We start from the raw sequence: 108,171 nt of genomic DNA on the forward strand, positions 1-108,171 counted from the left end.
ACCTGTATGCTGCTGTGCGGTTCTTTCTGCGCGTGCTTTTCGCGCAGCGGACCGCGGGTGCGAGCCAGCACCCGGCCTTCCCTGCGCCCTCTTGGCTTTATGAGGGTGGAGCGACCAAGCAAAGCTCGGGCGAATGCGCCGCGAGGCCGCAAAGCTGCGTGTGCGATTGAGCTGCGTGCCACAGACCAGATCTCGTAGGGTGGGCAAAGCGCAGCGTGCCCACGCCTTGTTGCTCATGGAGGGAGATCGTGGGCACGGCGCTACGCGCCTTTGCCCGCCCTACGGCACTGCTGCGTGTGCGATGGAGCTGCATGCCACAAACCAGATCTCGTAGGGTGGGCAAAGCGCAGCGTGCCCACGCCCTGTTGTTGATGGAGAGAGATCGTGGGCACGGCGCTACGCGCCTTTGCCCGCCCTACGGCACTGCAGCTGGGATGTGCATTGGAGCATCGCGATGCCGCCCCTTGCTCCGTCATTGCGAGGAGCTCTTGCGACGAAGCAATCCAGAGCCTTTCGGAGGAATGATTCTGGATTGCTTCCGCCTTCGCCAAGGCTTCGGCGGACAAGTCGCTGCGCTCGCAATGACGGGCCGCGCGAAGAAAGCGCTCCAAAACAAAAAGCTGCAGCTTCGGCCCTGATTCGATCGGAACCGAAGCTGCAGCGAATGCCTTGTGCAGGCTTACTGCTTGATCTTCCCGTCCTTGTCGAACTGAGAGACATAGGCCCAGAGATTGTTGATCTCGGTCTCGTTCTTGATGCCGGCGAACGCCATCTTGGTGCCCGGGATCTTGGCCTTGGGGTCCTTGATGTATTCCTTGAACACGGCCTCGTCCCAGGTGATGCCGGAATTCTTGTTCGCGTCCGAGTAGCTGTAGCCCTCAGCCGTGCCCGACTTGCGGCCGTTGAGACCGTTGAGCTCGGGGCCGACCTTGTTCTTGGCGCCTTCGCCGATCGCGTGGCAGGCCAGGCATTTGTTGAACGATGTCTTGCCGGCCGCGACATCCTGCGCCATCGCGGCGGGTGCGGTGGCAATGACGGTGAGGATCGTCAGCGCGCCGAAAGTCAGTTTTGTCATAAGTGTGCTCTTCGTCTCTTCCCGGGTCAGATGGAGGGTCGTGGTTTTGGCAGGTTCGATGCAAGTGGACAAGCCGCGAAACTTTGACAGGTTTCCTGATAGCAGACTTGCCCCAGAGAGAACTTGCGCTGCAACAAAGCAATGAGACCTTCGGAGGACCTACCCAAAGACGGCAAGACATGATTGATTTGCCGAAACAATTCCATCCGTCGGACGAAGGCTCCATAAAATGGCCATCATGATGCCCGCAAGCGACCAGGCCGTGCTCGCGCGGCGTGCCGAGATCGTTGCTGCATTGCGCGCGATCGTGCCCGGCGAGGGCGTGATCGATACGCCTGCGGAGATGCGGGCCTATGAATCCGACGGGCTGACGGCCTATCGGCAGCCGCCGATGGTCGTGGTGCTGCCCGATACGACCGAGCAGGTCTCCCTCATCCTGAAATATTGTGCAGGGCAAGGTATCAAGGTGGTGCCGCGCGGCTCCGGCACATCGCTCTCAGGCGGGGCGCTGCCGCTCGAAGACGGCGTGCTGCTGGGGCTCGGCAAGTTCAAGCGCATCCGCGAGATCGATTTCGACAATCGCGTCGTCGTCACCGAGCCCGGCGTCACCAACCTCGCCATCAGCCAGGCGGTCGCTCATGCCGGCTTCTATTACGCGCCCGACCCGTCCTCGCAGATCGCCTGCTCGATCGGCGGCAATGTCGCGGAGAATTCGGGCGGCGTGCACTGCCTCAAATACGGCATGACCACCAACAACGTGCTCGGTTGCGAGATCGTGCTGATGAGCGGCGAGATCCTGCGCATCGGCGGCAAGGGGTGCGAGAACCCGGGCTACGATTTGATGGGCGTCATCACCGGCTCGGAAGGGCTGCTCGGCGTCATCACCGAGATCACGGTGCGCATCCTGCAGAAGCCGGAGACGGCGCGCGCGTTGATGGTCGGCTTCGCCGAGGTCGAGGCCGCCGGCGAATGCGTGGCGCGGATCATCGGCGCCGGCATCATTCCTGGCGGCATGGAGATGATGGACAAGCCCGCGATCCACGCCGCCGAGGCCTTCGTCCATGCCGGCTATCCGCTCGATGTCGAAGCGCTGCTCATCATCGAGCTCGACGGGCCCAAGATCGAGGTCGACGAGCTGATCACGCGCGTCGAGACCATTGCACGCGGCTGCGGCTCGGTAACGCTGCAGATCTCCAATTCGGAAGCCGAGCGCAATCTGTTCTGGGCCGGCCGCAAGGCTGCGTTCCCCGCCGTCGGCCGGATCTCGCCGGACTATCTCTGCATGGACGGCACCATTCCCCGCGGCGCGCTGCCGAAGGCGCTGGCGCGCATCCGCGAGCTCGGCGAAAAATACCAGCTCGGCTGCGCCAACGTGTTCCACGCCGGTGACGGCAATCTGCACCCGCTGATCCTGTACGATGCCAACAAGCCCGGCGAGATCGAGCGCGCCGAGGCCTTCGGCGCCGACATCCTGCGCGCCTGCGTCGAGTTCGGCGGCGTGCTTACCGGCGAGCACGGCGTCGGCATCGAGAAGCGCGACCTGATGCCCGACATGTTCAGCGAGATCGACCTCAACCAGCAGCAGCGGCTGAAATGCGCCTTCGATTCGCAGGGGCTGCTCAATCCCGGAAAAGTGTTTCCGACCCTGCACCGCTGCGCCGAGCTCGGCCGCATGCATGTGCATGCCGGCAAGCTGGCGTTTCCGGATCTCCCGCGGTTCTAGCGTCGGTCGCTGCGCCTTCGCTGCAACCGCCAAATTTGCTTTCCGTTCTAAACTTGGATACCGGCTCAGTCGTGGATACGCTTAAGGTCAGAGACGCCAAAGACGTCGAAGAGGTGGTGCGCGCGGCGATTGCCAATGAGCAGCCGCTCGAGATCATCGGTCACGGCTCCAAGCGCGGCATCGGCCATGCCATGGCGACCAACGCCGTGCTCGACCTCTCCGCGCTGAACGCCGTCACCTCCTACGAGCCGAACGAGCTGATCATCACGCTCCAGGCCGGCGCGCCGCTGGCCGATGTGCTTGCGCTGATCGATACCAAGAACCAGCAATTCGCGTTCGAGCCTGTCAACACCGCGCCGCTGCTCGGCACGTCCGCGCTCGGGACCATCGGCGGCATGATCGCGGCCGGGCTGGCCGGGCCGCGGCGGATCAGGGCGGGCGGGGCGCGCGACCATTTGCTCGGGGCGCACGCCGTCTCGGGCTTCGGCGACTGCTTCAAGACCGGCGGCAAGGTGGTGAAGAACGTCACCGGCTACGACCTCTGCAAGCTGCTCGCGGGGTCCTGGGGCACGCTGTCCGTCATGACCGAGGTCACGCTGAAGGTGATGCCCAAGCCCGAGGCCGAGCGGACGCTGCTGCTGCGCGGGTTAGATGATGCCGCCGCCAACAAGGCGATGACCGCGGCGCTCGGCTCGCCCTTCGACGTTTCCGGTGCCGCGCATCTGCCGAAATCGGCGTTCCGGGCCAAGACCGACGGGCTTGGTGATCTCGCAGGCCAGGACGAGGCGCTGACAGTGCTGCGGCTCGAGGGCATCACGGCCTCGGCCGCCCACCGCGCCAACTCGCTGCGGGAATTGCTGACGCCGTTCGGAACCGCGACGCTGATCGAGGACGCGGCGTCTGCCGCGCTGTGGGCCACGATCCGCGACGTGCTGCCGTTCGCGGCCAGCGGCGCGCTCGGCGCCTGGCCGGTCTGGCGGATCGTCTGCCCGCCGGCCTCAGGCGCTGCGCTCGGCTCGCAATTGGCGCGCGAGACCGGCGGCGACGTGATCTATGATTGGGGCGGCGGTCTGATCTGGGCGGCATTGCCGCCAAAGGGCGACGCGCATGCTCCGGCTGTTCGGATGCGTGCCAACGCCGTCGGCGGTCACGCCACGCTGATCCGGGCGGCCGAGGACGTCAGGCGCGAGGTCGACGTCTTTCATCCGCAGGCGCCGGGCATTGCCGCCCTGAGCGAGCGGGTGCGCGCCAGTTTCGATCCAAAGGCCGTTCTCAACCGGGGCCGCTTGAGCCGAGGCGCTGTGGCATGAAGACCGAATTCTCACTCGCCCAGCTTGCCGATCCCGACATTGCGGAAGCCGACAAGATCCTGCGCGCCTGCGTCCATTGCGGCTTCTGCACCGCAACCTGTCCGACCTATGTGCTGCTCGGCGACGAGCTCGATAGCCCGCGCGGCCGCATCTACCTGATCAAGGAGATGCTGGAGAAGGACCAGGCGCCGACGGCGGAGGTGGTCAAGCACGTCGACCGCTGCCTGTCGTGCCTGGCCTGCATGACGACCTGCCCCTCAGGGGTGAACTACATGCATCTCGTCGACCAGGCCCGGGTCAGGATCGAGCAGCGCTATCAGCGGCCCCTGGCCGAGCGGCTGCTGCGCCAGGTGCTGGCCTTCGTCCTGCCGGATCCGCAGCGTTTCCGCATCAGCATGGTGCTGGCGCGGCTGGCCCGTCCGCTTGCCGTTTTCCTGCCGACGCCGCGGCCCTCGGCGACGCCCGGCCTGATCCAGCGCATCAAGGCGATGCTGGCGCTGGCCCCGCACCGGCTGCCGCCGCCGGGGCCCGCCGCCGGCAGCGTGTTCGCGGCGCTCGGCAAGAAGCGCGGCCGGGTCGCGCTGCTCCAGGGCTGCGCCCAGCAGGTCCTGGCGCCGCGCATCAACCAGGCGGCAATCAGTCTTCTCACCCGCCACGGCGTTGAGGTTGTCCTGGTCCGGGACGAGCAGTGCTGCGGCGCGCTGACCCATCACCTCGGCAACGATCAGGATGCATTGGCGCGGGCGCGAGCCAACGTTGCGGCTTGGCGGAAGGAAGCGGGCGGCGAGGGGCTCGACGCCATCCTGGTGACGGCGTCCGGCTGCGGCACAGTGATCAAGGACTACGGCTATCTGCTGCGCGAGGATGCTGCGTTCGCCGCCGATGCGGCGAGGGTGTCCGCGCTCGCCAAGGACATCACCGAATACATCGCCGGCCTCGCACTCGAGCCGACTGCGCGACATGACAACATCGTCGTCGCCTATCACTCGGCGTGTTCGTTGCAACATGGGCAGAAAATCACGGGCCTTCCGAAAGAATTGCTTTCCAAGAATGGATTCGTGGTGAAAGATGTACCCGAGAGCCATTTGTGTTGCGGCTCGGCGGGGACCTACAACATTCTCCAGCCCGAGCTTGCGGGCCGGTTGCGCGATCGCAAGGTCGCCAACATCGCAAGCGTCAAGCCGGACATGATTGCCGCGGGCAATATCGGCTGCATGGTGCAGATTGCCAGTGGCACGTCAGTTCCGGTCGTACACACGATTGAGCTTCTCGATTGGGCTACGGGCGGGTCGCGGCCGGCATTGAACGCGCAAGTTTGAGCTTTCAAGCCTGAGCTTTCCTCCGGAGGCGACGGTAGAACGACGCCCGATCGACCATTGTTCGTCGGCAACAGGAGGACCACGATGGCGAAAGCGAAGAAGAAAAAAAGCAAGAAGGCCAAAAAGGCGAAGAAGGCTGTAGCGGCGAAGAAGTCCGCGAAGAAGTCTGCCAAGAAATCCACGAAGAAAGCTGCCAGGAAAACTGCCAAGAAAACTGGCAAGAAAGCTTCGAAGAAGGCCGCCCCAAAGAAGGCCGCCAAGAAGGCTGTGAAGAAGGCAGCCAAGAAAGCAGCCAAGCCGGCTGCACCGAAGAAGGCCGCGAAGAAAGCGGCACCGAAGAAGGCGAAGGCAGCTCCCGCGCCGAAGCCGTCAGCGCCGGCGCCAGCTCCGGCTCCCGAGCCGGCCGCCGAGACGAGCTGGGCGATGCCTTCGTCTTCTGCGGAAGCGGCACCGGCCGAGGGGCAAAGCTAGCTCCCGTCCTGCGACCGCGATCGCCAACAGGGAAGGCCGCTGCGGTGACGCTGCGGCCTTTTTGCATCGCCGCAAGTACCTCCCGAAGCCGTCTCTTCCCCCCGCCAGCCTGATTCGTAGCCCGGTTGCCACGCTAGCTGCCTTCCCCGTACTTGCACGGTCCCTTCGTGCACTTTGGAATGCAAATAATGTGATCGAGAAGACACACAGGGCGATAACCTTTCGTGGAATCGTCAAAACGCCCAAAAAGTCGGCAGATGCCCGTGATTTTTGCTTCACGGTCCCCATCCCTCAATCCAGATTGTCGCAGTAACGCAATTTTGCAGACAAGTCGTTTGCCCCGGGGGGCTTCCGGGATCCGACTGGGTAAGAACTGACGATGGGGATCGAAATGAAAAAAGTGGCTTTGTTGGCAACGGCGCTGGCAATGGTGACGACGGGCTCGGCTTTCGCGGCAGACTTGCGCGTGAAGGCATTGAAGGCCCCGCCGCCGCCCGCCTTCGACCCCTGGGATATCGCCTTCGGCGGCGCGATCATGAGCAACTACGTCTTCCGCGGTATCACCCAGTCGAACAACAAGCCGTCGGTCGCGGCTTATTTCGAGCCGCGCTACAACGTCACCAAGGACCTCCAGCTCTATGTCGGCGTCGCCGGTGAGAGCATTTCCTTCCCGAACCGCGCCGCGGCCGAGATCGACATCTACGGCGGTATCCGCCCGACCTTCGGTGCCTTCGCCTTCGACATCGGCGTCTGGGGTTACCTGTATCCGGGTGGGACCTGCTACTACGGCGCCGGCTTCGACACCGCCGGCAATCCGCTCAGCGCAGAATGCGCCGCCAACGCGTTGGCAAACGGAAACGTCATGAAGAAGGACGTCAGCTTCTTCGAAGTCTACGGCAAGATGACCTACACGGTGAACGACAACTGGGCGTTCGGCATCAACGAGTTCTATTCGCCGAACTTCCTCAACACCGGCGCCTGGGGCAACTACACCTCGGTCACGGCCAAGTGGACGGCGCCGAGCACGACGTTCGGTTCGAGCGGCGTCGGCATGTATGTGTCGGGCGAATTCGGCCGTCAGTGGTTCGGCACCTCCGACTCGTTCTACGGCACCGGCATCGCCAGCCCGCTCGGCGGCGGCCCGTTCCCGAACGGCATCAAATACGCTGACTACAACACCTGGAACGTCGGCGTCGGCTTCACCTACAAGGTGATGACCCTGGATCTCCGTTACTCCGACACCGACCTCTCGAAGGCTAACTGCAACGCCTTCACCAGCGACAACACCGCCACCTTCAGCAGCAGCTACAGCAGCATCAATCCGTCGGGCGTCGGCTCCAAGTGGTGCGGCGCGACCGGCATCGCCAAGCTCTCGTTCGACCTGACGGCGATGACCAACCTGAAGTAAGTTTGTTCCGAGACCATCTACGAGGGCGGCAGAGCAATCTGCCGCCCTTTTGCTTTGGGGCCGCGGGCCCGCCCTGGTAGTTCGAGATGCCGGCCGGCCCCTCAGCGCGCTGCGGTCGGCTCCGCCCGGGCCGGCTCGCCGGCTTTACCGAGGACGTGGATCTCGCCGTCCTCCACCAACGCCACCTTCCGGGTGTGGAAGGCGTCGAGCGTCGAGCGGTGACCGATCGAGACGATGGTGGCCTGCGGCAGCTTCTCCGTCAGCAGCCGATAGAGCCGGTCCTCGGACGGCTCGTCCAGCGAGGCGGTCGCCTCGTCGAGGAAGAGATAGTCCGGCATGTGCAGCAGCGCACGAGCAAGCCCAAGGCGTTGCTGTTCGCCGAGCGACAATGTCCGGTTCCAGTGGCCGTGCTCGTCGAGCCGGTCCGCCAGCCGCGGCAGGCCGACGGCAATCAAGGCGTCGCGGATCTTCTCGGGCGGGACCGAGCCGTGCTCGGTCGGGTAGATGACGGCGTCGCCAAGCGCGCCGATCGGGAAATACGGCCGCTGCGGCAGCATCATCAGCTTCGACGTCTCGGGAATGGCGATCGTGCCGGTGCCGAAGGGCCAGACGCCGGCGATGGCCCGGAACAGTGTCGACTTGCCGGAGCCCGACGGGCCGGTCACCAGCACCCGCTCCGACGGCTGGATCGTGAAGGCATCGGCTGCGATCAGAGGCGCGCCGTTCGGCAGTTTGACGAGCAATTGCTCGAGCGCGATGGCCTTGCCGTTCGCTGGTGCGATGTCGATGGTCGGTTCGAGCGCTGCGCCGTAGGCGGCGGAGCTGACCGACATCTCGAAGCCATCGAGGCGGGCGATCACCGCGCGCCACTCTGCGAGCGAGCGATAGGCGGTGACGAAGAAGGACAGCGCATCCTGCACGCTGCCGAACGCCGAGCCGGTCTGCATCATGTCGCCGAGCTGGATGCGCTTGGCGAAGTAGGCAGGCGCCACCACCACATAGGGAAAGAGCGTCGCGGCCTGACCGTAGCTTGCCGTGAAGGCGGTCAGGCGCTTGGTCCGGCCCATGATCTCGTACCAGTTGCCGATGACGAAGCCGAAGCGCCGCAGCAGATGCCCTCGCTCCGCGTTCTCGCCTTTCAAAAGGGCGATCTGCTCGGAATTTTCGCGCACGCGGATCAGGTTGAAGCGGAAGTCGGCCTCAAAGCGCTGCTGCTCGAAATTGAGATTGATGAGCGGGGCGCCGATCCAGTGGGTCAGCGCGGTACCCAGAATAGCGTAGGCCAGGGCGCACCAGACCAGAAAACCGGGCACGAGGATATCGGTGCCGTAAATGTACAAGGGGGCCTTGTAGGACAGGCCCCAGAGGATGACCACGAACGAGGCCAGCGTCACGATCGACGACAACAGGCCAAGGCCGATGGTCAGCGTTTGCTCGACGAAATTCTTGACGTCCTCGGTGATGCGCTGGTCCGGATTGTCGGCGGCATCGCCCTTGAGCTGCATGCGGTAATGCGTGGCGCCCTCGAGCCATTCGCCGAGATAGTGCTGCGTCAGCCATTGCCGCCAGCGGATCTGGAGCCACTGGTTCAGGTAGAGCTTGTAGACGGCCAGCGCGACGAAGGTGAAGGCAAGCCCAAGGAAGATCCAGACCTCCTTGACGAATTCGGGCAGATCGTAGGCCTGCAATGCGCTGTAGAACCGGTTCTGCCATTGATTGAGCAGCACATTGATCGCGACCAGCACCAGCTCCATCGCTACGACGACGGCGAGCAGGCCGCGGCCGGCCCATTTGTCTTCCGACCGGAAATAGGGGACGGCGATTCGCCAGACGATCGCGAGCGTGGCGCTGATGTTCTTCACAGAGCGGGGTCTCCTGGGGGGATGTGCACAAATGCCCTGAGCCAACCACTTGAGGCAATGGCGAAAAGCGGCGCGCTTAGACTAAAGTCGCAAGGTCTGCAATTTGCGTTGTCTTGTCGCACCCCGCAACCCTAGCATGGGGTTCGACGGCGCGGGGTAGGGGTGCTCGGGGATTTCGCGAGCTTGTGAGCGGGACGGGAACCGCCGCATTCGCGAGGAATTCGCGTCCAGCTCGGGGGTTATCGCTTCCAGCGTCAAGCAGGATCGGCTCTCCACGCGGGCCGTCTGCCGCAAACATGCGTGGGGAGGAAGACCATGTGGAATCAAGTCTATGATCCGCTGAACAGCCCGGTGCTGTCGACGATTGCGGCGGCGGTGCCCGTCGTCACGCTGCTGGTTCTGATCGCGAGCGGCCGCGTCCAGGCGCATATCGCGGCGGTCATCGCCGTGATCGTGGCCAATCTGATCACGATCTTCGTCTTCACCATGCCGGCGAACATGTCGATCCGCGCCTCGGTGCTGGGCATCGTCACCGGCTTTTTCCCGATCGGCTGGATCGTCCTCAACGTCATCTTCCTCTACCAGGTGACGGTGAGCACGGGACGCTTCGAATTGCTCAAGCGCGCCATCGGCGGCGTCACCGAGGACCGGCGGCTGCAATTGCTGCTGATCGCGTTCTCCTTCGGCGCGTTCTTCGAGGGCGCCTCGGGCTTCGGCACGCCGGTCGCCATCACCGGTGCCGTGCTGATCGGCCTCGGCTTCTCGCCGCTCGCGGCGTCCGGCCTGTCGCTGATCGCCAACACCGCGCCGGTCGCCTATGGCGCGCTGGGCACGCCGATCCAGGGCCTTGCCTCGGTCACCGGGCTCGATCCCTACATCCTCGGCGCGATGGTCGGCCGGCAATTGCCGGTCTTCTCGCTGATCGTGCCGTTCTGGGTGGTGTGGGCGTTCGCGGGCTGGAGGGGCATGAAGGATGTCTGGCCGGCGATCCTGGTCACCGGCGTGTCGTTCGCGATTCCGCAATTCGTGATCTCGAACTTCATCAACCCCTGGATCGTCGACATCGGTGCGTCGCTGATCTCGATGGGCGCGCTGATTCTGTTCCTCAAGGTCTGGCAGCCCAGGCAGCTCTGGCTGTCGCCGGCGCTGCGCGGCAGCGATGAATCGGCAGCCACCATGGCGGCGGCCAAACCGCTCGACAAGACGCCGCTGACGCAGAGCGAACTGTTCGGCGCGCTGCTGCCGTGGATCATCGTCTGCATCGTGATGCTGATCTGGGGCAACGGGGCGTTCAAGGCCTGGGCGAATTCGATCTTCGTCTGGAACTATCCCGTGCCCGAGCTGCACCAGATGATCAACAAGATGCCGCCTGTCGCGCCAGCGCCGACGAAAGAGAGCGCGGTGTTCGGCTTCACCTACCTGTCCTTCACCGGCACCGGCATGCTGATCGCGGCGATCATCTCCGGTGTCCTGATGGGCGTCGGTCCCGGCAAGCTCGTGACCGAGTACGGCCGCACCATCCGGCTCTGCGCGATCTCGCTGATCACGATCTCGGCGATGCTGGCGATCGGCACCTTGACGCGGCTCTCCGGCGTCGACGCGACGCTCGGCCTCGCCTTCGCCGCAACCGGCGTGCTCTATCCCTTCTTCGGCACGCTGCTCGGCTGGCTGGGCGTGGCGCTGACGGGGTCGGACACCGCCTCCAACGTGCTGTTCGGAAACCTGCAGAAGATCACCTCCGAGCAGCTCGGCCTGTCGCCGGTCCTGATGGCCGCGGCGAACTCGTCCGGCGGCGTGATGGGCAAGATGATCGACGCGCAGTCGATCGTGGTCGCCTCCACTGCCACCAACTGGTACGGCCACGAGGGCACGATCCTGCGCTTCGTGTTCTGGCACTCGATCGTGCTGGCCTGTCTCGTCGGCGTGCTCGTGACGTTGCAGGCCTATGTCTGGCCGTTCACGGCAATGGTCCTGAAGTAGCAGGCCAACTCCGGCTCGAACGCAAATCCCCGCGAGGTTCCGCCCCGCGGGGATTTTTGCGTCCAAGCAAATCTCATCGCGCTCCAGGTGGCGCGAACCTTCTCAATGGCGCCACCGTCTTATAGAAGGTGCGGCAAATCAGGTCGGACGAGAGGTCTCATGGTTTCGCTCAAGCGATTGGTGTGTGCTTCGGTTGCAATGCTCGCGACGTCCATTGTCGCGCGTGCCGAGGACGGCTTCCCGTTCGGCACCGAGATGACGCTGGAAGCGCTGCCGCAAGCAGGCTCGAAGCGAATTCCGAACATCGAGATCGGCGACCATGGCGAGGTCGTGCTCGAGCTCTGGTGCAAGGGCGGCAAGGGCCAGTTCTCGGTCGCCGGCAACACCGTGATCTTCGTCCCCGGCCAGATCCAGGATCGCTCCTGCCCGGCGGCAAGGGCGCAGGCCGACGACGATCTGGTCGCGGCACTCAGCAGCGTCGAGACCTGGAAGCGTCAGGGCGACGTGCTGACGTTGATCGGCCCCAAGCCGCTGCGTTTTCGCACGACGGGGAATTAGCTCCGCTCTCGTGTCCCGGACGCGCTGCAGCGTGCAACGCTGCTGCGCAGAGCCGGGACCCAGACTCGATCGGCGACTGCGCGGGCCTCTGGGCCTCGGCTCTGCAGCGCATCACTGACGTGCTGCGCAGCGTCCGGGGCACGAAAACCTACTTCCACACCGATTTGTCGGCATCCCAGCGCTGGCCCCTAAGCTCCTTGGCGAGCGCCTCGACCGAACCGTTGTCGTCGGGCTGCTCGCCTTCCTCGTCGACCGAGGTGTCGTCGGAGAGATTGAGCTTGGCGCCGCTGCTCTCGTCGGCGGTCGTCGTCGCGGGACTGCCGATCCAGAGCATGAGCTTGTCGGTCGTGCCCGGCTTGTCGGGCGAGACGAGTCCTGCGACCTCGATCGTGTCGGTGAGATCGAGCGCGGGGAAATCCGGGTTCGGCCGCTTGAAGACCAGCTTCAGCTTGCCCGTGGCGGGGTTGAAGCTCTGCGAGACCGGCTTTGCCGCGAGCGTCCGGCTCAAAACGTTCGAGACGGCGGCCGCGAGTTTGTCCTTGCTGATCTTGTCGCCGTCGCGCCAGTCGGCGGCGGCGAAGCGGATGGTGCGGTCCATCTCGGTCATGCCCGCGGTCCAGCCCGCGGCGGTGACGCCCGGCGTCGCCTTGAATTTCGCCAGCAGCGCGCCGGCGCGCTCGGGATCGACCGACATGTTGATGGTCTGCTCGCCTGCGCGCAGGGCATCGCAGCCTACCGTGAGGCTCGCCAGGGTCACCTCGACCGCCTGGCCCTTCAGGCTCCTCAGGAAGTCGGTTGCATTATCGAGCTTGACCTTGACCGCGATCGCCTCCGGCGAGACGTCGGTGAAATCCTTCGGCTGCGGCGTGATGCCGTCGTCGGAGGTCTGGTTGTCCTGAAATTCCTTCTCGCTGAGATCGGAATTGTCGGGCGAGGTCACCTCGGTCACCACCTGGCCGATGCTGATCTGGCCGCGGAATTCGAAGGTGTCCCCGGCTTGCTTGCGCAGCAGCTTGACGCTGACGGGCGACTTCTCGCTGATGCTCTGCGTGGTGCCGGTCAGGGTCTGGCCCGCGACCTGCAGATTGACGACGAAGCGGTCCTTGCGGTCGGAATTCTTTGCGACGGGATAGCAGACGTCGAGCACGGCCGCCGTCACCGTCTTGCCCTGGCGCGTCTCCTTCAGGATCACGTCCGCATTGCCGTCCATCAGCCCGTCGATCGAGGTGAAATAGCGCGTCTCCGGACCGCCGGGCATCGTGGCCTTCGGCGACAGCTTCATCTGGGCGGAGGCGGGATGCGGAGAAGCTGCAAGCAGAGCCGCCAAAACGGCTGTCGAACAAACCAGAAGCGCACGCATCGATGAAATCCTCGCGCAACGGGCATGATCCGGAAAGGTGTGAAGCGGTTTTCCGAGAGGATCATGCCAAACAATTCGAATCGGCGCGTCACCGTAGTGGGTTTTGGCCGACGGTTGAATCGGAAAGCGGAGGGGCAGGGTCGGCAAAAAAGAAGGCCGCCCGGAGGCGGCCTTCGCAACACTGTGACGGAACGGAGGCTTAGAAGCCGCCCATGCCGCCGCCGGCGGGCATCGCGGGCGGGGCTTCCTTCTTCGGCGTTTCGGCGACCATGGCCTCGGTGGTGACCAGCAGGCCGGCCACGGAGGAGGCGTCCTGGAGCGCGGTGCGCACCACCTTGGCGGGATCGATGATGCCCTTCTCGACCATGTCGACATAGTCCTCGTTCTGGGCGTCGAAGCCGAAGGTCTCGGACTTGTTCTCCAGGATCTTGCCGACGACGATCGAGCCTTCCACGCCCGCGTTCTCGGAGATCTGGCGGATCGGTGCTTCCAGCGCCTTCAGCACGATGTTGATGCCGGCCTGGACGTCGGCATTGGCGTTGGTGAGACGGCCCACCGCCTTCTTGGCGCGGAGCAGCGCGACGCCGCCGCCGGGGACGATGCCTTCCTGCACCGCGGCGCGGGTGGCGTTGAGGGCGTCCTCGACGCGGTCCTTCTTCTCCTTGACCTCGATCTCGGTGGCGCCGCCGACGCGGATCACCGCGACGCCGCCGGCCAGCTTGGCGAGGCGCTCCTGGAGCTTCTCACGGTCGTAGTCCGAGGTGGTCTCCTCGATCTGCGCCTTGATCTGGCCGACACGGGCTTCGATATCCGGCTTCTTGCCGGCGCCTTTGACGATCGTGGTGTTCTCCTTGTCGATCACGACCTTGCCGGCGCGGCCCAGCATCTTCACCGTGACGTTCTCGAGCTTCATGCCGAGGTCCTCGGAAATGAGCTGGCCGCCGGTGAGGATGGCGAGGTCCTCGAGCATGGCCTTGCGGCGATCGCCGAAGCCCGGCGCCTTGACGGCGGCGACCTTGAGGCCGCCGCGGAGGCGGTTGACGACCAGGGTGGCCAGCGCCTCGCCCTCGACGTCCTCGGCGATGATGACGAGCGGCTTGCCCGACTGCACCACGGCTTCCAGCACCGGAAGCATGGCCTGCAGGCCCGAGAGCTTCTTCTCGTGCAGGAGGATGTAGGCATCCTCGAGCTCGGCGGTCATCTTCTCGGGGTTGGTGACGAAGTAGGGGCTGAGATAGCCGCGGTCGAACTTCATGCCCTCGACGATGTCGACTTCGGTGTCGAGCGACTTGTTCTCTTCGACGGTGATGACGCCTTCGTTGCCGACCTTCTGCATCGCCTGGGCGATCATCTTGCCGATGGCGGCATCGCCGTTGGCGGAGATGGTGCCGACCTGGGCGACCTCGGAGGAGGCGGCGACCGGCTTGGCGCGCTTCTCGATGTCCTTGATGACCGCAGCAACCGCGCTGTCGATGCCGCGCTTGAGGTCCATCGGGTTCATGCCGGCGGCAACGGCCTTGGCGCCTTCGCGCACGATGGCCTGGGCCAGCACGGTCGCAGTGGTGGTGCCGTCACCGGCGAGGTCGTTGGTCTTGGAGGCGACCTCACGCACCATCTGGGCGCCCATGTTCTCGAACTTGTCCTCGAGCTCGATCTCCTTGGCGACGGTGACGCCGTCCTTGGTGATGCGGGGTGCGCCGAAGCTCTTCTCGATGACGACGTTGCGGCCCTTCGGGCCGAGCGTCACCTTGACGGCGTTGGCAAGAACGTCGACGCCGCGCAGCATGCGATCGCGCGCGTCTCCGGAAAACTTGACGTCTTTGGCAGCCATTTTAGCAATCCCTCGTGTGTGGTGATGTGTCTGCCGCTCGCCCGTCGCATCAATTCCGGGATTCGTGGACCGAACCCGGCGGAATGATGGATGCCCGGATCGCCTGGATCCGGGCATGACATTCAGCGGCTGTTCAGGCGGATGGCCTTAGGCCAGTACGCCCATGATGTCCGACTCCTTCATGATCAGGAGCTCTTCGTTGTCGATCTTGACCTCGGTGCCCGACCATTTGCCGAACAGCACGCGGTCGCCGACCTTGAGGTCGATCGGGGTCAGCTTGCCGGTCTCGTCACGGCCGCCGGGGCCGACGGCGACGACCTCGCCCTGGGACGGCTTTTCCTTGGCGCTGTCCGGAATGATGATGCCGCCCTTGGTCTTTTCCTCGGCGTCGATACGTTTGACCACGACACGGTCATGCAGCGGACGAAATTTGGATTTAGCCATGACGTTTCCCTTTGGAGGCTCGCTTCGGAAGTAGTGAAGTGGGTGGGGCGGCGCTTCCGTCCGCCCCCTATCCCGAGGATCGAACGGCGTGCTTAGCAATCGGGCTTTCCGAGTGCTAATAGTGGGCCCGGAAATATGGCTTGGCCGCGATCCTGTCAAGCAAAGGTGGTTAAGCGATTGGTGAGGCGGATATAGGATGGTGGCACTGGAAACTTGTTCGGGGCGCCGACGTATTAAAGGACGTCATTGCTCCGGCAGCGGTTTTGCGCTTGGCTGCAGGAGGGGTGCGGCCATGGTCTTGTTCGGGGGAATGCCATGATCAGTTCAGCTCACGCGCGCACGGTTGCCAATCTGGCCGCCGCCTCTTGTCTGGCGCTGCTGCTGGGCGCCTGCGGCGGCGGCATGAGCCTGCCGTCCTTCTCGTCGTCCTCGCCGCCGCCCGAAGCCGAGCCGGGCGTCGCGCCCGAAATGCCTGCGACCATTCGCGCCGACGAGATCGTCGGACGCTGGGGCCTCGCCTCGTTCCAGAACCCGGCCGACCGTGCCCGCACCGAGGCTGCCGCCCGGGCCCAGTGCAAAAATCCCTACGTGATCACCGCCGGCTCCTCCGGCGGCGTGATCATGCATCTGGCCGACCAGGCGACGCCGCAGGAGCTGCGGCTGAAGGGCTCGCCGAGCGGCAAGAACTACATCGGACCGGCGGGTCCGACCCCCGGCGAGCAGGACCGCGAAATCATCTCCTTCGACGGCCGCGTCCTGATCACCCGCTTCATCGACAAGGACGCCGCCACCCGCTACGGCAACATGGTCTACGTCCGCTGCGCGCCGCGGGCGTAGCTTCTCGCCTACGTCATGCTCCGCGACAGCGGGGCATCCAGTACGCCGCGGCTTCTCGGTTCAATCACTGCTGCCTCTGGAATGCTGGATCGTCCGGTCAAGCCGGACGATGACAGCGGAGAGGATGGTCCCAAAAAGCAAAAACGCCGGCCAAAGGCCGGCGTTTTGTTTTTCTCTATCTGGCGTCCGCTCAGTCGAAGAGCGCGTCGATGTCGTCCTGCGAGGCGTGGCCGACGTCGCCGGCGAGCTTGGGGCCGTTGAGAAGCTTGTCGTCCTCGCTGCGATTGTCGACCGGCGGCACGACGTGGGACTTGATGGCGTCGACGCCGCCCCAGATCTCCATCATCGCATTGATGTGCTGCTCGATGAACTTCATCGTGGTCATGACCTTGCTGATGCGCTGGCCGGTCAGGTCCTGGAAGTTGCAGGCCTCGAAGATCGAGATGACGCGTTCCTGGATGTCGTCGGCGAGCCGCTTCTGCTGGTCGATCGAGTCCACCTTGGACATTGCGCTGGCGGCCTGGTCGATCGATTCCGCGGCTTCGAGGATCTGCTGGGTCGCCTGCTCAGTGCCGCCGACCACCGCGCCGAGCTCGCCATTGACCTTGGCCATTTCGCCGCCGTCAAAGCTCTTGCCGTGCAGCGTTGCGATTTCGCGCTTGGTGCGGTCGATGGCGTCATGGATGAGGTCGAGCTCGACCTTCAGCTTTTCGCACTGCTCGATCTGGGCCCGATAGGTTTCGAGCATGGTACGAGCCTCGGAGAGCTCGTGGGCGGTGGAGGCGTCGATCGCCGCCATGGCTGCGCTGCCGGACAAGGGCAAGGGCGCAGCGCCTTTCGCCATCTGTGCACGGATCGCACGTAGCTCGGCCATGATCTCGCTATGCATCGGGATTGCCTCTTCGGTTACGTCCAAAATCGGCATCTCGCCACCAGCGATATCCTCGACGCGAAAACGTTTGCGGTGAACAGCCATCAGGATACTCCCCCCACCTCACTCACGCGTCTTTGTAGGCAGAAGCGATTTAACACGAAGTTCACGGCAGGAACTGTTGTGCGGCTGCGCGCGACGGCGCGCAAAGAAGCGATTAACCATGCGCGCGCGGCGTTCATCGAAAATAAACGCTGATCGCCAAATTGCCCCGCTGCTGACGACGTGGTGAATCCAAACGCCGTTTCTGTTTACCAAACAAAACGGCTTTTGCCTTTTATTGACCACGTCGAGGGGCGCCGGACAGCCATCAGCTCCCACGGCGCATGTGATCGAGACGAAACAGTACAGAGTACGTCGATGTTCAAGAAAATGTCTGTCGCGCTGCTCGGCAGCGCTTGCACCTTCATTGCCGGCGCAAACAGCGCCAGCGCCTTCGACAATTCGGTGCCGAACGATCCGCCCGCGGTGCTCTACCAGCCGCAGGTGCCGCCGGCGCCGGTGCGCGTCGCCTCCAATGCGAACATGGGCGGCGGCTTCATCGAGTTCCTGTTCGGCGACGGTCCCGGCCGCGGTCCGGCCTACGCGCCCGAGCGGCCGGTCTATCAACAGCAGCCCGGCTATTACGACCAGCGCCGCCTGCCGCCGATGGGCGAGCCGCAGCAGGGTGGATATCAGCAAGGCGCGGTTCAGCAGGAGACGGCCGACCCGCGGCAGCGTCCGTTCGATCCGAGGTTCGAGAAGCAATCTGTTGACTATAGCGGCAAGGAAAGTCCCGGCACCATCGTGGTCGATACCCCGAACAAGTTCCTCTATCTCGTCGAGGGCAACGGCAGGGCGATGCGCTACGGCATTGGCGTCGGGCGTCCCGGCTTCACCTGGTCCGGCGTGAAGGCGATCACGGCCAAGCGCGAATGGCCGGACTGGACGCCGCCGGCCGAAATGCTCGCCCGCCGCCCCGATCTGCCCCGGCACATGGAAGGTGGTCCGGAGAACCCGCTCGGCGCCCGTGCGATGTATCTGGGATCGACGCTGTATCGCATCCACGGCTCCAACGAGCCCTGGACCATCGGCACCAACGTCTCCTCCGGCTGCATCCGCATGCGCAACGAAGACGTCATCGACCTCTACGGCCGCGTCAATGTCGGCACCAAGGTCGTCGTGATGTAGCCCGGCGCTCGCTGCGAGCCGTCAACTCCGCGTGTCGCGCCGGCTCGCGACGCGCGGCATCGAAGGTGTTGCGTGCCGCCGGCGTACGTCCTCCGGCTAAGGTCTAGGCTGGCCGACGATGCCCCGTCGAAGCCAGACGAGGGGCAACAGAGCAGCGACGACGCGTTGACGAATGGGAAAGCGATGCGCGAGCGGAGCGCTTCAATCGCCGCGCCGACAGCTCGGCCTTCTTGACGAGCTCGTGCAGTCCCTCCAACTCCGACAACTCGGTGATGAGATGAGTTGTCACGTTGGTCAGGGTGGCGATGCGCTGCTGAAGTGGACTCATTTTTAAAACCCCGACTATAACCAAGAGAGGCAACCACATCGGTGTGTGGCATGAGCAACGTGTTCTTCCAGTTGAACACCCATGTCCGCATTTGGAAATCCGGGAGTCTACGGCTGCGCGTGTCAGATGCCGATTTGATTTGTCATGGTGAATTCAGGCACGTCGGGTAACGTTCAGCCAGTCCAATGACGCTGCACATTAGTCATACTATATCGAACGTCCCAGCTGCTTGCCGTCGCACAAAAGGCGCTCGGGGCACGCTCTAAAGAAAACGGCCGCCGAGAGGCGGCCGTCCGCATCTTTCGGGCGAATTGCTCACGCGTAATCGCTGCCGCCATCGTCGTCGCCGCCGAAATCGCTGTCGTCGGCCACGTCCATATTGCCGTCGTCGTTGTTGTCGCCGTAGTTCTGGTCGTTGTCGTTACGATCGTTGTTCGCCTGGTCGGAGAAGCTCTGGCGAGACTCGCGGTTCGAGCCGATGTCGTTGAGGCCGGCATCGCGCGCGAGCGAGCCGCCGGACTGATCGCTGCCGCCCCAAGGACTTCCACCAGCGCCGCGGTCGCCGAGGGCATTGGTGTCGCCAAAGGCCTGCTGATGCGATCCGCCCATCATGCCGCGGATGCTCGAGAGCAGCAGCGAGCCACCGACGACGCCGGCGGCAGCTGCCGCCGCGGTGCCGAGGAACGAGCCGCCGCCACCGCCCATCGGCGGTGCGCCATAACCCTGGCCCGGGCCCTGACCTGGAGCTTGGCCTGGACCTTGGCCGTAAGGCGGCTGACCGTAGCCCGGTTGCGTCTGCTGCATCGCTCCGCCGCTGTTCCAGACCGGCCGCGCGTCACGCGGCGGCACGTTCGGAACCGAGCCGCGCGAGGGGCCTCCGCCGAACAAGGTGTCGCGCATGGTGTCGAGGAAGCCGCCGGACTGTGCCTGCTCGGGCCCATGGGCCGCTTCCAGCTCCTGGATGCGGTTATGGGCGCGCTTTAGCGCTTCATCCTGCAGCAGCGTGGTCTGCACCAGCGCATAGATCGCGCCGGGTGCCTTGCGCAGCCCGTCCGAGATCGCGGCGATCGCGTCGGGATCGCGCGGTGCGTTTTCCAGTTTCGAAAGCCGGTCGAAAAGGTCGTCGACGAGCTGGCGTTCCTGCGGCGTCATGATCAGTCTCCCTCGCGCAAAACAAGCGCGAAGCAGATGTAGGGTTCCATTGTGGCCCCAACAGTGCCGGCCGGATTAAATTTCGGTATGCGACAAGCTGCCCCGCGGCTTGCTGTCATCCCAGCGTGGCGCGGCTGTCCGCCAGCAGACGCGCGAAGGCGTCGCCGGCCAGATAGGCGTGCTCGCGTTCGCGGACATCGGTCATCGGATCGAGGCCGGCGAGGACATCGTCGACGAAGCCGGGATGGCACATCACGAGGCCGCCATCCGGCAAGCCTTCCAGGAATTGCCGCATCAGCTCGCCAAAATCGGCCGCCCGCGTGAAGTCATAGGCGCCGGCAAAGCCCGGGTTGAAGCTGAGGCCGGCGCTGCCGGCACGGCGGCGGAATTGGGCGCTGAGGATGTCGAGCACGATGGCCTTGGGTGAGGCCAGCCGCTGCCTGAGCGGCAGGTCGCGGCCGCCCTGGCGCACCCAGGCGTTCGGCGCGCCTTCGCTGACCGCATCGACGAAGCCGTCGCGCACCTGCGGATAGAGCTGCACATGCTGATGGCCGTCGACGAAGTCAGGCGCGCACCCGAACGCTTCGGCAAAGGCGGCGAGCTGCGCCTTCACCTCGTTGCGGACGAATTCGCGGTCGAGCCGCCGCAAAATGCCCGCGCGCAGCAGCTTCGGAAACGGCATGAACATGTCGCCGTCGAGCGGACGAAAATGCATGGTGAGGGGGCGGAACGGCGCCGACAGCGTCACGTGCAATCCGATCGCGCAGCGCGGGCTCGTCTTCGCCGAGGCCTGGAGCGCCTCGACCTCGCTGCGCGCGATCGCAGGCCCCACCATCATCACCGAGGTGGCGTTGAGACGGCCGCGTTCGATCAGGTCGCGGATGGCGCGGTTGACGCCCGGGCTGATGCCGTAATCGTCGGCACAGAGCCAGATCCGCCGCAGGCCCGCGGCCGCGCTCATTCGGCGGCCGTCCTCTTCGCGGCATCGTCGGCTTCGAAGTGCTTTTCACTATGCTCGGCGACGAAGTAGATCGGGCGCGCCTTCAGCTCGGACAGGATCTTGCCGATATATTCGCCGACGATGCCGATCATGATGAGCTGCACGCCGCCGATCGTCATCAGGCCGATCACGAGCGAGGGATAGCCGGGCACCTGCTTGCCGGTCGTGAACACCTCCCAGAGGATCGAAAGGCCGAACAGGAAGGCGCCACCGGCGAGAATGACGCCGAGCAGGCTGGCAAAGCGCAGGGGGGCGACCGAAAACGAGGTCAGGCCCTCGATCGACAGGCCGAGCAGGCTTGCGGCGTTGAAGGTGGTGACGCCGTGGGCGCGTGCGGCAGGCTCGTAGTCGACGCGGATCTGGCGGAAGCCGATCCAGCTGGCGAGGCCCTTGAAGAACCGGTTGCGCTCGGGCAGCTGCCTGAGCGCTGTGACCGCGCGCGGTGACAGCAGGCGGAAGTCGCCGGCGTCCTCGGGAATCTTCTGCCGGGCCCCCCAATTGATCAGCGCGTAGAAGCCGTGCACGGCGACCCGGCGCAGGAAGGTCTCGTTGTCGCGATGCGCCTTGGCGGTGTAGACGACGTCATAGCCGTCATCGATCCAGTGCCGCACCAGCTGTTCGATCAGCGCCGGCGGATGCTGGCCGTCGCCGTCCATGAACATGACGGCGCCGAGCCGGGCATGGTCGAGGCCGGCCATCAGCGCCGCCTCCTTGCCGAAATTGCGCGACAGCGACACCACCTGGACGTCGATCGCGTCGGCCGGCAGCGAGCGGGCGATCGCCAGCGTCGCATCCTTGCTGCCGTCGTCGACATAGACGACCTCGCAAGCCAGCCGATAGCGCTCCCGCAAGGTCTTTGCGAGATCGCAGATGCGCTGGTGCAGGGCGGCAAGGCCCGCCGCCTCGTTGTAAACGGGGACGACGATCGACAGTCCCTTCGCGGCTGCGGTGCCTGCGGTCGTCGTCATGCCGGAAACGTCAGAGCCCAGCGTCATCGATCAAGGTTCCAGAGGCGTTCAAAGTCATCTCAACAGCATATGGTAGCCGCCATTTGCTGTCGCAAAGCTGAACGAAAAGCCGAACGTCCCAGGGCTCACCGCCGCAGGAACGCCTCGAGCTTGGCGAACAGCGGGTTCTCCCGGTCGAACACGTAGTCGAGCGAAACCACCGAGACGGTTTCGGCGCCATGCTCGCGCAGGAAGCTTGCCAGCGCATAGAGCTGCCCCGGTGGGCAGTGCAGCGTCAGCATGCCTGACGAGGTCGGCCCGCCGAACGGAGCCTCGACGCCATACCGGCTGTGGGCTTCGCCGAGCAGGGCGGCGTCGCATTGCCGGAAGCGGGTGCGGACCTCGCGATATTTGTTGGCCCGCGCCCTTGCTGCGATGTGATCGAGGATGACGCGCGCGGTCTCCCGCGCCTGCGGCGTCCAGTCGGCCTCTTTCGAGGCGACCAGATTGGCCTGGCTGCGCAGGATCACGCCGTCGTCGAGCACCCGCAAGCCGTTGGCGGCAAGCGTCGCGCCCGTGGTGGTGATGTCGACGATCAGCTCGGCGCTGCCGGCCGCCGGCGCGCCTTCGGTCGCGCCGCTACTCTCGACGATGCGGTAATCGGTGATGCCGTGGCTCTGGAAGAAGGTGCGGGTGAGGTTGATGAACTTGGTCGCGACCCGCATCCGCATGTGATGCTGCTCGCGGAAGCCGGTGGTGACGTCGTCGAGGTCGGCCATGGTGCGAACGTCGATCCAGGCCTGCGGCACCGCGACGACGACGTCGGCATAGCCGAAGCCGAGCCCATCGATCAGCGACACGCGCTTGTCGGCGTCCGCGATGTTCTCGCGCACCAGGTCTTCGCCGGTGACGCCGAGATGCGCAAGACCGCGCGACAGTTGCGAGGCGATCTCGCTCGCCGAGAGATAGGCGACCTCGACATGGTCGAGGCCTGCAAGCGTGCCGCGATAGTCGCGGGCGCCGCCGGCCTTCGACAGCTTGAGGCCGGCACGGGCGAAGAAGGCTTCGGTGTTTTCCTGAAGGCGACCCTTGGAGGGAACGGCCAGAACGAATGGCGCGCTCATGACTTAAGCTCCCACCTTGCGGCCGATCTTCGTCAGCGCGTCCACCCAGACCGAGAAGCCGACCGCAGGGATCGGTTCAGGCGATCCCAGCTGGGTCATCAGCCCGTCATAGCGGCCGCCGGCAACCAGCGGCTCGGCGCCGTTGCCCCGGTGGTGCAGCTCGAATTCGAAGCCGGTGTAATAGTCGAGCCCGCGCCCGAACGCGGTCGAGAAGCGCGTCTGCTTCACGTCGATGCCGCGCGCCGCCATGAAGCCGACCCGGCTCTCGAACTGGTCGATCGCAGCCGTGAGGTCGAGCTTGGCGTCGGCAGTGAGCGCGCGCAGCTCGGCGATGGCATCGTCGGGATTGCCTGCGATCGTCAGGAAGCGCTTGAGCACGGTGATCGCCTCGCGCGGCAGCGCGCCGCCCTTCAGCGTCGATTGCTCGAGGAAGCGATCGGCGATCTCGGCCGTGGTGCGTCCCCCGACATTGGTGGTGCCGGCGATCGACATCAGATCGGTGACGAAGGCGAGCGCTGCCTTGCGGTCGGAGCCGGCGAGGGCGGCGAGCACGCCCTCATATTCGCTGCGGGTCGCCGTGGTCGCGGCCGCCAGCCGTTCCAGATCCTCTTCGAGGCTGATCTTGCGGTTGAAGTCCTTGACCAGGCGGCGCCGCCAGACCGGATAGAGGTCGAGCGCATCGAGCAGCGCATTGAACAGCGCCACGTCGCCGGTGCGGATCTCGACGTCGCGGACACCGAAGGCCGCGGTTGCTTCGAGCCCGAGCGCCAACGTCTCGGCGTCGGCGGCGGCGCGGTCCTGGCGGCCGAATGATTCGATGCCGGCCTGCAGGAATTCGCTGGCCTGGCCGCTGCGGTAGCGGAACACCGGGCCGAGATAGCTGAACCCGGCCGGCTGGCCGGCACGACCGGAGCTCAGGTAGTCGCGCGCCACCGGAATGGTCAGGTCCGGGCGCAGGCACAGCTCCTCGCCCGTGAGGTCCGTGGTCAGGTATAGGCTCTTGCGGATATCCTCGCCGGAGAGGTCCAGGAACGGCTCGGCCGGTTGCAGGATGGCGGGCTCGGCCCTGACGTAACCGGCCTGCGCGAACGACAACAGCAGCGTATCCGCCCAGGCGGCGGAGCCGGCAGCATTTGAGGTGGCAGTCGCGGTCATAATTGGGGTCCATCGTCCCGGTGGAACCGGGCAGGCAAGGGGAGGCAAGCGAATTGCGCAGCCCTTAGCATGGTCGATGCGCGGTTTCGACCTCCAAAGGATCAATCGCTTAATGGACGGGCAATGGACGTTCTCGACGCGCGAGGGGAGCCACCTGGGCCGCCGCGGGCTCGCTCAACCTCTCCCGCTTGCGGGGGAGGTCGGCGCGAAGCGCCGGGTGGGGGCTCTTTCCGCTAGGGGAATTTCTCCCTAAGCCTCAGACAATCCCGACGCGGAGGCACCCCCACCCCAACCCTCCCCCGCAAGCGGGAGAGGGGGCGCGTCTCCCCTGCGGCTGCCAATCGAGCCTTGTCAGATGCCGGTCTTGCCACCCCAATCACCCAGCACCGCCTGCACCAGCGCCAGCGCGGCCACGGCGGCGGTATCGGCCCGCATGATCCGCGGGCCGAGCGCCAGCCGGAGGATCTTGGGCTGCCGCAGCAGCAGGGCGCGCTCCTCTTCGGCAAAGCCGCCTTCGGGGCCGATCAGCACGTCGATCCCCTGTCCGGCCTCGCGGGCGTTTTGCAGGCTTTGAACCGGGTTTTGCAGCTCCGCCGCCTCGTCGCAGAAGATCAGCAGGCGGCCCGCGGGGCGCTGACTGAGATACCGCTCCAGCGGCACCGGCTCGGCGACCGTGGCGATGCTCAGGATGCCGCATTGCTCGGCCGCCTCGACGACATTGGCGCGCATCCGCTCGGTGTTGACCCGGGAGGCCTGGGTGAACCGGGTCAGGACCGGCTGCAGGCCGGCGGCGCCCATCTCGATGGCCTTCTGGACCATGTAATCCAGCCGGGCATGCTTGAGCGGGGCGAAAACGTAGGCGACGTCAGGCAGCCCGTCCTGGGGCCGGGTCTGCTGCAGGATCACGAGGCCGTCCGGACGCTTGCGACCTTCGATGGCGGCCTGCCACTCCCCGTCGCGGCCGTTGAAGGCCAAAACCTCGGCCCCGGCGGCAAGCCGCAGCACATTGCCGAGATAATTGCTCTGGTCGCGGTCGAGCGGGATCCTGGCGTCCTGGGCAAGGGGAGCGTCGACGAACAGGCGGGGAGCGCGAAAATCGTGGGAGGGCATCGTTCAGGAGTCCGATTTGGGGCCGTTCTTAACCGAAAGCAGCCTTTCCGGGGGTAAATATTGCCGAAATGGTGCGTCCCCGCGCCGCGCTATTGCCCTATTCAACGGGTTGTTAAGCGCCGGCGGGAATCGTAAAAACGCGAACACGCTGGTTGCGCTTCAATTGGGAAGACGCTGAACCCCGTAGCTCCTGCCGGAGAGACTATCCTGATGATCCGTCATTTGATGGTTCCGATCACTGCCGCCATGGTCACCCTGAGCACCGCGGGCGCCTATGCGCAAAGCGCCTTCCCGGCGCCGCTGCCGAACCAGGCCGCCACCAGTTCCGCGTTTCCCCCGGTGAACGGCTCGGCGCCGACCGCTTCGGTCGGCACGGCACCGCAATCGTCCTTTCCCGTGAACGGCGCCGCGCCCGTCGGCGGCGCTGGCGCATTCAGCGCGGCCCCGCCGACCCAGGGCGGCCCCGGCGAGGACTGCATGAAGGCTTTCATTCCTCTGCGCGAGGAAGCCGAGAAGCGCGGCAAGCTGATCAAGGCCGCGAGCGACCGTCATGCGCCGCCGGACGAAGCCTGCAAGCTGATCCGCAATTTCAGCCAGGCTGAGACCAAGATGATCAAGTACATCGAGTCCCACGCCGCCAAATGCGGAATCCCGCCGCAGATCGGCGCGCAGATGAAGGACGGTCACAAGAATACCGAGGCCATGGCGACGAAGGTCTGCAACGTCGCGCAGCAGATGCAGAACCAGCCGCGCGGTCCGGCCGGCCCGTCGTTGAGCGAGGTGCTAGGTTCAGGCTCGGCGCCTGAGGCCAATGCCGGCAAGAAGGGCGGCAGCACCTTCGACACGCTCAACGGCAACGTCCTGACCCGATGATACACGTGCCGCCGATTTGAAGTTCCTACGGTGTTTGCCGCGAGATCCTCATGAGAACTTCAATTCGATAAGCGGCACGTGAATTATAGTTTCTTGCTAGTGCCCTTGTAGTTTTCGAAGTTCGTACCGGGATACGCCGCGATGGAATACGAACTTCGAAAACTGGACACTAGCACATCCGCCCGCGTTGCCGATTCCACCGGCAACTGGGTTGATACGCTGGCGCCGCCATGGGCGCGGCCCTATTTGCGATTGTCCCGCTTCGATCGTCCGATCGGCTCCTGGCTGCTGTTGATGCCGTGCTGGTGGTCGGCGGCGCTCGCGAGCGGCATGGCGCATGACGTCCGCGGACTGCCGCTCACCATCGTGCTGTTCTTCATCGGCGCCTTCGTGATGCGCGGAGCGGGCTGCACCTGGAATGACATCACCGACCGCGACCTCGACGACAAGGTCGAGCGCACCCGCTCGCGGCCGCTGCCGTCGGGGCAGGTGAGCACGAAGCAGGCGCTGGCTTGGATGGTCGTGCAGGCGCTGATCGGCCTTATCGTGCTGCTGCAGTTCAACCGCTTCGCGATTGCGACCGGCATCGCCTCGCTCCTGATCGTCGCGATCTACCCCTTCATGAAGCGCATCACCTGGTGGCCGCAGATCGTGCTCGGGCTTGCCTTCTCCTGGGGCGCCCTGATGGGATTTGCCGTCACCTTCGGCCGCATCGACGTCACCGCGATGGTGCTCTATGCCGGCGCGATTTCATGGGTGATTGGCTATGACACGATCTACGCGCATCAGGACGCCGACGACGACGCGCTGATCGGCATCAAGTCCACCGCGCGCCTGTTCGGCGCGCATACGCACCAGGCGCTGATCCTGTTCTACGGGCTCGCTGTGATGCTGATCGGTGTCGCGCTGGCCTCAGGCGATGCGCGCTGGCCGGCCTGGCTCGGGCTTGCCGCCTTCGCCGCGCACCTGGCCTCGCAGATCGTGCGCTTGCGGATCGATGATCCCGAGCTGTGTTTGCGCTTGTTCAAGTCGAACAGGGATGCGGGTCTGTTGCTGTTTGCAGGATTGCTCGCCGACGCGGTGATGCGGGCGTAGCTCCCGTAGGGTGGGCAAAGGCGCACTTGCGCCGTGCCCACGAGCTCTCAATGATTGACAAAAAGGTGGGCACGCTTCGCTTTGCCCACCCTACGGCACCTGTGAATGCCGTTTAATTCCTCGCGATGATCTCGCGTTCTTCGCGATGAACCGACAGCTCCCGCGCCATCGCAACACGGCGGCGCATCAGGAATTTCGGACGGCGGGCGCGGATCGCATTGGCGCGGCGGCGGCGGGCCGCGGGCTTGCGCGCGCCTTCGTCGAGCTGCGGAAGCGCGAACAGCTCGCTCCAGATCGCCAAGGCCTCGACGAGCTCCTCGCCGTCGGCGCCGACGAGCAGCGGAACGGAGAGCGAGGGATCGCGATGCACCAGGACGATGGCCTGCGCTTCGTCATTGCCGCGCAGTGCGACGCCTGTGAAGTCGCTGACGCGGACGTTGATCGCCATCTGCATGCCGCGAACGGCACGGCGAAGCACGACGCGTTCGCGATGAAGCTCGATCTGCCTGACATGTCCGTCGGCGCGCGGATCGTGCGCATCGAAGCGGACCGGAAGGGAAAGGGGGTCGAGCCGCAGAGAGCGGCTCGACCCGGCGGGAGCGACCCCGCATGTTGCTGTTTGACGCCTCACGGCTTTAGTTCTCCCCGCCGGGATTATGTTCCCGGTCGATGCGAGGACCTTAGCGCGCCGCTTTCCGAAACCGCTTAAAAAGGCTGGTTAACCCACCGTCACTGCTGCTCATGATTGACAAGACCTTGGCGCGCATGATTGACGAGACGTTGCGCCAAAGGTGCGAATCTGAGCTTTTGGCGGGCTGAAAATGCTTGAAGTCCGCGCGATCAGGGCACATCTGTGGGTTCCGGTCCCGAACCCCCGCCCCAACAGGATTTCGTTCGTGAACTCTTCACCATCCGCAAGCTCGACGCTTTCGTCCAAGGATTCCTCCAAGAGGTCAAAGGCCAGCCGCGACCTGTTCGACCAGTCCGCTTTGTCGGATCTGGCGCAGCGGCTGGTGGAGGCGGCCAAGCGCGCCGGCGCGGATGCGGCCGACGCGGTCGCGGTGCGCGGCGTCTCGCAAGGCGTCGAGGTGCGCGACGGACGCGTCGAGGAATCCGAGCGCTCCGAGGGCGACGACGTCGGCCTGCGGGTACTGGTCGGCCAGCGCCAGGCGGTGGTCTCGACCAACGACGTCAGCGGCGATGCCGTGACCAAGCTCGCCGAACGCGCGGTCGCTATGGCGCGCGTCGCGCCCGACGACAAATATGTCGGGCTCGCCGATCCCGCGCTGCTCGCACGCGACTTCCCCGATCTCGATCTGCTCGATCCCGATGTGCCTGCCACCAGCGAGCTCGAGCGCCGCGCACTCGCGGCCGAAGCTGCCGCGCTCGCCGTGAAGGGCGTCACCAAATCCGGCGGCGCCTCGGCCTCCGCGGGCATGGGCGGCATGGTGCTGGTCACCTCGACCGGCTTCCACGGCTCCTATTTGCGCTCCAGCCAGGGCATCTCGGCCACCGCCATCTCGGGCGAAGGCACCGGCATGGAGCGCGATTACGACTTCACCTCGGCGCCGCATGGCGCGGACCTGTTGTCGCCGGAGATCGTCGGCCGTTCCGCCGGCGAGCGCACCGTGGCGCGCTCCAATCCGCGCAAGGTCGAGACCTGCAAGGTGCCCGTCGTGTTCGATCCCCGCGTCGCCGGCTCCCTGGTCGGCCATGTCGTCGGCGCCATCAACGGCGCCTCGATTGCGCGCAAGACCAGTTTCCTCAAGGACAAGCTCGGCCAGCAGCTGTTTGCGAAGAACATCCGCATCATCGACGATCCCCTGCGCAAGCGCGGCCTGCGCTCGCAGACGTTCGACGCCGAAGGCGTTGCCGTGAAGAAGATCGCGCTGATCGACGAGGGCGTGCTGACGACCTGGCTGCTCGACTGCGCCACTGCGCGCGAGCTCGGCCTTGCCACCACCGGCCACGCCCATCGCGGCGTCTCCTCCTCGCCTTCGCCCGGGCCGTACAATTTGCATCTCGAGCCTGGCACACCGAGCCCGGCCGAGCTGATCGCCGACATCAAGCAGGGCTTCTACGTCACCGATCTGATCGGCTCCGGCGTGAACGGCGTCACCGGCGATTACAGCCGCGGCGCCTCCGGCTTCTGGATCGAGAACGGCGAGATCACCTATCCCGTCAGCGAGGTGACGATCGCCGGCCATCTGTTCGAGATCTTCAAGTCGATGCAGCCCGCGAACAATCTCGAGTTCCGCTACGGCATCAATGCGCCGACGGTGCGCATCGAGGGATTGACGCTTGGCGGACGTTGAGGCGAACGCCCCGGGCGAGACCATCCTGACGCGCGACGCGGCCCTGCTGCAGGATACGGTGCGCGAGGCGGGTGCGCTGGCGCAGTCGATGTTTCGTACAGAACTGAAGAAGTGGACCAAGGGCGCATCCTCGCCGGTCTCCGAAGCCGACATTGCCGTCAACGACCTGCTCGAAGCGCGCCTGCGCATCGCGACGCCGGATTACGGCTGGCTCTCGGAGGAGAGCGCCGACGACGCTGCCCGGCTGTCGCGGCGGCTGACCTGGATCGTCGATCCCATCGACGGCACGCGCAACTATCTCAACGGCCACGACGATTGGTGCGTCAGCGTCGCGCTGGTCGAGGATGCCGCGCCGGTGCTGGCCGCGGTGTTCGCGCCGACGAGCGGCGAGTTCTTCTTCGCCGCACGCGGCCAGGGCACCACGCTCAACGGCGCAGCCGTGCAGGCTTCGCCCGGATCCGCGCTCGACTTCTCCCGCATCGCAGGCCCGAAACCGATGGTCGAGCGGCTCAACAGATCAGGCGGCGAGATCAAGCTGCATCCGCGAATCGGCTCGCTCGCGCTGCGCCTGTGCCGGGTCGCCCATGGCGCGCTGGATGCGGCTTTTGCGGGGGGCAACAGCCATGATTGGGACCTTGCGGCGGCCGATTTGATCGTGCAGGAAGCCGATGGTAGGATGAGCGACCTCTCCGGAGAACCCATCCTCTATAACCGCCGGGAAGTGGCGCACGGGGTGCTGGTGGCAGCGGGACGCGATCGTCATGCGGGCATTGTCGCGCATTTTCGAAACCGCCCCTTGGCCTAAAGCGCTTTTCGTCGTGCTCGTCGAACACTGCTTTTGCCGGGCAGCCCGTTAGGAACAGAACTCATGCCAGATAGTGCCCCGCAACAACTGCTTCACCTCGTCATCGGCGGTGAGCTCGTCGATCTCGAGCACAACACCTTCAAGAATCTCGACGACGTCGAGATCGTCGGCCTCTATCCGAATTATGCGACCGCCCATGCCGCCTGGCGGGCCAAGGCGCAGAGCACGGTCGACAACGCGCAGATGCGCTATTTCATCGTCCACCTCCACCGGTTGCTCGACCCGAATCAAGAACCGGCGCGTTGAAAAAACTGCTTCGCAATACGCTGCGAAGCAGCTTCGTTCAGCGTGCCGTCGGGGTCCTGGCGGCCGAATATCTGCGTCTGGTCTGGCGGACCAACAAATTCACGTTGGATCCGCCCGACGTCTATGCGCAGGTTGAGCCGCAGCTCCCTGCGATCTTCGCGTTCTGGCACGGCCAGCATTTCCTCACGCCCTTCATCAAGAACCAGAACAAGGCTTCCTATCGCGCCAAGGTCCTGATCTCCCGCCACCGCGACGGCGAGTTCAATGCGATCGCCGCCGAGCGGCTCGGCATCGGCACCATCCGCGGTTCCGGCGATCATGGCGGCGCCTTCCACCGCAAGGGCGGGGTCGGCGCCTTCAAGGAAATGGTGCGCACGCTCCAGACCGGTTGTAATGTCGCGCTGACCGCCGATGTCCCCAAGCGCTCGCGCGTGGCCGGGCTAGGCATTATCATGCTGGCACGGGAATCGGGGCGGCCGATCATGCCTTTCGCGATGGCGACCAGCCGCTTCGTCCGGCTCAAGAACTGGGACCGCACCACCATCAATTTGCCATTCGGGCGGGGCGCATTGGTCGGCATCAAGGAAATCCACGTTCCCGCAGATGCCGACGCCGCCATGATGGAAGCGTTGCGGCAGGAGCTGGAAGACACGTTGAACGAGGCGACCCGCCGCGCCTATGCGCAACTCGGCCGCCCGGGACCGGAAGATGCCTAATTCGTTGCCGATGACGCTGCGGATGTATCAGCGGCTGGCCTCCGGCCTGGTGCCGCTTGCGCCGGCGCTGATCAAGCGGCGGCTGAAGCAGGGCAAGGAGGATCCCGCGCGCGTCGGCGAGCGGCGCGGCCTGTCCCGGGACGTGCGGCCGCATGGTCCGCTGGTCTGGATCCACGGCGCCAGTGTCGGCGAGGTGCTGGCCGCTGCGGCGCTGGTCGAGCGGTTGCGCGATCTCAATCTGCGCATCCTGCTCACCTCGGGCACCGTCACCTCGGCCGCCGTGGTCGCAAAGCGGTTTCCGCCCGACGTCATCCATCAATACGTGCCGTATGATTCCCCGCGCTATGTCGCGCGCTTCCTCGATCATTGGAAGCCGTCGCTGGCGCTGTTCATCGAATCCGATCTGTGGCCGAACCTGATCCTGGCGGGCGCTAGCCGCCGGGTGCCGATGGTGCTGATCAACGGGCGGATGTCGCCGCGCTCCTTCCCGCGCTGGCGCCGCATGCACGGCACCATCTCGGCGCTGCTGTCGCGGTTCGACATTTGCCTGGCGCAGTCGAAGACCGATGCCGAGCGTTTCTCCGCGCTCGGCGGCCGCGACGTCGTCACCACGGGCAATCTCAAGCTCGACGTGCCGGCGCCGCCGGCCGATCCCGCCAAGCTCGAACGGCTGATGGCGATGACGCGCGGGCGCCCCATCATCGTCGCGGCCTCGACCCACCCGGGCGAGGACGAGATGCTGGTCGCGGCGCATCGCAGCCTCGCCGGCTTCTTCCCGCAGCTCCTCACCGTGATCGTGCCGCGCCATCCCGATCGCGGCTCCTCGATTGCTGGCTTGATCACCGCCTCGGGCCTGAAGCCGGCATTGCGCTCACGCGAGGAGCTGCCGACCGCGACCACCGACATCTATGTCGCCGACACCATGGGCGAGCTCGGCCTGTTCTACCGGCTGTCGCCGATCGTGTTCATGGGCGGATCGCTGATCCGCCATGGCGGCCAGAACCCGATCGAGGCGATCAAGCTCGGTGCCGCGATCGTCCATGGCCCGCACGTCTTCAACTTCGCCGATGTCTATGAGGCGCTCGACGGCAGCGGCGGTGCGCGCCAGGCCGACACGCAGGAGGCGCTGGTCAAGCAGCTCGGCCAGCTGCTGGCCGATCCCGCCTTGCGCGACAAGATGCAGCGCGCGGGCAGCGGCGTGGTCGAGGATCTCGGCGGCGCACTCGATCGCACCATGATCGCGCTCGAGCCGTATCTGCTGCAGCTGCGGATCGAGATGGGAGCCGCCAATGCGTGAGCCGGCCTTCTGGTACCGGCCACGTTCCCTCCAGTCGTACGTGTTATGGCCGCTCGGAGCGCTCTATGGCGCAATCACCGAACGGCGCATGCTGCGCAAGGGCGTGGATGCCGGCATCCCCGTGATCTGCGTCGGCAATTATCATGTCGGCGGCGCCGGCAAGACACCGACCGTGTTGGCGCTGACGAAGCTTTTGCGCGAGCTCGGCGAGACCCCGGTGGTGCTCAGTCGCGGCTATGGCGGACGCCTGCAGGGCCCGGTCATGGTCGACCCCGCGCGCCACACCGCGTCCGACATCGGCGATGAGCCCTTGATGATGGCGCGCGACGTCCCGGTCGCGGTCGCGCGGGATCGCCTCGAGGGTGTCGCGCTGGCGAAGTCGCAAGGCGCCACCGTCATCCTGATGGACGACGGTTTCCAGAACCCGCGCCTGGTCAAGGACACTTCGCTGATCGTGATCGATAGCGAACGTGGCCTCGGCAATGGCAAGGTGTTTCCGGCCGGCCCGCTGCGCGCGCCGCTGAAGACGCAGCTCGCGCGCACCGATGCGCTGGTGCTGATCGGCGACGGCCGTGCCGCCAACGATGTCGCGGCCGAGCTTGCCAAGCGCGACAAGCCGGAGCTGCGCGCGCGTCTGAGGCCGGACGCCGGGTCGGTCGCAAGACTGTTGGGCAAGCCGGTGTTCGCATTCGCGGGCATTGGCGATCCCGAACGATTCTTCCGCAGCTTGCGCGCCTGTGGCATCGAGGTCGCGCGCACGCGCGCCTTCGCCGATCATCACATGTTTTCAAACGACGAGATCGCAGCGCTCGCAGCGGAGGCGCAGCGCGAGCAGCACACGCTGGTGACGACGGAAAAGGATCTCGCGCGCCTCCGCGGCCGCGAGGGACTGCCTGCTAGCATCGTGCCGTTCGCTGTGCAGCTCGAATTCGATGATCCGACAGCGCTCCGGCAATTGATCAGCGATCATCTCTACAAGGCGCGCGAGCGGCGGTTCAGCAGGCGATGATCTCGTTTGGTGGGTAAGCTAGTCCGCCGTAGCCAAAGAGCGGAGGATGGAAAAACAATTCATCCATCGCCATGCGGTATTCGACAACTGATCGGGCGACATGTCGCGGCTGATGAATTCTCTTCCGCACGTTCGGGAGTTGATGTAGCCTTTGATGAGAGCCGTCACCGGGACGTGCCGACCTCCCGGAAATCATCGACGGCGTTTATGCCCACGGCGGGCAGTACCTTCATCACTCAGATGCAGCGGCCGTAACGATCAGTTCGGAACGGCAGGGAAAATCATTGCCAAAAACCAGAGGAGAACATGCCATGCATTTTTGCCTCACCGGACAATACACCCCACGCGCTCTCAATGCCATTTTGGAGAATCCCACCACCGATCGCCAGGAGGCGGCACGAAAGCTCATCGAAGCGGCCGGCGGAAAGCTGCTTTCGATGTACAGCGTTGCGGCCGACGGTCCAGGCGTTTTGGTAATTTTCGATGTGCCTGATCCGGGTGCGGCGCCGGCCATTTCCGGCCTGACCGTCACCGCAGGCACCCTGCAGAATGTGAAACTGACCAGGTTGTTCACGCAGGACGAGATCAAGCAGGTCCGCCAGAACGCGGCGAAGCTGCGTTCTTCGTATACCCCGCCCGGAAGCTGACATCAGGATCTGAAGCGCGATGCGATGAGGATGAATCGTCATCGCGCTTTAGGTTGTTGTTTAAGCATGATCTTTTCGGAAAACCGCTGCGCACTTTTCCGGATCATGCTTTAGAGCTTCGGTTCTAATTGAATCAGAACCGAAGCTCTGGATTCCCGTTCTTGGCGCGTCGTCTTCACGCGTACCGGTATCGCAATTCAGCAATCAGTCGTGCTCACCACGCCCCGACGGCCATTAATCCAATAATGGTCAGGCACGAGACGCAGGCTACCGCGACGGTATAGCATTCGGGTGTATTCATTGCTCACTCCCAAACTGTTGCCAATTGCTTGGTCACTGCTACGCGGGAGAGATCGCCGGTCGCGGGCCACTTCAATGCGGCAGGCCGTGAACGGTCTTGCGATGTGCGTCCGTCCTCTCATCGTCAACCTGATCCGCAGGATGACGAAGCGCTTCGAGAGCTTCGGAGCGTTCAGCTGCGATCAGAAGCTGTTTGCGCATTTCAGCGAGACGGGCGCGACAATATTCACGATAGAGCAAGTCCAATATGGTGGGCATGATCACCCCCATCGTTTGACTCTCGATTTACAGATATTCCACCGCAAATTTTCGAGGTGATCGTAGCCCGTCGGATGGCTCTTTCGATATGAGCCCGTTCACAGACTGCGCCAATTCCAAAGCTCGATGGCTGTTTGGTTGACTTGATTGTCTGTGCGATAAAAGGAACAGGGCCAATCACCTAACGAACACTGTAGCAGCTCTCTGTTTCAACAAGACTTCGTCAAACAACTTAAGGGCGCCGGATTGCAACAAAGAATCCAACCACAACGCGAAATGACTAACTACGGAGTGCAAGTATTCTTCGATGCAACGCGGATCGGCACCACGGAGATCTTTTCCTCGGTGAGACTCGCGGTTCAGGTGCACGCGAACATCGTCTCCATCCCATGACGCGAAAAAAAGCTGCACCGCTCGCGCCACGCCGCACTGCTACGCTTTGCCTGCCCTGCAGCAGCCTGCCATTCAGGCGACATTCATCGCAAAACGCCTATCGGTTCCCGACGATCAGGAGAATTCGATGAAACTGCCGTCTGCGACCGTTGCCGCCAGCCTTGTGTGTCTGATCGTTGCGCCCGTCTTCGCGCAAACTCCCGCGCCGACAGCAAGCCCGACCGTCACCGTGCCGGTTCCTGCGACCAAGCGCGTGACGTGCCTTGCGACGACCGCGAGCCTGAAAGGGCAGGACAAGCGCGACCAGCTGCAGCTCTGCATGGCGCAGGCGCGGCTCGATTGCCTGAAGCAGGCGATCGATCAGAAGGTCGTCGGCGAAGCCAGGAAGAGCGCGATCAAGACTTGTGTGGGTGCGGATGGTCCCGAGCAGCAATAGCAGAACGACGCCAAGCGTTCGGTCTCGTAGGGTGGGCAAAGGCGCAAAGCGCCGTGCCCACGGTCTCGTCGCAATCAAGACGAACAACGTGGGCACGCTTCGCTTTGCCCACCCTACGAGAGTTACGAGAGCGGAAAGCTCATTGCTGCGGTTTCGGCGCGCCGGGGAAATGCCGCTGCAGCACGGCGGCGGGTGTGGCGTAGGCCTCTTGCAAATCCACGCTCCAGTACTTCAGCTCGTCGAGCGGAATCCGCGTGTCGGTGATGGCACAGCGCACGAAGGTCCCCGGCGAGATCACGCGGAAGTCGCCGTCGAGATATTGCACTTGCGCTTCGCCATGGCCCGAGGGGCCGAACTTGTTCAGCACGGTCGAAAGTCTCCGTGGAAGGCCGCTCCGTGGAAACCCTGGAGGGCGATGTGTTGGACGGGATGTAGCATAGATAGGGCGGCTTGTCCGCCCGGTAAACCCACCGGTTTGTGATGTTTTGCCGCCGTTTCCGCGTGATAGTGCTTGGGCGAAGGATCGCTGGTTCCGGCATCTCCTGTGGCAGAGTCCGATGCGCCTTCGACTGACCGCCCTGTTTCTGACGCTGCTGATGTCCGCCGCGCATGCCGCGCCGGCGCCGCAGCCGGTCGACATTCCGCTGGCGTCCGGCGTGCTGCACGCGCAGCTCTACAAGCCTGAAGGTCCGGGGCCGTTTCCGGCCGTGGTCGCGCTGCACGGCTGCGACGGCCTCAGCAGTCATTCCGATCCCGTGCTGCCGCGCTATCGCGATTGGGCCGAGCGCCTGCTCAGGGCGGGCAATGCCGTGCTATTGCCCGACAGCTACGGCTCGCGCGAGCTCGGGCCGCAATGCCGCGTCAAGGAGATGCACGTCAAGGCGCGGCGTGAGCGCGTCACCGACGTCGCAGCATCGCGCGCCTGGCTGATGAAGCAGTCCTGGGTGGCGCGCGATCGCGTCAGCCTGATGGGCTGGGCCAACGGCGCGAGCGCGCTGCTGTGGGCCGTGCGGCCGCAGAGCGCGGCGCGCGACCTGGCGCCCGATTTCCGCGCCGCGATCGCGTTCTATCCGGACTGCCGGATCTCCGCCGGTCTCGGCTGGAGCACGCGGGTGCCGACCCTGGTGCTGATCGGCGCCAATGACGACGTCTCCTCGCCGCCGGCCTGCCGCCAGATGGTCGAGGGCGCGCATGGCCGCAGCGCGCTTGCACGCATCGTGGTCTATCCCGACGCCTATCACGATTTCGACCGCGCCAACACGCCGCTGCACGCCGCTGGCGGCAGCAACGATGCCGCCGTGCCCGAGCGCGGCCATCTCGGCACGGATGCCGAGGCGCGCGCGGAGTCGCAAAAGGACGTCGCGCAGTGGCTGGCGCGGTAAAGGAAGTCCCGTAGCCCGGATGGAGCGCAGCGCAATCCGGGACAGCGCAGCGCGTGGCACGAACCCGGATTACGCTTTCGCTCCATCCGGGCTACGGGTCTTCCAAAGCGGGGCCGTCCGAGGAACAAATTCAGGCGGACAGCCCCGCATCGACCACCGCCCTGCACGGACTGTGATGGCCGATCGGGAATCTACGGATCGCGCGCGGCGCCGGTTTCAGCAGGTGAGGGCGCCTTAGTTCGACCACGATGTCGATTAAACGCAGTCCTCATGCGCATCGTCCTCTTCGCCTCCGCACTGGTCGTCTTCACCGTCGCGATCTTCCTGTACGAGGCCCAAGCCGGCGCCCCACATCGCGCGCCGGAGCATTGCGGCTTCTGGACCACGATCGACGCGGGATTGTCGTGCCGGTGAAGTACATCGGTCCAACACCGTCACCCTGAGGCGGCCGCTTCTTCAGCGGCCCTCGAAGGGCGACGGCCCGGCTGCATCGCGGCCGTACATCCTTCGAGGCTCACCTTGCGATGCGTCCGCATCGCAAGCCTCGCACCTCAGGATGACGGGTCGGCTTGGGAGTGCTGCGATCGCAGAGGCGCCTCACACCTCAAAACAAGCTGCCCTGATCCACCGGCTTGGCCACACGCTTCGGCGCGGGCTTTGTGTCCGCCGCAGCCGACTTTGGCTGCGCGGGCGTGCGCTTGGCCGTTGGCGCCGGGCGATCCGCATCCGCGGTCGCGCCCACGCGTCCATCGGCAAACTCGATCTCGAGCCGCGCATTCGGCCCGATGCTGTCGGCCGCATGCACGGGATGCCCCGCCTCGTCCCGCACCAGCGCGAAGCCGCGCGCGAGCACGCTGCGGTAGGACAGTGCGGACAGCAGCTTGCCGCTGTTCTCGACGCGGGCCTCCAGCCGCTGCAGCAACGTGACGAGCGCGCGGCCGGCGCGCTCGCTGAGGCGATGCGTGCGCTCGCGCTGGCGGAGAATCGCGTTGCGCTGCGCCTGCGCATTGGAGAGTTTTGAGGCGCGCAAGCGAACCTCGAGCCCGGCAAAGCGGTCGCGCCGACGCCGCAGCAGCGAGCGCGCGGACAGGCCAAGCCGTTCGCCGCACACGGTGAGGCGGTGGTCGGCCTGAGAGATCTGGCCGTGCAGCACCCGCAGCGTCAGCTTTGAGCTTGCGGCGGTAAACCTGCGGAAATGCGCGTGCGTGTTGGCCTTGAGGCAGCGGGGCAGGGATGCGCCCGCCGAATCCAGCCGCTGCCGCGGGATCGCCAGCAGATCGCCGGCCGCGGGCAGCGCGCGTGCGGCGGCGCGCAGCTCGCTGCGACGGCTTTCCTGGGCGCGCTGCCAATAGGCGCGGGTGCGGCGTCCGAGGTCGGCGACCTCGACGAACAATTCGCTGCGCACAGGCACGGCCATCTCGGCCGCCGCCGTCGGCGTCGGCGCGCGCTTGTCGGCGACGAAGTCGATCAGCGTGATGTCGGTCTCGTGCCCCACCGCCGAGATCAGCGGGATCATGCTCTCGGCTGCCGCCCGCACCACGATCTCCTCGTTGAACGACCAGAGGTCTTCCAGCGAGCCGCCGCCGCGCGCGACGATCAGCACATCGGGGCGCGGAATCTTGCCGCCCGGGGCAATCGCGTTGAAGCCGCGGATGGCGGCCGCGACCTGCTCGGCCGAGCCGTCGCCCTGAACTTTCACCGGCCACACCAGCACGCGGCGGGGGAAGCGGTCCTCCAGCCGGTGCAGGATGTCGCGGATCACCGCGCCGGTCGGTGATGTCACGACGCCGATCACCTCCGGCAGCCACGGCAGCAGCTGCTTGCGCGCTTCGTCGAACAACCCTTCCGCGGCGAGCTTCTTCTTGCGCTCCTCCATCAGCGCCATCAGCGCGCCGATGCCGGCCGGCTCCAGCGCCTCGATCACGATCTGGTATTTCGAGGAGCCCGGATAGGTCGTGAGCTTGCCGGTGGCGATGACCTCGAGCCCTTCCTGGGGCTTGAAGCGCATCCGGCCGTGCACGCCCTTCCAGATCACCGCCTCGATCTTGGCGCTCTCGTCCTTGAGCGCGAAATAGCAATGGCCGGAGGAGTGGGCGCCGCGGAACCCCGAGATCTCACCGCGGACCCGGACATGGCCATAGGTGTCCTCCACCGTCCGCTTCAGGGATTGGGAGAGCTCGGAGACGGTGAATTCAAACGCGTTGTTCAGTTGTTCCGCAGGCGGCATCGGCAAACGATTCGGCATTTTGGGGTCAGACCTGACGTTAAGGATTTTCGCCGCGCGGCGCCAATCGAGGGATTGATTGGGAGAGTACTCTGTATTATAGAGTTCTCTATTGATTGATGAGTCTGAGGGAGGTAAGCCATGGCGGTCCGGTTGCTGCGCGGCGTCTTGAGCGGTCTGAAATGGGTCCTGTGTGCGGTCGGCGGCGTGGCGCTGATCCTGACTGCGATGATCGCAACGCCGCTGGAGCGGCCGCCCGAGATGCGGTCGGTCTCCGACTCCGCCAAGGGGATCGACTGGTCCACCCTGCCGCCGCTGGAGCGCTTCCAGGCCCGCGACGGCACCTGGATCGGCTATCGCCATTACGCGGCCAAAGCGCTTTCAAGCGAAGTGGAAGCCGGTTCGCGTGAAGAAAACGCGTCAAAACAAGAATCCGGAGCCCGATCCCATCGGAACGGAAATGGCTCCGGGGGCCCGGCGGCAAGCCGCGGCGCGATCTTCATCCATGGCTCCTCCGGCTCCAGCGGCACCGTCAACCACGCGCTGACCCACGCGATCGCCGCGCGCGGGGTGGAGACCTGGGCGCTCGACATCCGCGGCCATGGCGGCTCCGGCACCCGCGGCGATATCGGCTATGTCGGCCAGCTCGAGGACGATCTCGTCGATTTCGTTGCCGAAGTTCGCAAGACCGCGCCGGATCTGCCGCTCACTCTGATCGGCCATTCGGCCGGCGCCGGCTTCTCGCTGCGCATCGCCGCGACGCCGATCATGCAGGACATGTTCGTGCGCACCGTGCTGCTCGCGCCCTATCTCGGCTATGACGCACCGACCAACAGGCCGAACGCAGGCGGCTGGGCCAGTTTCAATGTCCCGCGCTTCTTCGGTCTGACGGCGCTGCGCAAGCTCGGCATCGACTGCTGCTCGCAGCTTCCGGTGCTGGCCCTGGCGGTACCGCCGAGCTCGGCGAAGTACCTCGTCTCCACCTATTCCGATCGCCTGACGCGCAATTTCGCGACGCGCGGCTATCGCGTCGATCTGCCGGCAACCACGCGTCCGATCACCATCTTCGGCGGCACTGATGACGAGATGATGATCTCGGACAAATATGCGCAGACCGTGCAGGCGGTGAAGCCGTCGGTCGACGTCAAGGTCATTGACGGCATCAATCATATGGGCATCGTCACCCATCCGAAGGCGATCTCGGTGATCGCCGAGGACGTGGCAACGCGCGGGGCAGGGCAGTCATGATCGACAGCAGGGAGGCGTCCGCAGCGCTGGCCGATATCGACGATATCGTCCAGCGCGTGAAGCAATCGCAGCTCTATGAGCTGGCGAGCCTCGCCGCGGTCTGGTGGGGCGTCTTGGTGTTCGCAGCCAATCTCGTGACCTGGCTTTGGCCGATCTACGCGGCCTACGCCTGGGTTGCCGCGGATGTTTTCGGCGTCGGTGGCCTGATTGCACTTCGCGTGCTCGATCCGAAAAGCCACCCCTTTGGCGCCGGCGTTGGCATCAGGCTGTTCCTGGTATTCGCGCTGTTCTTCGCCTTCGGTTATTTCGTCACCAACGTCGTCGGTCATTTTGGTCCGCGCCAGCTGGGAACGTTCTGGCCGATCTATTTCATGCTGTTCTACACACTCGCCGGGCTGTGGTTCGGCTACGCCTTCGTTGCGATCGGCCTCGGCATCACGGCGCTGACGCTGTTCGGCTTCTTCTATATCGGCGAGGCGTTCCCGCTCTGGATGGCCTTCGTCAATGGCGGTGGCCTGATCCTCGGCGGCCTCTGGATGCGGCGGATCTAGCGCATGCCCGGGCTCGACGACATCATCCACCAGCCTGCAGCCAATACCCAGGAAGGAGCGCGCCCGTGATCGACAGCCATCAGGCTCCTGAAGCACTGAACGCCAATGAGCATGCCGTTCGTCGTGGGCAGCGGTCACAGGTCTACCTGGTCGCGGGTCTCGTCCTGCTGATATGGGCCGTGATGCCGTTTGCCGACGATGTCCTGATGTGGTTCTGGCCGCGCTATGGGGCCTATTATTGGAACAGCTGGTTCGTGGTGAATGACGGGCTGTATTTCTGGTTTGCACTCTACGTCGTCTCGGCTCTCGGCCTCGTTGTTCTCGGCGCCTATCATCTTTCGAGAAACGGCATCCGCCTGTTCGACAGGCGCACTCTGCTGGCGCTCCTGCTGATCGCCGCCTTCGGCCTCGTCTGCTGCTATTTCGGCAGGTTCTCGCCGCGCCAGCAAACGGTGTTTTGGCAGGTCTACATCACACTGGTCTACCTGACGGCGGGCCTTCGGTTCGGCTACGCCTTTGCGCCGCTCGGCGCGACCATCATCGCGCTGACGCTGATCGGATACTTTTATATCCCGGGTGTGCCGCTGCTGCCGTGGATGGCGGCCGTCAATGGCGGCGCTCTGATCGCAGGTACCCTCTGGATGCGGCGGGGCTAGGCGTGGCGGAGCTCGACGACATCATCCACCAGCCACTGCGGCTGAAGATCATGGCGGCGCTGAACGCGCTGCCTGCGACCGCGGGACTGGAGTTCTCGCGGCTGAAGAAGCTGACCGGCGCCACCGACGGCAATCTCGGGGCGCATATCGAGACGCTCGCTAAGGCCGGCTACGTCTCCGTGGAGAAGGCCTTCGTGGGGAAGAAGCCGCAGACCACGGTGACTGCCACCGCCACCGGCCGCGGCGCCTTCGCGCGGCATGTGGCGACGCTGCAGGAGATTATTGCGGGGAAGCAGGTGTAGCCTCCGCCGTCATTCCGGGGCGCGCCCTCTTGGGCGCGAACCCCGGATCTATCCCGCCGCCGAAGCTGCGGCCCAATGGATTCCGGTTGGCGCTGAGCATTACGGTGACAGTGCTGTGACCGTAATTCTCGTAATTCGGTGGTTACGCTGTAATCAGGGGGGCCGAACCGACCTGCAATAGAAAGGACGGCCCGACGCCGAAAAGGAAACGGCGCGACGAGATTCCGCGCACAAGTCGAATCATCCGTCAATCGCCTTGCCGCTTCCTTCGCCTCTCGATTCCTTGGCCTGCGAAGAGGGCGCCAATTCCTGTGACGCAGGAAAGCATGATCGCCGAGAATGTCTTAATGAGGTCGCTTGCGAGCGGGATGTGCGACCAAGCGTCGATAGCCAAAACCACGACTGCCAAAACGGCGCAGAGGGCAAACATTCCGGCAAAAATTCTGAGGGCTAACTGGAAATCACTCACTGTACGCTCCCGTCATAGGAGACACAGTAAGCGGGTAAAGTAAAAACCGACTTAACCGCGCGTTAACCATAATCTTGGCCATGGCGTGCCCCTTTCAGGGCCGACGAATGACCTTAATGCGGAGCGTCATTAAGGCGACTTTTAGTTAAATACGGATTAAGTTCGAGCGGATGTTGGGCAACACGTTAATCCTGTGCCATTTCTGGAAAAAGCCGAATGAAACCGCCGACTTATGGAGGGTTATTAGCCTATATCCTTGGCCGAACTGGCGGGAGTTTTCGCTAAATAAGTCGCGCATGGCCGGACGCCTTGTGGCGAACAGCGGGACTGTCATGTCAAGGGAGGCTCCGAACCAGGTAGTCCATGTAGGATGCGTTTGGATGCCCTTGAGATGACGGGGGCAGAGTCCCAGTGTCAGTGCTCGGACTAAGTGGGCCAAGCCACGCACGGGCTACCCAGCTCCAAGTCTTTGCTTGTTCTCGGAGGGCGGTCATGTCGGATTCGCTGGAAGCTTACACGATAGCACGTGATGAAATCTGGGATAAGGACCCTCACTACAAAGCACTCTATTCTGTTCTAGAGCAATTGAAGTCAGAAACTGATCGGGGGGTCGCCCTAATCGTAACGTCATTGATCGACAAGTTGCTGCGCGATGTGCTTGCAGCCTTCCTCATTGAAAACGAAAGCGCTCGAGCTTTGCTTGTTGGCTTCAACGCTCCTCTCGGAACGCTAAGCACAAAGATTGCAGCCTGTCATGCATTTGGATTGATCGCGGACGATGAAATGCGTGAATGTCATCTTCTGCGACGTGTGAGGAACGCATTCGCTCACGAGATAGAGGTGACCTTCGAAAAAGGTAGCGTGAAAGATCTTTGCAAAAATCTAAATCTCCCTCCGGCCGACAAGGACGGCGCGACAAAGTGGAGATTCATCAAGGCTGCCTTATTGGTTTTGATGCATCTCGTGACTAGACCGAAGGAGGTGGCTGAAAAGCGGATAACGTTTACAGAGTGGAGAACCCGAAAAGAGAAGGGTGTTTAGGAATTACGGTGACAGAATTGGACTGCACCCCTTAAGCGAGAAACGCAAATTGCGGCGACACGGCGAATTACGGTGACAGTGCACAAAATTAGAAGCTGATGTTCTGGAAATTGCTGCACCGTCACCGTAATCCTTGTTAGAATGGGACATTGTCGTCTGGAATATGATCTGGAAGATCGTCGGGCATCTCGTAGTTATCTTCTGGCTCCGGCTCGTAATCGGGCTCAACGAATCCGAATCCGATGGAGCTGGGGCCGCTGACGAGTTCAACCCGAGACAGTTGGAACGGCGCCTTATCCTCATCCCTCTCGAAAGTGAGCAGGGCTTTGAAATCAAGTTCTGCCTCGGTAGCAGCGGCGGTTGAACCAGCTGGGGTATAGTCCTTATCGATGGAGTCATAGATGGACATGTAAAAAGTTGTTTCAGCCTTCACCGAGACTTCCAGCTCAACTTCAGCTGCAAGGATGTGCGGTCCGCTTTGAACAACGGAAAATGAATAGCTCTCTTCATCTCCACCAAATCTGAACTCTACTAACTCTAATTCGACATGATCGGGCTCAACGGAATAGAAACTTTCGGCTTCGCCATCCACATCGTAGCTGGAAAGCCCGTCCTGCAGCAGGGTTTCAAAGCGGCCTCCAAGCTCAGGCGCGCTTTCATTCTCGATAGCCTTGAGCAGCCCCTGAATGACGGCCCCCGCCTCCTGTGCGTGTCTTTGCAACAGGGACAAGGCGTCGGCCAGCTCTTGGCGCAGGTCAATCCACGCCTCCGGCAGGCAATAGGCTTGCCATCCTCTGTCGTTGCTGACGCCTAAGACCTTTAGGTTTGAGGCGTTCGCCCATCGTTTGAGGCTAAATAGGGCGATTGCGTCTGGGAATTCAGCTTTGTTCTTGCCTGCCGCTGAGAATGGCGGCGTTGGCTGGAAGTATGCCTCGACCAATTCTGACATCGGAAGATCAGCTGACCTGATGATTTCCGCGCCGATGTCTCGGAGAAAGTTGTTCAGCCGAGCACGAGCGACCGCACGAATGTCAACGGTCTCGAGAACGAATGGAGCTTCCACTGCGGCAAGCCCGCAGTCTACCGCCTTTTTATGGGAAGCCATCGCTGCGTCTTTTGCTGCTCTGGTCTTATCCACCAGGTGCTTGTAAATCTCACGCACTACGATTTCAGAGACAACGACCCGTACAGGTCCGTTTTTGAATTGCTTGAGTTGCGACAGCAGACCACCATCGAAGTGGAACGAGTTCGTTTCCACTGTTTGGGTATCGAACGTGACAGCATCGTAGTGCATGAGATGGGTGCGTCCTAATCGCACTAAGCGGTATCAACTGGTGCGCCGCTTTTATTCCCTGTCCTTGGTTCCGAGAACGATAGCCGATCGAGCCATCCGACTCCGTTGGCACAAAGCAATTGGGACCGGAATCATCGCTTTAGACCGCTTTGGTACAAGAGCTCCTGAACCACGCTTCGAATGTCACCGATCAATGGTTGAATGTCGCCTCTCTTCGCGACGAAAAAGCGATTGTGTGATGACTTGTCGCCCACTTCTTTTAACTTTGGAAGCGCCGCTTTCAGATTTCGGCTGGGATTCCAGGCGGTTTCTTGTAATGTTGCAGCTATTAGGTCCCTAAGGAAAAGGTAGTCACCGCTCGGACCTTTGATTTTGTGGGCAACACCATGCTTTTCGAAAGTCTCGATGATGAGTGTCTCGATCAAGCGACGGATCATCACAGCGCAAGCATCGTACCAGCCCTTCTCGTAAGCGCCGTTGATCTGTTGCGCGATTGCTAAGATATAGCTCCGGGTGTTGCTGGTCAGCGACTTCATGATGACCTGATGGGAATTGGGAGCCAGACCTTCCTCAGGTGGCCCCAATTCTCGCTCTACGTCGGCGTTGATTGCTTGCGCCGCCGCGAACACATTTCTCGCTGAGGTCATGATTGCTCAGACTTAGAACCGTACAGGTGTTTCGCCATACTCTCGAAAATCTTGTCGATTTGCTCCGCAGAAGATTCCGGGGAAATGTGGATTTGGATATCGATGTGTACCGCCGGGTGCGGAGGAGACCCGCCGTTAGCGGATGGAGAAACGGGCGCCATCGACGGCGCGGCTGGCGTATGTAATGGACCGGTCAATAGGACGTTCAGATCGTTTGCGTCGGCCGGTAAAAAATCGGCCTCTTCGACAAGGCTCTTGAAGGTCTGCACGGTCTGCCTGATGACTTGTTCTCCTCCCGTGGAACTGGTGCTGAAGACATGAGTCAAGACTGCCGCGGATTGGGCGTTTGCATCAGGATAGAGTGCGAATAAGTCAGAGTAACCCTGCTTTATCGCCTTCCCCAGAACTGCTCGATGATTCTGGCCCCGATATTCGCTCCACAGTGACGTCGGAATAGTCGAGCTATCGACCAAGCCAATAAACTTCAAGACGTTGATCATGCTGGGATCGTTGCTCGAGGTAAATCCGAGCGTCTTAAGGTGAGCTGTAGTTAGCTTCGGTGGAATGCCGGTTGTGCGAACTTTCTGAAGCAAACCCTTCAATTTGCCCGTGACGGGCGTGTACGGATATGTAGGCAAAAGACTTTCCTCCTCGATAATGCTTGAGGAGGCTGCAACTAATACGTGAGTCGCAAGCGGAAACGCGAGTTATTCTCCCTATTCACATAGTTTGGCGCTCAACTCGGGATTATGCGGCTTCGCTATTTTTCAAGCCGCCCTTCCGCGGGTCAGGCACGCGCCACGTAGATCAAGCGCAAACCCCCAACGGTTTGTTTGGTCGGACTGGTCCGGCGAGCGCAGCCGCATCACCGCTTACTGCCCAAAGACCCGCGGAGCGGCGCCGCGCCTTGGAATGACAGCGAGTTCGGGCCCAGCCCCCTTGAGCCCCACCCCGATTCGTGCGACCTCCGCCCTCCAGCAAAACCCCTCATCCTGAGCCTTCGATGCACATTCTCCTGCTCGGTTCCGGCGGCCGCGAACATGCCCTGGCGTGGAAGATCGCGGCCTCCCCCCTGGTGACCAAATTCTGGTGCGCGCCCGGCAATGCCGGCATCGCGCGGGAGGCGGAATGCGTGGCGCTCGATGTGGCCGACCATGCGGCCGTGATCGACTTCTGTAAGACGAATGCGGTCGAACTCGTGGTGGTCGGCCCGGAGACGCCGCTGGCGGCCGGCATCGTCGACGACCTCACCGCCGCCGGCATCAAGGCGTTCGGCCCGAGCAAGATCCCGGCCCAGCTCGAAAGCTCCAAGGGTTTTACCAAGGCGCTGTGCACCGAATTCGGCATTCCGACCGGCGCCTACAAGCGCTTCACCAACGCCAAGGACGCGCGCGACTACGTCCAGAGCCAGGGCGCGCCGATCGTCGTGAAGGCCGACGGGCTCGCCGCCGGCAAGGGCGTCGTCGTCGCCAAGACCGTGCGGGAGGCCGAAGACGCCATCGCCATGATGTTCGAGGGCGCGTTCGACGACGCTGAGGTCGTGATCGAGGAGTTCTTGCCGGGCCGCGAGATCAGCTTCTTTGCGCTGTGCGACGGCGAGACCGCCATTCCGCTGGCCTCCGCGCAGGACCACAAGCGCGTGTTCGACCACGACGTCGGACCGAACACCGGCGGCATGGGCGCCTATTCGCCGACGCCTTTGGTGACGCCTGCCATCCACGACGCGATCATGGCGAAGATCATTTTGCCGACGGTATCAGGCATGAAGCAGCGCGGCACGCCGTTCCGCGGCATCCTCTACGCCGGCATCATGCTGACGACGCAGGGCCCAAAACTGTTCGAGTTCAACGTCCGCTTCGGCGATCCCGAGTGCCAGGTGCTGATGCTGCGCATGATGTCGGACATCGTGCCGGCCTTCCTCGCCGCCTGCGACGGCCAGCTGAAGAATTTCGATCTGCGCTGGCATCCGGACTCCGCGCTCACCGTGGTGATGGCGGCGAAGGGTTATCCCGGCGACTACCAGAAGGGCACGCGGATCGACGGGCTCGATGACGCGGCGAAGGTGGACACCGTCGAGATCTTCCACGCCGGCACGGTCGAGCAGGACGGCGCGATCCTCGCCAATGGCGGCCGTGTGCTCAATGTCTGCGCGCTCGGCAAGACGGTGACGGAGGCCCAGATGCGCGCCTATCAGGCCGTCGACCGCATCAACTGGCCCGAGGGCTTCTGCCGCCGCGACATCGGCTGGCAGGCGGTGGAGGCGGAGAAGGCCAAGGGCTAACAAGCAGCTGACAAGAACCGGCTCACGATCCCGGACGGCGCTCAAAGCGCGCCAATCCGAGAATCTCGAGGGCTTGTGTCACCGCGCCGCCATATCGACATTCCAGAATGTGCAATCAGCTGTTGGGATTAGTAGCCCCGCCGATGATACCGCTACTGTGCATGGGGTTGTTTTCGCAATTTTAGGTGTCGGGGCGGCCTCACGATTGACCCTTTAAAGGATGCAGAAAGATGTCCGATCTCGCCGACCTCTATCCGGGTTTTGCTGCCGAATGGATCAATACCTCCTTCGGCCGCATCTTCGCCCGCGTCGGCGGCAGCGGGCCGCCGCTGCTGCTCCTGCACGGCTTCTCCGAGACCCATGTGATGTGGCACCAGGTCGCGCCCGAGCTGGCCAGGCACTTCACGCTGATCATCGCCGATTTGCCGGGCTATGGCTGGTCCGACATGCCCGAGAGCGATGCGCTGCACATCCCCTACAGCAAGCGCGCGATGGCCAAGGCGATGGTGGAAGTGATGGAGCGGCTCGGTCACGTGCACTTCGCGCTCGCCGGCCACGACCGCGGCGGCCGCGTCTCCTACCGCCTCGCGCTCGACCATCCCGGCCGGCTGTCGAAGCTCGCGGTGCTCGATATCCTGCCGACCTATAATTACTGGGAGCGGATGAATCGCGCCTACGCGCTGAAGATCTATCACTGGACCTTCCTGGCGCAGCCCTATCCGCTGCCGGAGACGCTGATCTCTGGCAATGGCGAGTTCTTCCTGCGCTTCAAGATGGCGAGCCAGACCAAGTCGAGGACGTTGGACGCCATCGACCCGCGCGCGCTCGAACATTACCTCGCCCCGTTCCGCGATCCCGCCCGCGTGCATGCGATGTGCGAGGACTATCGCGCCGGTGCCTATTTCGACTACGACCTCGACAAGGCCGATTTCGAAGCCGGCAAGAAGATCACCATTCCCATGCTGGCGCTGTGGGGCAATGCCGGTGTGGCACAAGCCGCAGCCACGCCGCTCGACACCTGGCAGCAATGGGCGACGAACGTCGTGGGCATGCCGGTGGATTCCGGGCACTTCCTGACCGAGGAGAATCCCGACGTGACGGCAGAGGCGCTGCGGGAGTTCTTTTCGGGCTGACGATCTTGTAGACCGGATGGAGCGAAGCGAAATCCGGGTCTGTCAACGCCGCGACACTGCCCCGGATTGCGCTTCGCTCCATCCGGGCTACGACGGCCCTACCTTCGCTCCCGAAAGAACTCCTTGAGCAGCCGCGCCGCCTCGCTCTCGCCGACCCCGGAATAGACGTCCGGGGCGTGATGACAGGTTGGCGAGGCGAAGAACCGCACGCCGGATTCCACCGCGCCGCCCTTGGGATCGGCGGCGCCGTAATAGAGGCGCCTCACCCTTGCAAACGAGATCGCGCCCGCACACATGGTGCAGGGCTCCAGCGTCACGTAGAGGTCGCAGTCGACCAGGCGCTCGCTGCCGGTCTTCCTGGCTGCCTCGCGCAGCGCAACGATTTCGGCATGGCCGGTGGGGTCGCGGTCGGTCAGCGTCCGATTGGCGGCGGTGGCAATGACCTCGTCATTGCGGACCACCACGCAGCCGATCGGAACTTCGCCCGCTTTTCCGGCATTTTCGGCCGCCAGAAGCGCCAAATCCATGAAGGAGGGGGCTTTCAAGCCTCGTATCATCCGAAGAAACCTGCTAGTAGCTGCGCCTTCAGCAGAAGTGCTTACCGGTTTTGCCTGGGCATGCGGCTCGGAACGAGCGCGCACAATGCCTAATGGCCACCCCCTTGAGTGAGATCATTCATGCCTCGCGACAGCGACAAAGACAACGATTCCCGCGGCCGGCGAGGCCCGGCCAAAGGCGGCCGTTCCGGCAAGGCACGCGGCCCCGAGAAGAAGTTCGCCAAGCGCGGTTTTGAGGGCAAGAGCGAGGGCAGGGGCGATCGCGACAGCCGCCCGCCCCGTGGCGACCGCGACAGCCGCCCGCCCCGCGAGGGCAAACCGTTCCGCCGCCGCGAGGAGGGCGATGCCCCGCGCCGCGATTTTTCCGACCGTCCGCGCTTCAAGCGCGATGACCGCGGCAGCGAGGGTCGTGGCAGCGAGGGTCGTGGCGAGCGCAGCTTCAAGCCGCGCGGCGACCGGCCGTTTTCCGATCGCTCCTCGCGCGATGGCGAGAAGCGGCCGTCTAGGCCGCGTGGTGATCGCCCGTCCTATGGCCGTGATGACCGTCCGCCGCGCAGCCGGGATCGTGACGATTCCCGTCCCGCCGGCCGGTTCGGCGACAAGAAATTCGGTGACAAGCGGCCCTACGCGCCGCGTGGCGATCGTCCGGAACGCAAGTTCGACGGCGAGCGGAAGTTTTCGCGGGGCGGTCCGGATCGCGACCGCGGCGAGCGCGGTGATTCCAAGCCGTGGCAGAAGCGCGACGACCGTCCGCGTGGCGATCGTCCGCCGCGCAAGGATTTTGGCAAAGGCCCGCGCAAGGATTTCGGTGGCCGTGATCGCGGCGAGGACAAGCCCTGGCAAAAGCGCGAAGGCGGCGAGGACCGTCCGCGCTTCTCGCGCTCCCGCGACGATCGCGCGTCGGGCGACCGTCCGTTCCGCGAGCGGCCCAAATTCGATCGCCCGCGCGAGGATCGTCCGAAGTTCGGTCGGCCCCGTCGCGACGGCGATGGCGACCGCGGCGGGCGTGGCGGCGACCGGCCGAAATTCAACCGTCCGCGCGAGCGCTCGGAAGGCCGTTCCGATTGGCACGAGCATCCGCGCAGCGAAGGTCGTTTCGGCGATCGCCCGCGCCGTGACAACGAGGATGACAGCAGGATTTTCGAGAAGCGTCCCGCTTTCGGCGGCCGCGGCGCCTATCGCGAGCGGGACCGCGATTTCGACCGCCGTCCGCGCCGCGAAGAAGCGCCGAAGCCGAAGAAGGCCGGCGAGCGCATCGCCAAGGCGCTGGCCCGCGCGGGGCTTGCCTCGCGCCGCGATGCCGAGGAAATGGTCACGCAGGGCCGCGTCACCGTCAACGGCCGCGTCATCAACTCGCCGGCGCTCGACATTACGAAGAACGACGTCGTCCTGGTCGACGGCAAGCCGTTGCCGGAGCGCGAGCGCACGCGGCTGTTCCTCTATCACAAGCCGCGCGGGCTGATGACCACGCATGACGATCCCGAGGGTCGTCCGACCGTGTTCGACAACCTGCCCGAAGGCCTGCCGCGCCTGATCTCGATCGGCCGGCTCGACTTCAACACCGAAGGCCTGCTGCTGCTGACCAACGACGGCGGGCTCGCGCGCACGCTCGAGCTGCCCGACACCGGCTGGCTGCGCCGCTATCGCGTTCGCGCCCATGGCGACGTCACCCAGGCGCAGCTCGACGAGCTCAAGAACGGCATCGAGGTCGAGGGCGTCAAATACGGTCCGATCGAAGCGACGCTGGAGCGCGATCAGGGCGCCAATGTCTGGCTGGTGTTCGCGATCCGCGAAGGCAAGAACCGCGAGGTGCGCAATGTCTGCGCCCATCTCGGGCTCGAGGTGAATCGCCTGATCCGGGTTTCCTACGGTCCGTTCCAGCTCGGCGAGGTGCCCGAAGGTCAGGTCGAGGAGATCCGCTCGCGCGTGCTGCGCGACCAGCTCGGCGACAAGGTGATCGAGAAGTCGGGTGCGCAGTTCGATGTGCCGCAGAAATCTTCTGCGGGTGATGACGAGAAGAAGCCCACCAGCAAGCGTGCCGTGATCAACGACCGCAAGGGCCGCCGCGTGCTGGTGCAGCGCACCGGCAGCGAGGAGGCGCGCGAGCGCAACGAGGAAGAGGCCAACGGCTACGGCCCGCCGCGCCGTCCCAAGCGCGGCTATCACGGCAAGCGCGACCTGACGCCGCGGGAGGATTGAGAGTGAGGAGCTCTTCGTCGCTCGGCACTCTCTCGTTCCCTCCCCCCTTGTGGGGGAGGGTTAGGGAGGGGGGTACCCCACGAGAGGTCGCTGCTTGTGGCACCCCCTTCCCCAACCCTTCCCCACAAGGGGGAAGGGAGCTCACCTTCCGTTCCTCTACTATTCGAGTCTCATAATGCGTGTCGTCGGCGGTCGTTTGAAGGGGCGCAATCTCGCCTCACCGTCCTCGCGCGACATCCGCCCGACGGCGGACCGCCTGCGCGAGTCCGTCTTCAACATCCTCGTGCACGCCTATGATGATCCCATTGCGGACGCGCGCGTGCTCGATCTCTTCGCCGGTACCGGTGCGCTCGGCATCGAGGCGTCGTCACGCGGGGCGAAGTTCACGTTGTTCGTCGACAACGGCGCGGAGGCGCGGGCGCTGCTGCGCAACAATGTGGAATCGCTCGGTCTTGGCGGCGTGACCAAAGTGTATCGCCGCGATGCGACCGATCTCGGGCCCGCGCATCCCGTCGAGCCGTTCTCGCTGGTGTTCCTCGATCCACCCTATGGCAAGGGTTTTGCGGAGAAGGCGCTGGCGAGCTTGCGCGACGGAGGCTGGCTCACGCCCGGCGCGCTGCTGGTGGTGGAAGAGGCGAAGGCCGCGCAGTTCGCGACGCCGGAAGGATACGAGGAATTGGAGCGGCGGGCGTATGACGACACGGAGTTCGTGTTTTTGCGTAGGGCGGATTAGCGAAGCGTAATCCGCCGTCGGCTCGTTCCGCGGGGGTAAAGGCGGCGGGTTACGCTACGCTAACCCGCCCTACGAAGCTCATCGCGCCGAACAGCCTTACTGCCGTAGGGTGGGCAAAGCGGAGCGTGCCCACCACCTGTCTCGATCATGCGCAGATCGTGGGCACGGCGCTTTGCGCCTTTGCCCACCCTACGGCACCTTCACCACGGCACCGTCACCTTCGCCCGAACAGCTTCTCCACATCGCTGAGCTTCAGCTCGACATAGGTCGGCCGGCCGTGATTGCACTGGCCGGAGTTCGGGGTGTCCTCCATCTCGCGGAGCAGGGCGTTCATCTCTTCCGGCCGCAGCCTTCGGCCGGCGCGCACCGAGCCGTGGCAGGCCATGGTCGCCGCGACATGCATCAAGCGGCGCTCGAGCGGCAGCGCCTCGTCCCACTCGGCCATGTGCTCCGAGAGATCGCGCAAGAGGCCGCCCGCATTGGTCTTGCCGAGCAGCGAGGGCGTCTCGCGCACCGCGACCGCGCCGGGGCCGAAGGATTCAATGGCGAGGCCGAACGATGCGAGCTCCTCGCTGCGCTCCAGGAGGCGCTCCACCGTCGCCTCGTCCATCTCGACGATCTCGGGAATGAGGAGGATCTGCCGCTGCACGCCGTTCGCCGCCAGCGAGGCCTTCAGCCGCTCATAGACAATGCGCTCATGCGCGGCGTGCTGGTCGACGATGATCAATCCGTCGCGGGTCTGCGAGACGATATAGGTCTCGTGGATCTGCGTGCGCGCGGCGCCAAGCGGACGATCGATGAGGTCAGCGACCGGTTGCGTCTCGAACCGCACGTCCGCGCTGGGCGCACCGACGTCGAAGGCGGCCTGCGCGCGCTCGGCGAAAGCGGGTGCGGCCGATCCTTCGAAGGACGGCATCGGCGCGACTGGGGCGGACGGCGAAGCCCGCCAGTCCCAGCTTGCGGGACGCGGCGGCGTGAAGGCCGGCCGGAACGAAGACAACGCGCTCTCGCCGCTGTTGGCGGCGGTGCGACGCCCCTCACGCGCGAGACCTTCCTTCAATCCGTGCACGATCAGCGCGCGGACGAGGCCGGCGTTGCGGAAGCGCACTTCGGTCTTGGCCGGATGGACGTTGGCATCGACCTCGCGTGGGTCGAGCGTAACGAAAAGCGCCAGCACGGGATGCCGGTCGCGTGGCAAATAGTCGGCATAGGCTCCGCGCACCGCGCCGAGGATCAGCTTGTCGCGGACCGGGCGGCCGTTGACGAAGAGATACTGCCCGAGCGCGTTGGCCTTGGTCAGCGCAGGTGCAGCGGCATAGCCGGCGACGACGACGCCCTCGCGCTCGGCATGGACCTCGAAGGCATGGCTGCGAAACTCAGCGCCCAGGATGTCGCCGAGCCGCGTCAGGCGGCCGGCGGCGCCGGGCAGCGCGGCAGCCCAGGTCACTGGTGCGCGCTCCTCGCCCGCCAGCGTGAAGGCGATATCGGGCCGCGCCATCGCGAGGCGCCGCACCACCTCGCGGATCGCTTCCGCCTCGGTGCGGTCGGTCTTCAGGAATTTGAGCCGGGCCGGCGTCGCATAGAAGAGGTCGCCAACCTCGACGCGGGTGCCATGTGCCAGCGCTGCCGGCATGATCTCGGACTTCTCGCCGCCCTCGACCGTGAGTGCCCAGGCGTGCGGCTCGCTGGCGTGGCGTGTGGTGATCGACAGACGCGCCACTGAGCCGATCGAGGGCAGCGCCTCACCGCGGAACCCGAGCGTACGAATCTGGAGCAAATCCTCGTCGTCGAGCTTGGAGGTGGCGTGGCGCTCGACCGCGAGCGCGAGGTCTTTCGCGGTCATGCCGCCGCCATCGTCGGTGATGCCGATCCGGCGCCGCCCGCCGCCATCGGTGAAGACGTCGATCCGGCTCGCGCCGGCATCGATGGCGTTTTCGACCAGCTCCTTGACCACGCTCGCCGGACGCTCGACCACCTCGCCGGCGGCGATGCGGTTGACGACCTGTTCTGGAAGCTGGCGGACGAGCATGAGATTCTGATCTGGATTCGCGGACAGCGCTATTCTAGGCCGTGTTGCGTCAAAAGCATGTGTTGGGCAACAGCCGTGTGGCCGCCTGGGGAAGAGGGCTACCTATCGCATTGAAGACATTGAGCGTTCGAGAAAATTGCGCAGGCCGGCACCTGCCGACATCCGACGACGGTCCGGATTGTGAGGCGTCGGGCAGCGGTGTAGCATCGTGAAAAAATGGCAACAGGACGGGAGGACGCCATGTGCCATCTCTTCGCGCATCAGCCCCAACGCGATTACGAATCCCAGACCCGTTCTTTAAGGATCGATGGCCATTGCACCTCGATCCGGCTGGAAATGGCGTTCTGGGACACGCTGGAGGAGATCGCGGCCAGGGAGGCCATGAGCCTCGGCAAGTTCCTGACGACGCTCTACAACGAGGTGCTCGACCATCATGGCGAGGTCAACAATTTCGCCTCGCTGCTGCGGTGTTCGTGTTTGATCTATCGCTCGAAGAGCATGGCGACGGTGCCGGAGTTTAAGGCGACGGTGGCGCCGATTCTCGATGCGGCGGAATAGTCGCCCCACTCTCGGCGTCGTCCCGGCGAAAGCCGGGACCCATACCGCGTGATCTATCGATTGCGGAAGGTCGGAGTACCGAACTGCCAATTTCCGCCAAACTGCTCCCTGTGGTTATGGGTCCCGGCGTTCGCCGGGACGACACCTGAGTGTGGATACGCAATCCCTCCTCAACGTCGTCCTGGCGAGCGACGCCAACGTACGATCAAATCTCCTTCTTCTGCATCGCGCCCGCGATGTAGTCCGCCTGCCGGATCGCCAGCGCGACGATGGTCAGCGTCGGGTTGCACGCCGCGCCGCTGGTGAACTGGCTGCCGTCCGAGACGAACAGGTTCTTGACGTCGTGGCTCTGTCCGAACTTGTTGACCACGCCGTCGCGCGGCTTCTCGCTCATCCGGTTGGTGCCGAGATTGTGGGTGCTCGGATAGGGCGGCGTCGGATAGGTCACGGTGGCGCCGACGGCGTCGTAGACCGCAGCGCCCTGTTTGTAGGCGTGCGCGCGCATCGCGAGATCGTTGGGATGATCGTCGAAATGCACACTTGCGACCGGCTGCCCGAACTTGTCCTTCACGCGAGGGTCGAGCGTGATGCGGTTGGTCTCCTGCGGCATGTCCTCGCCGACCAGCCACATGCCGGCCATCCTGGGATAACCGTCGAGCGCCGCGGTGAATGAACGGCCCCAGGCGCCGGGATTGAGGAACGCCGCCATGAACGGCAGCCCGATCGATAGCGTCTCCATCTCGTAGCCGCCGACGAAGCCGCGCTTCGGGTTGTTGGCGGCTTCATCGCGGATGATGCCGGCCATGGTCGTGCCGCGATACATGTGCACCGACTTCTCGAACATGGCATAGACGCTGCCGGTCATGTGCCGCATGTAGTTGCGGCCGACCTGGCCCGATGAATTGCCAAGGCCGTCGGGGAACATGGTCGAGGCGCTGTTGAGCAGCAGCCGCGGGCTCTCGATCGAGTTGCCGGCGACCGCGACGATGCGCGCCTTCTGGCGCTGCATCGCGCCGCTCTCGTCGGCGTAGACCACGCCGGTCACCTTGCCGCCGGCATCATGCTCGATCTTGATCGCCATGCTGCTCGGTCGCACTTCGAGATTGCCGGTCGCCTCGCCCTTCGGGATCTCGGTGTAGAGTGTCGACCATTTCGCGCCGGATTTGCAGCCCTGGAAGCAGAAGCCGATCTGCTGGCAGGCGCCGCGGCCGTCGCGCGGCTGGCTGTTGATCGCCATATTGCCGGTGTGCACCGTCTTGTAACCGAGCTTCTTGGCGCCGGCTTCCAGCACCTTGAAATTATTGTTGCCGGGAAGGCCGGGAATGCCGTTGGTGCGGGTCACGCCCATCTTGTTCTCGGCCTTGGCGTACCACGGCTCCATCTCGGCGAGCGTGACCGGCCAGTCCAGGAGATTGGCGCCGGGAAGGTTGCCGTAGGTGCTCTTCACCCTGAACTCGTGCTCATCGAAGCGCAGCGAGGCGCCGGCCCAATGGGTCGTCGAGCCGCCGACCGCCTTGACGATCCAGGCGGGAAGGCCGGAAAAATCCTTGGCGACGCGCCACGTCCCCGAGGTGGTGCGCGCATCGGTCCAGGCAAGCTGGGAAAAACTCTCCCACTCGTCGTTGACGAAGTCGTGGTTCTCGATGCGGGGACCCGCTTCGAGAATGACCACCTTGACGCCCTTCTGCGCGAGCTCGTTGCCCAGCGTGCCGCCGCCGGCACCGGAGCCGACGATCACCACAACGCTGGAGTCGTTCAGATCGAATTTTGCCATATGCGTTCTCCTGAACCGTTGGGGTGGGTCTCAAGCCTTCGGCAGCCAGTCGATGTCGGCGAAGCCACGGTTGATGTAGCCGCCGTGCTCGGCGGAGGAGCCCTCGTAGCCGAACCGCGGCCAGACCTCTTTCTGGTTGTAGAGCGAGACGATGAGGTCGCCGCGCACCTTCTGGAAGAAGTCGCTTCCCTCGATCTCCTTCAAGAGCACCACACGGTCGGCTTCCCATGGCACTTCGACATAGGGCACCTTGTGGCGATCCCGCGCATTCTGATCGAGCCGCGTGATGCCGTCGCTGATCAGCGACTTGACGGCGGGATCCTTCGCCGCCTTGCCGTCCCACGGCTTGACCGCGGTGATGTAATAGCTGTCGCCGAGCACGTCGTGCGGATAGATGTCGCGCGCGACTTTCAGCAGTGTCTTCATCGTCGCGGGCGAGAGTGCGCTGGCATCATCGGCCCACGCATCTTCGATGCTCACGGTGACGCTGGTCGCGACGGCTACGACCGGCACGGCGGTCGCCGCACCCTTGAGAAAGACGCGACGGCTGTGCTTGCTTCGACGATCGACTTCTCTCATGGCATTCCTCCGTGGATTTTTATGATTTGGACCTTTGTGTCAGCCGAACCGTCCGCCCCGCTGGATCACCTCGATCTTGTAGCCATCGGGATCGCTGACGAAGAAGAAGCGCGCCAGCGTCCTGCCGTCGTGCTTGAAATCGCGTAAGGGCCCCGGCGCGAGCTTCTCGCGCTCGAAGCGGGCATGCTCGGCCTCGAGATCCTCGACCACGACGGCGAGATGGCCGTAGCCGTCGCCGAGTTGGTACGGCGTCTTGCGATCGAAATTCACCGTCAGTTCGACCTCGAAAGGTGAGGAGGGGTGACGCAGATAGATCAGGGCAAAGTCCGCGAATTTCAGATGGTCTGCGACTTCGAGGCCGAAGGCACGCCGGTAGAAGTCGAGCGAGCGCGCCTCGTCGAGCACGCGGATCATGGAATGGACCGGCTTTGCCATTCAGTTCTGCCCCTTCAGGTAAGCGATGATGGCGGCGCGCGTCTCCGGCTTACCTTGCCGATAGGCCATGACGACACCGGGAATGACGGCTTGCGGATTGGTCAGCCAGGCGTCGAGCCGGGCTTCGTCCCAGGTGAAATCTGCGTTGGCGAGGCCTTGCGAATACCGAAAGCCTTCGACCTTGCCGGCGAGACGGCCCACGACCTTGAGCAGCGGCGGTCCCTGGCGCACCGGCTCCGACAGGTTCGTGGTGTGGCACGCCGCGCATTGTTGCTTGAAGAGTGTCGCACCGTCCGGCGGCTTTGCGGCCGGCAAAGGCATCTGTGCGTCGGCAACCCGCACCACCAGCACCATCGCGGTGCACAATCCCAGCACGAACGCGCGCATCGTCTAGAGCCGCCCATCGACATCAACCTGCGCAAACTCTAGGCGGCGTCAGATGGGCGGTGGTAGTAGCGGGCTGTTTCGCTGCGTGCGGAGATGCTCGTGATGCGCGGTGTTCCGCGCTGCCTTATATGCGGAGCACAATTCCGCGAAACCGCCGTCAAATCCCTAAACGATCACCACACCATGCGCATTGCATGACGATTGCGCCGCTTGAACTCTCGACGCGATGCAATGGCCCGGTGCAGATCAGCGGCGTGTGCGCCGCCGAGCCATTCGTCGCGAAAAAATCCAGGAGAAATGGATGAAGTTGGTGAAGACCTCGATGATCGCATGCGCTCTGTCGGCTCTCATTGCGACGCCCGTTCTCGCGCAAAGCGCGCCCCCCACCGCCAAACCGGGCGGCACCGTGCAGAGCAAACCCATGCAAGGCAGCACGATGGGCAGCGGCGACGAGGAGATGAATGCTCAGCCGGGCGCGGCGGGCGAGAAGACCGGCATGAAATCGACCAAAGGCACCAGGGGCACGGTCGGCACCACGGGTAGCGCTGCGCACAAGGGAACGGCCGACGATGCCACGACGGGCGGCGCAGCCCCTTCCAAGCGTTACTAGTCTCGCCGGTGAAACGGCAAAACTCCGGTCGCCCTGCGGCCGGAGTTTTTTGCCGCGCTAATTAGTCGTCGAAGCGCCCGCCGCGTCCGGCCTTGACGTCGCTGCGGCGCTTCTTGCCCTCGAGCCGGCGTTGCTTTGAGCCAAAAGTCGGCTTTGTCGCCCGCCGCGGCTTTGGCCGCACCATGGCTTCGCGCAGCATCTCCGTGAGGCGATCAATGGCATCCTGGCGGTTGCGCTCCTGGGTGCGGAAGCGCTGCGCCTGGATCACGATCACGCCGTCCTTGGTCATGCGCTGACCGGCGAGGCGGGCGAGCCGAATCGCTGCATCCTCCGGCAGGGTCAGCTTGCGCGCGTCAAAGCGCAACTGCGCCGAGGTCGCGACCTTGTTGACGTTCTGCCCGCCCGGGCCGGAGGCGCGGACAAAGCCGATCTCGATGTCGTCCTCGTCGATGACGAGATCGCGGGATATCCGCAGCATGATGGCACCATTCGTGATGTCCGGACATATCGCGGACGTCTGCGTTGGGCAATGGTGCTTGGTGGAAACGCAAATGGCCGGGCGAGCCCGGCCATTTCAGGACATCTGAGAGGGACGTCAGTTCGACTTCGTCGCCGGAGCCGCGGAGGGCTGCGCCGCGGCCTGCGGGGCGCGGCCGACGACGACGGTCAGGAGGCCCTGGCCCCAGAGGCGCTTGGCGGCGGCTTTGGCGTCGTCCAGCGTCACGGCGTCGACGATGGCGTTGCGCTTCTCGATATAGTCGATCGGCAGCTTGTCCTGCTGGTATTGCAGCAGCGCCTGGGCCAGCTTGGACGAGGTATCGAGCGCCAGCATCTGCGAGCCCTTGAGGTAGGACTTGGCCTCGTCGAGCTCCTTCTGCGTCGGGCCTTCCTCGGCGATCCGGCGCACTTCCTTTTCAATGGCATCGATGGTGTCGCCGGCGCGGTCGGCGCGCGTGCCGGTATTGCCGATGAACACCGCCGAATGCTCCATCCAGAGCAGCGCTTCATAGACCGAATAGGCCAGGCCGCGCTTCTCGCGCACCTCGCGATAGAGCCTGGAAGACAATCCGCCGCCGCCGAGGATGTGGTTGACGACATAGGCCGCCATGAAGTTGGGATCGCTACGCTTCACGCCCGGGCCGCCGAAGGTGATCACGGTCTGCGGCACGTCGAGCGTCACGAAGGCGCGCTGCGGCGGTTTTGCGGCCTCGACGTCGGGGACCGGCGTGAGGTTGGCCTTGGCGGGCAGGCTGCCGAAGGTGTGATCGAGCAGCTTGCCGAGGGTCGCCGGATCGACGTCGCCGACGACAGCGACCTTCAGCCCATCCTTGGCGAGGACCCGTCCGACATAGTCCTTCATGTCGGCGATCGTGATGGTCGGCACGCTGTCGAGGTTGCCGTTGCTCTGCCGGCTGTAGGGATGATCGCCGAAGGCGACCTCCAGGAACTTGCGGCTCGCCAGCGAGGTCGGATTGGTGGTCTCGCGGCGCAGGCCCGAGACGACCTGCGAGCGGATGCGCTCGACATCGGCGGGGTCGAAATGCGGCGAGGTCAGCGCGCTCCGCAAGAGGTCGAAGGCCTCGTCCTTGTTGTCGCGCAGCATGCGCAGGCTGCCGCGGAAAGTGTCGCGGGTGGCGCTGAAGGAGAGCTCGATGGCGCGGCGGTCGAGCCGCTCGTGGAAGGTCTTGGAGTCGAGATCGCCGGAGCCTTCGTCGAGGAGATCGCCGACCAGATTGGCGACGCCCGGCTTGTCCTTGGGATCCTGCGCCGAGCCGCCGGCAAAGGAATATTCCATGGCGATCAGCGGCACGGTTGCGTCCTGCACGAACCAGGCCTCGATACCACCCGGCGAGACCAGGTGCTGGATCTTTGCGGCCGCCTGCGACGGCGAGATGGCGGCGAGGGAAAGCGCAGCGCCCGTGACAAACGAGAAGGCAACGCGTCTAAGGAAAGGATAGGTCACGAACGCTTCTCCTCGCGCTTGGTGGCGGCAGTGTCCTTGATCAGATAGCCCGTCACCGAGCGCTTCTTCTCGAGCCATTTCTGCGCGACCGCACGGACCTGCTCGGCGGTGACCGCGCGGATGCGATCGGGCCAGCTCCTGATGTCCTCGATCGACAGGCCGGTGGTCAGCGCGCCGCCATACCAGCGTGCCAGCACCGCCTGGTTGTCCTGGGCGTAGATCGCTTCCGCGATGAGCTGGGTCTTGACCCGCTCCAGATCCTCGGCGCGGATCGGGTTCTGCGCGACATTGGCGATGACGCCGTCGACGGCCTGCTCGACCTCTGCGAAGCTGACGCCGGGTTTCGGTGAGGCAGAGATCGCGAACTGGGTCGGGTCGAGCGAGATGCTCGAATAGCTGGCATTGGCGGAGACTGCGAGCGGCTTGTCGACGACGAGGGCGCGGTAGAGATAGGAATTGCTGCCGCTGCCCATCAGCTGCGCCAGCACGTCGAGGGCCGCGCTCTCGCCGGCCGCGGCCGTGGTTGCCGAGGGCACCAGATAATAACGCCGCATGCTCGGCTGCTCGACGCGCGGGTCGGCCAGCGTGACGGTGCGCGGGGCGGCGGGCTCCGGCTCCTGCGGACGGACGCGCCGCGCCGGGATGGCTGATTGGGCCGGGATGGAGCCGAAATTGCGCTCGACCAACGGGCGGATGTCGGCGGCCTCGACGTCGCCGGCGATCACCAGGATCGCGTTGTTCGGCGCATAGAAGCGGCGGTAGAAGGCGAGCGCGTCCTCGCGGTCGAGCTTCTCGATCTCCTGGTGCCAGCCGATCACCGGACGGCCGTAGGGATGATTGAGATAGAGCGCGGCCATGATCTGCTCGTTCAGCCGCGCGTCCGGATTGTTGGCGACGCGCATATTGTATTCTTCGAGCACGACGTCACGCTCGGGCAGCACGTTCTCGTCCTTGAGGATGAGGCCGGTCATGCGGTCGGCCTCGAACTCCATCATGGTCGGCAGCTGCTCTTTCGGCACGCGCTGGTAATAGTTGGTGTAGTCGACCGAGGTCGAGGCGTTCTCGTTGCCGCCGACGCGAAGCACGGTCTGGGAGAATTCGCCGACGGGGTGCTTCGAGGTGCCCTTGAACATCAGGTGCTCGAGGAAGTGGGCGAGGCCGGACTTGCCCGGCGTCTCGTCGGCCGAGCCGACCTTGTACCAGATCATCTCGGTGACGACGGGCGTGCGGTGATCGGGGATCACCACGACCTGCATGCCGTTGCTGAGCGTGAAGCTGGCGGGCGGGGCCGATGTGACCGTGGTCTGGGCAAGGGCCGCGCCTGATGTCAGGACACTGGTCGAAAGCAGCGCGGCAAGGAGGCAGGCAGCCGATCGGTTTGCGGACATCATGATCCCTAGTGAAAGGCCGAGGTCCGGATGTCCGGCTCGGACGGCACGGCATGCTACACCGTGCGGCTGAGGCTTCGCGTCACGAAGCAGAGAACTCAACGCGATGGCAAGTTACTGATCAGCAATTTATGCGCCTCGGCCGGCGTACATGAATCGCCGGCGCGGGGTTTCGGGTCTGTGGAACAGGAACGCTATTGTTCCTTGTCCTTGCCGGACATGATGTCGAAATAGGTCCGTCGCGACTTGTCCGGCCCGGCGCCATAGGCGTAGTTCGGAGACGGCGTCTGATAGCCCGGCGGCGGCTCGACCAGCGACTGGCGCGGCGGCTCCTCGGTGAATTTCTTTTCTTCGGTGGCGTTGCCGCCCTTCATCATATTCCACAGGCCGCCGGAGAAGCCGAGTTCGGCGGGGCTGAGTGACGGATTGCCGTTGGTGCCCGGCTGGATCGGGTCATTGCTTGTCCGGGGGGCTGCGGCGACTTGGCCGGCCTTCATCTCGGCGGGCGTCAGCTGTCGGGCGGCCTGCCAGTTTTCCGTTTCCTTGGTTGCCTTCTTGCGCGCGGCGATGGCTTCCTTGCGGCGCTTCTCCTCGGGGTCCTTGGGCCAGTTCGGCGCAGCCTTGGCCTGGGTCGCGGGAGGCGGCAGGTCGAGCTTGGGCGGCACCACCAGCGGCGAGCGCTCGCGGTATTCGATGCCGGGCTTTTCCATGCTCTTGGCGCCGATGCCGGACATCAGATTGTCGATGATCTTCTCTTCGAAGGTCATCCCGTCATCTTCATCGTCGTCGTCACCGGCGCGCGCTGCGCCAGCCGACATGACGAGGCCGATGCCGAGCGCGACAGCGGACAATTTCAACGCCCGCCAAAGCCCCAATCGGGGGTCTCGAACCATCGAAATGCTGGTCTTCGAGCTGCGCATTACTGTACCTGTTCCATATTGTGTCAGATCGCCGCTCGCACGCGGCAAACCCTCGCAAAGGCCGGGTTCCACCTGCCGGTCCGTATCGGCCGGGATCAGGGCGCTTTTGCGGCGGGTACCCCCAGGAAGGAATCATACAATAGCCCCGCCACCCCAGCAACGATGGCCACGTCGGCGAGGTTAAACACATACCAATTATAGGTATTTCCGCCGATCTCGATGTGGAGCAGGGCGAAATCGACCACCGCGCCATAGGCGAGGCGGTCGATGCCGTTGCCGATGGCGCCGCCGATGATCAGGCCCAACGCGATCGTGGCCAGCCGGGTGTGCGAGCGGGCCATCCAGATCGCCAGCGCGACCACGGCGATGGCCTTGACGGCCATCAGCGCGAGCTGCGCCGCCTGGCCGTCGTTCTGCAGCCAGCCGAAGCTGATGCCGATGTTCCAGGCCAGCACCAGGTCGAAGAACGGCGTCACCTTGACCACGCCGCGACGGGCGAGGTCGAACCCGTTCAGCAGCCAGAGCTTTGAGGCCTGGTCGGCCACGAGGGTGACCAGGGCTGCGAGGATGCCGGCGCGGAGCGGGGTCATGGCCGCGGGATCAGACGCTCACGCCCAACGCCTTCCACTCGCGAAGCGCCTGTGCATCGCGCGGGGTGACGTCGGGATATTCAGCGTCTTCGCCGACCATTGGGGAGATCTTCCAGGAGCGGGCACATTTGGTGCCGACCGCCTTCTCCACCACGACCGCGACACCGGGGACGGCATCGAGCCGGAACGCATCGGCGGGCGCCTCGCCTTCGCGCACCTCGTAATTCGAGGTGATGCAGATTTCGGCGAGGTCGACGTCGAACAGCGTCATCAGCATGTCCCGGTCGGCGACGTAGATCACCGGCGAAGCCTCCAGCGAGGAGCCGATGTTCTTGGCGGCGCGTTCGAGCTCGAGCGCGCCGGTGACGACACGGCGGACGTTGCGGATCGCTTCCCATTTCGCGGCGAGCTTGTCGTCGCGCAAGCCTTCGAGATCGGTCGGGAACTGGGTCAGATGCACCGATGGCTCGGCATCGGGCCGGTACATGCGCCAGCCTTCCTCCGCGGTGAAGCTGAGGATCGGCGCCAGCCATTTCAGGACCGAGGCGCACAACAGGTCGATCGTCGTCAGCGCCGCCTTGCGCGTCGGCGACGACGGCGGATCGCAATACAGCGTGTCCTTGCGGATGTCGAAATAGAACGCCGAGAGCTCGCTGTTCAGGAAAGCGGACAGGATCGCGACCACGGTCTTGAAGTCGAACTCCTGATAGGCCTTGCTGATGGCGGCGGCGCGGATCGCGAGCTCGTGCAGCATCAGCCGCTCGAGCTCGGGCATCTCCGCAGGCGCCACTGCGTCGGCCGGCTTGTAATGATGCAGCGTGCCGAGCATCCAGCGCACGGTGTTGCGCAGCTTGCGGTAGGTCTCGACGGTGTTCTTCAGGATCTCGGGGCCGATGCGCTGGTCGTCGGTGTAGTCGCAGGACGCCACCCAGAGCCTCAAGATGTCGGCGCCGGATTCCTTGATGACGGCCTGCGGCTCGATGGTGTTGCCGAGCGACTTCGACATCTTGCGGCCGTCCTCGGCCTGGGTGAAGCCGTGGGTCAGCACGACGTCGTAGGGCGCGCGGCCGCGGGTGCCGCAGCTCTCCAGCAGCGAGGAGTGGAACCAGCCGCGATGCTGGTCCGAGCCTTCCAGATACATCACCGTGTCGGTGCCGCCGTCGACCTTGCGCTTGATGCCAGCGAGCCCGGGGAACTGCACGGGGTCTTCGAGCACGAAGGTGTGGGTCGAGCCGGAATCGAACCAGACGTCGAGAATATCGTCGACCTTTTGCCAGTCTTCATTGGCCCGTGCGCCCAGGAAGCGCTCGCGCGCGCCCTTCGCGTACCAGGCGTCCGCGCCTTCCTGCTCGAAGGCCTCGCCGATACGGTTGTTGACGGCCTCGTCCTGGAGGATCTCGGCGGAGCCGTCGCCCTTCTCGCGCACGAACACTGCGATCGGCACGCCCCAGGCGCGCTGGCGCGAGATCACCCAGTCGGGCCGCGCCTCGATCATGCCGTTGATGCGGTTCTCGCCTGACGGCGGCACCCATTGCGTCACCGAGATCGCGTGCAGCGCGCGGGCGCGCAGCGTGTCGCCGCTCTTGGTCTTGCCGCCCTGCGCCACGTCCTTGTCCATCGCGATGAACCATTGCGGCGTATTGCGGAAGATCACCGGCTTCTTGGAGCGCCAGGAGTGCGGATATTGGTGCTTGAGCCGGCCGCGCGCGAGCAGCATGCCCTTTTCGACGAGCGCCTTGATCACGGCCTCGTTGGCGTCGCCCTTCTCGCCCTTGTCGTTGATGACGCGCTTGCCGGCAAAGCCCGGCGCATGATCGGTGTAGGCGCCGTTCTCGTCGACGGTGTAGGGGATTGCCGTGGTGATGCCGCGCGCATCGAGCTCGCGCGCCTGCGCCATCCAGGCATCGAAGTCCTCGCGGCCATGGCCGGGCGCGGTGTGCACGAAGCCGGTGCCGGTGTCGTCGGTGACGTGGTCGCCGGGCAATAGCGGCACGATGAAGTCGTAGCCGCCGGCAAGACCCTTCAGCGGATGGGCGCATTCGATCGCGTCCATGGTGTCGCCGGGCACGTCGCGCACCTTCTCGAAGGCCGTCACGCGCGCCTGCTTGAAGACCTCTTCAGCGAGCGCGTCGGCGAGGATCAGGAGATCTCCGGTCCTGGCCCAATTGTCGGCGGGCGCGTCCGTCACCTTGTACAGGCCGTAGGCGATCTTCGGTGAGAACGAGATGGCGCGGTTGCCCGGCAACGTCCACGGCGTGGTGGTCCAGATCACGACGCTTGCGGTAGCGAGCGCACCGTGCGCGGGCGAGGTGACCGGGAATTTCACCCACACCGTATCGGAGGTGTAGTCCTCGTACTCGACCTCGGCTTCAGCGAGCGCGGTCTTCTCGACCACGCTCCACATCACCGGCTTGGAGCCGCGATAGAGCGTGCCGTTGGCCGCGAACTTCATCAGCTCGCGCGCGATCTGGGCTTCGGCCGGGAAGCTCATGGTGGCGTAGGGATGATCCCAATCGCCGATGACGCCGAGGCGCTTGAACTCCTCGCGTTGCACGCCGAGCCAATGCGTGGCGTAGGCACGGCACTCCCGGCGGAAATCGATCATCGCGGTGGAGTCGCGGAAGTCGGGCTTCTGCTTGCCCTTCTTGCGATAGTGCTCTTCCTCGACTTTCCATTCGATCGGCAGGCCGTGGCAGTCCCAGCCCGGCACGTAGTTGGAATCGAAGCCGAGCATCTGCTGGCTCTTGGTGACGAGATCCTTGAGGATCTTGTTCAGCGCGGTGCCGATATGGATGTTGCCGTTGGCATAGGGCGGGCCGTCATGCAGCACGAACTTGGCGCGACCTTGGGCAGCCTCGCGCAGTCTCTCGTAGAGGCCGATCTCGTACCAGCGCTTGAGGATCTCCGGCTCGCGCTGCGGCAGGCCGGCGCGCATCGGGAATTCGGTCTGCGGCAGGAACAGGGTCTTCGAATAGTCTTTGGCTTCAGACTTTGGGGATTTTTGCGGCTTTTCGGACATGAGGCTGACTGGCTCGGAAGGGCGCGGGAACGGATGGCGATGCGGAATCGCGGGGTGAAACGACAAAATCCCGGTCTTGCGCCGAGCCGAAGGCTCAGGCGGAAGCCGGGCCGCTAATCCCTATGATGCGCCGCGCAAACATGGGCCCTCCATAGCAGGGGGCCAAGGGAAGCGCAAAGGTTCGGGGAAGCCGGGTTCGGGCTCAATCGATGGTGCCGAGCCGCGGAAATGCGTCCGGGGCGGCGACCAGGATGGCGCGGGCACGGGCGGAATCGTCGTCCATCTGGCGGATCAGGGCCTGCAGACTGTCAAATTTCAGCTCCTCGCGGATGAAGCCGACGAAGGCGCAGTCCAGAGCCTGCCCGTAGAGGTCGCCCTTGAAGTCGAACAGGAAGATCTCGAGCAGCGGGGCACCGTTATCAAAGGTCGGGCGGCGGCCGAAGCTTGCCACCCCGTCCAGCCGCTCAGGCCCGCGGCCGACGCGCACCGCATAGATGCCGTGCTTCAGTCCGCAATTGGCGTCCAGGCGGATGTTGGCGGTGGGATAGCCGAGATCGCGGCCGCGCTTCTCGCCGTGGATGACCTCGCCGGTGACGAACCAGGGCGCGCCCAGCATGGTAGTGGCATCGCCGAGGAGGCCTTCGGCGAGCGCGATCCGGATGGCGCTGGAGGACACCGGCCGCTCGTCGATATCGACATGGGGCTGCACATCGACCTCGATGCCGAGGCGGGGCGCTTCGTTGACCAGAAGGCTCGGCGAGCCGACGCGTCCTTTGCCGAAATGGAAGTCATAGCCGACCGCGATCCCGCTGACGCCGAGCCGCCCGATCAGGTCATGGTGAATGAAGTCTTGCGCGCTGGTTCCGGCACGGGCTTTGTCGAAGGTCATGACCACGGCGCCGGCTAGCCCGGTGCCGGCCAGGAGCCGCAGCTTGGCCCGCTCGTCCGTCAGGCGGAATTGGGGGGTGTTGGGGCTGAAAAACCGCCGCGGATGCGGCTCGAAGGTCAATGCCAGCGCGGGGCGGCCCTGCGCCCGGCCCATTTCCAGGGCTGCGGCGATCACGGCGCGGTGGCCGAGATGAACCCCGTCGAAATTGCCCATGGCGACCACGGCACCCCTTGGAATCGCGGAGACCGGCGTGGTGTCGCGGATAATGGTAAAATGCGGAGCCATCAGGGGAATTCTCAAACCGGCAGGACCGGGCGGGACCGTGGCGCGACCGGCCGGATGAAGTCAAGCGGGAGGGAGGCGGCCGGATCGAACGCGATTTCAGTTCTTGGCGGGCGTCCCCAATTAACGCGCTGTTTAACGCCTTGGTGCTAGTCCTTGAGCGTGGAACTGCCGGGCTCCGGCTTGGGCAGGTCCGATCGTAATATTCCTTGGGTTTGCGTTGGGGGAGTCGAGATGGCGGTTGATTTGTCGATGCCGGTTCTGGTGGTGGACGACTACAGCACCATGATCCGTATCATCAGGAATCTGCTGAAGCAGCTTGGCTTCGAGAACATCGATGATGCCAGCGACGGTTCGGCAGCACTGAACAAGATGCGCGGCAAGAAGTACGGGCTCGTGATCTCCGACTGGAACATGGAGCCGATGACGGGTTACGACCTGCTGCGCGAAGTGCGCGCGGATCCGAACCTCGCCACCACGCCCTTCATCATGATCACCGCGGAATCCAAGACCGAGAACGTGATCGCGGCCAAGAAGGCCGGTGTGAACAACTACATCGTCAAGCCGTTCAACGCGGCGACGCTGAAGACCAAGATCGAGGCGGTCTTCCCGGACATGGCGAGCGCGTAAAGCGCCGCCTGATCCAAACACAGCTTTCTATGGAGATCGTCATGCCCGGGCTTGTCCCGGGCATCCACGTTCTTGGGCGTTGGAAGCAAGTCGTGGATGGCCGGGTCATAGGCGAGCGGAAGCGACGCCGTCCTTCGGACGGCTGTGCCCGGCCATGACGGTGTTGAGAGCTAAGCAATTGGTCTAAGCCGGCGTCAGTTCACGCCCAGTCACCACTTCAATTCGCGCATCAGCGCCTTCGGCGGGTGGCCGAACAATTCCATCACCGATGCCGGGTCGAGCTGGTCGAGGCCCTCGAACTCCTCGGCATGGATGCCGCGGGTGACGAACAGGCAGTCGATGCCGAATTCGCGCGCGCCGGTTAAGTCGGTGCGGACGGAATCGCCGATCGCCAGCACTTTTTTCCGGTCGATCGGATGGCCCTGGCGTTCGCCGGCGAGTGCCATGGCGCGCTCGTAGATCGGCCGGTGCGGCTTGCCGTAGAAGATCACTTCGCCGCCGAGCTCGCGATAGAGCTCCGCGATGGCGCCGGCGCAATAGATCAGCCGGTCGCCGCGCTCGACCACGATGTCGGGATTGGCGCAGACCAGCGTCAGCTTGCGCTCGCGCGCCTTCAGCATCATGCCGCGATAGTCTTCCGCCGTTTCGGTCTCGTCGTCATAGAGGCCGGTGCAGACGATGTAGTCGGCTTCCTCCAGCGGCGCGGTCTTCGCGTCGAGCCCGCGATAGATCGAGTTGTCGCGCTCGGGGCCGAGCCAGAACATCTTGCGGCCGGGATGCTCGGCGACATAGAGCCGGGTCAGGTCGCCGGACGACACGATCGCGTCATAGGTCTCGTCGGCGACGCCGAGCTTGCGCAACTGCCGCTGCACGCTATCGGCCGGGCGCGGTGCGTTGGTGATCAGGATCACCGTACCGCCGCGGCTGCGATAAGTGTGCAACGCCTCGCAGGCTTCCGGGAAGGATTCGAGGCCGTTATGGACCACGCCCCAGATGTCGCTGAGTACGACATCGACACCGCCCACGAGCTCGCGCAGGCTTTCGGCGAAATGCAGTGTGGTCATGATGCGCAGCGTCGATCAGATGCGGCGCGCGAGCGCCGCGTTGCCGGTGATGCGTTGTGCCGGAGGGGCTGACGTCGCGCCAGATGTCGCGCCTTGGCTGGGGGGAGCGGAGCCATTGGATCCCTGAATGTCCTGCGCCTGGTTCGGCGAGGCCCCGCCGGTAGCAGATGCCCCCTCAGGCCGCAATGGCCGGGGCGGCGCGAACAGGAAGCCCTGGCCGAACCGCACGTCATAGTCGAGCAGGTCCACGACCGCGCGCTCGCCTTCGATCCTTTCGGCGATCAGGTCGATGCCGAAGCGGCCGAGCAAGTCGGAGAGGTCGGAAGGATGGATGTCCGAGGCCGAGGCCTGCCGGGGGTCGAGCAGCAGGGTGGCCGGCACCTTGATGAAGCGCACCCCGCGGTCGGCCAGCTCGCGCGGCTCGATGCGCAAATCGGTGACATGGTCGATCGAGAAACGGAAGCCGCGCTGAGCGAGCGCCGCGAGATTCTCGGTCTCGGCCGGGCCGAGATTGCGGAAGGTCGATTGCTTGAACTCCAGCACCAGCGAGGGCGCCAGCGCCCGGTTGGCTTCGAGGAAGTCGAGGCATTGCGCGAAGGTGGTGGAATTGCCGAGCGTTGAGGCCGCGACGTTGCAGAACACGCCGACGTCCTTGTTGCGCACCATCAGGCGCCGCAGCACCTGCACACAGCGCAGCATCACCATGTTGTCGATGCGCCCGATCAGGCCGGACGCTTCAGCGATGCTGATGAACTCCTCGGCGGCGATCAGCTGGTCGCGCTCGTCACGAAGTCGCGTCACGGCTTCATAGAACCGCACCTTGCGTTGCGGCAGCGTCACCATCGGCTGCAGGAAGATGTCGATGCGGTTTTCGTCGATCGCGTTGCGCAGCGCCGCCAGCAACTGGGTCTGGTTGCGCCCGTTGACTGCCGGAACCGGATTGGCGGCCTGGGTCTGGATCGCCGGTGCTGGTCGTGACGGCGGTGCGGGCAGCGGCGGCGGGGCAGGCCGCTCCTCGAACGGCGTAATCAGGTCGATTGGCGCCTCCGGCTCCAGCCTGGCGATCGGAGCGGGAGCCGGCGCTGGCGCATTGCCAGCCAACAGATCCTCATGAGTCGATACGGTGGTGGCGAGCTGCCTGACCAATCCGCCGAGCTCGTTGATCTCGCCGACCACCGACTGGATGCGGTCGGAGTTGGTCGAATTGGACGAGGCGATACGTCCCTCGATCGCGGCCAGGCGGCGGCCGAACTCCGCCACCTGGCGGGCGAGGTCGGCGGTGCCGCGCGACAAATCGGCGATCTGGCCGCCGACATCGCTGCGGTCGCGCAGCCGCATCGACACCGCGTTGTAGAGGATCAGGAAGGTCAGCGCGGTCAGGGCAACGATCGCGGATTCGGTTCCGCTGATGCCGGCGACGGCGTAGAGCACAAGCCCGAGCGAGGCCGCGACCAGTACCATGCAGATGGCGATGAAGATCGTCGAAATGCGAATCATGCCGCGCGTTACGCCTCAAAGAGCTGACTGCCTCACCCGGGAAAACACGGGCCGCTGTGCGAACCCGTCACGCCTCATGCTCCCCCAAGCTGCATGAGCTTATCATCATTGTTGATTCGAGGGGATAGCGGCCCGTTCCCGGGCGCGGTCAGGCTGGCGCGGCGGCCCCGACCGTGTCGGCCGAGACGGCGTCGCGGGTGCCGAGCGGCTTGGGTGGCCCCGCGGTCGTGTCCTTCAGCGTCTGCCGTTCGATCTCCGAATTCAGCTCGGCGCCGAACATGATGACGATCGCCGACATCCACATCCAGGTCATCAGGCCGATTGCCGCGCCGAGCGAGCCGTAGGTCGCATTGTAGTTGGCAAACTCCGAGAGATACCAGGACAGCAGCGCCGAGCCGGCGATCCAGAGGATGGCGGCGATTACCGCGCCGAGGCTCAGCCATTGCCAGCGCGGCGCATCGCGGCTGGGCGCGAAGCGGTAGAGGATCGCAAGCGCTACCAGCAGGGTGAGGAACATGAGCGGCCATCGTGCCAGCGCCACGATCAGCTTGCTTTCGGGTGCCATGCCGAGATGATTGAGCGCCAGCGGAAAGGCTACGACAAGCCCCACCATCACCAGCAGTGCCACGATGCCGCCGACCGTGAAGGCCAGCGAGACCATGTTGAGCCGGATAAAGCTGCGCTTCTCGCGTTCCTCATAGGCCACATTGAGGGCATCGAAGATCGCCTTGACCCCCGCATTGGCGCTCCAGATCGCCAGCAGAAGGCCGAGCAGGAACGTGGCACCGAGCGTGGTATTGCCATGCGAGACCACGCGCGCCACCTGGTCCTCGACGATCTGAAACGAGCCCTCGGGCAGCATCGTTGCAAGCGTCTGCAGATTGGCGCTGATTGTCGCGGGATCGGCGAACAGACCGTAAGACGAGACCACCGCCGTGACCGCCGGGAAGACCGCGAGCAGCCCGAAGAACACCACGCCGCCCGCTGTCGCCAGCAGGCGATCCTCATCGATGCGCTGATAGGTCCGCCAGAAGATATCCTTCCAGCCCTTCCAGGGGATCTCAAACGGGCTCTTGGCGCGGCGGCCATGGCCGGGCTGCACGGCCGCGCGCGCGGGATGCGTTTCCGGTGAATTCGCCTCGCCTTTTCGATGGTCTTGCGGGGGCCCCGATGGGACCAAGTCCCTGTCCTGAAAGTAGCGCTCCGCCGTCAGCACGAAGACGGCCGTCGCCGCCACCAGCAGCCAGGAGTCGATCTGTTCGGAGCGCCGCACCAGCATTTAAGCGTCCAATCTCCGGCCGTGACGCCGGCGGCGCGCTGCCGTGAACCCTGCCAACCCAATCGCGGCGAGCATCAAGCCAAGCTGCACGGGTCGGTTGGTGCGAACGGGCCGGGCTCTTGCGCCATGGCGGCGCTCGCCCGGCGCGAGCGGCGCAAGGGGAATCGTGGTCGCCACCTCTTTCACGGCCTCCTTGACCGTTCCGCGCGGGATCCGCGGGGTCGCGATCGCAACGCGCAACCGGCTGGCCAGCGGCACGATCGGCTTGGCTTTGCGCTTCATCTGCGCCATTGCCACGCCCGCGCAGACCGCCGCCAGCACCAGCAGCACGCCGCCGACGGCACCGAAACCCCAGAACTGCCCGTAGGTGATGGCGACCCAGCGGTATAGGGCGATCAGCCCGACGAAGAATGCCGCGATCACGAACAGGCCCGCGACCGCAAACAGCCCGCCGGCCACGGCGTAAGACGTCACCTTGCCGGTCGCCTGGCTGGTCTGGTCACGCAGATAGGATTGAGCGGCGCGTTTGACGTGGTTGAGCTTCAGCGCCATGCCGGCGCGCAGCAATTCGCCCGATGGCGCGAGCATGCGGACATCCTCCGAGAGCGAGAAAATTCGTTCGGGGGATGAACGTGGCGGAATTTGACTTGTTCCGACGGAGCTCCGTCCGTCGTGGTGAATCAGGCGAGATCGGCGGCCGCGATCCAGAACACCTCGCCCTCGGAGTCCTCGGTGTCGAGCCAGAGCAGCGGCAGTTCCGGAAAGGCCTCGTCGACCAATTCGCGGCCGCGGCCAATCTCGCAGATCAGTCCGCCGTCCGGGGTGAGGTGATCGGGCGCCTCAGCCAGGATGCGGCGGACCACGTCGAGGCCGTCGGCGCCACCGTCGAAGGCGAGCTTGGGTTCGGCCCGGCACTCAGGCGGCAGTGCGGCCATGCCTTCTGCGTCGACATAGGGCGGGTTGGTGATGATCAGGTCGTAACGCGCATCGCCGAGCGGGGCGAACAGATCGCCGCGATACAGGCTGATCCGGTCCTCGAGCCCGTATTCGCCGACATTTCGCGTGGCGACCTCGAACGCTCCCTTCGAGATATCGACGGCATCGACGGCGGCGTTCGGGAAATGCTGCGCGGCGAGGATGGCGAGGCATCCCGATCCCGTGCAGAGATCGAGCACGCGCTCGACGCCCGTAGGGTCGTCGATCAGCGATCCGGCCTCGCCGTCGCCGCCAAAATGCGAACCCAGCAGTTCGCCGATGAAGGAGCGCGGAACGATGACGCGCTCGTCGACATAGAAGGGCAGGCCACGCATGTAGATCTTGTTGACGAGATAGGCGGCCGGTTTGCGCGTGGTCACGCGCTGGTGGATCAGATCGAGCACGGTCTTGCCCTCGGCGGCCGTGACGCGCGCGTTGGCAAAGCTTTCGAGCTGTTCGGGATGCAGATGCAGCGCCTCGCAGACCAGGAAGGCGGCTTCGGCGACCGGATCGGTCGTGCCATGAGCAAAGGCGAGTTTTGCTTCAACGAAGCGGCTCACCGCGTAGCGGACGTAGTCGAGCAGCGTGAGGAGCTCGCCGCGTCCGACTGTCGCGAGCTTCGGCGCGGCGCGGCTGCGCGCGGTCTTTTTGGATGCTTTTGCCATCAGGATTTGGTCCAGCGTGCGGCGGCCTCGTCGTCACGGGCGTGGGCCTCGACCCAGCCGGTGCCGGTGGCGCTCTCTTCCTTCTTCCAGAACGGGGCGCTGGTCTTGAGGTAGTCCATCAGGAACTCGGCGGCATGGAATGCGGCCTGGCGGTGCTGCGAGGCGGTCAGCACCAGCACGATGTTCTGGCCCGGCATGAAGCGGCCGACGCGATGGATCACGGTGACGCCGTTCAGCGGCCAGCGCGAGGTCGCCTCGTCGGCATGGCGCCTGATCTCTTCCTCGGCCATGCCAGGATAGTGCTCGAGCGTGAGCGCGGCGACCTTGGCGCTGTCATCGTCCGCGCGGCAGATGCCGGAGAAGCTCACGACCGCGCCGATGTCGGTCCGGCTCTTGGTCAGGACGGCGATCTCGCGCGCGATGTCGAAATCGTCTTCCTGAATACGGATGGTGACAGGGCAGCTGGCGACTGGGGAAGACATGGCCTAACCGCCGGTCATCGGCGGGAAAAACGCGATCTCGCGGGCGCCCGCGATCGCGGCATCCGATTTGACATGGGCGTGGTCGATCGCGGTGCGGATCACCTTCGGCTTCTCGAACGCGTAGGCATAGGCCTCGCTCTGGCCAGACAGCCAGGCGATCAACTCCTCGACGGTGCGCACGGTCGCCGGCGGCTCGATGGTCTCCTCCGCCTTGCCGACGCGCTCGCGCACCCAGGCGAAATATTTCACCTTCATCCCTCGTCCTCCTTGATGAGGTGATGGATGCCGGCGCGGAAATAATCGTAGCCGGTATAGATGGTCACGATCGCCGAGGCCCACAGCAGGGCGAGGCCAATCATCGAGACGACGGGCACCACCTCGTCGCCGGCAGGTCCCGCGAGCAGGAAGCCGATCGCGACGAGCTGGACCGTGGTCTTCCACTTCGCAAGCTTGGTCACGGGCACGCTGACGCGGAGCGCGGCGAGGTATTCGCGCAGGCCCGAGACCAGGATCTCGCGGCACAGGATGACGATGGCGGCCCACAACGACCAGCCATGGATGATGCCGTCGGCGGCCAGCATCAGCAGGCACGAGGCGACCAATAGCTTGTCGGCGATCGGGTCGAGCATCCGGCCGAACGCCGATTGCTGATTCCAGATCCGCGCGTAATAGCCGTCGAGGTAATCGGTGACCGCGGCCGCGATGAAGAGGGCGACCGCCACCCAGCGCAGCCAGAGCGGCTGATCCAGAATCGACTGCGCATAGATGCATCCGACGACGACCGGGATCGCGGCGATCCGGCCATAGGTCAGGATGTTGGGGAGGGACATCGCGCGGCTGGTCGTCCCTCGTGTGGTGGCGATGTTCATCCGTCCTACCAATACCGCTGCTGCCTGAACGTCAACCGTCCCGCACCCCAAATGAGGTGCGGACACGACGATCATATGACTGCGGTCCCCCTTTAATTCATCCCGGCTGGGGATGGAAATACTCGAAAATCCTGCGCGCACTCTCGGCACTGACCCCCGGAACCTTGCCGAGATCGGCGATCGAGGCCCGTTCGATCTCCTTCAGGGTTCCGAAATGATGCAGCAAGGCACGTTTGCGTGACGGGCCGATGCCCGGAATCTCCTGCAAACCGGCCTCGCGGATGTCCTTCTTGCGCAGCTTGCGGTGGGAGCCGATGACGAAGCGGTGGGCCTCGTCGCGCAGCCGCTGGATGAAATAAAGCACGGGGTCGCGCGGCTCCAGCTTGATCGCCTCGCGCTCGGGCATGAACAGGGTCTCGCGTCCGGCATCCCGGTCCGGCCCCTTGGCGACCGACATCAGCGACACCTGGGTCAGGCCGAGATTGGCGAAGATCTCGCGAACGGCGTTGAGCTGGCCGCGGCCGCCGTCGATGATGACGAGATCAGGCCATTGCGGGAAGTCGTCGTCCTTCGCTTTGGTCGCACCCTCCTCGGGCGGGTTGATCAGGCGCTTGAAGCGCCGCTCCAGCACCTCGCGCATCATGGCGAAGTCGTCGCCCGGCGTGATCCCTTCCGACTTGATGTTGAACTTGCGGTACTGGTTCTTCACGAAACCGTCGGGGCCGGCGACGATCATGGCGCCGACCGCATTGGTGCCCTGGATGTGGCTGTTGTCGTAGACCTCGATGCGCTTGGGCGAATGGGGCAGGCTCAGCGTCGTGGCGATGGCATCGAGCAGGCGGCTTTGCGTGGCGGTGTCCGCGAGCTTGCGGCCGAGGGCTTCGCGCGCATTGGTCAACGCGTGGGCGACGAGTTCCTTTTTCTCGCCGCGCTTGGGCGCGGTGACCTCGACCTTGTGGCCAGCCTTGATCGACAGCGCATTGGCGAGCAGCTCGCTTTCCTCGATCTCGTGCGAGAGCAGGATGTTCCTCGGCGGCGGCTTGTCGTCGTAGAACTGGGCGAGGAAGGAGCCGAGCACCTCTTCCGGGGTGTACGTCTTCTCCGCGCGCGGAAAATAGGCCCGGTTGCCCCAGTTCTGGCCGGTGCGGAAGAAGAACACCTCGACGCAGGAGAAGCCGCCCTCCTGATGGATGGCGAACACGTCGGCCTCCTCCACCGTGCGCGGATTGATGCCCTGCTGCGACTGGATCGCCGACAGCGCGGCGAGGCGGTCGCGGTAGAGCGCGGCGCGCTCGAACTCGAGCTCACCGGACGCCTTCTCCATCTCGCCGGCAAGCTCCTGCTTCACCGCATGGCTCTTGCCGGACAGGAAGTCGCTCGCCTCGCGCACCAGGGTGGTATAGCCGCCGAAGTCGATCTCGCGGGTGCAGGGGCCGGCGCAGCGGCGGATCTGGTAGAGCAGGCAGGGCCGGCTGCGGCTCTCGAAGAAGGAATCGGTGCAGGAGCGGATCAGGAAGGCGCGCTGCAGCGCCGTGATGGTGCGGTTGACCGCGCCGGCGGAGGCGAAGGGCCCGAAATAGCGCCCCGGCCGGCTCTGCGCGCCGCGATGTTTCAGGATCTGCGGCGCCCAATGGTCGCCGGTGATCAGGATGTAAGGAAACGATTTGTCGTCGCGCAGCTGCACGTTGAAGCGCGGCCGCAGCTGCTTGATGAGGTTGGCTTCCAGCAGCAGCGCCTCGGTCTCGGTGTTGGTCGAGACGATCTCCACGGTCACCGTGGCCGCGATCATGCGCAGGATGCGGGCCGGCTGCGGTGCATTCTGGCGCGCATAGTTGGAGAGGCGCTTTTTGACGTTCTTGGCCTTGCCGACATAGAGCACGTCGGCATTCGCATTGAGCATGCGATAGACGCCGGGCGAGGTCGGTGCGAGCCGCACCGCGCGCTCGATCGCCTCATGGCCGGTCGCCAGCGGTCCTTCGCCGACGGCGCCGCTCTCTTCCAGGATATCGGGCAGCCGCGCATCGTCCTCGTCATCGCCACCGCTGGTGGCGGGATCGAGGTCCGGAGGCATTTCGGCTGGGACGTCCGGCGCGGCGCCACGCACGGGTTTGCGCGCGCGGTCGTCCGGATTGTCGGTGGAATCGTGAACCATGGAGCGAATTTAGGCGCTGGGGGTGCCGATTTGAAGTTCCGGCCGTGCGGCACGCACAGGATGGCGGCGCAGTTCCCGGTAACGCTTGCTTAAGCCTGTTAACAGCGCGGTAACCCGGCTTAACAGCCCTTTAACTTAGAACTCTCGATAAATCTTACGCGAAAAAGTGGTGGTTCCGTAACCATGCGTTTTGCCTCGCGCGGCGGCGCGGGCGCCGCACCGGTGACGGCAGTTGCGTTGGAGTTAAGTGATGAAGAGGCTCGTTGTGGGCGCAGCCGCGTTGGTTGCCGCCGGCTGGACAGCTTCGGCGGAGGCCGCCGACATGACTTACGGTCAGCGCGCGCCCTATACCGTCAACCAGCCGCTCAACGCGTACAGCTGGGCAGGCCCCTATCTCGGCGGCAACATCGGCTATGAATGGGGCTCGGTGGACAACAACCCCTCGAAGCCGTCGGGCTTCGTCGGCGGCGTGCAGGCCGGCTACAACTTCCAGAATGGCCCGTTTGTGTTCGGCGTCGAGGGCGACATCCAGGCCGCCGGTGCCGACGACACCTTCGCGCCGTGGAAATTCTCCAATCCGTGGTTCGGCACCCTGCGCGGCCGCGCCGGCTATGCCTTCAGCAACGTGCTGTTCTATGGCACCGCCGGCCTCGCCTTCGGCGAGCTGCGTGCGCAGACCTTCGGCTGGACGGAATCGCACACCACCGCCGGCTGGACCATCGGCGCCGGTGCGGAAGTCGGTCTGGCCCCGAACTGGAGCGCCAAGCTGGAATATCTCTACATCGATCTGTCGACGACACAGTTCGCAATTACAGGGGTGTCAAACGGCTATAGCGCCAGCGTTGTGCGCGCAGGCGTGAACTATCGCTTCTGATAGCTGAAGAAAAAAATACCGGACCATAACCTCCCGGCCGCTCGCGGCCGGGATTTTTTTGCCAAGTATTTTTGCGCCAAGTATTGCGCCGAATGTTGTGCGTCAGGCCCGCTAGGAGAGGATGACCAGATTGACCGCCTTCGGTCCCTTCCCCTTCTTGTCGGGTTCGACTTCGAAAGTAATACGCTGTCCTTCCGCAAGGTCCTTCAGTCCGGCCCGCTCCACAGCAGTAATATGTACGAAGACGTCGCGGCCGCCGTCGTCAGGCTTGATGAAACCGTAGCCGCGTTCGCCGTTGAAAAACTTAACCGTTCCCGTCATGGCCATCGGGAAACTCCCCCTCATTGCTCCTCCGCCGCAACGCAGACTCACGTCACGACATGACGGGGCACTACGGAGCCCGGGAGCTGGCCATCCTTGGGCGGACCGCTGGCGGTCCGGCCGGATCTTTCTTAGGCCTTCACTCCGCCGCAACCATTCGCGGAAGCGGAACGTAAAGCCAGTCACGGAAACAGCATAATACGGTTCTCTGCAGATTGACTACCGCTCCTGCATATTTTTCCCAAGAATGCCGGAGTGTTACGGGCTGGCTTTAAGGCTTGGGCACCTCCAATCGGAATCTGGCAGCACCACCTTGGCCGAGCGGCATTTCCAGCTCGGGCAGGATCGTCTTGAGCTCGCCCTGCAGCGTGTAGGGCGGATTGACGATCAGGAGCCCGGTGGAGGCGAGAGCTCCGCCGTCGAGCTGAGGCGCGACGCTGAACTCGAGGCGCAGACAATTTCCCGGCGGTTTTGCTGCAGATGCGAGCCGCGCCACCGTTTGAACCAGTGTGTCGGTGGCGCGCCGATTCTTGGCGGGATACCAAATGACATAGATGCCGGTTGGCCATTTCGCGAAGGCAGTGGAGAAGGCTTCGCCCAGCCGCTCGAACTCGTCCTTGGCCTCGAAGGGCGGATCGATCAGCACGAGGCCGCGCCGCTCCTTCGGCGGCACGAAAGCCGGCAGCGCCATCCAGCCGTCGAGGTCGACCACGCGGGCCTGTTCGTCGCGGCGCAGCACGTCGATCAGCGCTTTCCGCGCCTTCGGCTCCAGCTCGCATGCGATGATCCGATCTTGCGGCCGGAGCAGGCCGCGCGCAATCAACGGCGAGCCTGGATAGGCCTTGAGCTCACCCTTGGGATTGAAGGCGCGGACGATATCGAGATAGGGTTGTACCAGCGCGAGGGTCTCGTTCGAGAGGCGCGCCTGCATCAGCCGCGCGATTCCGGTCAGCCATTCGCCGCCCCGGCGCGCCTCGTCGCTGTCGAGATCGTAGAGGCCGGCGCCGGCATGGGTGTCGATGACGCGGAACGCCCCCGGCTTGTCCTGCAGATAGGTGATGATGCGCGCCAGCACGATGTGCTTGATGACATCGGCGAAGTTGCCGGCGTGGAAGGCGTGGCGGTAATTCATGGCGAAGAGTTACGACATCACGCGCCGAAAGTAACTGCTGTCATTCCGGGCGGTGCATGGCACCGAGCCCGGAATCCATTTCGCCACGGCGCATGCTGCTGGATGGATTCTCAGATGCGCAAATGCGCATCATCGTTCGCGCTCCGCGCGCCCCGGAATGGGGGCGAACAAATCCTATCCGCCCCTGATCGGCGGCATCGTCACCTGATCGCGGCGGCAGGTGCGGCGTTCGATCTCGTCGCAAGCGCGGAATTGCAGGTCCTTGCTGAGGCAGATACGGACCTCGGACAGCCGCGTCCGGTTGCAGGTGACCGAGACGGCGGCATTGCCCAGCCCCGGATTGGCCTTGATGAAGGCTTCCTCGACCTCCGCCGGTGCCACGGTCTTGGCCTGAGACAAATCGAGATATTCGGCCGGGATCTTGATCGCAGCGCGCGCCTTGCGGATCGTCTCGAAATAGCTGCGGCCCTCGAGGCCCGAGCAGGTGCCGTGCTTGTCCCATTCGTTGAAGATCAGGCCCGGCGCCGGCATCAGATCAAGCATCGAGGAGACGATGCTGCGGTTCAGCCGCGGTGCGGGCCGCTGGCAATATTCCGGGAAGCCGGTCTCATATTGCGGCCACAGCCCATGCACCACGAAGGCGTAGGGCCGACCGCTGCACTGGATCTGCGACCGGCCGCCACGCTCGGCGGCCTCCTCGCAGAACGAGGGCGACCACGACAGCGACAGTACATAGAAGTCGAATTCGCCGGGCGCGTTCTGCCGCTTGTCCTGGGCGTTCGCGCCACCGGCGAGCAAGGCCAGTCCGGCGGCAAGGGTCAGGGAGATCACGAGACGGGAGAACGAATGCAATCTGGAATGAAACATGGCGACGCCCCTCAACTAGACTGTGCGAGGAAGCCTAGCAGGCGATGGGAACATTTCAAGAACAAAATTCGGGGCGACCGCCGTTCGGCGCCTTCGATCATCTCGAATCAGGGCTTCCTGCTCAGGGCTTGGCGGCGCGGCAGGCCGGATTATAGGCCCAGTTGCGGTCGAGCCCGACCACGCACCATTCGACGCCGTTGCCATAGCCGGCGAAGCCGCCATCCTCGATGATCGAGAAGTGCACCTTGCGCACCTTGCCGTCATTGAGCATGGCCTCGCCGGTGCAATAGCGGCGGGGAATATTGTCGGACTGCCAGGGCCGGAATGCGGTCTCGCGAACGGCGGCGAAGCTGGTGATCCTCAACGAGGAATTCCAGAACGTGCTTTCCTTTTCCCAGAACTGGGTGGCGATGGTCGGCAGCGCCCGGTCGCAATCGGCGACGGCGCCGTCATAGCGCGGGCCGCTCAGCCAGAAGTTCAGCTCCAGCGGATTGGCGGCCCTGGCCTCACCGAGCGACATCGCTCCGAACATGAGGCCGAGCACGGCGGCATAGCGGAGCAATTTCAGGAAGGGGGCGCGCATGGTCAATCCGGACAGCTAAAGTCTTGCGAAGGTTGGACGGTGCCGCGAAGGCTGGGGGAGGTCAAGTGCAGCGCGGCAACACTTCGCCAGGAGTTGACCACAACTTCGTGGTTGGCAGGCTTGGGTTCTTTCCACTTCCCTCCCGGCACCGTAAACTGCCCGCCAGCCAATTGGAGTGACGGGAATGCGAATCATTGCGGCCGCGGGTCTTCTCGCCAGCCTGGTTGTCTCGGGTATGATGGCGAGCCAGTCGGCGCGCGCTGACTATGTGCCGCCGTTCAAGGGCAATGACACCGGCGGCATCATCGCCTATTCGATGGCCACCCAGGTCGATGCCCGGCAGGCCGCGGTCGATCACTGCGCGCGCTACGGCAAGGTCGTGAAATTCCTGGCGGTGCAGGCCTATGAGGGCGGTTACATCTCGTTCTCCTGCCGCTGGGTGCCTTATGGCGCCGCCGACCAGCCGATCCGCACGCTCTATTGAGGCGCTGTCGCAGGCCTGCAATTTCTCAGCCGGGAGCCTCTCACATGACGCGCAAACTCGCTTTGCTCGGCTCGACCCTTTGCCTTGCGTTGTCTGCAAGCGTGGCGTGCGCCGACGACCTGCCGGTCCGCAAGGCCGGTCTTTGGGAGATGAAGCTGGTCACATCAGGCTCGCCCGTGCCCGAGATGACCATGCAGCACTGCACCGACGAGACCGTCGACAAGGAGATGAGCAACAACGTCTCCCCGATGGCCAAGCAGATCTGCGCCAAGCAGGAGATCAAGAAGACCGCGACCGGCTATGTCAGCGATTCCGAATGCAGCGTCGCCGGCGTCAGCACGACCTCGCATGCCGAGATCACCGGCGATTTCAACTCGGCCTATACGGTGAAGACCTCCTCGCACGCGCAAGGCGGTGTCGCCGGCGCTGCGGGGCGCGATACCACCATGACGCTGCAAGCCAAATGGCTCGGGTCCTGCAAGCCGGACCAGAAGCCCGGCGACATCGTGATGCCCGGCGGCTTCAAGATGAACGTGCGCGACATGGATAAGCTGAAGGCGCTGCTGCCGAAGTAGGGCTACGGCGGCTACACTGGTATCCTGACGCTCGCCCTTAGTCCCCCCATCGGGCTGTCGCCAAGCGTGATGTCGCCGCCATGCGAGCGGGCGATGTCGCGGGCGATGGCGAGGCCGAGGCCGGTGCCGCCTTCATCCTGGTTGCGGGCGTTGTCGAGCCGCAGGAACGGCTTGAACACTTCTTCGCGCAAATGCGCGGGAATGCCGGGTCCGTCGTCGTCGATCGTCACGGTCAAATAACGGTGATCGCGCTGGCCGGTGATGGCGATGGCCTTGCCGTAGCGCGCCGCGTTGGTGACGAGATTGGCGAGGCAGCGCTTGAACGAGGCCGGCTTCACCGTCACCACGGGCAGGCCGTGGAAGGCGACGGTCGCGGTATGACCGTGGCGCTCGGCATCGCTGCGCAGCTCCTCGAGCGCCTGCGCCATGTCGGTCGGCTGCGACTGCTCACCGGAATCGCCGCGGGCGAAGGCGAGGTAATCCTCCAGCATCATCGACATCTCGTCGACGTCCTTGCGCATGCCCTCGAGCTCGGGGCTGTCGCCGATCAGCGCCAGCTCGAGCTTGAAGCGGGTCAGGATGGTGCGCAGATCGTGGCTGACGCCGGCGAGCATCGCGGTGCGCTGCTCCATGGTGCGCTCGATGCGCGACTTCATTTCGAGGAAGGCGACCGCTGCGCGCCGCACCTCGCGCGCGCCCCTTGGGCGGAAGTTCGGCGCCTCGCGGCCCTTGCCGAAGCTTTCGGCAGCGTCAGCGAGGCGCAGGATCGGCTTGATCTGGTTGCGCAGGAACAGCACGGCCACGATCAGCAGGATCGAGGACGTGCCGACCATCCAGAACAGGAAGATCTCCGAGTTGGAGGCATAGGCGGCGCTGCGCTGCGCGAACACGCGCATCACGGCGTCGTCGAGCTGGATGCGGATCTCGACCAGGTTGGAGCGGCCGACCGTGTCGATCCAGAACGAGCGGCCGATCTGGCGGCCGAGCTGCACCGACAGCGTCTGGTCGAGCAGCGAGAAGAACGGCTTTGGTCCCGGCGGCGGCATGTCGCCGGCGGGCAGGAAGTCGACGACGAGGCCGAGGCGCTGCTGCGCGATGCGGCGGATCTGGTCGCGATCCTTATCTTGCGGATAACCCTTGTAGACGTCGATCAGCGCGGCGATGTCCTGCACCACGGCGGCCGACAGTCGGCGCGTCACCGTGTTCCAGTGCCGCTCCATGAACACGAAGGCGACGACCGATTGCAGCACCACCATCGGCACGATCATGATGAGGAGCGCGCGGGCGTAGAGGCCGGTCGGCATCCAGCCCTTGAACGCGTTGCCCATCCAGCCATTGGCGGCGGAAACGCGGCCGGCGGCGCTTCGGAGCAGCGTCAGGCCGGTATCGATCGTGCTCATCACTCGCGCTTCACTGATTTATGGCGAGGCTACCAGCCGATAGCCGATGCCGCGCACCGCCTGGAGGAACAGCGGATTGGCGGGGTCGGTCTCGATCTTGCGCCTGAGGCGGTTGATCTGCACGTCGACGGCGCGCTCGTTGACGCTGCCGTTGCCGGTCAACGCACTGCGCGGCACGGTCTCGCCCGGCGTCTCCGAGAGAATGCGCAGCATCTCGCGCTCGCGGTCGGTGAGGTGGATGACCTCCTCGCCCTGGCGCAGCTCGCCGCGATCGAGATGATAGACGTAGGGACCGAACGCGATCTTCTCCACCGCCGTGGCTTGCGGCGGCGGAGCGGCGCGCTTGAGGATGTTGTTGATGCGCAGCGCCAGCTCGCGCGGCTCGAACGGTTTCGCCACGTAGTCGTCGGCGCCGATCTGCAGGCCCTCGATGCGCGCTTCCGCCTCGTGTCGTGCCGTCAGCATCACGATCGGCACCGAGGAGGATGTCCGGATGAAGCGGGCGAGATCGAAGCCGGTCTCGCCGGGCATCATGACGTCGAGGATCAAGAGGTCGAAATGCAGGCCCTGCAGTTTCGAGCGTGCATCGCCGGCACTCGCGGCGGTGGTGACGCGGTAGCCCTCGGCGGCGAGGAAGCGCGAGAGCAGATCGCGGATGCGGCGGTCGTCGTCGACCAGCAGCAGATGCGGCGCGTCATCGGCCGGGCGTGCCGGCGGGCGGGCGAGAGTGGCAGCGAGCGTCACGGTCACTCCTTGGCGTCGTGGTTGACGGAAGCGAAGATCGTCTCGAGCACCTTGTCCGGATCGTCGCGATCGATCATCGCGCGCAGGAAGCGCTTGACCGTCTCGGCATCCTGCGGACCCATTTCGGCGAGCGCCTTGGTGATCCGCGTGGTCTGCAGACCGGCAAGCTTCTGCACCAGCGCCTCGCCCTTCGGCGTCGCGTAGAGCAGGCGCTGGCGGCGGTCATTGTCGCCGGTCTTCTGCACGATGTAGCCCTCGTCCAGCAGCTGCTTGAGCACGCGGCCGAGCGACTGCTTGGTGATGCGCAGGACGTCGAGCAGATCGGCGACCTTGAGGCCGGGATAGCGGTAGACGAAGTGCATGACCCGGTGGTGGGCTCGGCCGAAGCCGAAAGCCTCCAGCTCCTGGTCGGGGTCGCCGACGAAGTCGCGATAGGCGAAGAACAGTAGCTCGATGATATCCCAGCGCAAATTGCCTCCGTCGTGTGCGGCCGGCTTGGGCTCGGCGGCGTCATGAGAGGAAGTCGCGAAATTTATGTCAGGCATATTGACGTATCTTGGGTTCAATGTTACAAAACGATTGACCAGCACGAAATTTTAGATCGTTTCGCGCGGGTGGCATCGAAGCAGGGCGGCTGGAGAGAGCCGGACAGGCGACGACGGCCGGATCAGATCTACCGTGCGATTGTCGAGCGGCGTTTCGGCAAAACATACTGGACTTCCGCCTTCCGCAAAAGCATGTCCTCGGCGATATGCTGGCCACGGAAACCGGCCGTAACAAGGCTGGCGGGGTCCGGCCTAAAACCAATCAAGCCAGCCGGGCCCGAAAAGGGGCAGGCCGGCGCCAGAACGGCGCCGCCACCGGCAGCGGGAGGCAAGGACATGAGCATGAAATTCGACATCCAGCCCGCATCCAATCCGACGTCCGAGAAAGACCGCGTGGCCAGGCTGGTGGACCCCGGCTTCGGACGGGTCTTCACCGATCACATGGCGATCGTGCGCTACAATCAGGCAAAGGGCGGCTGGTACGAGGCGAAGATCGAGGCACGCGCCAACTTCCAGCTCGATCCGGCCGGCGCGGTGCTGCACTACGCCCAGGAAATTTTCGAGGGTCTGAAGGCCTACAAGCGTGACGACGGCGGCGTGAACCTGTTCCGTCCCGACGCCAATGCGCGGCGCTTCAAGGACTCGGCCGACCGCATGGCGATGGCGCAGCTGCCCGAGGACGTCTTCATCGAGGCGGTCGAGCAGGTCGTGCGCATCGACCGCGCCTGGATGCCGGGCGGCGAGGGCAGCCTTTACCTGCGGCCCTTCATGATCGCGAGCGAGACCTTCCTCGGCGTCAAGCCGTCGTCCGAATATATCTTCGCCGTCATCGCTTCGCCGGTCGGCTCCTACTTCAAGGGCGGGCCTGCGCCGGTGTCGATCTGGGTCTCGGAGAATTACACGCGCGCTGCCGTCGGCGGCACCGGGGCGGTCAAGTGCGGCGGCAATTATGCCGCGAGCCTGCGTGCCCAGGCCGAAGCGATCCAGCATGGCTGCGATCAGGTGGTCTTCCTCGACGCGGTCGAGCGCCGCTATATCGAGGAGCTCGGCGGCATGAACGTGTTCTTCGTGTTCGACGATGGCTCGCTCTCGACGCCGCCGCTCGGCACCATCCTGCCCGGCATCACCCGCGATTCCATCATCGCGCTCGCCAAGGATGCCGGCAAAACCGTGCGCGAGGAGCCGTATTCGCTCGACCAGTGGCGCAAGGATGCGGCCAGCGGCAAGCTGAAGGAAGCGTTTGCCTGCGGTACCGCGGCCGTGATCTCGCCGATCGGCAAGGTGCGCTCGGTGAGCGGCGATTTCGAGATCTCGGGCGGCGCCGCCGGCCCCGTCGCCATGGGCCTGCGCAAGCAGCTCGTCGACATCCAGTACGGCCGCACCAACGATCCCCATAACTGGATCCGCAAGGTGTTTTGAAATGCGGCGATGCGCGTTTCTCCTTTCGTGAGGAGAGGGGAAACGCGCATCGTTTGTGGTTTTTCGTGCACTGAACGTGCCGTTGCCGACATGCGACAAAGTCTGGACACATCTGGACATCAGGACATCGCGACCATGGCAACGAAACTCTCCCAACCCATGAAATGGGTCGTTCTCGCCGCAATCACCGGCGTCTCCGTTTTCGGCATCCTGACCATCGGCCCGATGCATGAGGTGGTCGCGCAAGACCGCTCGCCGATCGTCGATGTGCGAACCAGCGATCCCGAGATGAATGCCGCGATCGCGCGCGCCCGCGGCACGCTGCCGACTTTCTGGGCCTCCTATCAATCGCCAAAGCCGTCGGAGGCCGGGCACGCCCTGAAGGTGCGCTTCTCGACCCGCAAGGGCGGTGAGCACATCTGGATCGGCGAGGTGAAGAAGCGGCCAGACGGGACCTATTCCGGTCTGTTCGCCAACGAACCGCGTGACCTGCCCGGCAAGCGGGCCGGCGACGAGGTCAAGTTCACCGAGGCCGACATTTCGGACTGGATGTTCATGCGCAACGGCAAGATCGTCGGCGGCGAAACCATCAAGCCGACGCTGAAGTCGCTGCCGAAGGCGGACGCGGATGCTCTGAGGGCACGGATGGAGCAGCCGTAAAGGTTGGCCGTCATTCCGGAACGGTCCGAACGACCAGACCTCAGGTGCGCAATTGCGCACCGGGGAATCTCGAGATTCCGGGTTCGATGCTTGCGCATCGCCCCGGAATGACGGCGTTCCCTAAGCACCGGTTGCCGCCTCGCGCCCCGGCTGGTAAACGCCGCGCATGGCCGAGAAACCCAAAAAACCCCAGAAACTGAAGGCGCGCCTGCCGCGCGGGCTCGAGGATCGCGATCCGTCAGCGATCCGGGCGACGCGCGAGATGGTCGAGAAGATCCGCGCCGTCTACGAGCTCTACGGGTTCGAGCCCGTGGAGACGCCGGCGATGGAATACACCGACGCGCTCGGCAAGTTCCTGCCCGACCAGGATCGTCCGAACGAGGGCGTGTTCTCGTTCCAGGACGACGACGAGCAGTGGATCAGCCTGCGCTACGATTTGACGGCGCCGCTCGCCCGCTATGTCGGCGAGCGCTACGGCAGCGACGCTCTGGTTTTGCCCTACCGCAGCTACCGGGTCGGCTATGTCTTCCGCAACGAAAAGCCCGGCCCGGGCCGCTTTCGGCAGTTCATGCAGTTCGACGCCGACACGGTCGGCTCGGCGACGCCGGCGGCGGATGCCGAGATCTGCATGATGGCTGCGGACACGATGGAGGCGCTCGGCATCGCGCGCGGCTCCTATGTCGTGAAGGTCAACAACCGCAAAGTGCTCGATGGCGTGCTGGAAGCCATCGGGCTCGGTGGCGACGAGAACGCAGGCCGTAGGCTGACCGTGCTGCGCGCCATCGACAAGCTCGACAAGTTTTCCGCCGACGAAGTGCGCAAGCTGCTCGGTCCCGGACGATGGGACGGCGGCGAAGAAGGCAAGGGCGACTTCACCAAGGGCGCCAATCTGAGCGACGCCGAAGCTGACGTCGTTCTCGCCATCACCAAACCGCGCGACGATTGGAAAGACGCCATTGCCGCGGCGGAGACCTACCTCGCCAAGAGCGCAGTCGGTCAGGCCGGCGTGAGCGAGCTGGAGGAGATTGCCAAGCTGGTGATTGCGTCGGGCTACGGTGCCGACCGCATCAAGATCGATCCCTCCGTGGTGCGCGGCCTCGAATATTACACCGGCCCCGTCTACGAGGTCGAACTGCTGCTCGAGACCAAGGACGAGAAGGGCCGCCCGGTGCGCTTCGGCTCGGTCGGCGGGGGCGGGCGTTACGATGGCCTCGTCTCACGTTTCCGCGGCGAGCCGGTGCCGGCCACCGGCTTCTCGATCGGCGTGTCGCGGCTCCAGGCCGCGCTGACGCTGCTCGGCAAGCTCGACACGCGGCCTGAATTCGGGCCCGTCGTCGTCACCGTGTTCGACCGCGACCGCGTCGCCGACTATCAGAAGATGGTGGCAAGCTTGCGCACCGCCGGCATCCGCGCCGAGCTCTATCTCGGCAATCCCAAGAACATGGGCAATCAGCTCAAATATGCCGACCGCCGCAATTCACCGTGCGTGATCATCCAGGGCTCGGATGAAAAGGCGCGCGGCGAGCTGCAGATCAAGGATCTGATCGAAGGCGCCAAGGCGGCGGCTGCGATCGCCTCCAACCAGGAATGGCGCGAGAGCCGGCCGGCGCAGTTCTCGTGCAGCGAAGCCGATCTCGTCGCCAAGGTGCGCGAGGTCCTGGCCCGCCATGACGTAAAGTGGGGATAGCCATTCCGCCAAGCCGTCATGCCCGGGCTTGTCCCGGGCATCCACGTCTTGTTTGATGGATGAGCACGTGGATGGCCTGGACAAGCCCGGCCATGACGACAGCAACAGGGAGAAGACGATGCCTGAGATCACTGTCAGCATGGCCGAAGGCCGCACCGACGAGCAAAAGGCCGGCATGATGCGCGACATCACCCAGGCGTTGGTGAAGAATCTCGGCGTCGATGCCGATGCCGTCGTCATCCAGATCAACGAAGCCCCGCTCCGCCACAAGATGAAGGGCGGCAAGACGTTCGTGGAGCGCGCGGCGGCGGCGAAGAAGTAGCCAGCGCTGTAGCGTCAATCACCGCTGTCGTCCCGGATCGGCGCGCGCTTAAGGCGCGCTTGTCCGGGACGACACCGTGTGTGAGGCCCCCATGGACGCACGCGATTTCATCAAGGTCGGCATGAGCGCCGAGCGCACGCTGGTGGTGCCGGCCGAGCGCACGGTCGGGCATTTCGTGCCGGGCATGCCGTTTGTCTACGCGACGCCGATGATGATCCTGGAAATGGAGATGACGGCGGGCGATGCGATCCGAGCCGCGCTTCAGCCCGGCTGGGTCACTGTCGGCACCGAGGTCGACATCCGCCATCTCGCAGCCGCCCTCGTCGGCGCGACGGTGCGGACCACCGCGAAGGTCGTCGCCGTCGAACGCCGCGTCATCCGCTTCGAGGTCGAGGCGTTCGAGGGCACCCGCAAGCTCGGCGAAGGCCGCCACGCGCGCGGGCTCGTCAATGTCGAGATGTTCAACAGGCGGCTCGCCGCGGGCACGACGCCGTAGGGCGGGCAAAGCGAAGCGTGCCCACGGCTTCCGGAGAGACAATTGAAAGATCGTGGGCACGGCGCCCTGCGCCTTTGCCCACCCTACGGCACCGTCTACTTCGCCAATTCCTTCGACCGCTTCGTCGCCGCCGCGATCGCGCGGATCATCAGGTCGCGCAGACCCGGCTCGCCCGTCAGCACGCCGAGCGCGGCGGCCGTGGTGCCGCCGGGCGAGGTGACGTTCTGGCGCAGCGTGCTCGACGGCAGCTCCGACTGGTGCAGCAATTCGCCGGAGCCGGCGACGGTCTCGCGTGCGAGCTTAATTGCCAGCGCCTCAGGCAGTCCGGCTTCGACGCCGGCGCGGGCGAGCTCTTCGGCGAGCAGAAACACATAGGCCGGGCCGGAGCCGGAGACGGCCGTGACCGCGTCCATCAGGCTCTCGTCATCGACCCATTCGACCGAGCCGGTGGCACCCAGCAGCGCATCGGCCACCGCGCGCTGCGCGGCGCTGACGTTGTTCGCGGCGACCGCAACCGTGATGCCGCGGCCGATCGCGGCCGGCGTGTTCGGCATCGCGCGCACCACGGCGCCGCCGCAGACCTCCTGGAGCGATGTGATCGTGGTTCCCGCCATGATCGAGACCACCGACGTCTTGTCCGAGACGAACGCTTTTAGCTTCGCGCCGGCCTCGCGGAACATCTGCGGCTTCACCGCGACGACCAGCGTCTCGACCTGGCCGGCCGTCGCTACTTCGGGATTGAGCGCAACGCCCTTGGCGGCAAGGGCGGTGATCTCGGGCGAGATGTGCGGATCGACCACCGCGACGCGGCGCGGATCGAGTCCGCCCGCCAGCCATCCGGTCAGCATCGCGCCGCCCATCTTGCCGGCGCCGGCGAGGAGGATGGTGCCGGTGATGTTTTGAAGAGTGCTGTTGTTAGCCACTGTGATCACCCAAGGAAAGGTGTCGTCCCTGCGAACGCGGGGACCCCCGCGCGAGCGCTTGCGCTCGTCGCGCCACCACAGGCGGTTCTAGTGGATGAAGGTGTTGGCAACAAGCCGCGTGCCACAAGAGGCATCACGCGGTATGGCTCCCGGAGCGGCGCTTCGCTTGTCCGGGACGACAGGAGGAGGGAGTGTTGGCTTCCTTAAGGTCCTACGCCTCTCCCACCGTATCGAACATCGCCGCGTCCATCGCTTCGGTCGTGGTCTTGCCCGCCCACACCACGAACTGGAACGCCGGGAAATAGCGCTCGCAGGCATGGATGGCGCCGGCGAGCATGGCCTCGCATTGCGCGGTCGAGGCGGTCAGGCCGCCGGGCAGCACCAGGGCCTGGCGGTGCATGACCATGCCGGTGTTGGTCCACAAATCGAAATGACCGACCCACAGCTGCTCGTTGACCGCGGCGACGAGCCGCTGCACCTCGCTGCGGCGCGCAACCGGAATCTTCATGTCGAACGCACAGGCCAGATGCAGCGCTTCGATCTCGCCCATCCAGGTAAAGGAGAGCTGGTAATCGGTCCATTGTCCCTTGGAGACAATCGTGAGTTCGTCCTCGCCGGAGCGTTCGAACGGCCAGTTGTTGCTGGCGGCGATATCCTCGACCACCGCGAGCGGATGGCTTTTGGAATCGATAGTGCCTTCGAGCAGGGACATGCCGTCTCGACCTCTTGCCTTCTTGTTGTCTTTGATACGCACGCGGTTGGGCCCGGCGCGCGCTCCCTAAACGTCGCTACGGCGTCCCCTCGGAGTCTTGCGATCCCTCGGATCAGCGCGGGCCTGTCGCGGATCAAGTGATGTGATTTGCGGAATCTGCGCAACGGGGTCCCGAGTCCGTCCACAAGCCAGGACTCGTTCGTCCACAGCTCATCTCCGCCACAATTCTTAACGGAGGGAAGTCCTCGATCCGGATGGATGAGAACAAACCGGAATCGGATTCGCGGGGGGGAGGGCGCCATTCGTTAATTCCGTCCCGCGAGGGCCGCTCCCGCGGGAATGACATGGGACCATGCGATCCGCCCATACGGAACACGCTTGCTGCGGCCGCCGGCTGGCGGCATATTTCCAGCTAGGCCGTTCATCCCGGACGGCCGATGTTCTCAGGGCGGGGTGAAAGTCCCCACCGGCGGTAAAGGCCGAAAGGCCTAAGCCCGCGAGCGCCTTCCCTTAGGTCTTCTTGCCGAGGGGAAGGGTCAGCAGATTCGGTGCAACTCCGAAGCCGACGGTTAAAGTCCGGATGAAAGAGAACGGTCGGAGGCAGACGCATCGCAAGATGCGGCTGTTTGTCGTTCCGTGTGCCCTGATTCTGGTCCTTAAGAAGGAAAGCCATGAATCAGATGCTGCAAGACCCCAAAACCGAAACTTCCGAAGCCACCCAACCGCCGGTTCCGCAAGACCCGGCGCCCGACCACCCGCGCTTTGCCAAGCCGCAGCGGGTGGCCTTCGTGCAGGCCTGCTGGCACCGCGACGTGGTCGAGGAGGCCCGCATCGCCTTCATCAAGGAGGCCGAGGCGCGCCATCTCACCCATGTCGACGTGTTCGAGGTGCCGGGCTCGTTCGAGATCCCGCTGCACGCGCAGGTCCTCGCCAAGACGCGGCGCTACACCGCCATCGTCGCGGCCGGCCTCGTCGTCGATGGCGGCATCTATCGCCACGAGTTCGTCGCCGACACCGTGATCAAGGCCTTGATGGACGTGCAGCTGCGTACCGAAGTGCCCGTGTTCTCGGCGGTGCTGACGCCGCAGCAATTCCACGAGACCGAGGTGCACTACGACTTCTTCCGCAAGCATTTTGCGATCAAGGGCGTCGAGGTCGCGGCTGCCTGTGCGGAGACGTTGCTCGGCCTGGAGCGCCTGCGCGGCCAGGTCGCGGCGGGGATCGTGGGGTAGGCGAACTGCCGTAGGGTGGGCAAAGCGAAAGCGTGCCCACCACCTTCATCACAAAAGAAAAGGTGGGCACGGCGCTTTGCGCCTTTGCCCACCCACGAGACCTTTCGGATCGGAAAAACTAGTCGAACAGGCTCGACACCGATTCTTCCGCCGCCGTGCGCGCGATCGCGTCGGAGATCAGGCTGGCGATCGGCAGCGTGCGGATGTTCGGCGCCTTGGTCACCGCGTCGGTCGGCAGGATCGAGTCGGTGATCACGAGCTCCTTCAGCCTCGAGCCCGCGATGCGGGCGGCCGCGCCGCCGGAGAGCACGCCGTGGGTGATGTAGGCGTAGACGTCCTTGGCGCCCTTGGCGATCAGCGCGTCGGCCGCGTTCACCAGCGTGCCGCCGGAGTCCACGATGTCGTCGATCAGGATGCAGGTGTAGCCGGCGACGTCGCCGATCACGTTCATGACCTCGGATTCGCCCGCCCTCTCGCGGCGCTTGTCGACGATCGCGAGCGGGGTATTGATGCGCTTGGCAAGGCCGCGCGCGCGGGCCACGCCGCCGACGTCGGGCGAGATCACCATCGTCTTGGAGAGGTCGAACCTCTCCTTGATGTCGCGCACCATCAGTGGCGCGGCATAGAGATTGTCGGTCGGGATGTCGAAGAAGCCCTGGATCTGGCCGGCATGCAGATCGAGCGTCATGACGCGGTCGACGCCGGCTTGCGTGATCAAATTGGCGACCAGCTTGGCCGAGATCGGCGTGCGCGAGCCGGACTTGCGGTCCTGCCGGGCGTAGCCGAAATAGGGCAGCACCGCCGTGATGCGGCGCGCCGAGGAGCGGCGCAGCGCGTCGGTGATGATCAGCAACTCCATCAGATGGTCGTTCGCCGGGAACGAGGTCGACTGGATGATGAAGGCATCCGAGCCGCGGACGTTCTCCTGGATCTCGACGAAGATCTCCATGTCGGCGAAGCGCCGCACCACCGCCTTGGTCAGCGGCAGGTCCAGGCCCTGCGCAATCGCCTGCGCGAGGGCCGGATTGGAGTTGCCGGCGACGAGCTTGATGGAGCCGTTTTTGGCCGACATAGACGCTTCCTCCCGCGCTTTGCTGGATACGACGTTCAACATCTCAGATCCCACTGGAAGCACGGTTTCAACGGGCGAGGAAATATCAGGCCGGGGGCTGCGATGGCAACCCGGGATGCTACGTTTTCCCTTCGAAAATCCTGAGTCAGGCCAACGGCTTGGCCGCAACTCGAGGCCGTGGTTTAGCGGGGGTTATCGTTCGGCATAGCCGAGTGCCGTGGCCGGCATCTCTGCCACCGGGGCCTGCGGGATCACGCTCGCCACCGCCGGGCCCCGCAGGCCAGGAGCCGTGCCCGGGGTATCCGGCGTTCCGTTGATCATGTTGGAAAGTCCGCTGAATCCGGCCTGGGCGATCTTCCGCAGCACGAGGTCGTCGGCTGCTGCCCACGGATCGCGGCCGCCTTTGGCCGAGGTCGGTTCCTCGCCGGAGAGGCGCAGCGCCCGCTGCTGGTTGGCGTCGTAGACGTCCCAGACCCAGGCGATCACCGTCTTGCCGCGCACCACCTGGGCGGAGAGATAGCTGCGCACGCGGTAGGCGGCGGTCCCCTCGCGGGAGATGACGGACAGGCTGCGCAGCTTGGATTCGCTGTCGAGCACGCCGACCATGCGGTCGAACACCTGCGGCGGCGGCCCGTCGATCGATTCGAAGGCGACCGTTGCCCCGGAGCCGGCGCTCGGCGCCATTGCATAGGAATTGGCGGCCCCACCGCCGCCGGCGCAGCCGCCAAGCGCAGTCGCTGCCGCGAGCAGCACGACCGCCAGCACGCGCGAACCCGCACGGCCCAAGATGAATGACGCGTCCCTCATTATGGAGGGCAGCGATATCGTTAAAATCGATTAAGGTCTAGGGCGGAGGCGACATAGACCACTGTCATCGCAACGGGACATCGCCCCGGAATGAGACGGGGTTGCCGCTGTGTTCACGCTTCGAGCGCGATTGCGTGAACGTGGCGGCCGTAATCCGGCTCCTTGCGATGCACCGAGCGGCGATAGCTGAAGAAGCGCTCGTCGGCGTAGGTGTCGACGCCGAGATCGTCGATCATCAGGATGCCGGCGGCGTCCAGTCGCTTGCGAATGAAACCGGCGAGATCGAACATCGCGTGTCCCTCGCGCACCGAGGGTATGAAGAAGATCGCGTTGTCCGCATCGGCCTCGATGAAGCGCGCGACGAACTCGTTGCCGACCTCGTAGCTGTCCTGGCGGATCAAGGGGCCGATCGCGGCGATGATGCCACTGCGCGTCGCGCCGAGTTTCTCCATCGCTAGAATCGTCGCTTCCAGCACGCCCGTCAGCGCGCCCTTCCACCCCGCATGCGCGCCGCCGATCACGCGCGCGTTGGGATCTACGAACAGCACCGGCCCGCAATCGGCAGTGGAGACGCCGAGCGCGATGCCGGGCGTGTTCGTCACCAGCGCATCGCCCTTCGGCCGCGGCCCGTTCGGCCACGGTGCTTCTGCGACGAGCACGTCGGGTGAATGGATCTGGTGCAGGCTGAGGAAGCGTGCCGGCGCGACGCCGACATGCTCGGCCATGCGGCGGCGGTTTTCCGCGACAAGGGCCTGATCGTCGTTGGAGCCGAGGCCGCCGTTCAGCGCCGAGTAGATGCCACTGGAGACGCCGCCTTCGCGGGTGAAGAACGAGTGGCGCAGGCCGGGCACGGCTGACAGCAGCGACGAAGCGAGCGTCATGAGGCTTCTCCGGCCTGTTCGAGATCGCTGAGGCCGGCAATGCCTGTCAGCCGCGGCTCGGAGATGCCGAGCACCTTGAACATCGAGCCCATGCCGCTGCGCCCGGTGTCCGTCAGCCGCTTGAGGGCGATCGAAATGTCGGTGGCGACCTCCGGCGTTGCCTTCTGCATCAAGGCGGCGGCCCTTGTGTCGATGCCGATCCGCTTGAGGAAGTCCCCTTGCGTCACCGGCCCGTGCACGCGCGCGCCGACGTCCTCGGCCGCGCGCGCCAGCGCCTGGAAGTCGACATGAGCGGTGACGTCGGCCTGGCCCGGCGCCTTCAAGGGATCGGCGAAGGTGTGGCGCGCAATCGCCTGGAAGGTGTCGCCGGCGTCGCTGCGCAAATGGCCATAATCGATGATCAGCGCTGCGCCGTCCTGGTCACGCACGCGCGTGGCGAGCTTCATGATCTCGCCGTCGGGGCGCCATTCGAACACGGCGCCGACGGGTGCGGCGCGCACGAGCGGCGGCAGGAGCACGTCGAAGCGCGGCGTCGGCTCGGACGCCGCGCCGAATTGAAGCTTGCCGTTGGGATCGATCTCGATCACGCGCTCGTGCCAGCCGTTCTCGTGGCGGACCATCTGGTGGACCGGCAGCACGTCGAAATATTCGTTGGCGAGGATGATGCTCGGTCCCTCAGGCACGTCGTCGATGCTGTCGTGCCAGGCAATGTTGCGCACGCCTGACAGCGTCGCATTCTGCCGCTCGCGCAAGACGGGATTGACCTCGACCATGTGGACATGAAGCGCCTGGTAGAGCGGCGGCAGCACGCGAAGGGCGCGTAGCGCGTCCGCCATCATGGTGCCGCGGCCGGGGCCGAGCTCAATCAACCGCAGGAATTGCGGCGAGCCCATTTGCTTCCACACCGAGGCGGTCCATAGTCCCAAGAGCTCGCCGAACATCTGGCTGACTTCGGGTGAGGTTGTGAAGTCGCCCTCACGCCCGAGCGGATCGCGCGAGACGTAATAGCCATGGCGCGGATGCATCAGGCACAGTTCCATGTACCGCCAGACCGGCATGGGACCTGAGGATTTGATCAGCGCCTTGATCTCGTTGAGTAGCGGCTGTTCGGTCACGGCTATCTTCTCGAAATGAATTAACGAACGGCCCCTGCGGGCTTCGGCGCACCGCGCCTGACTGCCAATACAATAAGTATGCCGCCGACGATAAGCATCGGGATCGACAGCAGCATGCCCATGGTTAATCCGCCCCAGAGGAAACCGAGCTGCGCGTCCGGTTCGCGGAAGTGCTCGCCGGCAATCCGGGTCAGACCGTAGATCAGGATGAAGGCGCCGAGGATCATGCCCGGCCGTTTCAGCGCGCCGAGCCGGATCATCACCGCGAGCACCGTGAACAGCAGGATGCCTTCCATGCCGGCCTCGTAGAGCTGGCTCGGATGACGCGGCAGTTGCGTCGGATCGTTGGGGAATATCATCGCCCAGGGCAGGCTCGGATCGGTGGCGCGGCCCCACAATTCGCCGTTGATGAAGTTGGCGATGCGCCCGAGCAGCAGTCCGACCGGCGCGACCGCGGTGGTGATGTCGCCGAGCGACAGGATCGAGATGCCGTTGCGAAAGGCGAACAACATCACCGCGACGACGCAGCCGAGGAAGCCGCCATGGAAGGACATGCCGCCCTCCCATAACCGGAAGATCGCGGCGGGATGATCGATGAAGAAAGGCAGATTGTAGAACAGCACGTAGCCGGTGCGGCCGCCGAGAATGATGCCGAGCGTAACCCAGAGGATGAAGTCGTCGATCTGCAGCAGCGACATCGGCGCGGGGCCGCCCCACAGGCGCTCCTTCTTCAGCAGCGAGCGCGCATAGAGCCAGCCGAACACGATGCCGCAGATATAGGCCAGCGCATACCAGCGGATCGCGAACGGCCCGATCTCCAGCGCGATCGGCTTGAAGGCGGGGAAGTCGATGAGAAGAAGCTGCATCTCGCCTTCTATTTCTGGACGAGATTGCGGCGATAGAGCGCCAAGAGGCGCTCCCAATGCCGCTCGGCGGCGTCGCGGTCATAGACCGGGCGCTTGGGGAAGGCGAAGCCGTGATGCGTGCCGGGATAGATCTCGACCTCGGCCTTGGCGCCGTTCATGCCTTCTTTGACCTTCTCGATAATCTCCGGCGGCGCGTAGACGTCGGTCTCGGCGCAGGCGAAATAGAGCTCGGCCTTGGTCTTAGCCGCGGCCAAATGCGGGCTGTCGTCCTGATCCGTTGCCAGCTGCACGCCATAGATCGAGGCGGCCGCCTTGACGCTGTCGGGGAAATGCGTGGCGGCGTTGATGGCGTAGCGGCCGCTCATGCAATAGCCGACGGTGCCGACCAGCTTGGTGTTCGCGGCCGCCTGGCCCTCGGCATAGGCGAGCAGCGCTCTGGTGTCGTCCATGATCATGGGGATGGTGAGCGAGCCCATCAGCTGGAACATGCGCTTGCGCTCCGGCGCGTTCGGGTCGGCCGGCAGCGCGCCGAGCTCCATCACGCCGGAGCGGTAATAGAGGTTCGGCAGCATCACGTAATAGCCTGAGGTCGCGAGCCGGCGCGCCATGTCGCGCAGCTCTTCGCGGATCGCGGGCGCATCCATGTAGAACAGGATGACCGGAAACGGCCCGCCGCGTTCAGGATGGCTGATGAAGGTTGCGGTGTGGCCGTCCCTGGTGGGGATCGCGATCTGCTGGTCGATCATCTCATGCGCCTTGTGATTCTTCTTATGGAGGGACGATGAATACGATTGCAAGGAAACCGGGGCATGACAAGGATACCTCCGATCGGGCCTTGAACCGGCCCAATCGGATTGCCATTGTGTTTTGGAGCGTTCGCGCAAAGTTTATCGGAGCTGCCAGGAGGCCGAAATGACCCAGACCAACAACCGGTTTTTCGACGAGATCGGCCGCCTGATGAACGATGCCGCCGGTGCCGCCCAGGGCGTCAAGCGCGAGTTCGACACCGTGATGCGCACCCAGGCCGAAAAATTCCTGCGCGACATGGACCTAGTCAAGCGCGAGGAGTTCGAGGCGGTCAAGGACATGGCCCGCCTGGCCCGCGAGGAGAACGAGGCGCTGAAGACGCGGGTTGCAGCGCTGGAGGCCAAGCTCGGCGGGTAGGCGCCCTTCCTACCCTCCCCTGGAGGGGGAGGGTCGATCGCGCGTAGCGCGAGCGGGGCGGGGTGACGGTCTCTCCGCGTCGAAAGTGCCCGTGGGGAGAGATCACCCCACCCCCGTCTCACATTTCGCTGCGCTCAATGTGAGCCGACCCTCCCCCTCCAGGTGAGGGTGCCGCCCATTCTCCTTGTCATTTCCGCATCTTCCGGGTAAAAGCCCGCCAGTTCGTGGCCCCCGCACCCCTGGAGGCTTGCTGCGAACGATGCCATGGGCCGCGCTGCGGCCCATTAACTTTTGCAAAAACAAGGACTTAACGACATGGCGACGACCGTCAAGGAATTGAAGGCGACCGCACGTCCGAAGAGCGGCAAGGGGGCCGCCCGGGCTGAGCGTCGCGCCGGGCGAGTGCCCGGAGTGATCTATGGCAACAACCAGCCCCCCGTCACGATCTCGATCGAAGATCGCGAACTGCGCCAGCGCATCCTCGCCGGCCGGTTCCTGACCACGCTGGTCGACATCGATCTCGAGGGCAAGAAGCACCGCGTGATTCCGCGCGACTACCACCTCGATCCGGTCAAGGACTTCCCGATCCATGTCGACTTCATGCGGCTCGGCGAAGGCGCCACCATCCGCATCAGCGTGCCGCTGCATGTCGTGAAGGCGGAAACGTCCCCGGGCGTGAAGCGCGGCGGCACCGTCAACATCGTCGCCCACGCGATCGAGCTCGAATGCGGCGTCGAGAGCATTCCGCAGTACATCGAGGCCGATGTCGGCTCGCTCGAAATCGGTCACTCCTTGCATCTGTCCGACGTCAAGCTGCCGAACGGCGTGAAGGCGCTGACCCGCGAGGATGCAACCCTCGTCACCATCGTGCCGCCGTCCGGCTACGCCGAAGAGCAGAAGGCCGCCGCTGCGGCTGCAGCTCCTGGCGCTGCTGCGGCTGCTCCGGCGGCTGGCGCTGCGGCTCCGGCCGCTGCTGCTCCTGCCGCGGCTGCCAAGGCTCCCGCCGGCGGCGACAAGAAGAAGTAATCTCTCAAAGCTGGCGCGCGGTCTCTGATCGCGCGCCGAGCGAGGGGCGCGCCGCGTCATGCGACTCTTTGTTGGGCTCGGCAATCCCGGCGCAAAATACGCACGTAACCGGCACAATATCGGCTTCATGGCCGTCGACGAGATCGCGCGGCGTCATGGTTTCGCACCATGGCGCCGTCGTTTTCAGGGCGAGACCTCGGAAGGCACGCTCGGCACCGAGCGTGTGATCCTGCTCAAGCCCACGACCTACATGAACGATTCCGGCCGCGCCGTGCAGGAAGCCGCAAGCTTCTTCAAGATCGCTCCCGGCGACGTCACCGCGTTCCACGATGAGCTCGAGCTGCCGCCGGGCAAGGTGCGGGTGAAGATCGGCGGCGGCATCGCCGGCCACAACGGCCTGCGCTCGATCTCGGCGCATATCGGCAACGACTATCGCCGGGTGCGACTCGGCATCGGTCATCCCGGCGTCAAGGAACTGGTGCACGGCCACGTGCTGTCGGACTTCGCCAAGGCCGACAACGACTGGGTGACGACGCTGTGCGAGGCGGTGGCCGAGCACGCAGGCCTGGTCGCCAAGGGCACGGATGCGACCTTCGCCAACAGGGTGCATCTCGCCATGCAGGCGAAGGGATTTTTGACCAAGGACGAGAACGGCAAGGAATAACGCTCGTGGGATTTAAATGCGGAATCGTCGGATTGCCCAATGTCGGCAAGTCGACCTTGTTCAACGCGCTGACCGAGACGGCCGCGGCGCAGGCCGCGAACTATCCGTTCTGCACCATCGAGCCGAATGTCGGCGAGGTCGCCGTGCCCGATCCTAGGCTCGACAAGCTCGCGGCGATCGCCAAGTCCGGCCAGATCATCCCGACCCGGCTGACCTTCGTCGACATCGCTGGCCTCGTCCGCGGCGCCTCCAAGGGTGAAGGCCTCGGCAACCAGTTCCTCGCCAACATCCGCGAGGTCGATGCGATCGCGCATGTCGTGCGCTGCTTTGAAGATTCCGACATCACCCATGTCGAGGGCAAGATCGCCCCGCTCGCCGACATCGAGACCATCGAGACCGAGCTGATGCTCGCCGATCTCGACAGCCTCGAGAAGCGCGTCGACAACCTCACCAAGAAGGCCAAGGGCAACGACAAGGACGCCAAGGAGCAGCTCGACCTCGTCAACCGCACCCTGGTGCTGCTGCGTGAAGGCAAGCCCGCGCGCCTCGTCGAGCGCAAGGCGGAGGAGGAACGCGCCTTCGGCATGCTCGGCCTGCTGTCGTCCAAGCCCGTGCTCTATGTCTGCAACGTCGAGGAAGGCTCGGCCGCAACGGGCAATTCGTTCTCCCAGGCGGTGCAGGAGCAGGCCGCCAAGGAAGGCGCGGTTGCCGTCGTCATCTCCGCCAAGATCGAATCCGAGATCGCGACCATTTCGCGTGAGGAACGCGCCGACTTCCTGGAGACGCTGGGTCTCGAAGAGGCCGGCCTCGATCGCCTGATCCGCGCCGGCTACACGCTGCTCGACCTCATCACCTATTTCACGGTGGGTCCGAAGGAAGCGCGCGCCTGGACCATCTATCGCGGCACCAAGGCGCCGGGCGCGGCGGGCGTGATCCATACCGATTTCGAGAAGGGTTTCATCCGCGCCGAGACGATTGCGTATGAGGACTACGTCGGGCTCGGCGGCGAAGCCGGCGCCCGCGATGCCGGCAAGCTCCGCCTCGAAGGCAAGGAATACGTCGTCGCCGACGGCGACGTGATGCATTTCAGGTTCAATACTTAAGTACCAACATCGATGCCGTAGGGTGGGCAAAGCGAAGCGTGCCCACCATCTCTCATATCGCGGAATGATCGTGGGCACGGCGCTTTGCGCCTTTGCCCACCCTACGGCACCTGTGCGTGACGCTCACCGCATCCCGCTGCCCTGGTCGCGGATGGCGCCGAGATGCTCGTTGATGCGGAAGACGATCAGGATCAGCTCCGCGGCGATGCGCGAGAACACGATTCCGACGACGACGCTCGCGATCGACGACAGCAGCACCAGGAAGCCGCCGAACGGACTGATCGCCATCGCAGCCAGGCCGGAGAAGATGCCGGAGAGGCCGAACAGGCAGATCAGCGCGATCACCAGCCAGTAGAAAGTCTTGATGATCGTCGGCGTGATGAAGCGGTCCCACTGAAACAGATCGCTGAATGAAAACATTGCTCTCCCCAGGGCATCGGGCCTTGGTAAATGGATCTTGGCCCTCGGTTGATCCGACTCAAGACCAACGCCGCCACCCCGTATGTAGCACGAGCCATGCGGGCCGGCGGGTTGAGATTGCCGCAAAGTGCGGCCACAATCTGTCATTTCCGCTAGCCAATCCCAAGATGACCCTGACCTTCGAAGATTTCCCGCCCGGCCGGTTCGGAACATTCGGCCCGCGCCACGTCACCCGCGACGAGATTCTGGCCTTCGCGGCCGAGTTCGATCCGCAGCCGATGCATCTGGACGAGGAGGCCGCAGCCAAGAGCATGCTGCGCGGCCTGTCCGGCTCAGGCTGGCACCTCTGCTCGCTGATGATGCGGATGATGGCCGACGGCTTCATTACCCGCGCCGCGTCGCTGGGGTCTCCCGGCGTCGACGAGGTGCGCTGGCTCTCGCCGCTCCGGCCCGGCGACGATCTCATGCTCGACGTCGACGTGTTGGAGGCGCGCCCCTCCAAGGGCCGGCCCGAACTCGGCATCGTCAAGTTCAAATGCACCGTGCGCAACGCCAAGGGTGAGGCGCTGGGCGAGATGACCTCGCCGATCCTGATCAAGCGGCGCGAGGGGACGGTCTGATGCGGTTCTTCGACGACATCGAGATCGGCCAGCGCCGCGAGATCGGCACCTATACGTTCACGGCCGAGGCCATCAAGAATTTCGCCGCGAAGTTCGATCCGCAGCGTTTTCATCTCGACGAGGAGGAGGGCAAGAACTCGCTGTTCGGCGGGCTTGCCGCCTCGGGTTGGCATGTCGGCTCGGCCTGCATGAGCCTGCTTGTCGCTGACGGCCAGCGTCTGGCGCGCGAGGCCGTAGCGCGCGGCGAGGAGGTTGCGGTGTGGGGACCTTCGCCGGGCTTTCGCGACCTGCGCTGGATCCGGCCGGTGCTCGCCGGCGATACCGTCGCTTACGTCAACGTCGTCACCGACAAGCGCACCTCGGCCTCGCGCCCCGGCTGGGGCATCCTGACCGCCCGCACCACCGGCACCAACCAGCGCGGCGAGGACGTCTATTCCATCACCGCCAGCGCCTTCGTGCCGATGCGGAAGAGCGGTTAGATCTGTTCCAAGATGAACGGGCAAATGAGTGCGCAAGTGTTGCCCGCGCGCTATGGACGCGATTCCGAGCGGCTGCCATAAGCCTGCGCAACATGGTTACCGCGAAGCAGTTTGGTGGAACCAGTGAGTTGCTAACTAATTATGAACCTGTCGCTGTCTAATTGAAACGAATTGGGCAGAGACAGGGGACGAGGACCATGGCTGATCGCGGCGCACTCAAGTTTGTTGGATTTATCTTCGCTACCGCGACGCTGGCCGTGATGCTGGTCGCCGGCATGGTGGTGAAGGGCTATGCCGATGGCGCCTACACCCTGGAAGCCTCGGCCGTCGACGCGAGCCGGTAAGAATCTGTTAAGCTCTCGGGGCCGGAAAGCGGCCCCCTCAGCGGCTATAGACGAACGCCAGCACCGCGATCGCAACCACCAGCAATCCGACGAAGCGCAGCATGATCGTGCCGAGCTGACTGGGCGCGGGCCGCAGCGATATCGGGTCCGTGTTGTCGGGCCGAATGCTTTCCATGAGATGTCCCCCGGCCCGGCCGCAAGAGAAGCGGGCGCTTGGCATTGGTCGTCGGGAAGGCGCGGCGGGTTCAATAGCGCACCGCATAGCTACGGTGACGGTGTGAACGTGCGTCCACCGTCTTACGCGGCCCTTTTCGCAGCCACACCCACCGCCGTCATGCCCCGGCTTGACCGGGCTTGATCCGGGCATCCAGTACGCCGCGGCGTCTCGGTTCAATCACTGGCGTCTCTGGAATACTGGATCACCCGCTTTCGCGGGTGATGACACCTGTTTTGACGAGATAGCGTCCGGACACGCTACGCCGGGGCGACATCCCGAATCAAAACTGCCGCGCTCCTTGCGGAACGCGGCAGCCGGTGATGCGTGATGTCAGTGCTTAGCTGTTGCGCAGGCCGTCGGCGGCGCGCTTCCACTGCGCGACGTTGTCGGCGATCATCCGGGTCGACTTCATCGCGGCCTGGCTGAGCTGGGCGTAGCCGGAGATCTCGCGCTGGACGCGCTGGCCCTCGGCATGCAGCAGGTCACGCAGGCTCTCAAGCTCCGAGATCAGATTCTCGATCTCGGCGAGCGAGGTGCCGGCGACGCGCTGGATCAGCGAGTTGACGTTGGTGACGGTGGCGTCCGCGCTCGGATCGAGCGGGGGCGCGTCGGTGGTCGCCGCCGCCGGACGGCGCAGATAGGCAATGTCGTTGCGGACGAAGTCGCGGATGCCGGCTTCGACTTCCGTGACTGCAGCGAGGTTGGTGTCGACCGTCTCGGTCTCGGCGGCTTCGGTCTTTTCCGGACGCATGGCGTTCATCGTTATTCCCCTGTTCGCGTTGAGCGCAGCGCGAGTGTCCCCCCGCACGACGACGTCTGTGAGGCAGCCCGCATCAGGGCGCCGGAATTTGGCCGCAAATGGGCCGAGATGCGGCAAGGGCGGACCATTCGGGGGTTTTGCCGTGGCGTATGGTTAGGAGAGTGTGAACGTCGCTGCGGCGGCCACCGTTCCAGCTCCTCCTGGTGAGGAGCGCGAAGCGCGTCTCGAACCATGCAGGGCCTCGATCCTTCGAGACGCGCTCCTTCGGAGCGCCTTCAGGACGAGGAGAAAGAGTGGAGGCTCGGCCTACCAGCTCTTCTTGAAACCCGCCGTCAGGCTCTTGTTGATCGCGCCTTGCGAGGTCTCGCCGACCGAGCCGGAGACGGTGACATTGTCGAACAGCTTCTGCTCGGCGCCGACCTTGCGCAGCCATTTGTCGTCGGTGGTCGACAGCGACTGGCCGGCGGTGATGCTGGTGCCGGTGTCGGTGAGGGTCACCTTGGCCGACTGGTCGGTCTCGTAATTGCGGGTGATGTGGCCGCCGATGCCGGGGACCGCACTCGTGCCCTGCTGGTTGACGCTGTAGCCGTTCTGCAGCGTCAGTGAGGTGTCGCCGGACAGTGGCACCGATTTGGTCAGCGAGGCCCCGAGCTTGCTCTGTTCCGAGCCGGGATCGACGCGGGCTTCCACCGCGGTCTTGTCCCAGATCGAGCCCGCGCCGGGCGCGGTTGCCGTCGCCCAGGCGCTGCCGGAGGATTGCGGCAGGTTGCCGCCATTGGTGGCCTTTTGCGCCAGCAGCTCGGACATCGTCCGCGGCTCGCTGGTCACCGTCATGTCGGCGCCGATCCGCGTATCCCAGAACGAGAACACGGATTGCTTCACCGTCACCGCCGAGGAGCCGTTCGCATTGGCGTTCGACGACCAGTCCAGGCCGTCCTTGGCGGCGGCCTTGGCGCGCTTCTTGGCGGCGATCGGGTCAATGCCGGTGCCGGCATCGACCGCGAGCTGGCTCCAGTCGAGCTTGTCGACGTCGATGCCTTTGAGCACGTCGGGGTCGTTGACGTCGGGGGTCTCTGCCGTCTCGGTCTCGGCCTCGTCTGGCGCGGCCGCGGGTGGGGAGAAGGGCGGAAGGATCTGCGCCGAAACCGTCAGCACTGAGCCCAAGATGAACGCGGCCGCCAGCACCGGCAGCCTGGTCCAGCCGAAACCTGTCGAGAATTCCATCGTCCTGCCCGCAAGCCCCAGCGCATGTTGTCCGCCAATATAAGGCGGTCCTTGGTGATGACCATGCGCCATTCGGTCTGCTTGGATCAATGCGGATTTATCGTTGCGAAATTGTGGCAACTCGCGTGGGGACGCGAACCAACGGGCCGCGCGAAAGGCGCGCGCCCGACGACGAGCTTCCGGTACGACGACATCCGGCGGGGCTGGAGGCCAGGACGTCGCGTCAGGCATTGTCATCGGTCCCGAACAGCGGGGCCCGTTGGCGTCCCCCTCAGCCGACGCTGGTCATCTTCGGCAGATGAATGGCGCGGCCGAGTGCCTGCTCGACCAGGTCGAAGGTGTCGATCAGGACGCGCATGCTGGTGAGCTTGCCCGCCCTGAACTGGGCAAACTGCGCGACCCGCAAGCTGATCGGCTTGTTGGAATCCAGTGCCGTCAGCGAATAGCGCATCATCGAGGCGGCGGAATCGACGCCCAGCATGATGCTCTCGCGGTCGAAGCGGCGGACCTGGAAATTGTCGGCGAGCTGGCGGATGACGTCGAGCACGGCGTCCTTGCCCTGGCGCGCGCCGAGGAACGGAAACATGTCGATCGGGCCGTAGAGCGCCCATTCGACGTCCTCGTCGATCAGGGCCTCGATGTCCTCGAAATGCCGGTCGTTGATCGCGCGGTGCAACGCGCGCGAGAAACGCCAGAGGCTGTGCTCTGTCATTTTGGGCAGTCCTGAAGCTGGCTTTGCGAAAGAAAAACGGAAAACGACCCCAGCGCAGTCAGGCGGTGGGGCTCAACTCATTTGTATACGAATAAAATACCCGATTTCGGCCAAAACGCAATTCACGTTTTCGCAATGCACAATTGATGGCGATATGTGAGATCTGCAATAAAACCCCGTAATCTTCCGGGTCCTGGCGGCTCGCGCGCGGGTTCCAGGGGAGGGAGCAGGCTCAGTCCACCCGTGCACCCGTGATCAGCGGCCCGATCTCGCGCTCCAGCACCTGCTGCACCAGATCGTAGGAATCGATGATCTCGCGGATCTCCGCCACCAGCCCGCCGCGGAAGGTGTAGAACACGGCCATGTCGAACTGCACGATGCGGTCGTTGCTGCGCTTCCTGAAATAGGCCTGCATGTAGGTCGCGACCGCCTCGCCCTCGGCCAGGATGTGCGGTGCCTTGTAGCGGATCTCCGAATAGCGCGACCAGACCGTCTGCCACAGCTCGCGCAGCTCGGCCTTGCCGTGGCGCGGCACCATGTGCGGCAGCACGTCGATCGGCGCATGGGTGAGGAAGTCGACGTCATCGGTGCAGCACGCCAGCGCGGCCTCGATGTCGCCGCGCGCGAAGGCGTCGAGCAGATGCAGCACGCGCTGGCGATTGAGCTTCTCGACAGTCATTCCGCCCGTCCCTCATTGGCCGTGTGGCGCCCTGCAACGCTAACGCGCGGTCTCCTGCACCGGCAATCCGCAAAATCACAGGGATGTTGCAGACGATATGACGCTCGAGCGCAATGCCAGGTTCATGGCGTGCCAATTGCGAGTTGAATTGCGGCAAGGCTGCACGAATTCTTGCTGCATTCAGCTGCATGACACGCAACGCAGATGGCGCAATGCGCAAGGTCACCGCGGCGCAGCCGTATGGAACCGCCGCGCGCCCGTGCCCGTTGGAGCGCCGACAAACGCATTCGGAGCATCGATCATGAAATCCCTCCTCGCCGTCACCGCCGCACTGCTCATGCTTGGCGCGACATCCACCGCCCATGCCAAGGGTTGCATCAAGGGCGCCGTCGTCGGCGGCGTTGCCGGCCACTATGCCGGTCATCACGGGGTCCTGGGTGCCGCCGCCGGCTGCCTCTACGGCGGGCACCACGCCAAGGAACAGGAGAAGCAGCGGCAGCAGCAGGGTCAGGTGAACGGGCAGGGGAAGTTGTAAGCGACAATCCAACCGCATCGGCGGTCTGCTCCCTCGCCCCGCTTGCGGGGAGAGGGTTGGGGTGAGGGGGAGTCTCTCCGGGGACAGTGGCAGCTCGACCCGCGGAGAGTCCCCCTCACCCGATCGCTTCGCGATCGACCTCTCCCCGCAAGCGGGGCGAGGTGAAGAAGGCCGCGTGACGCATCTCACATCACCGCTCCGGCATGGCAGCTAATGTCATCCCCATGTCATCAGGGAGACGTGCCATGGCTGCCATCGCCACCGTCAGAAAGTCCCGCCTGCACAACGCGCTCGAAGGCCTCGCGCTGACCACGATCCTGCAGAGCTTCCCGACCTTCGCCGCCGCGGCCTTCCTGCTCAAGCTCGTTGGCAACCACGATCTCGTCGGCGACCCCGGCGTCGCGATCTTCGTCGCCATCGCCTCGCTCGCCCACGCCATGCTCGCCGTGACCCTCGGCCCGAGCTTCCCGCACATGTTCAAGACCGTCTACGAACCAAAGTTCTTCGAGGCCCATCTATCGCTGTCCGACAAGATCACGGCCTGGCGCACCCAGCCCGTCGCCTCGCTGCAATTGGTGACGATCGTGCTGCTGCTGTCGGTGATGGCGGTGGTGACGGCGAGTGTGGGGTGAGGGCGGAGAAATCTCTCCGGCGTCATTCCGGGCGCCGCAGAGCGGCGAGCTATGATGCGCAATTGCGCATCTGAGAATCCATGACCACGAACGGCAATGAGAAGCGAGAGCGTCCCTACCTCTTCTTCCACCCACCCCGTCTTCCCGGCTGCCCCCCCGTCGACTTCGGTGCCGGCCCGAACTCCGGGCCCGACTGCCGCGAATCCGTCGGCTGGATGATCCGGCTCGTACTTCCGAACGGCTTTGACGGCAGTGTCTGGTTCTCGCGATAGGGCAGCGATTCCGGGCCGTGCATCTCGTCGAGGTGCGGCTTATGGACCTTCGAGCCGCCTCCGCCGCCGCTGGCTTTCAGCGCGGACCCAACGGTCTTCTTCTTCATGGCGCTGACAGGCAGGTTGGCGGCGTCGCCGTACTTCTTGCTGCCGGCATAGGCGCCGGCCTTGCCCTGCACGGTGCGCTGCTTGGCGGTGGGATCGTCGACCACGGCGAGCTCGGTGGCGCGCAGGCGCTTGACTTCGTCGCGCAGGCGCGCGGCTTCCTCGAAGTTCAGATCGGCTGCGGCCTCGCGCATCCGCGT

Annotated in this window: 115 protein-coding genes and 1 riboswitch (1 of these 116 only partly in view); of the genes, 51 read left to right on the forward strand and 64 right to left on the reverse strand. The window is 64.7% G+C overall.

All coding sequences use genetic code 11. The annotated features are described in order from the left end of the window. Positions 1-679: 679 nt before the first annotated feature. A complete protein-coding gene (gene cycA, locus GGD65_RS23665; protein ID WP_018321894.1) occupies positions 680-1,075 on the reverse strand; it encodes a cytochrome c-550 CycA in 396 nt (131 codons plus the stop codon). Between the two features lie 229 nt (positions 1,076-1,304). Here cycA and GGD65_RS23670 point away from each other — a divergent pair, with 229 nt between their 5' ends. From GGD65_RS23670 to GGD65_RS23690, 5 genes are all read left to right on the forward strand, one after another. After that, positions 1,305-2,798 carry an FAD-linked oxidase C-terminal domain-containing protein gene (locus GGD65_RS23670; protein WP_018321895.1) on the forward strand — a complete coding sequence of 498 codons (1,494 nt, stop codon included), beginning with the start codon at positions 1,305-1,307 and terminating at the stop codon, positions 2,796-2,798. A gap of 71 nt (positions 2,799-2,869) precedes the next feature. Next, positions 2,870-4,108, forward strand: a complete 1,239-nt coding sequence (locus GGD65_RS23675; RefSeq protein ID WP_183236776.1) for an FAD-binding protein — start codon at positions 2,870-2,872, stop codon at positions 4,106-4,108. Next, positions 4,105-5,427: a glycolate oxidase subunit GlcF gene (gene glcF, locus GGD65_RS23680; RefSeq protein ID WP_179731675.1), complete on the forward strand. Its 1,323-nt coding sequence runs from the start codon at positions 4,105-4,107 to the stop codon at positions 5,425-5,427. The genes GGD65_RS23675 and glcF overlap by 4 nt, the downstream gene beginning before the upstream one ends. 84 nt (positions 5,428-5,511) lie before the next feature. After that, positions 5,512-5,898: a hypothetical protein gene (locus tag GGD65_RS23685; RefSeq protein WP_183236777.1), complete on the forward strand. Its 387-nt coding sequence runs from the start codon at positions 5,512-5,514 to the stop codon at positions 5,896-5,898. A 391-nt stretch (positions 5,899-6,289) separates the two neighbouring features. Further along, complete coding sequence (locus GGD65_RS23690; protein ID WP_026202635.1) at positions 6,290-7,306, forward strand: TorF family putative porin; 1,017 nt, start codon at positions 6,290-6,292, stop codon at positions 7,304-7,306. A gap of 101 nt (positions 7,307-7,407) precedes the next feature. Here GGD65_RS23690 and GGD65_RS23695 read toward each other — a convergent pair whose 3' ends face one another. Next, positions 7,408-9,168, reverse strand: coding sequence for an ABC transporter ATP-binding protein/permease (locus GGD65_RS23695; RefSeq protein WP_183236778.1), 1,761 nt, complete (start codon positions 9,166-9,168; stop codon positions 7,408-7,410). Positions 9,169-9,483: 315 nt separating this feature from the next. Here GGD65_RS23695 and GGD65_RS23700 point away from each other — a divergent pair, with 315 nt between their 5' ends. After that, positions 9,484-11,148 carry an L-lactate permease gene (locus tag GGD65_RS23700; protein WP_183236779.1) on the forward strand — a complete coding sequence of 555 codons (1,665 nt, stop codon included), beginning with the start codon at positions 9,484-9,486 and terminating at the stop codon, positions 11,146-11,148. 159 nt (positions 11,149-11,307) lie between these two features. Beyond that, positions 11,308-11,706 carry an META domain-containing protein gene (locus GGD65_RS23705; RefSeq protein ID WP_183236780.1) on the forward strand — a complete coding sequence of 133 codons (399 nt, stop codon included), beginning with the start codon at positions 11,308-11,310 and terminating at the stop codon, positions 11,704-11,706. A 148-nt stretch (positions 11,707-11,854) separates the two neighbouring features. Here GGD65_RS23705 and GGD65_RS23710 read toward each other — a convergent pair whose 3' ends face one another. The 3 genes from GGD65_RS23710 to groES form a co-directional block, all read right to left on the reverse strand. Beyond that, the gene (locus tag GGD65_RS23710; protein WP_183236781.1) at positions 11,855-13,066 is read right to left on the reverse strand and encodes a hypothetical protein; all 1,212 of its coding nucleotides are present in this window, start codon (positions 13,064-13,066) and stop codon (positions 11,855-11,857) included. 199 nt (positions 13,067-13,265) lie between these two features. After that, positions 13,266-14,897, reverse strand: coding sequence for a chaperonin GroEL (gene groL, locus GGD65_RS23715; RefSeq protein ID WP_018321904.1), 1,632 nt, complete (start codon positions 14,895-14,897; stop codon positions 13,266-13,268). Between the two features lie 147 nt (positions 14,898-15,044). Next, the gene (groES, locus tag GGD65_RS23720; protein ID WP_018321905.1) at positions 15,045-15,341 is read right to left on the reverse strand and encodes a co-chaperone GroES; all 297 of its coding nucleotides are present in this window, start codon (positions 15,339-15,341) and stop codon (positions 15,045-15,047) included. A 315-nt stretch (positions 15,342-15,656) separates the two neighbouring features. On the opposite strand from groES, the gene GGD65_RS23725 reads away from it, so the two are divergent. Then, on the forward strand, positions 15,657-16,178 hold the full coding sequence (locus tag GGD65_RS23725) for a hypothetical protein (RefSeq protein ID WP_026202636.1): 522 nt from the start codon (positions 15,657-15,659) through the stop codon (positions 16,176-16,178). Between the two features lie 190 nt (positions 16,179-16,368). Here the strand turns inward: GGD65_RS23725 and GGD65_RS23730 are convergent, their stop codons facing one another. Then, positions 16,369-17,154, reverse strand: a complete 786-nt coding sequence (locus tag GGD65_RS23730; protein WP_026202637.1) for a protein phosphatase CheZ — start codon at positions 17,152-17,154, stop codon at positions 16,369-16,371. A 315-nt stretch (positions 17,155-17,469) separates the two neighbouring features. Between GGD65_RS23730 and GGD65_RS23735 the strand changes: the two genes are divergently transcribed. Further along, complete coding sequence (locus tag GGD65_RS23735; protein ID WP_183236782.1) at positions 17,470-18,279, forward strand: L,D-transpeptidase; 810 nt, start codon at positions 17,470-17,472, stop codon at positions 18,277-18,279. Positions 18,280-18,922: 643 nt separating this feature from the next. On the opposite strand, the gene GGD65_RS23740 is transcribed toward GGD65_RS23735, so the two are convergent. From GGD65_RS23740 to GGD65_RS23765, 6 genes are all read right to left on the reverse strand, one after another. Beyond that, a complete protein-coding gene (locus GGD65_RS23740) occupies positions 18,923-19,759 on the reverse strand; it encodes a DUF2076 domain-containing protein (RefSeq protein ID WP_183236783.1) in 837 nt (278 codons plus the stop codon). 115 nt (positions 19,760-19,874) lie between these two features. Continuing rightward, positions 19,875-20,720, reverse strand: coding sequence for a ChbG/HpnK family deacetylase (locus GGD65_RS23745; RefSeq protein ID WP_183236784.1), 846 nt, complete (start codon positions 20,718-20,720; stop codon positions 19,875-19,877). Then, positions 20,717-21,754 (reverse strand): glycosyltransferase family 2 protein, encoded by a 1,038-nt coding sequence (locus GGD65_RS23750; RefSeq protein WP_018321909.1) that lies wholly within the window; start codon positions 21,752-21,754, stop codon positions 20,717-20,719. Before GGD65_RS23750 ends, GGD65_RS23745 begins: the two co-directional genes overlap by 4 nt. 98 nt (positions 21,755-21,852) lie before the next feature. After that, positions 21,853-22,830 (reverse strand): ATP phosphoribosyltransferase, encoded by a 978-nt coding sequence (gene hisG, locus GGD65_RS23755; protein WP_018321910.1) that lies wholly within the window; start codon positions 22,828-22,830, stop codon positions 21,853-21,855. Between the two features lie 3 nt (positions 22,831-22,833). After that, positions 22,834-23,985 carry an ATP phosphoribosyltransferase regulatory subunit gene (locus GGD65_RS23760; protein ID WP_183236785.1) on the reverse strand — a complete coding sequence of 384 codons (1,152 nt, stop codon included), beginning with the start codon at positions 23,983-23,985 and terminating at the stop codon, positions 22,834-22,836. Between the two features lie 351 nt (positions 23,986-24,336). Next, positions 24,337-25,095, reverse strand: a complete 759-nt coding sequence (locus tag GGD65_RS23765) for a 16S rRNA (uracil(1498)-N(3))-methyltransferase (protein ID WP_183236786.1) — start codon at positions 25,093-25,095, stop codon at positions 24,337-24,339. Positions 25,096-25,305: 210 nt separating this feature from the next. Between GGD65_RS23765 and GGD65_RS23770 the strand changes: the two genes are divergently transcribed. Continuing rightward, complete coding sequence (locus tag GGD65_RS23770) at positions 25,306-25,968, forward strand: hypothetical protein (protein WP_018321914.1); 663 nt, start codon at positions 25,306-25,308, stop codon at positions 25,966-25,968. Positions 25,969-26,109: 141 nt separating this feature from the next. After that, positions 26,110-27,063 carry a 4-hydroxybenzoate octaprenyltransferase gene (gene ubiA / locus GGD65_RS23775; RefSeq protein ID WP_183236787.1) on the forward strand — a complete coding sequence of 318 codons (954 nt, stop codon included), beginning with the start codon at positions 26,110-26,112 and terminating at the stop codon, positions 27,061-27,063. Between the two features lie 112 nt (positions 27,064-27,175). Here ubiA and GGD65_RS23780 read toward each other — a convergent pair whose 3' ends face one another. After that, positions 27,176-27,694, reverse strand: a complete 519-nt coding sequence (locus tag GGD65_RS23780) for a DUF6101 family protein (protein WP_018321916.1) — start codon at positions 27,692-27,694, stop codon at positions 27,176-27,178. Positions 27,695-27,959: 265 nt separating this feature from the next. Between GGD65_RS23780 and GGD65_RS23785 the strand changes: the two genes are divergently transcribed. The 7 genes from GGD65_RS23785 (at position 27,960) to GGD65_RS23815 (ending at position 34,158) form a co-directional block, all read left to right on the forward strand. Further along, on the forward strand, positions 27,960-29,378 hold the full coding sequence (locus tag GGD65_RS23785; protein WP_183236788.1) for a TldD/PmbA family protein: 1,419 nt from the start codon (positions 27,960-27,962) through the stop codon (positions 29,376-29,378). Continuing rightward, positions 29,365-30,183 (forward strand): 3'(2'),5'-bisphosphate nucleotidase CysQ, encoded by an 819-nt coding sequence (locus tag GGD65_RS23790; RefSeq protein ID WP_183233347.1) that lies wholly within the window; start codon positions 29,365-29,367, stop codon positions 30,181-30,183. Before GGD65_RS23785 ends, GGD65_RS23790 begins: the two co-directional genes overlap by 14 nt. 63 nt (positions 30,184-30,246) lie before the next feature. Next, complete coding sequence (locus tag GGD65_RS23795; protein WP_018648410.1) at positions 30,247-30,489, forward strand: DUF4170 domain-containing protein; 243 nt, start codon at positions 30,247-30,249, stop codon at positions 30,487-30,489. Continuing rightward, a complete protein-coding gene (locus GGD65_RS23800) occupies positions 30,486-31,205 on the forward strand; it encodes a lysophospholipid acyltransferase family protein (protein ID WP_018321920.1) in 720 nt (239 codons plus the stop codon). Before GGD65_RS23795 ends, GGD65_RS23800 begins: the two co-directional genes overlap by 4 nt. Further along, complete coding sequence (locus GGD65_RS23805; RefSeq protein ID WP_183236789.1) at positions 31,168-32,502, forward strand: 3-deoxy-D-manno-octulosonic acid transferase; 1,335 nt, start codon at positions 31,168-31,170, stop codon at positions 32,500-32,502. Before GGD65_RS23800 ends, GGD65_RS23805 begins: the two co-directional genes overlap by 38 nt. Next, complete coding sequence (gene lpxK, locus GGD65_RS23810; protein WP_183236790.1) at positions 32,495-33,511, forward strand: tetraacyldisaccharide 4'-kinase; 1,017 nt, start codon at positions 32,495-32,497, stop codon at positions 33,509-33,511. Before GGD65_RS23805 ends, lpxK begins: the two co-directional genes overlap by 8 nt. Positions 33,512-33,822: 311 nt before the next feature. Continuing rightward, a complete protein-coding gene (locus tag GGD65_RS23815) occupies positions 33,823-34,158 on the forward strand; it encodes a GYD domain-containing protein (RefSeq protein ID WP_018321923.1) in 336 nt (111 codons plus the stop codon). 372 nt (positions 34,159-34,530) lie between these two features. Here GGD65_RS23815 and GGD65_RS23820 read toward each other — a convergent pair whose 3' ends face one another. Further along, complete coding sequence (locus GGD65_RS23820; RefSeq protein ID WP_084674967.1) at positions 34,531-34,728, reverse strand: hypothetical protein; 198 nt, start codon at positions 34,726-34,728, stop codon at positions 34,531-34,533. Positions 34,729-35,236: 508 nt separating this feature from the next. On the opposite strand from GGD65_RS23820, the gene GGD65_RS23825 reads away from it, so the two are divergent. Then, positions 35,237-35,545: a hypothetical protein gene (locus GGD65_RS23825; RefSeq protein WP_026202638.1), complete on the forward strand. Its 309-nt coding sequence runs from the start codon at positions 35,237-35,239 to the stop codon at positions 35,543-35,545. A gap of 139 nt (positions 35,546-35,684) precedes the next feature. Here GGD65_RS23825 and GGD65_RS23830 read toward each other — a convergent pair whose 3' ends face one another. Then, positions 35,685-35,912 (reverse strand): DUF2093 domain-containing protein, encoded by a 228-nt coding sequence (locus GGD65_RS23830; RefSeq protein ID WP_018321926.1) that lies wholly within the window; start codon positions 35,910-35,912, stop codon positions 35,685-35,687. Positions 35,913-36,102: 190 nt separating this feature from the next. On the opposite strand from GGD65_RS23830, the gene GGD65_RS23835 reads away from it, so the two are divergent. Further along, complete coding sequence (locus GGD65_RS23835; protein WP_018321927.1) at positions 36,103-36,927, forward strand: dienelactone hydrolase family protein; 825 nt, start codon at positions 36,103-36,105, stop codon at positions 36,925-36,927. Between the two features lie 270 nt (positions 36,928-37,197). After that, entirely contained in the window at positions 37,198-37,341 is a 144-nt protein-coding gene (locus GGD65_RS23840; protein WP_183236791.1) for a hypothetical protein, read from the forward strand. A gap of 190 nt (positions 37,342-37,531) precedes the next feature. On the opposite strand, the gene xseA is transcribed toward GGD65_RS23840, so the two are convergent. Beyond that, positions 37,532-39,154, reverse strand: coding sequence for an exodeoxyribonuclease VII large subunit (gene xseA / locus GGD65_RS23845; protein WP_183236935.1), 1,623 nt, complete (start codon positions 39,152-39,154; stop codon positions 37,532-37,534). A 138-nt stretch (positions 39,155-39,292) separates the two neighbouring features. Between xseA and GGD65_RS23850 the strand changes: the two genes are divergently transcribed. The 4 genes from GGD65_RS23850 (at position 39,293) to GGD65_RS23865 (ending at position 41,908) form a co-directional block, all read left to right on the forward strand. Continuing rightward, positions 39,293-40,399 carry an alpha/beta hydrolase gene (locus tag GGD65_RS23850; RefSeq protein ID WP_183236792.1) on the forward strand — a complete coding sequence of 369 codons (1,107 nt, stop codon included), beginning with the start codon at positions 39,293-39,295 and terminating at the stop codon, positions 40,397-40,399. Continuing rightward, positions 40,396-40,950, forward strand: coding sequence for a hypothetical protein (locus GGD65_RS23855; protein WP_183236793.1), 555 nt, complete (start codon positions 40,396-40,398; stop codon positions 40,948-40,950). Before GGD65_RS23850 ends, GGD65_RS23855 begins: the two co-directional genes overlap by 4 nt. Positions 40,951-41,015: 65 nt before the next feature. After that, positions 41,016-41,606: a hypothetical protein gene (locus GGD65_RS23860; RefSeq protein WP_183236794.1), complete on the forward strand. Its 591-nt coding sequence runs from the start codon at positions 41,016-41,018 to the stop codon at positions 41,604-41,606. Between the two features lie 2 nt (positions 41,607-41,608). After that, positions 41,609-41,908: a transcriptional regulator gene (locus GGD65_RS23865; RefSeq protein ID WP_161536734.1), complete on the forward strand. Its 300-nt coding sequence runs from the start codon at positions 41,609-41,611 to the stop codon at positions 41,906-41,908. 247 nt (positions 41,909-42,155) lie between these two features. On the opposite strand, the gene GGD65_RS23870 is transcribed toward GGD65_RS23865, so the two are convergent. After that, positions 42,156-42,377 (reverse strand): hypothetical protein, encoded by a 222-nt coding sequence (locus GGD65_RS23870; protein WP_155252034.1) that lies wholly within the window; start codon positions 42,375-42,377, stop codon positions 42,156-42,158. Between the two features lie 492 nt (positions 42,378-42,869). Here GGD65_RS23870 and GGD65_RS23875 point away from each other — a divergent pair, with 492 nt between their 5' ends. Further along, entirely contained in the window at positions 42,870-43,418 is a 549-nt protein-coding gene (locus tag GGD65_RS23875) for a transcriptional regulator (protein WP_183236795.1), read from the forward strand. A 136-nt stretch (positions 43,419-43,554) separates the two neighbouring features. Here the strand turns inward: GGD65_RS23875 and GGD65_RS23880 are convergent, their stop codons facing one another. From GGD65_RS23880 to GGD65_RS23890, 3 genes are all read right to left on the reverse strand, one after another. Further along, positions 43,555-44,712 (reverse strand): PIN domain-containing protein, encoded by a 1,158-nt coding sequence (locus GGD65_RS23880; protein WP_183236796.1) that lies wholly within the window; start codon positions 44,710-44,712, stop codon positions 43,555-43,557. Positions 44,713-44,843: 131 nt separating this feature from the next. Then, positions 44,844-45,359: a hypothetical protein gene (locus GGD65_RS23885; RefSeq protein WP_210317227.1), complete on the reverse strand. Its 516-nt coding sequence runs from the start codon at positions 45,357-45,359 to the stop codon at positions 44,844-44,846. Further along, a complete protein-coding gene (locus GGD65_RS23890) occupies positions 45,356-45,997 on the reverse strand; it encodes a DUF5343 domain-containing protein (protein WP_183236797.1) in 642 nt (213 codons plus the stop codon). The genes GGD65_RS23885 and GGD65_RS23890 overlap by 4 nt, the downstream gene beginning before the upstream one ends. Before the next feature lie 365 nt (positions 45,998-46,362). On the opposite strand from GGD65_RS23890, the gene purD reads away from it, so the two are divergent. Both purD and GGD65_RS23900 read left to right on the forward strand, forming a co-directional pair. After that, entirely contained in the window at positions 46,363-47,640 is a 1,278-nt protein-coding gene (purD, locus tag GGD65_RS23895; RefSeq protein WP_183236798.1) for a phosphoribosylamine--glycine ligase, read from the forward strand. Positions 47,641-47,870: 230 nt separating this feature from the next. Beyond that, the gene (locus GGD65_RS23900; protein WP_183236799.1) at positions 47,871-48,773 is read left to right on the forward strand and encodes an alpha/beta fold hydrolase; all 903 of its coding nucleotides are present in this window, start codon (positions 47,871-47,873) and stop codon (positions 48,771-48,773) included. 98 nt (positions 48,774-48,871) lie between these two features. Here the strand turns inward: GGD65_RS23900 and GGD65_RS23905 are convergent, their stop codons facing one another. Then, entirely contained in the window at positions 48,872-49,330 is a 459-nt protein-coding gene (locus GGD65_RS23905) for a nucleoside deaminase (protein ID WP_179731627.1), read from the reverse strand. 120 nt (positions 49,331-49,450) lie between these two features. On the opposite strand from GGD65_RS23905, the gene GGD65_RS23910 reads away from it, so the two are divergent. Both GGD65_RS23910 and rsmD read left to right on the forward strand, forming a co-directional pair. After that, positions 49,451-51,529 carry a pseudouridine synthase gene (locus GGD65_RS23910; RefSeq protein ID WP_183236800.1) on the forward strand — a complete coding sequence of 693 codons (2,079 nt, stop codon included), beginning with the start codon at positions 49,451-49,453 and terminating at the stop codon, positions 51,527-51,529. Positions 51,530-51,704: 175 nt separating this feature from the next. After that, positions 51,705-52,262, forward strand: coding sequence for a 16S rRNA (guanine(966)-N(2))-methyltransferase RsmD (rsmD, locus tag GGD65_RS23915; protein ID WP_183236801.1), 558 nt, complete (start codon positions 51,705-51,707; stop codon positions 52,260-52,262). 214 nt (positions 52,263-52,476) lie between these two features. Here the strand turns inward: rsmD and mutL are convergent, their stop codons facing one another. After that, positions 52,477-54,291 carry a DNA mismatch repair endonuclease MutL gene (mutL, locus tag GGD65_RS23920; RefSeq protein WP_183236802.1) on the reverse strand — a complete coding sequence of 605 codons (1,815 nt, stop codon included), beginning with the start codon at positions 54,289-54,291 and terminating at the stop codon, positions 52,477-52,479. Between the two features lie 240 nt (positions 54,292-54,531). Here mutL and GGD65_RS23925 point away from each other — a divergent pair, with 240 nt between their 5' ends. Continuing rightward, entirely contained in the window at positions 54,532-54,849 is a 318-nt protein-coding gene (locus tag GGD65_RS23925) for a ribbon-helix-helix domain-containing protein (RefSeq protein ID WP_018321943.1), read from the forward strand. A 205-nt stretch (positions 54,850-55,054) separates the two neighbouring features. Here GGD65_RS23925 and GGD65_RS23930 read toward each other — a convergent pair whose 3' ends face one another. Genes GGD65_RS23930 through GGD65_RS23945 form a run of 4 tightly spaced genes read right to left on the reverse strand, consistent with a single transcriptional unit; the run spans position 55,055 to position 58,024 of the window. Then, entirely contained in the window at positions 55,055-56,623 is a 1,569-nt protein-coding gene (locus GGD65_RS23930; protein ID WP_183236803.1) for a GMC family oxidoreductase, read from the reverse strand. Between the two features lie 30 nt (positions 56,624-56,653). Continuing rightward, a complete protein-coding gene (locus GGD65_RS23935; RefSeq protein ID WP_092255219.1) occupies positions 56,654-57,202 on the reverse strand; it encodes a Twin-arginine translocation pathway signal in 549 nt (182 codons plus the stop codon). A 39-nt stretch (positions 57,203-57,241) separates the two neighbouring features. Further along, positions 57,242-57,637 (reverse strand): VOC family protein, encoded by a 396-nt coding sequence (locus GGD65_RS23940; protein WP_092255216.1) that lies wholly within the window; start codon positions 57,635-57,637, stop codon positions 57,242-57,244. After that, the gene (locus tag GGD65_RS23945) at positions 57,638-58,024 is read right to left on the reverse strand and encodes a c-type cytochrome (protein ID WP_092255213.1); all 387 of its coding nucleotides are present in this window, start codon (positions 58,022-58,024) and stop codon (positions 57,638-57,640) included. It lies immediately after the preceding gene. A 301-nt stretch (positions 58,025-58,325) separates the two neighbouring features. Here GGD65_RS23945 and GGD65_RS23950 point away from each other — a divergent pair, with 301 nt between their 5' ends. Beyond that, positions 58,326-58,634, forward strand: a complete 309-nt coding sequence (locus tag GGD65_RS23950; RefSeq protein ID WP_026202641.1) for a hypothetical protein — start codon at positions 58,326-58,328, stop codon at positions 58,632-58,634. 61 nt (positions 58,635-58,695) lie between these two features. Here the strand turns inward: GGD65_RS23950 and arfB are convergent, their stop codons facing one another. The 7 genes from arfB to GGD65_RS23985 all read right to left on the reverse strand — a co-directional run bounded on the left by arfB (position 58,696) and on the right by GGD65_RS23985 (position 67,688). Further along, positions 58,696-59,112: an alternative ribosome rescue aminoacyl-tRNA hydrolase ArfB gene (arfB, locus tag GGD65_RS23955; protein WP_018321949.1), complete on the reverse strand. Its 417-nt coding sequence runs from the start codon at positions 59,110-59,112 to the stop codon at positions 58,696-58,698. Positions 59,113-59,229: 117 nt separating this feature from the next. Next, the gene (locus GGD65_RS23960) at positions 59,230-60,597 is read right to left on the reverse strand and encodes a pitrilysin family protein (RefSeq protein ID WP_183236804.1); all 1,368 of its coding nucleotides are present in this window, start codon (positions 60,595-60,597) and stop codon (positions 59,230-59,232) included. Continuing rightward, positions 60,594-61,985 (reverse strand): pitrilysin family protein, encoded by a 1,392-nt coding sequence (locus tag GGD65_RS23965; protein WP_183236937.1) that lies wholly within the window; start codon positions 61,983-61,985, stop codon positions 60,594-60,596. The genes GGD65_RS23960 and GGD65_RS23965 overlap by 4 nt, the downstream gene beginning before the upstream one ends. A gap of 194 nt (positions 61,986-62,179) precedes the next feature. Then, positions 62,180-62,905 (reverse strand): hypothetical protein, encoded by a 726-nt coding sequence (locus tag GGD65_RS23970; RefSeq protein ID WP_018318365.1) that lies wholly within the window; start codon positions 62,903-62,905, stop codon positions 62,180-62,182. A gap of 95 nt (positions 62,906-63,000) precedes the next feature. Then, positions 63,001-63,495, reverse strand: a complete 495-nt coding sequence (gene lspA / locus GGD65_RS23975) for a signal peptidase II (RefSeq protein ID WP_018318364.1) — start codon at positions 63,493-63,495, stop codon at positions 63,001-63,003. A 10-nt stretch (positions 63,496-63,505) separates the two neighbouring features. After that, positions 63,506-66,514, reverse strand: a complete 3,009-nt coding sequence (gene ileS / locus GGD65_RS23980; RefSeq protein ID WP_183236805.1) for an isoleucine--tRNA ligase — start codon at positions 66,512-66,514, stop codon at positions 63,506-63,508. A 202-nt stretch (positions 66,515-66,716) separates the two neighbouring features. After that, entirely contained in the window at positions 66,717-67,688 is a 972-nt protein-coding gene (locus GGD65_RS23985; RefSeq protein WP_183236806.1) for a bifunctional riboflavin kinase/FAD synthetase, read from the reverse strand. Positions 67,689-67,919: 231 nt separating this feature from the next. Here GGD65_RS23985 and GGD65_RS23990 point away from each other — a divergent pair, with 231 nt between their 5' ends. Beyond that, on the forward strand, positions 67,920-68,315 hold the full coding sequence (locus tag GGD65_RS23990; RefSeq protein ID WP_008567674.1) for a response regulator: 396 nt from the start codon (positions 67,920-67,922) through the stop codon (positions 68,313-68,315). Between the two features lie 209 nt (positions 68,316-68,524). On the opposite strand, the gene GGD65_RS23995 is transcribed toward GGD65_RS23990, so the two are convergent. The 9 genes from GGD65_RS23995 to uvrC form a co-directional block, all read right to left on the reverse strand. Next, the gene (locus GGD65_RS23995; RefSeq protein ID WP_028140142.1) at positions 68,525-69,379 is read right to left on the reverse strand and encodes a TIGR01459 family HAD-type hydrolase; all 855 of its coding nucleotides are present in this window, start codon (positions 69,377-69,379) and stop codon (positions 68,525-68,527) included. A 15-nt stretch (positions 69,380-69,394) separates the two neighbouring features. Beyond that, on the reverse strand, positions 69,395-70,876 hold the full coding sequence (locus GGD65_RS24000) for an EAL domain-containing protein (protein WP_183236807.1): 1,482 nt from the start codon (positions 70,874-70,876) through the stop codon (positions 69,395-69,397). A gap of 148 nt (positions 70,877-71,024) precedes the next feature. After that, positions 71,025-72,155, reverse strand: a complete 1,131-nt coding sequence (locus GGD65_RS24005) for a YihY/virulence factor BrkB family protein (RefSeq protein WP_183236808.1) — start codon at positions 72,153-72,155, stop codon at positions 71,025-71,027. Then, the gene (locus tag GGD65_RS24010; protein WP_183236809.1) at positions 72,156-72,743 is read right to left on the reverse strand and encodes a phage holin family protein; all 588 of its coding nucleotides are present in this window, start codon (positions 72,741-72,743) and stop codon (positions 72,156-72,158) included. Between the two features lie 92 nt (positions 72,744-72,835). Then, entirely contained in the window at positions 72,836-73,795 is a 960-nt protein-coding gene (gene prmB / locus GGD65_RS24015; RefSeq protein ID WP_183236810.1) for a 50S ribosomal protein L3 N(5)-glutamine methyltransferase, read from the reverse strand. Continuing rightward, positions 73,795-74,277 carry a molybdenum cofactor biosynthesis protein MoaE gene (locus GGD65_RS24020; protein ID WP_183236811.1) on the reverse strand — a complete coding sequence of 161 codons (483 nt, stop codon included), beginning with the start codon at positions 74,275-74,277 and terminating at the stop codon, positions 73,795-73,797. The genes prmB and GGD65_RS24020 overlap by 1 nt, the downstream gene beginning before the upstream one ends. A 3-nt stretch (positions 74,278-74,280) precedes the next feature. Continuing rightward, positions 74,281-74,532, reverse strand: a complete 252-nt coding sequence (moaD, locus tag GGD65_RS24025; protein WP_018318355.1) for a molybdopterin converting factor subunit 1 — start codon at positions 74,530-74,532, stop codon at positions 74,281-74,283. Further along, positions 74,529-75,146 (reverse strand): CDP-diacylglycerol--glycerol-3-phosphate 3-phosphatidyltransferase, encoded by a 618-nt coding sequence (pgsA, locus tag GGD65_RS24030; RefSeq protein WP_018318354.1) that lies wholly within the window; start codon positions 75,144-75,146, stop codon positions 74,529-74,531. The genes moaD and pgsA overlap by 4 nt, the downstream gene beginning before the upstream one ends. A 97-nt stretch (positions 75,147-75,243) precedes the next feature. Then, positions 75,244-77,298 (reverse strand): excinuclease ABC subunit UvrC, encoded by a 2,055-nt coding sequence (uvrC, locus tag GGD65_RS24035; protein WP_183236812.1) that lies wholly within the window; start codon positions 77,296-77,298, stop codon positions 75,244-75,246. Positions 77,299-77,548: 250 nt separating this feature from the next. On the opposite strand from uvrC, the gene GGD65_RS24040 reads away from it, so the two are divergent. Beyond that, on the forward strand, positions 77,549-78,172 hold the full coding sequence (locus tag GGD65_RS24040; protein WP_020508683.1) for an outer membrane protein: 624 nt from the start codon (positions 77,549-77,551) through the stop codon (positions 78,170-78,172). Between the two features lie 111 nt (positions 78,173-78,283). Here the strand turns inward: GGD65_RS24040 and GGD65_RS24045 are convergent, their stop codons facing one another. The 4 genes from GGD65_RS24045 to GGD65_RS24060 form a co-directional block, all read right to left on the reverse strand. Beyond that, positions 78,284-78,499: a cold-shock protein gene (locus tag GGD65_RS24045; protein WP_008544396.1), complete on the reverse strand. Its 216-nt coding sequence runs from the start codon at positions 78,497-78,499 to the stop codon at positions 78,284-78,286. Positions 78,500-78,764: 265 nt separating this feature from the next. After that, positions 78,765-79,625, reverse strand: a complete 861-nt coding sequence (locus GGD65_RS24050; RefSeq protein WP_018318351.1) for a 23S rRNA (adenine(2030)-N(6))-methyltransferase RlmJ — start codon at positions 79,623-79,625, stop codon at positions 78,765-78,767. A gap of 174 nt (positions 79,626-79,799) precedes the next feature. Continuing rightward, positions 79,800-80,492 carry a ribonuclease T2 family protein gene (locus GGD65_RS24055; protein WP_183236813.1) on the reverse strand — a complete coding sequence of 231 codons (693 nt, stop codon included), beginning with the start codon at positions 80,490-80,492 and terminating at the stop codon, positions 79,800-79,802. A 121-nt stretch (positions 80,493-80,613) separates the two neighbouring features. Further along, positions 80,614-81,075, reverse strand: coding sequence for a hypothetical protein (locus GGD65_RS24060; protein ID WP_026202004.1), 462 nt, complete (start codon positions 81,073-81,075; stop codon positions 80,614-80,616). Positions 81,076-81,259: 184 nt separating this feature from the next. Here GGD65_RS24060 and GGD65_RS24065 point away from each other — a divergent pair, with 184 nt between their 5' ends. Then, complete coding sequence (locus GGD65_RS24065) at positions 81,260-81,559, forward strand: hypothetical protein (protein WP_038947472.1); 300 nt, start codon at positions 81,260-81,262, stop codon at positions 81,557-81,559. A gap of 44 nt (positions 81,560-81,603) precedes the next feature. After that, on the forward strand, positions 81,604-82,134 hold the full coding sequence (locus tag GGD65_RS24070; protein ID WP_183236814.1) for a DUF3617 family protein: 531 nt from the start codon (positions 81,604-81,606) through the stop codon (positions 82,132-82,134). An 11-nt stretch (positions 82,135-82,145) separates the two neighbouring features. Here the strand turns inward: GGD65_RS24070 and GGD65_RS24075 are convergent, their stop codons facing one another. Genes GGD65_RS24075 through GGD65_RS24085 form a run of 3 tightly spaced genes read right to left on the reverse strand, consistent with a single transcriptional unit; the run spans position 82,146 to position 84,823 of the window. Next, a complete protein-coding gene (locus GGD65_RS24075) occupies positions 82,146-83,534 on the reverse strand; it encodes an ATP-binding protein (RefSeq protein WP_018318346.1) in 1,389 nt (462 codons plus the stop codon). A gap of 18 nt (positions 83,535-83,552) precedes the next feature. After that, positions 83,553-84,284 (reverse strand): response regulator, encoded by a 732-nt coding sequence (locus tag GGD65_RS24080; protein WP_018318345.1) that lies wholly within the window; start codon positions 84,282-84,284, stop codon positions 83,553-83,555. Further along, positions 84,281-84,823: a MarR family winged helix-turn-helix transcriptional regulator gene (locus GGD65_RS24085; protein ID WP_018318344.1), complete on the reverse strand. Its 543-nt coding sequence runs from the start codon at positions 84,821-84,823 to the stop codon at positions 84,281-84,283. The genes GGD65_RS24080 and GGD65_RS24085 overlap by 4 nt, the downstream gene beginning before the upstream one ends. Before the next feature lie 336 nt (positions 84,824-85,159). Here GGD65_RS24085 and GGD65_RS24090 point away from each other — a divergent pair, with 336 nt between their 5' ends. The 5 genes from GGD65_RS24090 (at position 85,160) to GGD65_RS24110 (ending at position 89,407) form a co-directional block, all read left to right on the forward strand. Continuing rightward, positions 85,160-86,242 (forward strand): branched-chain amino acid aminotransferase, encoded by a 1,083-nt coding sequence (locus GGD65_RS24090; RefSeq protein ID WP_183236815.1) that lies wholly within the window; start codon positions 85,160-85,162, stop codon positions 86,240-86,242. 135 nt (positions 86,243-86,377) lie between these two features. Next, on the forward strand, positions 86,378-86,902 hold the full coding sequence (locus GGD65_RS24095; protein ID WP_092255088.1) for a YegJ family protein: 525 nt from the start codon (positions 86,378-86,380) through the stop codon (positions 86,900-86,902). A gap of 166 nt (positions 86,903-87,068) precedes the next feature. Further along, positions 87,069-88,589 carry a histidine--tRNA ligase gene (gene hisS, locus GGD65_RS24100; RefSeq protein WP_092255085.1) on the forward strand — a complete coding sequence of 507 codons (1,521 nt, stop codon included), beginning with the start codon at positions 87,069-87,071 and terminating at the stop codon, positions 88,587-88,589. 55 nt (positions 88,590-88,644) lie between these two features. Beyond that, entirely contained in the window at positions 88,645-88,911 is a 267-nt protein-coding gene (locus GGD65_RS24105) for a tautomerase family protein (protein WP_283806120.1), read from the forward strand. A 91-nt stretch (positions 88,912-89,002) separates the two neighbouring features. Continuing rightward, on the forward strand, positions 89,003-89,407 hold the full coding sequence (locus GGD65_RS24110) for a thioesterase family protein (protein ID WP_183236817.1): 405 nt from the start codon (positions 89,003-89,005) through the stop codon (positions 89,405-89,407). Positions 89,408-89,502: 95 nt separating this feature from the next. Here GGD65_RS24110 and proC read toward each other — a convergent pair whose 3' ends face one another. Both proC and GGD65_RS24120 read right to left on the reverse strand, forming a co-directional pair. Continuing rightward, positions 89,503-90,330 carry a pyrroline-5-carboxylate reductase gene (proC, locus tag GGD65_RS24115; protein ID WP_409362758.1) on the reverse strand — a complete coding sequence of 276 codons (828 nt, stop codon included), beginning with the start codon at positions 90,328-90,330 and terminating at the stop codon, positions 89,503-89,505. Positions 90,331-90,541: 211 nt separating this feature from the next. Then, complete coding sequence (locus GGD65_RS24120) at positions 90,542-91,042, reverse strand: YbjN domain-containing protein (protein ID WP_026202003.1); 501 nt, start codon at positions 91,040-91,042, stop codon at positions 90,542-90,544. A gap of 435 nt (positions 91,043-91,477) precedes the next feature. Then, a riboswitch (FMN riboswitch) is annotated at positions 91,478-91,638 on the forward strand. A 75-nt stretch (positions 91,639-91,713) separates the two neighbouring features. Here GGD65_RS24120 and GGD65_RS24125 point away from each other — a divergent pair. Beyond that, positions 91,714-92,274 (forward strand): 6,7-dimethyl-8-ribityllumazine synthase, encoded by a 561-nt coding sequence (locus tag GGD65_RS24125; RefSeq protein WP_018318336.1) that lies wholly within the window; start codon positions 91,714-91,716, stop codon positions 92,272-92,274. Positions 92,275-92,392: 118 nt separating this feature from the next. Here the strand turns inward: GGD65_RS24125 and GGD65_RS24130 are convergent, their stop codons facing one another. The 6 genes from GGD65_RS24130 to GGD65_RS24155 all read right to left on the reverse strand — a co-directional run bounded on the left by GGD65_RS24130 (position 92,393) and on the right by GGD65_RS24155 (position 97,761). Further along, entirely contained in the window at positions 92,393-93,346 is a 954-nt protein-coding gene (locus GGD65_RS24130) for a ribose-phosphate pyrophosphokinase (protein WP_026202002.1), read from the reverse strand. A gap of 192 nt (positions 93,347-93,538) precedes the next feature. Next, a complete protein-coding gene (locus GGD65_RS24135; RefSeq protein ID WP_183236820.1) occupies positions 93,539-94,153 on the reverse strand; it encodes a hypothetical protein in 615 nt (204 codons plus the stop codon). 113 nt (positions 94,154-94,266) lie between these two features. Continuing rightward, positions 94,267-95,034, reverse strand: coding sequence for a peptidoglycan editing factor PgeF (gene pgeF, locus GGD65_RS24140; RefSeq protein WP_092255073.1), 768 nt, complete (start codon positions 95,032-95,034; stop codon positions 94,267-94,269). Beyond that, complete coding sequence (locus tag GGD65_RS24145; protein ID WP_018318332.1) at positions 95,031-96,149, reverse strand: class I SAM-dependent methyltransferase; 1,119 nt, start codon at positions 96,147-96,149, stop codon at positions 95,031-95,033. Before GGD65_RS24145 ends, pgeF begins: the two co-directional genes overlap by 4 nt. A 20-nt stretch (positions 96,150-96,169) precedes the next feature. Further along, a complete protein-coding gene (lgt, locus tag GGD65_RS24150) occupies positions 96,170-97,015 on the reverse strand; it encodes a prolipoprotein diacylglyceryl transferase (protein ID WP_092255070.1) in 846 nt (281 codons plus the stop codon). Between the two features lie 8 nt (positions 97,016-97,023). Next, positions 97,024-97,761, reverse strand: coding sequence for a dienelactone hydrolase family protein (locus GGD65_RS24155; RefSeq protein WP_026202001.1), 738 nt, complete (start codon positions 97,759-97,761; stop codon positions 97,024-97,026). Between the two features lie 166 nt (positions 97,762-97,927). On the opposite strand from GGD65_RS24155, the gene GGD65_RS24160 reads away from it, so the two are divergent. The 4 genes from GGD65_RS24160 to ychF all read left to right on the forward strand — a co-directional run bounded on the left by GGD65_RS24160 (position 97,928) and on the right by ychF (position 100,972). Continuing rightward, on the forward strand, positions 97,928-98,179 hold the full coding sequence (locus tag GGD65_RS24160) for an accessory factor UbiK family protein (RefSeq protein WP_183236821.1): 252 nt from the start codon (positions 97,928-97,930) through the stop codon (positions 98,177-98,179). 315 nt (positions 98,180-98,494) lie between these two features. Continuing rightward, a complete protein-coding gene (locus GGD65_RS24165) occupies positions 98,495-99,205 on the forward strand; it encodes a 50S ribosomal protein L25/general stress protein Ctc (protein ID WP_018318328.1) in 711 nt (236 codons plus the stop codon). A gap of 58 nt (positions 99,206-99,263) precedes the next feature. Continuing rightward, positions 99,264-99,869, forward strand: a complete 606-nt coding sequence (gene pth, locus GGD65_RS24170) for an aminoacyl-tRNA hydrolase (protein ID WP_092255068.1) — start codon at positions 99,264-99,266, stop codon at positions 99,867-99,869. A 5-nt stretch (positions 99,870-99,874) separates the two neighbouring features. Beyond that, positions 99,875-100,972 (forward strand): redox-regulated ATPase YchF, encoded by a 1,098-nt coding sequence (ychF, locus tag GGD65_RS24175; RefSeq protein ID WP_018318326.1) that lies wholly within the window; start codon positions 99,875-99,877, stop codon positions 100,970-100,972. A 123-nt stretch (positions 100,973-101,095) separates the two neighbouring features. Here the strand turns inward: ychF and GGD65_RS24180 are convergent, their stop codons facing one another. Next, positions 101,096-101,392 carry a DUF4282 domain-containing protein gene (locus tag GGD65_RS24180; RefSeq protein ID WP_018318325.1) on the reverse strand — a complete coding sequence of 99 codons (297 nt, stop codon included), beginning with the start codon at positions 101,390-101,392 and terminating at the stop codon, positions 101,096-101,098. A 167-nt stretch (positions 101,393-101,559) separates the two neighbouring features. Here GGD65_RS24180 and GGD65_RS24185 point away from each other — a divergent pair, with 167 nt between their 5' ends. From GGD65_RS24185 to GGD65_RS24195, 3 genes are all read left to right on the forward strand, one after another. Continuing rightward, a complete protein-coding gene (locus GGD65_RS24185) occupies positions 101,560-102,012 on the forward strand; it encodes a MaoC family dehydratase (RefSeq protein WP_183236823.1) in 453 nt (150 codons plus the stop codon). After that, positions 102,012-102,491 (forward strand): MaoC family dehydratase, encoded by a 480-nt coding sequence (locus GGD65_RS24190; RefSeq protein ID WP_092255062.1) that lies wholly within the window; start codon positions 102,012-102,014, stop codon positions 102,489-102,491. The genes GGD65_RS24185 and GGD65_RS24190 overlap by 1 nt, the downstream gene beginning before the upstream one ends. Before the next feature lie 197 nt (positions 102,492-102,688). After that, positions 102,689-102,835 carry a hypothetical protein gene (locus GGD65_RS24195; RefSeq protein ID WP_018318322.1) on the forward strand — a complete coding sequence of 49 codons (147 nt, stop codon included), beginning with the start codon at positions 102,689-102,691 and terminating at the stop codon, positions 102,833-102,835. A 37-nt stretch (positions 102,836-102,872) separates the two neighbouring features. On the opposite strand, the gene GGD65_RS24200 is transcribed toward GGD65_RS24195, so the two are convergent. From GGD65_RS24200 to GGD65_RS24220, 5 genes are all read right to left on the reverse strand, one after another. Then, positions 102,873-103,010, reverse strand: a complete 138-nt coding sequence (locus GGD65_RS24200) for a hypothetical protein (protein ID WP_018318321.1) — start codon at positions 103,008-103,010, stop codon at positions 102,873-102,875. A 379-nt stretch (positions 103,011-103,389) separates the two neighbouring features. After that, positions 103,390-103,812, reverse strand: coding sequence for a hypothetical protein (locus GGD65_RS24205; RefSeq protein WP_092255060.1), 423 nt, complete (start codon positions 103,810-103,812; stop codon positions 103,390-103,392). Positions 103,813-104,118: 306 nt separating this feature from the next. Beyond that, positions 104,119-105,036: a hypothetical protein gene (locus GGD65_RS24210; protein WP_183236824.1), complete on the reverse strand. Its 918-nt coding sequence runs from the start codon at positions 105,034-105,036 to the stop codon at positions 104,119-104,121. Between the two features lie 271 nt (positions 105,037-105,307). Beyond that, complete coding sequence (locus GGD65_RS24215) at positions 105,308-105,748, reverse strand: nuclear transport factor 2 family protein (RefSeq protein ID WP_018318318.1); 441 nt, start codon at positions 105,746-105,748, stop codon at positions 105,308-105,310. 232 nt (positions 105,749-105,980) lie between these two features. Beyond that, a complete protein-coding gene (locus GGD65_RS24220) occupies positions 105,981-106,427 on the reverse strand; it encodes a nuclear transport factor 2 family protein (RefSeq protein ID WP_026202000.1) in 447 nt (148 codons plus the stop codon). A 301-nt stretch (positions 106,428-106,728) separates the two neighbouring features. Here GGD65_RS24220 and GGD65_RS24225 point away from each other — a divergent pair, with 301 nt between their 5' ends. Both GGD65_RS24225 and GGD65_RS24230 read left to right on the forward strand, forming a co-directional pair. Then, positions 106,729-106,962 (forward strand): hypothetical protein, encoded by a 234-nt coding sequence (locus GGD65_RS24225; protein ID WP_183236826.1) that lies wholly within the window; start codon positions 106,729-106,731, stop codon positions 106,960-106,962. A 245-nt stretch (positions 106,963-107,207) separates the two neighbouring features. After that, complete coding sequence (locus GGD65_RS24230) at positions 107,208-107,594, forward strand: hypothetical protein (protein WP_183236827.1); 387 nt, start codon at positions 107,208-107,210, stop codon at positions 107,592-107,594. A gap of 115 nt (positions 107,595-107,709) precedes the next feature. On the opposite strand, the gene uvrB is transcribed toward GGD65_RS24230, so the two are convergent. Next, positions 107,710-108,171, reverse strand: partial view of an excinuclease ABC subunit UvrB gene (gene uvrB / locus GGD65_RS24235; protein ID WP_183236828.1) — the 3' end only. The gene runs 2,514 nt beyond the window's last position; 462 of the gene's 2,976 nt are visible here — the last part of the coding sequence; its start codon lies beyond the right edge, outside the window; it ends in the stop codon at positions 107,710-107,712.

The organism is Bradyrhizobium sp. CIR18, from assembly GCF_014198295.1.
Classification (GTDB): Bacteria; Pseudomonadota; Alphaproteobacteria; order Rhizobiales; family Xanthobacteraceae; genus Bradyrhizobium.

What these genes read in the sequence shown, in the direction of transcription:
- cycA (WP_018321894.1), bottom strand. Translation starts at nt 1,075, where the DNA reads ATGACAAAACTGACTTTCGGCGCGCTGACGATCCTCACCGTCATTGCC.
- GGD65_RS23670 (WP_018321895.1), top strand. Translation starts at nt 1,305, where the DNA reads ATGGCCATCATGATGCCCGCAAGCGACCAGGCCGTGCTCGCGCGGCGT.
- glcF (WP_179731675.1), top strand. Translation starts at nt 4,105, where the DNA reads ATGAAGACCGAATTCTCACTCGCCCAGCTTGCCGATCCCGACATTGCG.
- GGD65_RS23685 (WP_183236777.1), top strand. Translation starts at nt 5,512, where the DNA reads ATGGCGAAAGCGAAGAAGAAAAAAAGCAAGAAGGCCAAAAAGGCGAAG.
- GGD65_RS23690 (WP_026202635.1), top strand. Translation starts at nt 6,290, where the DNA reads ATGAAAAAAGTGGCTTTGTTGGCAACGGCGCTGGCAATGGTGACGACG.
- GGD65_RS23700 (WP_183236779.1), top strand. Translation starts at nt 9,484, where the DNA reads ATGTGGAATCAAGTCTATGATCCGCTGAACAGCCCGGTGCTGTCGACG.
- GGD65_RS23705 (WP_183236780.1), top strand. Translation starts at nt 11,308, where the DNA reads ATGGTTTCGCTCAAGCGATTGGTGTGTGCTTCGGTTGCAATGCTCGCG.
- GGD65_RS23710 (WP_183236781.1), bottom strand. Translation starts at nt 13,066, where the DNA reads ATGCGTGCGCTTCTGGTTTGTTCGACAGCCGTTTTGGCGGCTCTGCTT.
- groL (WP_018321904.1), bottom strand. Translation starts at nt 14,897, where the DNA reads ATGGCTGCCAAAGACGTCAAGTTTTCCGGAGACGCGCGCGATCGCATG.
- groES (WP_018321905.1), bottom strand. Translation starts at nt 15,341, where the DNA reads ATGGCTAAATCCAAATTTCGTCCGCTGCATGACCGTGTCGTGGTCAAA.
- GGD65_RS23725 (WP_026202636.1), top strand. Translation starts at nt 15,657, where the DNA reads ATGATCAGTTCAGCTCACGCGCGCACGGTTGCCAATCTGGCCGCCGCC.
- GGD65_RS23730 (WP_026202637.1), bottom strand. Translation starts at nt 17,154, where the DNA reads ATGGCTGTTCACCGCAAACGTTTTCGCGTCGAGGATATCGCTGGTGGC.
- GGD65_RS23735 (WP_183236782.1), top strand. Translation starts at nt 17,470, where the DNA reads ATGTTCAAGAAAATGTCTGTCGCGCTGCTCGGCAGCGCTTGCACCTTC.
- GGD65_RS23740 (WP_183236783.1), bottom strand. Translation starts at nt 19,759, where the DNA reads ATGACGCCGCAGGAACGCCAGCTCGTCGACGACCTTTTCGACCGGCTT.
- GGD65_RS23745 (WP_183236784.1), bottom strand. Translation starts at nt 20,720, where the DNA reads ATGAGCGCGGCCGCGGGCCTGCGGCGGATCTGGCTCTGTGCCGACGAT.
- GGD65_RS23750 (WP_018321909.1), bottom strand. Translation starts at nt 21,754, where the DNA reads ATGACGCTGGGCTCTGACGTTTCCGGCATGACGACGACCGCAGGCACC.
- hisG (WP_018321910.1), bottom strand. Translation starts at nt 22,830, where the DNA reads ATGAGCGCGCCATTCGTTCTGGCCGTTCCCTCCAAGGGTCGCCTTCAG.
- GGD65_RS23760 (WP_183236785.1), bottom strand. Translation starts at nt 23,985, where the DNA reads ATGACCGCGACTGCCACCTCAAATGCTGCCGGCTCCGCCGCCTGGGCG.
- GGD65_RS23765 (WP_183236786.1), bottom strand. Translation starts at nt 25,095, where the DNA reads ATGCCCTCCCACGATTTTCGCGCTCCCCGCCTGTTCGTCGACGCTCCC.
- GGD65_RS23770 (WP_018321914.1), top strand. Translation starts at nt 25,306, where the DNA reads ATGATCCGTCATTTGATGGTTCCGATCACTGCCGCCATGGTCACCCTG.
- ubiA (WP_183236787.1), top strand. Translation starts at nt 26,110, where the DNA reads ATGGAATACGAACTTCGAAAACTGGACACTAGCACATCCGCCCGCGTT.
- GGD65_RS23795 (WP_018648410.1), top strand. Translation starts at nt 30,247, where the DNA reads ATGCCAGATAGTGCCCCGCAACAACTGCTTCACCTCGTCATCGGCGGT.
- GGD65_RS23805 (WP_183236789.1), top strand. Translation starts at nt 31,168, where the DNA reads ATGCGCAACTCGGCCGCCCGGGACCGGAAGATGCCTAATTCGTTGCCG.
- lpxK (WP_183236790.1), top strand. Translation starts at nt 32,495, where the DNA reads ATGCGTGAGCCGGCCTTCTGGTACCGGCCACGTTCCCTCCAGTCGTAC.
- GGD65_RS23815 (WP_018321923.1), top strand. Translation starts at nt 33,823, where the DNA reads ATGCATTTTTGCCTCACCGGACAATACACCCCACGCGCTCTCAATGCC.
- GGD65_RS23820 (WP_084674967.1), bottom strand. Translation starts at nt 34,728, where the DNA reads ATGGGGGTGATCATGCCCACCATATTGGACTTGCTCTATCGTGAATAT.
- GGD65_RS23825 (WP_026202638.1), top strand. Translation starts at nt 35,237, where the DNA reads ATGAAACTGCCGTCTGCGACCGTTGCCGCCAGCCTTGTGTGTCTGATC.
- GGD65_RS23835 (WP_018321927.1), top strand. Translation starts at nt 36,103, where the DNA reads ATGCGCCTTCGACTGACCGCCCTGTTTCTGACGCTGCTGATGTCCGCC.
- GGD65_RS23840 (WP_183236791.1), top strand. Translation starts at nt 37,198, where the DNA reads ATGCGCATCGTCCTCTTCGCCTCCGCACTGGTCGTCTTCACCGTCGCG.
- xseA (WP_183236935.1), bottom strand. Translation starts at nt 39,154, where the DNA reads ATGCCGCCTGCGGAACAACTGAACAACGCGTTTGAATTCACCGTCTCC.
- GGD65_RS23850 (WP_183236792.1), top strand. Translation starts at nt 39,293, where the DNA reads ATGGCGGTCCGGTTGCTGCGCGGCGTCTTGAGCGGTCTGAAATGGGTC.
- GGD65_RS23855 (WP_183236793.1), top strand. Translation starts at nt 40,396, where the DNA reads ATGATCGACAGCAGGGAGGCGTCCGCAGCGCTGGCCGATATCGACGAT.
- GGD65_RS23875 (WP_183236795.1), top strand. Translation starts at nt 42,870, where the DNA reads ATGTCGGATTCGCTGGAAGCTTACACGATAGCACGTGATGAAATCTGG.
- GGD65_RS23880 (WP_183236796.1), bottom strand. Translation starts at nt 44,712, where the DNA reads ATGCACTACGATGCTGTCACGTTCGATACCCAAACAGTGGAAACGAAC.
- GGD65_RS23885 (WP_210317227.1), bottom strand. Translation starts at nt 45,359, where the DNA reads ATGACCTCAGCGAGAAATGTGTTCGCGGCGGCGCAAGCAATCAACGCC.
- purD (WP_183236798.1), top strand. Translation starts at nt 46,363, where the DNA reads ATGCACATTCTCCTGCTCGGTTCCGGCGGCCGCGAACATGCCCTGGCG.
- GGD65_RS23900 (WP_183236799.1), top strand. Translation starts at nt 47,871, where the DNA reads ATGTCCGATCTCGCCGACCTCTATCCGGGTTTTGCTGCCGAATGGATC.
- GGD65_RS23905 (WP_179731627.1), bottom strand. Translation starts at nt 49,330, where the DNA reads ATGATACGAGGCTTGAAAGCCCCCTCCTTCATGGATTTGGCGCTTCTG.
- GGD65_RS23910 (WP_183236800.1), top strand. Translation starts at nt 49,451, where the DNA reads ATGCCTCGCGACAGCGACAAAGACAACGATTCCCGCGGCCGGCGAGGC.
- rsmD (WP_183236801.1), top strand. Translation starts at nt 51,705, where the DNA reads ATGCGTGTCGTCGGCGGTCGTTTGAAGGGGCGCAATCTCGCCTCACCG.
- mutL (WP_183236802.1), bottom strand. Translation starts at nt 54,291, where the DNA reads ATGCTCGTCCGCCAGCTTCCAGAACAGGTCGTCAACCGCATCGCCGCC.
- GGD65_RS23925 (WP_018321943.1), top strand. Translation starts at nt 54,532, where the DNA reads ATGTGCCATCTCTTCGCGCATCAGCCCCAACGCGATTACGAATCCCAG.
- GGD65_RS23930 (WP_183236803.1), bottom strand. Translation starts at nt 56,623, where the DNA reads ATGGCAAAATTCGATCTGAACGACTCCAGCGTTGTGGTGATCGTCGGC.
- GGD65_RS23935 (WP_092255219.1), bottom strand. Translation starts at nt 57,202, where the DNA reads ATGAGAGAAGTCGATCGTCGAAGCAAGCACAGCCGTCGCGTCTTTCTC.
- GGD65_RS23940 (WP_092255216.1), bottom strand. Translation starts at nt 57,637, where the DNA reads ATGGCAAAGCCGGTCCATTCCATGATCCGCGTGCTCGACGAGGCGCGC.
- GGD65_RS23945 (WP_092255213.1), bottom strand. Translation starts at nt 58,024, where the DNA reads ATGCGCGCGTTCGTGCTGGGATTGTGCACCGCGATGGTGCTGGTGGTG.
- GGD65_RS23950 (WP_026202641.1), top strand. Translation starts at nt 58,326, where the DNA reads ATGAAGTTGGTGAAGACCTCGATGATCGCATGCGCTCTGTCGGCTCTC.
- arfB (WP_018321949.1), bottom strand. Translation starts at nt 59,112, where the DNA reads ATGCTGCGGATATCCCGCGATCTCGTCATCGACGAGGACGACATCGAG.
- GGD65_RS23965 (WP_183236937.1), bottom strand. Translation starts at nt 61,985, where the DNA reads ATGTCCGCAAACCGATCGGCTGCCTGCCTCCTTGCCGCGCTGCTTTCG.
- GGD65_RS23970 (WP_018318365.1), bottom strand. Translation starts at nt 62,905, where the DNA reads ATGCGCAGCTCGAAGACCAGCATTTCGATGGTTCGAGACCCCCGATTG.
- lspA (WP_018318364.1), bottom strand. Translation starts at nt 63,495, where the DNA reads ATGACCCCGCTCCGCGCCGGCATCCTCGCAGCCCTGGTCACCCTCGTG.
- ileS (WP_183236805.1), bottom strand. Translation starts at nt 66,514, where the DNA reads ATGTCCGAAAAGCCGCAAAAATCCCCAAAGTCTGAAGCCAAAGACTAT.
- GGD65_RS23985 (WP_183236806.1), bottom strand. Translation starts at nt 67,688, where the DNA reads ATGGCTCCGCATTTTACCATTATCCGCGACACCACGCCGGTCTCCGCG.
- GGD65_RS23990 (WP_008567674.1), top strand. Translation starts at nt 67,920, where the DNA reads ATGGCGGTTGATTTGTCGATGCCGGTTCTGGTGGTGGACGACTACAGC.
- GGD65_RS23995 (WP_028140142.1), bottom strand. Translation starts at nt 69,379, where the DNA reads ATGACCACACTGCATTTCGCCGAAAGCCTGCGCGAGCTCGTGGGCGGT.
- GGD65_RS24000 (WP_183236807.1), bottom strand. Translation starts at nt 70,876, where the DNA reads ATGATTCGCATTTCGACGATCTTCATCGCCATCTGCATGGTACTGGTC.
- GGD65_RS24005 (WP_183236808.1), bottom strand. Translation starts at nt 72,155, where the DNA reads ATGCTGGTGCGGCGCTCCGAACAGATCGACTCCTGGCTGCTGGTGGCG.
- GGD65_RS24010 (WP_183236809.1), bottom strand. Translation starts at nt 72,743, where the DNA reads ATGCTCGCGCCATCGGGCGAATTGCTGCGCGCCGGCATGGCGCTGAAG.
- prmB (WP_183236810.1), bottom strand. Translation starts at nt 73,795, where the DNA reads ATGGCAAAAGCATCCAAAAAGACCGCGCGCAGCCGCGCCGCGCCGAAG.
- GGD65_RS24020 (WP_183236811.1), bottom strand. Translation starts at nt 74,277, where the DNA reads ATGTCTTCCCCAGTCGCCAGCTGCCCTGTCACCATCCGTATTCAGGAA.
- moaD (WP_018318355.1), bottom strand. Translation starts at nt 74,532, where the DNA reads ATGAAGGTGAAATATTTCGCCTGGGTGCGCGAGCGCGTCGGCAAGGCG.
- pgsA (WP_018318354.1), bottom strand. Translation starts at nt 75,146, where the DNA reads ATGAACATCGCCACCACACGAGGGACGACCAGCCGCGCGATGTCCCTC.
- uvrC (WP_183236812.1), bottom strand. Translation starts at nt 77,298, where the DNA reads ATGGTTCACGATTCCACCGACAATCCGGACGACCGCGCGCGCAAACCC.
- GGD65_RS24040 (WP_020508683.1), top strand. Translation starts at nt 77,549, where the DNA reads ATGAAGAGGCTCGTTGTGGGCGCAGCCGCGTTGGTTGCCGCCGGCTGG.
- GGD65_RS24045 (WP_008544396.1), bottom strand. Translation starts at nt 78,499, where the DNA reads ATGGCCATGACGGGAACGGTTAAGTTTTTCAACGGCGAACGCGGCTAC.
- GGD65_RS24050 (WP_018318351.1), bottom strand. Translation starts at nt 79,625, where the DNA reads ATGAATTACCGCCACGCCTTCCACGCCGGCAACTTCGCCGATGTCATC.
- GGD65_RS24055 (WP_183236813.1), bottom strand. Translation starts at nt 80,492, where the DNA reads ATGTTTCATTCCAGATTGCATTCGTTCTCCCGTCTCGTGATCTCCCTG.
- GGD65_RS24060 (WP_026202004.1), bottom strand. Translation starts at nt 81,075, where the DNA reads ATGCGCGCCCCCTTCCTGAAATTGCTCCGCTATGCCGCCGTGCTCGGC.
- GGD65_RS24065 (WP_038947472.1), top strand. Translation starts at nt 81,260, where the DNA reads ATGCGAATCATTGCGGCCGCGGGTCTTCTCGCCAGCCTGGTTGTCTCG.
- GGD65_RS24070 (WP_183236814.1), top strand. Translation starts at nt 81,604, where the DNA reads ATGACGCGCAAACTCGCTTTGCTCGGCTCGACCCTTTGCCTTGCGTTG.
- GGD65_RS24075 (WP_018318346.1), bottom strand. Translation starts at nt 83,534, where the DNA reads ATGAGCACGATCGATACCGGCCTGACGCTGCTCCGAAGCGCCGCCGGC.
- GGD65_RS24085 (WP_018318344.1), bottom strand. Translation starts at nt 84,823, where the DNA reads ATGCCTGACATAAATTTCGCGACTTCCTCTCATGACGCCGCCGAGCCC.
- GGD65_RS24090 (WP_183236815.1), top strand. Translation starts at nt 85,160, where the DNA reads ATGAGCATGAAATTCGACATCCAGCCCGCATCCAATCCGACGTCCGAG.
- GGD65_RS24095 (WP_092255088.1), top strand. Translation starts at nt 86,378, where the DNA reads ATGGCAACGAAACTCTCCCAACCCATGAAATGGGTCGTTCTCGCCGCA.
- hisS (WP_092255085.1), top strand. Translation starts at nt 87,069, where the DNA reads ATGGCCGAGAAACCCAAAAAACCCCAGAAACTGAAGGCGCGCCTGCCG.
- GGD65_RS24105 (WP_283806120.1), top strand. Translation starts at nt 88,645, where the DNA reads ATGGATGAGCACGTGGATGGCCTGGACAAGCCCGGCCATGACGACAGC.
- GGD65_RS24110 (WP_183236817.1), top strand. Translation starts at nt 89,003, where the DNA reads ATGGACGCACGCGATTTCATCAAGGTCGGCATGAGCGCCGAGCGCACG.
- GGD65_RS24120 (WP_026202003.1), bottom strand. Translation starts at nt 91,042, where the DNA reads ATGTCCCTGCTCGAAGGCACTATCGATTCCAAAAGCCATCCGCTCGCG.
- GGD65_RS24125 (WP_018318336.1), top strand. Translation starts at nt 91,714, where the DNA reads ATGAATCAGATGCTGCAAGACCCCAAAACCGAAACTTCCGAAGCCACC.
- GGD65_RS24130 (WP_026202002.1), bottom strand. Translation starts at nt 93,346, where the DNA reads ATGTCGGCCAAAAACGGCTCCATCAAGCTCGTCGCCGGCAACTCCAAT.
- GGD65_RS24135 (WP_183236820.1), bottom strand. Translation starts at nt 94,153, where the DNA reads ATGAGGGACGCGTCATTCATCTTGGGCCGTGCGGGTTCGCGCGTGCTG.
- pgeF (WP_092255073.1), bottom strand. Translation starts at nt 95,034, where the DNA reads ATGACGCTCGCTTCGTCGCTGCTGTCAGCCGTGCCCGGCCTGCGCCAC.
- lgt (WP_092255070.1), bottom strand. Translation starts at nt 97,015, where the DNA reads ATGCAGCTTCTTCTCATCGACTTCCCCGCCTTCAAGCCGATCGCGCTG.
- GGD65_RS24155 (WP_026202001.1), bottom strand. Translation starts at nt 97,761, where the DNA reads ATGATCGACCAGCAGATCGCGATCCCCACCAGGGACGGCCACACCGCA.
- GGD65_RS24160 (WP_183236821.1), top strand. Translation starts at nt 97,928, where the DNA reads ATGACCCAGACCAACAACCGGTTTTTCGACGAGATCGGCCGCCTGATG.
- GGD65_RS24165 (WP_018318328.1), top strand. Translation starts at nt 98,495, where the DNA reads ATGGCGACGACCGTCAAGGAATTGAAGGCGACCGCACGTCCGAAGAGC.
- pth (WP_092255068.1), top strand. Translation starts at nt 99,264, where the DNA reads ATGCGACTCTTTGTTGGGCTCGGCAATCCCGGCGCAAAATACGCACGT.
- GGD65_RS24180 (WP_018318325.1), bottom strand. Translation starts at nt 101,392, where the DNA reads ATGTTTTCATTCAGCGATCTGTTTCAGTGGGACCGCTTCATCACGCCG.
- GGD65_RS24185 (WP_183236823.1), top strand. Translation starts at nt 101,560, where the DNA reads ATGACCCTGACCTTCGAAGATTTCCCGCCCGGCCGGTTCGGAACATTC.
- GGD65_RS24190 (WP_092255062.1), top strand. Translation starts at nt 102,012, where the DNA reads ATGCGGTTCTTCGACGACATCGAGATCGGCCAGCGCCGCGAGATCGGC.
- GGD65_RS24195 (WP_018318322.1), top strand. Translation starts at nt 102,689, where the DNA reads ATGGCTGATCGCGGCGCACTCAAGTTTGTTGGATTTATCTTCGCTACC.
- GGD65_RS24200 (WP_018318321.1), bottom strand. Translation starts at nt 103,010, where the DNA reads ATGGAAAGCATTCGGCCCGACAACACGGACCCGATATCGCTGCGGCCC.
- GGD65_RS24205 (WP_092255060.1), bottom strand. Translation starts at nt 103,812, where the DNA reads ATGAACGCCATGCGTCCGGAAAAGACCGAAGCCGCCGAGACCGAGACG.
- GGD65_RS24210 (WP_183236824.1), bottom strand. Translation starts at nt 105,036, where the DNA reads ATGGAATTCTCGACAGGTTTCGGCTGGACCAGGCTGCCGGTGCTGGCG.
- GGD65_RS24215 (WP_018318318.1), bottom strand. Translation starts at nt 105,748, where the DNA reads ATGACAGAGCACAGCCTCTGGCGTTTCTCGCGCGCGTTGCACCGCGCG.
- GGD65_RS24220 (WP_026202000.1), bottom strand. Translation starts at nt 106,427, where the DNA reads ATGACTGTCGAGAAGCTCAATCGCCAGCGCGTGCTGCATCTGCTCGAC.
- GGD65_RS24225 (WP_183236826.1), top strand. Translation starts at nt 106,729, where the DNA reads ATGAAATCCCTCCTCGCCGTCACCGCCGCACTGCTCATGCTTGGCGCG.
- GGD65_RS24230 (WP_183236827.1), top strand. Translation starts at nt 107,208, where the DNA reads ATGGCTGCCATCGCCACCGTCAGAAAGTCCCGCCTGCACAACGCGCTC.